Raw genomic sequence first — 112,320 nt, forward strand, 5'->3', positions numbered from 1 at the left:
GCCGCGTCGATGGCGCCCGAGGCCCAGCGCGGCCGCGCCGTGGGCAACGTGATGAGCGGCTTGATGATCGGGATCCTGCTGTCGCGGCCGCTCGCCAGTGTCATCGCGGCTTGGGCCGGTTGGCGCGCGTTCTACGGCACGAGCGCGCTAATCAATGCGTTGCTCGCGGGTGTGCTCATGCGGCGCCTGCCCTACCGCGCGCCGCCGGTAATCACGCGCTACGCTGCCTTGCTGCGATCGCTCTGGACCCTTCTCGCGCGTGAACGCATCCTGCAGCGGCGCGCGATCTCCGCCGCTTTGGCGATGGCGGCGTTTAGCGCGTTCTGGGCGTCGGTCGGACTACTGCTCGCGCAGCCACCGTTCGAATTCGGCCTGCACGGGATCGCGCTTTTCGCGCTCGCGGGTGCGAGCGGCGCAGTCGTCACGCCGCTCGCCGGCCAGGCGGGCGACCGCGGGCACGGTCGCAGTGCGCTGCTGTTCGCGCACCTGTTGATCATCGCGGCCCTTGTGCTCATCGCCGTGGCGGGATCGGGCGGATTGGGCTTCGCTCCGCAGGCCCACCCCCGGCTCGCGATCGCGGCGCTCGTCATCGGTGGTGCGGCGATCGACACAGGCGTCGTCATCGATCAGACGCTTGGCCGCCGCGCCGTCAATCTCATGAATCCCGCCGCACGCGGGCGGCTGAACGGACTGTTCGTCGGTGCGTTCATGGTCGGCGGCGCGCTCGGGGCGGCGCTCTCGGGCGCCGGATGGGCTCTCGCGGGGTGGCGCGGGGTCTGTGGCGTGGGTGTTGCATTCGCGGGAGCAGCCTTTGCCTATGGTGTCGCGGGCCGCTCCAACCGGGTGGGAACCTGAGATCTGCAACGCGGTTGAACGCGCGTGGCCGGGCGCGAGCAATGCTTGTCTGCTCGCAAGAGGGTAGTGCTATGGGTGCATCATTTGGCCGCTATTGGGCCGCACTGCGTCCAACGATCGAGCGAGACCGTCATCTCGTATCGTGCTTGATGCAACAGGTATAGGCCGACCCTGAGCAGCCTTCGGTTCTCTCAAGAGTAGTCGCTCAGAGATGTTTCGATACTTGACGCGACGTTCTACTCGACTAAAGGTACTTGAATTTTATGATCTGCACTTTGCTAGTGAATCGGGCAACTTTGAACTGAACACAACGCCATGCAAAGACACTCTCGATCTCCATCCTGAATGGAACGTGTTTCATAGTGGCCGATCCACCCAACCAGATCTTCAGGCCGGGCGCATTCCCGCCGCTAACCACGGAACCGTTCAGCCCGAAACGGACGCGCATCCGCACAGGTCGGTGCCCCGGTCATCATCTCCGCCAGCAGTCGACCGGTGACGGGCCCCAGGGTCAAGCCATGGTGGTTATGACCGAATGCAAACCACAACCCGCGATGACGCGGCGCGCGCCCAATGACGGGGCGCATATCGGGTGTGCAAGGACGCAGGCCGAGCCACGGACTCGCGTCGAGTCGCTCACCGAGACCGAAGCTCGGCCTGGCAATGCGCTCCGCGCGTTCGAGCTGGATGCCCGTCGGCCTCGCGTCACGCCGCGCGATCTCGACCCCCGTGGTCAGCCGCAACCGCCCTTCCATCGGCGCCACCACGTAGCCCTGCTCCGCGTCGACGAATGGCATCGACAGCATCTGGCGGGTAGGACGGTAGTGCATGTGATAACCGCGCTTCGCGCGCAAAGGAATGCGGTAACCAAGCGGCGCGAAAACGCGGTCAGACCATGAACCGAGCGCCACCACGACTTCTTTAGCGCTGATCCGGCCCGACGATGTTTGAACGCTCCACGCGCCCGCTTGCGCCGTTAGCGTGGCGGCGTCGCCGGTGAGCACCGTTCCGCCGCCCGCTTCGAAAAGACTCGCATAACCTGTAGTCAGTGCCCCGGGATTGACGATGCTTTTCGGGTCCTGCCAATGCAACGCGCCACAAAAGCCGTCCGCGAGGCCCGGCTCGCGCGCGGCCAGCGCCGCCGAATCCAGCACCGCGACCCGCAAGCCATAGGTCCTGACAGTCAATGCGGCGGCCGCCGCCTGCCGCGAAAATTCCGCTGGGGTGCGATAGGCGTCGATCCAGCCGCTGTCGCGAATGAGATGGCCGAGTTGCGCGCGCTCGATGAGCCGATCGTGTTCAGCTACGCTTTGCTGGATCAACGGCAACATGTCGCGCGCGGCGGCCATCAATCGCTCGGGCGACGATTCCCACCAGAAGCGCGCGAGCCAGCTCGCAAAGTGCGGCAACGCCCGATAGTCCCAGTACAGGTCGGTCGAACGATTCTTCGCATAGCGCAGCAAGGTGCCGAAATCGCGCGGAAAACCGTAGGGAACGACCGACGAGCTTTCAATCAGCCCCGCGTTGCCGAAGCTGGTCTCTTCGCCCGGAGCGCGCCGATCAACCAGTGCCACCCGGCGGCCGCGATCCTGCAACTGCAGCGCGGACGATACGCCGACAATCCCAGCGCCCAGCACTATCACATCGAAATCCATAAACTCGCTTCGCTTTTTCTATCAGGACTGGACGCCGGGCTGCCGCATTTTGCGCAGCGAGCCGGCGAGAAACCTCTGGCGCCGGCTCGTGGACTCGTTACTTCGCGATGATGTCGTTGTTGAAATACTTCTGCGAAAGACTGCTCAACGTGCCGTCTTTCTTCAGCGCGTCGAGCGCGGCATTGACTTTCGCGACCAGCGCCTTGTCGGCCTTGCGCAAGCCCCAGCCGGTGCCTTCGCCGAGCGTTGCCGGATCGCTGAGCGGCTTGCCGACGACCGCATACTCGTGGCCCTCGGGCTTGCCGAGGAAACCGTCCTGCGCAGTTTGCGCTTCCTGAACGGCAGCGTCGAGGCGCCCGCCAAGCAGGTCCGCGTAGACCTGATCCTGGTCCTGGTACGACACGACCGTGACGCCGGCATTCGCCCAATGAGCTTTGAGGAAATCCTCCTGCGACGACCCCTGCAACACGCCGACCCGTTTGCCTTGCAGACTTTTCACGTCGGGCAACAGGCCGGAGCCACGTCGGGCCACCATCACGATCGGCACGATATAGATCGGCTTCGTGAATTCAATCGATTGCTTGCGCTTGTCCGTGATGTTCATCGCGGAATTGATCACGTCGAATTTACGGGCTTCCAACGCGGGAATCAGTCCATCGAACGCATTTTCGACCCACACGCACTTCACGCCCAGCTTCGTGCAGACCGCATTGCCGACGTCGACGTCGAAGCCCTGCAGTTGCCCGCTCGGCGACTTGCTTTCGAACGGCGGGTAGGCTGCCTCGATGCCGAAGCGCAAAGTGTCCTGAGCCTGCGCGCCGACGGTCCCTAGCGAGCCCGCCAATGCAGCAGCGACGATAAGTGAAAGTTGAAGCTTCCGAAACATAAGAGGTCCCCTGGATATTTGGGCGACGACAATTGAGGGCATGCGCGACGGTTGACCGGCCCGCTCCGAGACATCGCATGAGGCAGATGACGCGCCGGCCTTACACGTGCTCTGGATTGACAGTCTATTCTGGACAGATATAAAAGCAAGCAATTTTCAAAATAAATGTCCAGACTGGACAGTTTGACTTAGAATCATCTGACCGCCGGAGCACCGGCACCGTTGTGGAGCGCAGTTCAATGATCCAGTCAGAAAACGCAATGCCCCTGATCGTCGACCAGCAAACCGTTCGCGAGGCGCTTCCTCACCTCGACGTGCGCAGCGTGCTGGCGCAGATGTTTCGCGCGCTCGGAAGCCACATGGCAGTGCAGCCTCCGCAGACGCTGACTCTTTTCCCGCAGAACGCTGGCGACTTCATCACATATCTGGGCGTGATGGCGGACGCGAAGGTGTTCGGCGCGAAGCTGTCGCCATACATCGTCACGCAGGCGAAGCCGATCATTACCGCGTGGACGGCATTGATGTCGATGGAAACGGGGCAACCGCTGATGTTGTGTGATTCGGGTCTGCTGACGATCGAGCGCACCGCCGGAGCGACCGCACTCGCGGTGCAGCAACTCGCCGCCGATCATGCGCGCCGGCTCGCGATTGTCGGCGCGGGGGCGGTCGGACAGGCTCATTTGCGCCATCTCGCGTCGACGCGGCCGTGGCAGTCGATCCGGGTGTTTTCGCCCGGGCTTGCGAACGACACCGAAAAACGTGTGCAGCTCGCAGCGCTCGATGAAAGAGTCTCCATCTGTACAAGGATCGAAGACTGTGTCGCCGACGCCGACGTCGTTGCGCTGTGTACCTCGTCCGGCACCCCGGTGCTGCACGAAAACATGCTCGACAAGCCAGCGCTCATCACGTCTATCAGCACCAACGTGGCGAACGCTCATGAGATTCCGCCCGCATGGCTCGCCGACATGGACGTCTATTGCGACTACCGCCGCACCACCCCAGCCAGCGCGGGCGAGATGAAGCTCGCTTCCGAATACCATGGCTGGCGTCCCGAAGCCGTGCTGGGCGATCTCGCCGAACTCATGTGCGGCGAAGCGATCAAACCGTCCTATCGAAAGCACGTGTTTTTCCGCTCGATCGGGCTGGGTCTTGAAGACGTCGCGATTGCCTATGAACTGTTCAAATATCTGACTGCTCGCGCGGGCACGTAAGTAACCCCCACGATCTTGCCGACGCGCCAGATCGCGCCATGCCGCCGGAGCAATGGCAAAGGGTCTTCGCCGACATGCGGGTCGTCGTGCCATCGAGCAGAAGTACCGCATCGCTCGTGGCAAAATGCCGAACGTTTTCGGACCTTCCATACCGACGCCCACCCAAGTGGACCTTCAGAAAGCTGCAAGCATCTCTCCCTATGCGAAAGCCCAAGACAACGGCCGCACGTCGGCTACTTCTGGACCGCTACAGCCGCGTCGCCGATGGCATTGCGCTGTTGTTTTTCCCGTACGTCGAAATCGTCATTCATGACCTGCAAAGTCAAACGATCGCCTACATCGCCAATAATCTGTCGAAACGCGAACTCGGCGACGACTCCGCGTTGGAAGAGATCGACCATTCCGCGGAGTCCGGTACCGTCGGGCCGTATGAAAAAATCAATTGGGATGGGAGGAGGATGCGGTGCGTCAGCACGGTGTTGTTCGACGATGCCGGCAGCGCTGTCGGCGTGATGTGCGTGAACTACAACATCGCCGTCTTCGAAGACATCAAACATGTGATCGATCGTGTGATCTCCGGCGCCGGCGTGGTGAAGCAGCCCGAAGAGCTGTTCAAGGACGACTGGCAGGAACGCATCAACACGTTCCTTCACACGTGGCTCCAGGAACGTCAGTTGGCGCTGAATTCGCTGACTCGCGACCATCGTCGCGAGATCGTCGAAGCGCTGTGGGCCGAAGGGGCGTTCAAGGGGAAGAGCGCTGCCAACTACGTCGCGAATGTGTTGGGGATGGGACGTGCCACCGTCTATCAGCATATTAGAGATTTGCGAGGCGCGGCGAGCTGATACGGGGCAGACAACACCGAAATCCACACGATGGCGAACGGCCATCCGCGCGGTCTCCCCGCCGTGCTGAAGCTGCCGTCGCGGCACCGAGTCGCGACACGTAACGACCATGCTCGGGTTAATCGAAGCGGGGCTCGGCGTCGCCGCCGTGCCGTCGATGGCCATGCCCGGACATGACCACCCGATCCTCACGAGTGTGCCGCTCGTCGAACCGGTGGTGAAACGACGCGTGGGAATCGTAAGACGGCGCGGACGGCCGCTCACACCGGCCGCACAGGAGTTTCATCGGACGATCATCGAGATGAAGCGCGCCGGAGCCGCAAGCGGTGATGCCGTGAGCAATAACGTAACGGCGACAGTCAAGACAGGAAGGAAGACCGCATCGTGACGTTTCAGACAAGCCTTCCCGTGGTTCCGCCTCAATGCGCCAGGACGGAATCGAGCCCGGTCGATTTCACTTCTGCCTGTACACCGGGTGAAGCAAGATAGTCGAGAAGCGCCTTCGCTTCCTTCGGATGCAGCGCACCGACGGGAATGCCGGCGGCGAAACGCGTGACGGACTGCAGAGACTCGGGAATCTTGCCGACGAACGTGGCGCCCTGGACGGGCAGCAATTCGCTCACCTGCTGGAAGCCGATTTCGTAGTCCCCGCTTGCCACCACCGACGCCACCGGAATCCGCGGGATCATCTTCGCCTTCGACCGGACCTGGTCCTCGATGCCCAGCTTCTTGAACAGCTCTCGCTCGATATAGACGCCGCTCGCACTGTCCGAGTAGGCGATCGACTTCGCCTGCAACAGGGTCTGCCTGAGACCCTCGGGGGAGCCGATGTCGGGCTTCGCCGCCCCTTCGCGCACGACCATGCCGATGCGCGAATCGGCCAGCTCTACCCGCGATCCGGGGATGACCTTGCCTTGCTTGATCAGCTCGTCGAGTGCGTAGCCGACCATGATGACGGCGTCCGCGGGCTCGCCGCGCTCGAGCCTGTTGGGGATCGCTTCGGGCGATTTGCCCATCGAGGGTCCGAGCGCGGTGTCGAGCGTGTTGCCCGTCTCGGACGCGAACCTCGGGCCGAGCACCTTGTACGCGGCGGTAAAGCCGCCGGAACTCATGACGTGCAGGTCGGCGGCCTGCACGTTCGCCGCAGCGGCCGAGCTTGCGACGAGCGCCGCCGCGCAAAGTTTCAGAAGCAGATTTCTCATGGTTAAGGTCGTGTGCGGTTGCGATGGATGCGGGGGAAGCGCATCAGTGCGCCGGCGTCAGCGACACTGCGCGGCGGCGATAGAGCGCGAACGTCGCCAGAAGCGCGCACGCTGCGGCGAGGCTCATCCAGTATCCGGGCGCGGCCTTGTCGCCAGTCATATGAATAAGCGCCGTCGAGATCGCGGGCGTGAAGCCTCCGAACACGGCCGTCGCGAGACTGTAGGCGAGCGAGAAGCCGGCAACGCGCACCTGCACCGGCATCACTTCCGTGAGCGCGACGACCATCGCGCCGTTATAGATGCCGTACATGAACGAGAGCCAAAGGAGGACGAGCAGCATGTTGACGAAGCTAGGCGCGTGAGCGAGCAGCGACAGTGCCGGGTAGGCGGTCGCGATCGCGAGCACCGTCATGGCGACGAGGAGCGGCCGGCGGCCGAGCTTGTCGGAGAGCGCAGCGCCGACCGGCAGCCACACGAAGTTCGATACGCCCACACACAGCGTCACGAGCAGGCTGTCGGCGGTGCTCAGGTGCAGGACCGTCTTGCCGAAGGTCGGCGCGTAGACCGTGATGAGGTAAAAGCTCGTGGTGGTCATCGCCACCAGCATCATGCCTGCGACGACGACGGCCCAGTTCTGGACCAGCGTGCCGAATACTTCCTTCATGGTCGGACGATGCTGGCGCGCCTTGAACTCCTGCGTTTCCTCCAGATTGCGACGCAGCATGAAGATGAACGGCACGATCATGCAGCCCACCAGGAACGGCACGCGCCAACCCCAGGCTGCGATGGCCGATGCGCTCAGCCACTGATTGAGCGCGAAGCCGAGGCCCGCGGCGACGACGATCGCCACCTGTTGGCTCGCGGACTGCCAGCTCGTGAAAAACCCTTTGCGGCCGGGCGTGGCCATCTCGGCAAGATACACCGACACACCGCCCAGCTCCGCGCCCGCCGAGAAGCCCTGCAGCAGCCGTCCGAGCAGCACGAGCGCGGGCGCCAGGAGTCCGATCGTCGCGTAGCCCGGTACGAACGCGATCAGGATCGTGCCGCTCGCCATGATGGAAAGCGTGACGATGAGGCCCTTGCGGCGGCCGACGTCGTCGATGTAGGCGCCGAGCACGATCGCGCCCAGCGGCCGCATCAGGAAGCCGGCCCCGAACACGGCGAACGTCATCATCAACGAGGCGAACTCGCTGTGGGCGGGAAAGAAAACCTTGGCGATCTGCGTGGCGTAGAAGCCGAACAGGAAGAAGTCGAACTGCTCCAGGAAATTTCCGGCCGTTACACGGAAAACTGCGGCGGCCTTCGAACGTCCGGTCGAAAGGTTAGTCGAGGGGTGCATCAAGGTGTCTCCTGAAATCTTGAAAAGACGCGGTGGTCCGGCCGATTGTGGTTCTGGCAATATTCGCCCGGAGGCGGCAAAACGATAAGTGCAATTTTCGGAACGATTGATGTTATACCGTTATCAATCTCGGCCCCTGCCGTCGCCACCGAGCCGCGCAACGCGAGCACGGCGGCGACCGTCAGAGGCTTATCACTGCGTCGACATTGACGCACCTGTCCGCCTTTGCCAGGCGCCGTGCCGAACACGACGTTCGTGCCCGAAAACGCATGGCTCACCGGCGTCACCTCCGACGATTCGCCGCCCAGAATCTTGAGCACGCTCTCCTTATGCCACGCGCGCTTGCGGGTGCGCCTCGCGCGCGCCGATACGCGCCGCGACCTGCGCGTCCGCCCGATTGCATCCACGCATCGGCCTTGAGTGCGCACTGGATCACTTCGCGCTGTGCTTTTGAACCGTTTTCTCGGGCTTCTGATGACGCATAGTTGCGCAAGAAGACCAAGAGTAGAAGTGCGATTTCTGGAATCATTGATGCATGGACGTTATCAATGCCCATGCATCGACCGGTTGAATCGCCAACGCATAGCGGCCTTTGGCACTCGGCCAATGACCGTAATGGCCGAGCTGCTGCCTCTGATCCGCCCTCATGAATGACCGGACCACCTCGTTATTTGTGGCTGAATTCCCAACGTCGCGACCGGCGGCAATGCTACGAAGACAAGTTATAGCGACAACTGGGCAGTGCTCCCATTTTTGATGGGCGGTTTTCATCGATAGAAATGTGCCGGTGCCTAGTTGCGTGCGCCGTGACCGCCGCTGTGGCCCCCGCCCTGCTCGAACTGAGTGCTGCGACCGTGGAACCCATGGTGAAAGCCGTCGCCATGGTCAAAGTCGTGGAAGCGGCGGACACCGCCGCCAAGGAATACGCATGGCTGGCCGCGAGACGGACAGCCGGCATAGAACTCACACGGATAAGCCGGATACGCCGCGCACGTGTTGTAATAACCTGGATCCGCGGCGCAATCTATCGCGCCGAGCAGCAGCACGGCAAAGAGAAACTTGGCCTTCATGAGGCAAACCTGCCATACCCCGTTCTCTCAATACTCGCCACCGCTATTCACAGCCGTTGGCATGGTGGCGTCGTCACCCGATGGCATATATTGCGTGACAGGTGGCGCGTTTTGCGTGTCGGTGCCGCTGTTATGGTCCTGGATGGCCTATCCGCAGCGGCTGCATCGATGCAATGAATAAAGTGTAGACCATTCGATCCAGTGGATTGCCTTCGGGCACCACGGATCAATAACAGCCGGTCGCGTCTGGTGAGTCCCGCGACCGGCTGAGATGAGGTCCTTCGTCTCGAACTTGAATATCGTCAATGGTCAGCGACTCGCTCCCTGGAGCCTCTTACCGGAGCGATGATCCCGAAAAGTCCATTGGTCTCCTTGTTAGGACCGGCCGAGAAGTACAGCGTGTCCGGGCTCGAATTGCGGCCGCCACCGAGTGTCAGAGTCCACAGACCGTCGATTGCCAGTGGATTGCCGAACTCATTCTCCAACTGATCGACGAAAGCGCCGTCATTGCCGAAGACATTGATTCGACCATCGCCGAAGTTGCCAATGAGAATCTTGCCGCTGAAGCGGCCGAACGCAAACGATGCACGGGCGATCCCCCATGGCGAGTCGAGCGTCCCTCGGCTTGCAAAGCGACGCAGCAGGTGGCCGTCGGTATCGAATACGTCGACGAATCCACGACCGCGTCCTGCATCGTCGTCGTGCTTCTCTTTGTTCTGCTTTGCGTAGGTGACGAAAAGATCCCCATCGATATTCGCGATACCGAACGGGGCATAGCCGGCAGGGATGTTCGGGTCGACGAAGCCGCCGTCGGTCGTCGCAGCCGTGAACTGGCCGTCTGAACCGTTCGGCCCAAATACATCGATCCGACCCGAACGGAAGTTCGTCGCAAACAGGAATCCGCCTTGCGCATTGACTCCGAAGACGAGCCCCTTGTAGACAGCCCCGCTGTCCGCGGAGGGATTGGAAGAGTTATCGACCGCGATCACGGCGTTATTCGGCGGATTCAACCCACCGGCCCAAGCGGAAATCGTGCCATCTTCAGTTGCGAAGATGAACACGGCCGGGATCTTGGTGCCTGGCACGAGAAACGCAGACGAGGGATTCCACACAATCCCGGTTGGCGCCGCGGGCGTGGGATTCGGTGGCGACTTGGGAAGGACGGGATGACAGGCGCCGCCCGGTATGACGTTGCCTGGCAGCGGGATCGCGACCTGCAGCGTCGTCACCTTGGTCCCCGCGCCGTCATATAGCGTGGAGCAGCCGGTGGCATTGTCGTTGATCCAGAATGGACTTCCTGCCGGACTAAAGGCAATACCCCAGGCGTTCTGCAGGACACCGTCGACTTTCGGGGCTGCGCCTGCCACGTTGGACACGAGCGGTGTGACGACATAGGCGTCATCAGCAGCGGCATACCCGATTGTGAAACCGGCGGCGAGCGCGATCGCAGCCGCCGCTTTGAGACCACGCGAGATCTGAGACATAGCTACCCTCCTCGTCACTGGCGAGACATCGCCGCAAGCTAAACGACCGCAGGAGTTCGAATATTCCCGCTCTACACGAAGAATTCCGAGCGGTGCGAAAGTCCGCACTGGATGCGCCACACTCACGCGACGCATGCGCCGGGAGGCGGCACGGAACTGAGCATCGTGCTGGACAACCTGCGGCACCCTTCAGCGTCGACAACGACGATCTATCTGCATAGCGATGAAGTGAAGCGGGCACGACAAATGAGCGAGTTCGGCAGGTGGCTAAAGTGCCTTGCTAAAACCCCCATCGTGCACTAAAAAACATCTACCTAGCTCGTATGTCTACTGGCCGCCCAGCCAATGCAGTGGGCGCCTCCACCCCAGCGAACGCGACAGTCTATGAGTCTTCTTGAGCTCAGAGGCGTTTCCAGACATTTCGGCGCCATTCAGGCCCTGATCGACGTGACGCTCAGCCTGGAGCCGGGCGAGGTGGTCGGCCTCATGGGCGATAACGGGGCCGGCAAATCGACATTGGTGAAGGTGGTCGCCGGTAACTTTCCGCCTTCGCACGGTGAAATGCTCATCGATGGAAAGCCCGTGCATTTCACCAAACCGATCGACGCCCGCGCGCGCGGCATCGAGGTCGTCTATCAGGACCTCGCGCTTTGCGACAATCTGACCGCAGCCGCCAACGTCTTTCTTGGCCGCGAACTGCGGATCGGGTTCGGACCTGTCCGCGTGCTCGATCACGCGACCATGTATCGGCGTGCGGGTGATCTGTTCAAGCAACTGAAGTCCGAGACGCGCCCGCGCGACCTCGTCAGGCAAATGTCGGGCGGGCAGCGGCAAGCGGTGGCCATCGCCCGCACACGCCTCTCTGAAGCGAGGCTCGTCCTCATGGACGAGCCGACCGCCGCGATCAGCGTCCGCCAGGTCGCCGAGGTGCTCGATCTCATCAAACGCCTGTCCGAACACGGCATCGCCGTCATCCTCATCAGCCACCGCATGCCCGACGTATTCGCCGTCGCCCACCGGGTGGTTGTCATGCGGCGCGGGCGCAAGGTCGCGGACAAGAAAACCGAGGAGTCCTCCCCGGAAGAGGTGACTGGTCTCATCACCGGCGCCATCGCCGCTGCCTGAAACTGCCTTGCATCGGAGCCCCACTTTGAACGACGCGTCGCGAAGGCCCCCCACAATGCCGCCATTGCTCGATGATCCACAGTCCGCGAGGACGCATACTCGCTGGTCGGGACTACTCGCAAGCCAGGTGTTCTGGGTCGTGCTGGCAACGATCGTCGCCTGTATCGCCCTGTCGATTGCGACCTCGACCTTCGCGACTTCCGAGAATCTGTTCAACGTTACGCGAAACTTCGCCTTCGTCGCCATCGTGGCGCTAGGAATGATGGCGGTGATCGTCACGGGCGGCATCGACATTTCGGTCGGCTCGACCATCGGCATCAGCGGTATCGTGCTCTCGGTCGTCATGAACGCGGGCTACCCGATCTGGGCCGGCATCGGCATGGGACTGTTGACCGCCGGGCTGGTCGGCCTCGTCAACGGCCTGCTCATCGCCTATCTCGGCATGCAGCCTTTCGTCGTGACGCTCGCGATGCTGAGCGTCGGCCGCAGCCTCGCACTCGTGATTTCCCGCAGCCGGACCATTTTCGATTTCGGCCCCGACGGCAGCAAACTCCTCACGCTCGGCGGCGGCGCGACGCTCGGCGTCGCCAATCCGGTGTGGTTCCTGATCCTGCTTGGGCTGTTGTTCTGGTTCGCGTTCGGCTGGACGCGCTGGGGCCGCTACGTCTTCGCGATCGGCGGCAACCGTCATGCGGCGACTCTCACCGGCGTACCGGTGCGCCGCATCGTTTGTAGCGTCTACGTGCTCTGTGGCCTCATGGCGGGCGTCGCGGCGATTCTCGAAGTCGGCTGGCTAGGCGCAGTCACGACCGGCCTCGGTACCGGCGACGAGCTGCGCGTGATCGCGGCCACCGTGGTCGGTGGCACCAATCTGATCGGCGGGGTTGGCAGCGCTTTCGGCACGATCGTCGGCGCGGCGCTCATCGAGGTCATCCGCAACAGCCTGATCCTGCTCGGCGTCGACGCGTTCTGGCAGGGCACTGTCGTCGGCAGCTTCATTGTCGTCGCGGTGCTCTTCAACCGGCTCGGTGGCGAGCGGCAAGGGGATTGAAATGTCTGTGGACGCACCGGCCGCTTCCGGACCGGTGCCGCGGGAGGCGGGACGCGTTACGAAGACTGTGTAAGCCGACATGGGTACCGCAGAGCCGGCGCCCAACAGGAGGAAGCCATGAAAAAACTGTTGATGTGTCTTGCTGCGGCTGGAGGACTCGCGATGCTGGCGTCCCCGGGCTTTGCGGCCGATAAGACCCTTGCGCTGGTCGTGAAGGGTCTCGACAACCCGTACTTCGACCTGATGCATCAGGGATGCGAACGGGCGAACAAGGAACTCAACAAGCAAGGCTACAACTGTTATTACACCGGTCCCGCGACCGCGGCCGACGAGAGCGCGCAAGTGCAGATCATCGACGACCTGCTGACCAAGGGCGTCGCGAGCATGGCGATCTCGCCCGCGAACGCGCCGGCCGTGGCGGAGGTGCTGCGCCGCCGCGGCGGATCGGTCCCGGTCATCACCGCGGATGCCGACTTGCTGCCGAAGGATGCGTCACTGCGCAAAAGCTATGTCGGCACCGACAACTACGAGCTGGGCGCCAAGCTCGGCGAGCAGCTGAAGATGCTGATGCCGAAAGGCGGCAATGTCTGCCTCGTGATGGGCAATCCGGCTGCGGAGAACATCAACCAGCGGGCCCAGGGCGCGCGCGATGTGCTCTCCGGGAAGAAGGGCATCGCGAAGCTCGCTGGCGAGAACGGGTGGCATGAGATCAGTGGCTGTCCGCTCTACGTGAACGACGACGCCGCGAAGGCGAATCAGATGATGCAGGACACGCTGACCGCCAACCCCACGGGTCTCGACGCCTTTCTACTGGCGGGCGGCTGGCCGCTCTTTGCTCCGCAGGCCTTTTCGCAGGTCGTCGCCCCAATCATGGACAAGATCAAGAACGGCAAATTCGTGATCGTCTCGGCTGACACGCTCGGGCCCGAACTGCAGGCGCTCAAGGACCGCAAGGTGAATGTGCTCGTCGGTCAGCGGCCCGAGGAAATGGGCTACCGCGCCGCGATGGTCATGCGCGACCTCGCGCAAGGGAAGTCCGTGCCTCCGGTCATTCACACCGGACTCGACGTCTGCACGTGGAAGAACGCCGACACTTGCCTGAAGCATTGAAAGCCGGCGACCACGGCGACGACGAAGCGGCTGAAAATGTGGGATTGCGCAGCCAGTTCGTCTGGATAGCAAGTAGTAAGCCCCGATCGTGCCTTGATTGTAAGTTGCGCCGTTGACGCCAGATCCTATCGGCGCACGGAGCATACTTCGCGAGTCCCGGATGAAATGGCCATCGAAATGGATGAGCGCGCTCCTGGCAGTCATCGTGGTCGCTGCACTGCTTGCCGTCCCGTTGCCTGGGTCGGTCAATCTTACGACGAGGATTGCCACCGTGACCTCGATCGAGCGACCGGATGCGGTGGTTTTCGACTACGTAACGACACCTGCTCACTGGCCCAGCTGGCACCCGTCTTCGCTATCGGTAAGAGGGGCGGTCGACCACTCGTTAAACGTCGGTGAACAGGTTGCTGAAGAATTCCGCGTGGCGGGTCGCCGGGGAAGCGTCCTGTGGACCGTTTCCGTACGGGACCGTCCGCACAAATGGGCCATTGTCGGCACGATAGACGGGAAGCCTGCAGGCACAGTGAGCTACGCGTTGACGCCCGTAGCGTCAGGAACACGATTCGTGCGCGAGTTCGTGTACCGCGCGCCGACACTATGGTTTGCGGTGTTGAATGTCCTGTTCGTTCGAACGCGAATCCAGCAGGAGTCCGACGAGGCAGTCGCGCGACTTAAGAAAGCGTTGGAAACAATGCCGTAGCCCGGATTTTTCCGAATCTTTTTGTTCGCACACATTCCACTACAGAACCTGGAAGGCGGCGAATGCGCCGCCCGCGAACACTTGCTGGGAGAAGATCTGCCAGATGCCGCCCACTCGCACGCCAATCATGCACATGTATTGGAGTGGATTCGCGCCAGCGCCGGGCACCGGGTAGCCGTTTGGAAAGCCGGGGATGTTGCTGTGCCCTGCGCCATACACCATGAAAGGAGCGGCACCTGCATGATTCGCGAAATCGCCGGCGCCAACGTTAGCATTCATTCCGCAGAGCTGCTGGGCCATGGTCGGGCCGACATGCGGGTTCGGATGTCCCGGGATGCTGGGCGAAATATGAGCGCCATAGATCACCCCTCCCACGTCCTTCATGCAAAAACTGCAGCCGGTAAACTGCGTCGTGACCATCACGTCGGAGCCATCGAGACGTGTACCGTCGATGGCGCCAAAGCTGGCAGCACCCGGCGGTGGCCCCGGATTTACCACGATTCCTCTACCGGGGACGGCAGTCCAGTGCACGGCGCGCACGCTTGCTGCGGAATAGCCATACGCGCCTGCAGGAACCGGAAAGCCCGCGACGGGCACGAACATGTAGCGATCCTGGGCCGCGTCGTAGGTGAAGTAAAAGTTCACGAGATTGCGGTCTAGCGCATCCGGCGCATAGGCCGTCGAACCACGAACCATGATCTTGTTGTCCGTGAGAAACTGCAGCGGCGCAGCCGGGATAACCGTCGTCAGCAGATTTCTGCTGCCGTGGTCGCGCGCATGATGTGCATCCTCTACTATCCTGGCCTTCTGCAACAGACGGCGATACTCAGCTGCCAACAATCCGGCACCGAGCGTCGTGGCCCGATTTGCAAGCGCGTTGTTTCCAATGGCATGCCACAGGAGATAAATGGCGCGTCGCATTTCGCGCTGGGTCTCGTTACCCGCGTTGTGCACATTCTTCATCGACATCCCGTTTGAGAAATTCACGTAGCCGGGTTGATGTGCGTTGGCCGGGGGATAATGATTCTGAATATAGGAAGTGGCCAGAGCGTGCGCGCAGGCGTTCTCGGCGAAGGTTCCGATTGCCGAGGTTTGAATGAATCCAAGCGTGTCGTTGATCCTCACAGTCACGTCTTTCATGGCTATTCCCAAAGTGTCGTGTGCCGCAGCAATGGTCTCGCACCGATCCGTCCGCCCTCATGCATCGCCACGGTGATTCAAACCACGTGAACGAAATCCAGGTACTTGTCCAGGATGTGAAGATGATCGCTCGGCGTCTGGATATCTTCTGTCACGGCGATCATCATCCCGTCCCTACCCTCGCGCTTGAGGTTTTCGCTAACGGCGTCATGATCACTGCCGGTAATGGTCACCTTCGACGACCGCTTGATCCCGATGGTGGGATTCCGCTTGCCGGTATGAAACGCAAACGTGCAGAGATCGGAGGTTGGGCTAGGGGTGAAGACTTTCCCCTTTCGCGCCTGGAAGGCCTGCTGATTGACCAGATCCCCGCTGTGTTTGTTTTTGACGATGACATCGGCGTTGTGGTAGTCGAGCACATAGGTCGCCACGTCCGCGCATCCCACTGCATTCTGAATCTGGCTGATGTTGTGATATTCCTTGCTGCCCACGTTCCAGCCGGCGATGTAAAGCTCGTAGACCCTGTCACCGCCGATCAACGTGACGGCGCGCGCGAACAAAGTGTTTGTGCTGCCGCGCCAGCCCTGGGTTTTATGAACGCCCACGAGCCGGTCGGCGAGTACGCAGATAATCGCAGAACAGGTCGACATCGTGGGAAATGCGAGCGCAGTACCCTCCCCCGTCTGATCATCGTGAATCGACATCACGGTCCTGGTAACCGGCATGACGTTCTCCTCGATTCCCCCTGAATCTTCATCGCCGCGGGGCGGCTCGCTGCGTCAATCAGACTTCTCTTCCGCCTCGATCCAGGCTTTGGTGGGTCTGGTCCGGTTATCCGTCGCCACGACCCCCACGCATTCGAACTTGCTGTTCTCCTGTTCGAGGCAATTCTGCAGATTCTCGGCGTCCGTCGTCTTTGCATCGACCAGCATGCCGGGCGGGATAAAGCCATTCAGATTCTCAACCACCGGTTTCAGGGCTTCATAGACGAGGCTGTAGCGGTTTCCCTTTTTCAAGGCCAGGAAATTTTGCGGACCCAATAGAAAGTTCTTCGCCTGCTGTGATTGCAAGGACATGTTGTGCAGCGCGGCGTGCAGGCAGGCCGCCTGAAAACAGTATGTGACGAACTGCGAGCAGCTGATTCCCTTGCGACTCGAAAGCTTCACGCCCGTGATCCCGCGGTGCCAGGCGCGCACCGCGCGGACCAAAGAGTCGGCAGTCCAGGCTTCATCGGTCTGGTATTGATCTCCACGCCGTCCGAAGGGAACGGTCGCTTTCACGACCTGATTTTTCGTTTCTGCATATTTCACCATCGCAACCACCATGGGATCGTCACTGCGCGTGGCCCATCTTGCGGCGAACCACGCTGCCGCCTGCGCCACGGCGGAACTCTCGTAACGATAGACGAGGTACTTGAAGTCGTCGTCGGTGACTGCCAGCGCACCGACGGACTGCTGCACGACGCCCTGCAGGTTCCCCACGTCCTTGCTGTGGATGACGGTTTTTCCCCCGGCGTCAGCCACCCAGATCAGCGCATGCTTCGCTTCGTCGGCACTGTCGTCGTACTCGATAATGATGTCGCCGGCGGAAAAGTCCATATCTCGATCGGCTGATCAGAGCGGCCGTTGCTGTTGCGGAAATGTGTGCCTGAAATGGGTGCCTGAATTGCAGCGGCACCGTCATCGTATGCAGAGGTCGGCCTTGATCAGAATCGCCGGCTTGATCCCGCCACGCTGGACGATCTGAACCACGGTTGCACGCCCCTGCCCCGCCTCCGACGAATATTCAACGGGTTCCTCCACGACGACACCTTCGCTAGCATCGATACTGTGACGAAAGCGCACCGCCTTGCCTTCCTTGGTGGTGGTCACTTTGAATTTACCGTCACCGATGTCTGTCACGGAATGGGTAATCTGAAATCCTGAGCACGGCGCAGCCGTCCACGGTTTCGTGCCATAGACGAAGACCTGGTATAGAACCATTTCACCCGGGCCGGTTAGGGCGATCTCGGCAGGAAAGCCGTGCTCATCGTTGCTTTTTCCCAAGTATGTCTCCACCTTGCTGGAAACATGAAAACCTCGATTGGCGAAACAACCTGTGGCTTTTAACGGCGCGGATATGAGCTCGTTGCTGTACACCCCCGCGAGATGCATAAGATTGCCATCGGCAGATTCCCAAAGCATCTGCACATCCATTCCACATTTATCCTTCATCACCGTAAGCGGCACGAAGTGGTCAAAACTGTAGTTGCAGGGATAACTGAAGACTGTCTTTGGGATGGTGATGGTCAGCCCAAGTTTGTTGGGTGTAGACATGTCCGCCCCTTCCGCTGAGTACCACACGGCCCGCACTTAAGCCCGGATAAAAGGATAGGTAAACTGCTCCGCCCAATCAACAAGATCAGACGTTTGGGCGTCGGCGGCTGCGAAGGCGGCCAGAAATGCATTTTTCGCCTTCGCAGGCGGCATACGTTCCGCATAACTTATGCTTGTGCCGCCGGAACGAACGACAAGCGTGCGCGTATGCCGGGTCGGAAAAATGTTGCCAGTGCCCCCAAGGCAGCGACGCGTCGCGTTGCGCAAGCGGTATGCGCCGATCCGCCCGAGTCTTTTAGCCCTCGCGCCCCACCACGTCTTTCGGGCTGATCGTGTAGCGCAGCATCCTTTCGCGCGATGCTTCGAGCAGACGCGTCATCGCGGCGGACGCGGCCTCCGGTTCGCGCGCAACGATCCGGCGACGCACCGCGTCATGCAGCTCGATATCTTCGCTCGGCCGCGCCGCCTGCCGCAGCAGCATCTCGGACGACACCCGCAACGCCGCCTTGATCGCACTGCCGATCGTGATGAACATGCCGTTCTGTGACATCGCGATGATCGCCATATGAAATTCGAGCACCGCTTCGCTCACCGCGCGCACATCCGAATGCGCCGACGGCGAAGCATAGGCGCTCGCCAGCTCGCGGTAGCGGCGCTCGATCAGCTGAAGGTCGTCGTCGCTGCCGTGCCGCGCCGCGAGAAAGCTCGCGCGCGGCTCGAAACAGATGCGCATCTCGAAGATGTCCTCGACGATCTTCGAGTCGAATTGCGCATTGAGCCGCCACGCGAGCACATCACGGTCGAGCAGATTCCAGTCCGAGAACGGCAACACGCGCGTGCCGATCTTCGGCGTCACTTCGATCAGGCGCTTGCCGGTGAGCTGTTTGATCGCTTCGCGCACGGTCGTGCGACTCACACGGTACTCGGTGCACAACTCGCTTTCGACAGGGAGCAGATCGCCAGGGCCGAATTCGCCCGAGACGATCCTCATGCCGACGATCCGCGCAACCTGCGCGGTCATCGTCCCTACGACGGGCTCACGCTCGAACATCACCCCTCCTTCGTAGACTTCTCGTGCGAACCACCTAGCCGCGCTTTGCCGCGGTCGTGACGATCACGTTCCACGAGCCCGGCTTCAGGCGCGCCGTCAGTTTTTCGCCATCGACCGAGATCTTTTCGTTGGTCGCAGGCACGACCGTCAACGGCGCTTCGCGCGTATTCACCGCCTTCATGTTCGGGTGGTGAAGTTCGAGCGCGTGATCGAGCGTGCGCTCCACGCCGAGGCCGCGCAATTCGATGCTGAGGTCCATCTCGTCGGTCAGGTGCCGGTTCAACGCGAAGATCGTCGTGGTGCCGCTCGCGCGGTCGTCGACCACGGCGGCGCACAGGTAGGCGATCTCGGGAAAGCTCTCGGCCGCGTAGGCGGGCGATTCGATCACCGGCTTGAGCACGCGGCCGTGACCGAACTTCGACGCCTGCGAGAACGGATAAAAGATCGTCTGCCGCCACGCGGCTCCGCCCGGCTCGGTCATGATCGGTCCGATCACGTTGACGAGTTGCGCAAGGCACGCCGTTTTGACGCGATCCGCGTTGTTCATCATCGTGATCAGTGCGCCGCCGACCACCAGCGCGTCCTCGGCGTTATAGACCTCCTCGATCAGGCGCGGCGCGCTTGGCCAGCCCGGCTTGCGCAGATCGTTGATCGAGCGCGCCTTGTACCAGACATTCCATTCATCGAACGACAGCATGATGCGTTTGCTCGAATGCTTGCGCGCCGCCACGCTGTCCGCAACGGCAACGATCTCCTTGATGAACAGATCCATCACGTCGATGTTGCCGAAGAATTCCGCGGTCGAGTCGTGACGGTTCTCGAAGTACGTGTGCAAGGAGATGAAGTCGACCTGATCGAAGCAGTGTTCGAGCACGCGATCTTCCCACGCTCCATAGGTCGCCATGTCGTGAGTCGACGAGCCGCACGCCGCGAGTTGAATGGTGGGATCGACCGCGCGCATCAGCTTGGCGGTTTCGAGCGCGACGCGACCGTACTCGTCGGCGGTCTTGCGGCCGATTTGCCAGGGGCCGTCCATCTCGTTGCCGAGACACCAGAACTTGATGTCGTGCGGCTTCGCGTAACCATGTTCGTGGCGCAAGTCCGACAGCGCGGTGCCGCCGGGATGATTGCAGTACTCGACGAAATGGCGGGCTTCGTCCGGTCCACGCGTGCCGAGATTGACCCCGTACATGGGCTCGATATCGAGCTCGCGGCACCAGTCGATGAATTCGTTGGTGCCGAACTGATTGGTCTCGACCGAATACCATGCGAGATCGAGCCGCTTGGGCCGCTGCGCCTTCGGGCCGACACCGTCTTCCCAGTTATAGCCCGACAGGAAGTTGCCGCCGGGATAACGGACGATCGTCGGCCCGAGTTCGCGCGTGAGCGCCATCACGTCTTTTCGATAGCCACGCTCATCCGCGTCGGGGTGATCCGGCTCATAGATGCCGGTATAGACGCAGCGGCCCATATGTTCGACGAAAGTACCGAACACGCGCCGGTCAAGGTCAGCGACGACGAAATCCCGGTCGACGACAAGGCGGGAGGTAATCATTGTGATAGGTCCTGTGGTGAGGTCGCCTGCGCGTGCCGCCTGATGCGGCACGCCGGCTTGTGAGCTCGAATGGGTTCGGCGAGGTTCCGTTGAGTTCGGGACAGGCGTGCGGCCACTACCTGGACAGCAGCTTGTTGACGCGGTCTTGCGCATCCTGTTCGACGGCGGCGATCGGCTTGCCTGAGGTCAACATGTTGCTGACCTCGCTGCCGACGATCTCCTGAATCGCGAACTGACGCGGCACCGTGTTCGGCAGCGCATAGCCGATGGACGAGATCTCCTTGATGTCCGCGCGATGCGGCAACGCGTTGAACGCCGCGCTATCGATGACCGACTGCCGCGCCGGCAGATGCCCCGTGCGGGCCCAGTCGGCGTCGTGGTCGTAGAGGAACTTGAGGAACACGAACGCGGCGTGGCGGCTCTTGTCATCCTTCGCGCCGCCCTTGAGCATCACCCATGAGTGGCCATCGGCCCACACCGCTTTCTTCTGGAACAGGTTCGGGAACGGCACGACCTCATAGCCGTTGTTGGCGAGCGGCGAATCGGTTTTCTTCGACAGGTTGGTCAAGTCCTCGATCACCCATGTGCCGCAGATCAGCACACCCGCTTTGCCGTTCATGAACGCCTGATTCGCTGCACCGTAGTCGAGGTTCGGGGTGATGTCGCCCGCCTTCATCAGCCCATCCAGCAATTGCAGTGCGTTGGTCACGGGCTTGACGCGCGGATCGATTTTTGTCGGGCCCGACGGAAAGAGCGTGCCGTTCTGCTGATAGACCATCGTGTACAACGAACGCGTCTGCGCGGCGCTCTCGTTGGCGATCGGCATTGTGATGTACGGCAGACCGGTCTTGTCCTTGAACTGTTTCGCCTGCTTGAGCAGTTCGTCGGGCGTGGTCGGCAGGATCGGCTTGCCGCTCGCGTCGACGAGACCCGCCTTCCTGAACAGATTGATGTTGATATGCCAGAGCCACGAATGCGTGTCGAACGGCAACGCGTAGGTCTTGTCGTCGAACGTGACGCCGCGGCGCGCGTGATCCGTGAAGTCCTTCGTATCAATCCCCACCGACTTGAACCCGACGTCGAGCGGTTCGACGAGCTTGCGCTTCACATAGTCGCCGAGCACGGCTTCGTGCATGACCGAGATCGTCGGTACGTCGTGACTCAGAATGCGCGCGTCGATCTGCGTATAGTAAGGAGACCATTCGATGATCTGCGGCTTGACGACGATATCTTCCTTGTTCGTCGCATTGAACTCATTGACCAGCGTCGTGATGATTCCGCACTCACCCGCGGCCTTGCTCACGTCGTTCACATTGCCGTATTCAGCGTCGCAGGCGCCGAAAAAGCGCGACAGCGTAATTTCGGTTTTGGCCTGAGCGGGAGCCGCGAGGCCCGCCGTCAGGCTCAGCAAGGCAAGCAAAAGCGCACCGCGTACGAGCGATCTCTTCATGGTTGTCTCCTGTCGAATACTCGATGAGCCGCGTATTTCCGATCGACAGCGCGCGGCCGCTATGGATTACCGGCGTGACCGGTTCTTTTCAAGCAAGGCGCCGATGCCGGGAAACATCGGTGTGCCAGCGGTTCAGCGCACCGTGGTGCCCGCCACGGCGGCCACGATGTACTTCTGGAAAAACAGGTACAGCACGAAGATCGGCAGGCCGGCGAACACGGCTTGCGCCATCAGATAGCCAATGCCCTCGGACTGCGCGAAATTGCCTTGCGTCGACGCGAGGCCGATCGTCAACGTATACATCTCCGGCTTCGATGCCGACACGAGCGGCCACAGGTAGTCGTTCCACGCGCTGAGGAAGGTGAAGATCGCAAGCGTCGCCTGTGCCGGAATCGACAGCGGCAGCACGATGCGCCAGAACACCTTGAAGCGCGACGCGTTGTCGAGCAGCGCGGCTTCCTCGATTTCGACGGGGACGGCCTTGAAGTACTGGGTCATCAGGTACACGCCGAACGGTGACGCGAGCCTCGGCATGATCAGTGCGCCATAGGTGTTGTGCCAGTCGAGCGACGCGAACAGGCTATGCAGCGGAATCACGAGCGCCTGCTCGGGAACCGCGAGCCCGGCGAGGCAGATCACGTATACCCAGCGCTTGCCTGGGAACGTCGTGCGCGCGAAGCCGTAGCCGGCCAGCGACGCGATGACGAGCGTCAGCAGCGTCTGGCCCAGCGCGACGATCGCGCTGTTGATCAACCAGCCGCCGACGGCTGACGTACCGATGATGCTGGCGTAGTTCTGCAGCGTGAACGGTGGCGAGAACAGCACATCGGTATGCTGCTCCAGGAAGGCGTTCGGCTTGAACGACAGCGCGAACACCCAGACCAGCGGCGCGATCCAGACGAGCGCGAGCAGCACCACGGCGCCGAGCATCACGCGTTCGCCGAGACGGCCGGCCAACGACCCGCGCGAACGTTCGGGCCCAGCTGGATTCGAAGCGGACTGCATTGCGGCGGTACTCATGCGGGGTCCTTTCTGCGTACGATCCATGACTGCACGGCGATACCCAGCAGCATCAGTGCGAACAGCACCTGGGCCGCGGCAGCCGAATAGCCGAACAACCATTGGCGGAAGCCGGATTCGTAAATGAACTGGACGAGTGGTCGCGATGCATTGTTCGGTCCGCCGCCGGTCAGCAATTGCGCCTGACCGAACAGCTGGAACTGGAACACTGCTTCGATCACCGCAACCAGCGCAACGGTGCGCCGGATCGACGGCAGCGTGATCGCTACGAAGGTGCGCCAACGGCTCGCGTTATCGAGCGCAGCCGCTTCGTATAGCTCCTGTGGGATCTGCTGGAGCGCGGCAAGAAACAGCATCACCGGCAGGCCCACGATCCACCATACGGTGACGATCGCGATCATCGGCAGCGCCGTGGCTTCATGGACGAGCGGCACGTACTCGGGGATGTTGAGCGCGCGGCTGACATCGGCGAGCAGCCCATGGCCCGGCATCAATACCAGCTTCCAGACGAGCGTGACGATCGTCACCGACAGCACCGACGACCCGAAGAATATCGCACGCAGCGCGGCGCAAAATCGGCCCGGCCGATTGAGCACGAGCGCGAGCGCAAGACCGAGCGCGACGAACATCGGCACGGTCATGAACACGAAGTAGAACGTGTTGCGCACGGCGCCGCGAAAGATCGGATCGGACGCGAGGTCGAGATAGTTCTTCAGGCCGATGAACTCGGACGTGTCGCCGAGCAGATCGACGTTCTGCAAGCTCAGCCACCAGCCGTACACGAGCGGCACCACCAGCAACAGCACGTAGACGATCACGAACGGCAACACGAACAGCCCGTTCGACCAGGACGCGAGGGGATAGTTGAAACGGCGCCGCCGCGCTTTCGGCAGACCGGCCGTCAGCGGGCGATCAGCCGCCATGATGCGCGCTCCCGCTGGCGTCGAACAGGTGCAGATGGGCAGTATCGAGACTCATACGAAGCGGGTCGCCGGGCTGCAATTCGTACTCGCGCGGAATCTCGATGACGATCAGCTGATTGCTCGCCAGACTCACGTGCGCGAGCGAACGGTCGCCGAGCCGCTCGATGAATTCGGCGCGCCCATTGAGCGCGCCGGCGGCGTCGATCACCACATGCTCGGCGCGGATGCCGAGCGTGAGTTGGCCCGGCGGCAATCTGCCGGCGGCGATCGTGGTCGGCAGCACGACGTTGTCGACCGGCAGGCGCACGCACAAACGGCCGCCGTTTTCGCCGGCCGGTTCGACATCGATGAAGTTCATTGCTGGTGCGCCGATGAAGCCGGCCACGAAGCGCGTCGCCGGACGCCGGTAGATATCGAGCGGCGCGCCGATCTGCTCGATGCGGCCGCGGTTCATCACGACGATGCGTGTGGCGAGCGTCATCGCTTCGATCTGATCGTGTGTGACGAAGACCATCGTCGAGCTGAGGCGCCGATGGATCCGCGCCAGTTCGACCCGGGTACGCGTGCGCAACGCCGCATCGAGGTTCGACAACGGCTCATCGAACAGGAACGCTTCCGGTTCCTTGACCACCGCGCGACCAATCGCGACCCGCTGACGCTGACCACCCGACAGTTGCGCGGGGCGGCGCTTGAGCAGCGCATCGAGTTCGAGCATGCGGGCGGCCTCGGTAATGCGCCGGTTGATCTCGCTCGCGACGACGCCCGAGTTGCGCAAGCCGAACGCCATGTTGTCGTAGACCGTCATGTGCGGATAGAGCGCGTAGTGCTGAAACACCATCGCGACGTCGCGCCTGGCCGGCGGCAGGTGCGTGACCTCGCGGCCACCGATGCTGATCTGGCCTTCGCTGACGGCCTCCAGCCCGGCGATCATGCGCAGCAGCGTCGACTTGCCGCAACCGGACGGGCCGAGAAAGACGAGGAATTCGCCTTCATGGATGTTCAGGTCGAGACCGGTGATCACTTCCGTCTCGCCATACCGCTTTGTCACGCCGTTGAGCTGAATGCCCGTCACCGTGCCTCCTTGGGTTATGTCCCGGAACTGCCGTCTCTTTCTGTATTTGTCTGCTTTGATATTATGAAAATATAGTAATTTCGAACGGTTTGATTCGTCCAATCCCTATTTCGATATTGATCTGTTCGGATTTGGTATCGGGATATGCTTATTGAATTGCCCATGCAATACGCAATTCGAAAGGAGAACTTGCCGTCCATGCGGCCGCGCTACCTACGCCAAAAAGAAGCACGAGGATCGTAAATGATGATCTGAATGCGTTTTGCGAAGTCGTTGGAGAGATAACTGTCCGCGACGCCGTCCCGAGGCCTAACGGAGTTCTATGTCCCAGATCGACTGGCTCAGCCACCTGCTGCAAATGATCACCGTCACCGGCCGGCTGGAGGTTCGCTGCGTCTACGGTGCGCCATGGCGCGTGGCCTGGGACCAGTCCGCGGCGCATGAGATTCCTTACCACGTCGTGCTCAAAGGCCGGGCAGTGATCGAGGATCCTGAGACACAGACGGCCACGGAGCTGGTAGCCGGCGATATCGTGCTGCTGCCTCACGGGTCGGCGCATGTGCTGCACGATGGCAGCGGACACACGCCCGGGCCTACTTGCGAACGCCATGATTCCGCCGGTTTGATGTTCAGCGAGAACAACGGCCAGGGCGAGCATCTGGACATGCTGTGCGGGCGTTTTCTCATCGGGCCGCCTCATGATCGGCTGATACGCAATTACCTGCCGACGAATCTGGTGGTACGGACCATGGAAAGTCATGGTGAAACGCGTATCGGGTCTGCTTCGAACCACCTGGCCAATTTCGTGGCACTGATGCGCGAAGAGTCCACGGGCGACAAGGTCGGTGGCTACGCGGTCCTCAACGCCCTTTCCTCGGCGCTTTTCACACTGGTATTGCGCGAGGCGAGCGAATCCGAACACGCGCCGGCCGGCCTGTTGGCGCTGGCCGGCCATCCACGATTGGCGCCAGCCATTTCAGCCATGTTCGCCGATCCGGCGCGGCCCTGGAACCTGCCTGAGCTAGCCGACTTATGCAGCATGTCACGCGCCACCTTCATGCGGCACTTTCAGGACACGCTGGGGCGCTCGGCCCTCGAGCTGCTGACCGAGATCCGGATGAGTCTGGCTGCCAACGAATTGAAGAAGCCGATGATGACCACGGAGGCCGTGGCCGAGTCGGTGGGGTATCAATCCGTATCGTCATTCCGCCGTGTGTTCACCGAGAGGATGGGCATGACGCCGGGTCAATGGCGCCGTATCGCCCGCAACGGTCAGTAACGGCAAGTCGCGGCCACGAATCGTCGCTTCGCGTTCTGTGTGCGACCCGATGAGGCGTTAGACGGGTCGGCGCCGCCGCTCATTCGCGCGAGCGACCCTCGACGCGTCCGTCCATACCTGCAGCCCGCAAACCTCGATCTCGACGAGACGAGATGCGCCGTGTCGACTTGATCCTTTTGGACATTTTATTGAGTAAATCCAGTCTCGAAAGCGGCATCGAGCAGGCCTAAAGTGAAGGCTCCCAAACCAAATGTATCAACGGCACCGACGTCGACTTCCCGCCGCTCGAGTAAGCCGCCTTGCCGCGCGCAAGGCTATCGGCTCGCCAGCAAGTTGGAATTACCGGATGGCTGGGCATAGAGCGAAAGCATCCGTGTACCTGAATCTATCCATCTACACACAGGACTTCTCATGAAAAACGAAATCACCATGACCAATCCCGTCATCGAATGCATCCTGAGCCGCAGCGCGGCCAAGTATTACGACCCCGCCGCGACCCTGAGCGACGACCAGATCCGCGAACTGGTACGAATCGGCACCAGTGCGCCGACATCTTTTCACTTGCAGAACTGGCGCTTCATCGCCGTACGCACGCCCGAAGCCAAGGCCCGGCTGAGTCCAATTGCGTGGAACCAGCCCGCGATCAAAGATGCAGCGGTTACTTTCATCGTCTGCGGCCAGCTGGTCGAAACCAGTGTGATACCCGAGCGTCTGGCACCACTGGTGGAAGCGGGCGTGATGCCGGCAACCATGGTGCCGGAGTGGGAAATCCCGGCGCGCAATCTGTACATGGCGTACCCGCAGCGACGGCGAGACGAAGCTGTACGCACCGCCACTTTCGGCGCGGCGGCGATGATCTATGCGGCCCGCTCGATGGGCCTGGGTTCGACGCCGATGATCGGCTTCGATGACGAAGCCGTGCACCGCGAGTTCGGACTGGCCGAGGACGAAGTGCCGGTCCTGCTGTTGTCCGTAGGAGCGGAGCGTCAGGGAAACTGGGCGCAAAAGCCGCGTCGTCCTGTGGCCGACGTATTGGATCTGGTATAGGCGCGGACCGAGCCGCCTCGAGTACAAACAGGGACCACGGCGCGAAGCAAATCAATGAGCGGTCCTCGCACGGACCTTTGCCGATCAGTAAAACCAGCAACTTGATAAGGACGACTACGATGCCAAGAACTACTGCTCTAACGCCGCAACAGGTACCTGCGGATTCCAGGCCGACGCTCGACGCGTTCACCAGAAACATCGGCTTCACCCCGAACATGATGGCGAGCTTCGCGCAAAGCCCGATCGCATTCAACGCATGGGCCACCCTGCTCGGTTCGCTGAGCAAGGCGCTCGACGTGAAGACGCGTGACAGCATCGGCCTCGCGGTCTCTGAAGTGAACGGCTGCAACTACTGCCTGACGGTTCACAGCTTTACGGCCGAACACATGGCAAAGCTGTCGGCCGATGAAATCATTCTCGCCCGCAGGGGCCACGCCGCGGATCCGAAGCGCGACGCCGCTGTCCAGTTTGCGCGCAAGGTCATCGAGGCCCGCGGCAAGGTCAGCGACGCCGATCTGCAAGCCGTCCGCGATGCCGGCTACACGGACGCGAACGTGATGGAGATCGTCGCGCTGGTGGCCATGTACTCGCTGACGAACTTCTTCAACAACGTGTTCGATCCCGAGAAGGACTTTCCCTCGGTTACGCCGGCCGGTTCGATCTGAACGCTAATCCCCCGTTTGCCAGCGCATTCGAACATGACGATAGACCACTCACAAGGAGATGGACGATGAAGGCGATCATTGTGACGGACCAGGCCGCGGGAACGGCCGGGATGCAGCTGATGGACCGGCCTGAGCCGGAGGCAGCGATAAACGACGTCGTCGTTCGGGTTCATGCTTCCGGATTCACCGGGGATGAGCTGACGTGGCCCTCGACCTGGACCGATCGCGGCGGCCGTGACCGGACGCCGGTGATTCCCGGGCAAGAGCTGGCTGGAGTGGTCAGCGCGCTGGGCTATGGCACGACGGGGCTGTCGGTGGGACAGCGGGTGTTCGGCATCACGGACTCGCATCGCAGCGGCACGCTGGCCGAGTACGTGGCAGTCGAGGCACGCAATCTCGCGCCGCTGCCGGGCGACGTCGACTACACGGTAGGCGCGAGCGTGGCGATGCCGGGCCTGACCGCGTGGCAGGGGCTGTTCGATCACGGTCGCATCCAGGCGGGACAGAGCGTCCTCGTGCACGGTGCGGCAGGCGCTGTCGGCTCGATGGTCACCCAGCTCGCACGTGAGGCCGGCGCCTACGTCATCGGCACCGGACGCGCAGCCCACCGGCAGGCGGCGCTTGACTACGGCGCGCAGGAATTCGTCGACCTCGAGAACGACGTCCTCGAAGACGTCGGATCGATAGATCTGGTTTTCGATGTCTTCGGTGGCGATATCGCGAAGCGGTCGGCTGGCCTGATTCGAGCCCGCGGAACGCTAGTGACCATTGCTGGCCCGACCGATGCACGTCCCGCCGACGGTCTGGCGATCGACTTCGTCGTCGTGCCTGAGCGCGCCCAACTGACCGGGATCATCGATCGTGTGCGTGACGGACGGCTGCGCGCGAACATCGGCAACGTCTCGACTCTCGACGACGCCGTCGCCACCTTCAATGGACCCAGGCGGACCCACGGGAAGACGGTTATCCGCGTTCGCCCATGATGGGTCCACGAGAAATAGTAAGCCCCGACATCCGTACCGGCGCATCAGCATTCCACCGATGAAGCGAAAGAGGAAAGCAATATGAAGCAGGCCCCCCAGATCGGCGACAGGATCACCGACAAATCAGCACCACCCGATGAGCGCATTGTCCGGAACTGGATCGGGCCGGACGCGTTCGAGCATTGGTCCGAGTTGCAGAGCTGGATCGCGGCATCCTACCCGGGTGTTTTCACGCCGGATTGGCTCTATGGCGGCAAGAAACGCGGTTGGTCGCTGCGCTACAAGAACACCAGGGCGTCCTGCACGTTGCAGCCGGCATACGGGCTGTTTTCGGTTCAGGTGGTACTGGGGCGAGCAGAGCGAGAGAAGTTCGAGGAGCGGCGTTATCTCTGGAGCCCGCAGTTGGTCAAGCTCTACGATGAAGCCCGAGCATACCCCGACGGGAAATGGTTGACCGTTGCGATCTCATCCGCGGAGGTTCGCCATGAGGTGATCGAGCTTGTGAGTATGAAGCGCCCTCCACTATCAGGCGGTTCGATGTCGCGCAAGTTCTAAAACCCGCGCCCACACTTTCGGCCTCGATTGCATCGACGTTAAGTGGCCACGAGCCCAACGCATCGAGCCGGGCGAGCGCGGTCTCGAGTGAGCCAATGGCCAGGGGCAGGCGGGCCGATCTTAAAGGAGATAGTTCTCGTGAAGGCAATCACTGTGACGGATCAAGCGGCGGGAACGGCCGCGATGAAACTGTCCGAGCGGCCCGAACCGGCGGCGGCGATAAACGACGTTGTTGTTCGGGTTCACGCGTCGGGATTCGTCGGGACCGAGATGGCGTGGCCCTCGACTTGGACCGATCGCGGCGACCGTGATCGAACACCTTCGATCCCCGGCCACGAGCTGGCCGGAGTAGTCACCGCTCTCGGCTATGGCACGACCGGGTTGTCAGTCGGACAGCGAGTGTTCGGCCTCGCAGACTGGTATCGAGACGGCTCCCTCGCTGAATATGTGGCGATCGAGGCCCGCAACCTTGTGCCACTGCCGGGCGATGTCGACTTCACAGTCGGCGCGAGCCTGCCGATCTCGGGACTGACCGCATGGCAAGGTCTGTTCCAGCACGGGCGCCTTCAGGCGGGTCAGCGCGTTCTCGCGCACGGTGCGGCCGGCGCGGTCGGGACGATGGTGACTCAACTCGCGCGAGAGGCCGGCGCTTACGTCATCGGCACGGGACGCGCCGCTGACCGTCAGAAGGCGATCGAGTTCGGCGCGCAGGAGTTTGTCGACCTCGACCGCGGCAGGTTGGAAGATGTGGGCGGAGTCGATCTGGTGTTCGATGTCATCGGCGGCGACATCGGGAAACGGTCCGCGGGTCTGGTTCGAGCCGGCGGAACGCTCGTGTCCGTGGTCGGGCCAGCCGAGGCGCGACCGGCCAATGGTCTCGCGGTCGACTTCGTTGTCGAGTCCGATCGTGCGCAACTGAACGAGATCGTCCAGCGCATACGGGATGGACGACTGCGGACGAACATCGGCAAGATCGCGACTCTCGACGAAGCCGTCGCCGCTTTCAATCCGACTGAGCGGATCAGCGGGAAGACGATCATCCAGGTTCGTCCATGAGAAGTCGCGGAAGGTCGAGCGGCGCTGCTCTGCACCTTGCCCCGCCATTCGTGCGCGCGGAACAGGAAGGTTACCGGCGGGCTTCCGTTGCCATGCGGACTGCAAGGCCTGCTAGCACTGTGCCCATCAACCAGCGTTGAAGCGTAATCCACGTCGGGCGGCTCGCGAGAAATCCGGCAATCGAACCAGCCATGGTCGCAATGGCTGCATTCACGCAGACGCTGATCAGGATCTGCGTTGCACCCAGGGCGAGTGATTGATGAAATACGCTGCCGTGCGACGGATCAATGAATTGAGGCAATAGCGACAGGTAAAGCACGGCGATTTTGGGGTTCAGCAGATTGGTGGTGAACCCCATCAGGAACAGTTTGCGGCGGCTGTCCACGGGAAGATCGCGGACCTGAAATGGTGAGCGTCCGCCGGGCTTGACTGCTTGCCACGCAAGATAGAGCAGATACATCGCGCCGCCAAAGCGGAGGGCATCGTAGGCGTAAGGTATAGCGAGAACCAGAGCGGTGATGCCGAATGCCGCACACAGCATGTAGAACACGAAACCAAGGGCGACGCCAGCCAGGGAGATAAGTCCAGCTTGACGACCTTGGCAGATGGAGCGTGAAATCAGATAAACCATATTCGGTCCGGGTGTAAGCACCATGCCGAGTGCAACGAGACCGAATGAAAGGAAATGACTTAGATTGGGCATCGAAAACTCCAAAGTTACGCGTATCGAAGGCGGCGAATTTTCATCCGTGATTTTCCACTAGCTTTGCGGGTTTCCGCCAGCACATGTTTGGCAAGACTCAAGAGAACGGATGCAGCGCCAGTTCGAGACCCAAGACGATGAGAAATAGGAGAAAGCAACGGCGGAAAGTTTTTTGGACTGATTTTCTGCCGCACGATCGAGCCCAACCACATTCCAGCGAGAGCAGGAACGACAGCCAGCAGCGACAAGCCGAGCTGATCGATCCTGAACGCGCCGTGGGCGAAGAGCCCTGCTGCGAGAGCAACCGTGGAGAGGGTGAACGAAAGGCCAAGAGCCTGCACAAGCTCGTCTTTTTGAAGACCCAATGACTGCACATAAGGCACGGCGGGAATCGTGAAGACGCCGGTGGCGCCGGTCAGCAAGCCGGTAGTCATGCCGATGACGGGCGAAAGCCAGGACTCGCGCCGTTGCGGGACCGAAAGTGTCGGCAAGAACAGCGCATAGGCCGCGTAGGCGATCAGCGCACGTCCCAGCGCACGTCCCGACCAGACGGGGTCAACGAATACCAGCAGTCGCGTGCCTAGGACGGTACCGATCACGATGCAGAGCATCATGGCCCATAGGCGTCGCGTGAGGCGGAGTATGTCTCGTCCGACTAGGATCTGCCACACGTTGGTCACGAACGACGGAATGATCAGGATGGCCGCCGCCGTAAGCGGCGACATGATGGCTCCGAGCACGCCCATGGCAACTGTGGGCAGGCCCATTCCGGTCACGCCTTTAACCTATCCGCGCCGATGCAAAGCCTGCTGGCGCATCTCGGTGGCGGACCGCAGACCGTAGCTGGCGCAAGGCGGGCTCATCGGCTTCGCGCGTTCACTGAGAGCAAGCTGCGCAGCTTCATCGAGCAAATACACATCGCGAGGATCGATTCGCCGCGTGGTCACACGGCGGCAGACGACGCTCGGCGCGATGCCGCCTGAAAGCGTACGGCCCGCGCCCAGCGCCACCTCGTTGAGGGTGGCACAATCGTTCCCGCCAGCGCCGGCTCCCGCACGCAGCCGGCGATATTGAACGCGTCCACTGCAATCGACCACCGCTGCGGTGGCGCCCAGTTCCCAGGAGTTACCATGCCGCTCGCCACCGCCTCCGCACGGCTCGCCGCCGATGCCCCCAACTACCTCGTGGCCCTCAAAGCCGGCCGCCATGCGCTCGCTGGCGACGAGGGCCCGCACGAAGGCGGTCAGGATCGCGGGCCTGCCCCTTTCGAATTCGTGCTTGCGGGTCTCGCCGCGTGCACGTCGGCAACGCTGCGCATGTACATGCAGCGCAAAGGCTGGCCCGACGGCAGCATCGATGTGACCACGACTCTGCACGCCGATCAAGAGCGCAACCAGTACATCCGTCGCACCGTCGACGTTGATGCGCCGCTCGACGCCGCACAACGGGCCCGACTCGCGGAGATCTGCGAAAAGACGCCCGTCACGCTCTTCATCAAGCGCGGCACGCGCATTGACACCACGATGATCGAGCGGTGAAGAGTGGACGAACGGGTACTGCCGGTCAGTTCCCGTCATTGCTCTCATATGCTCGATGCGCTTCGGCAACTGACGTTTGCCTCTCAGTGTTGTCAGAACAGGGCGGCCGGCTGCGTACAGCCATCGGAGCTGCCACCATAGAGATGGACATACGCAACGGATTTCACCCTTCACGTTTTATCCAATCGTGCCGCGCATCGAACAAGATGAGAGCCGCATCGGCGACAATCAAAAAAGCGCGCGTCAATCAATGAGCGCTTGTCTGGGTCCATCAACGTTGGCTCATCAACTTCGCCGCGACATGCTCACCTTGCTTGTCGCGCCACACGATCGGGATTTCCCGTCGGATGGCCGCTATGACCTTCGTGCCGTGCACGAAGGAGCGGCCGAAAACGAGGCTGCGGATTACCTTGACCCGCCCGAGCCCGAACCGCCTCCGCCGTGACCGCCGCCGCCTGAACCGCCTGAGCCGTGACCGCCTCCACCCGGACCGCCTGAGCCGTGACCGCCCGCGCCCGAACTGCCTGCGCCAGACCCGCCTGCGCCCGAACTGCCTGCGCCCGAACTGCCTGCGCCGGGGCCGCCTGCGCCCGAGCCGCCTGCGCCGGAGCCGCCTGCGCCCGAACTACCTGCACCGTGACCGCCTGCGCCCGAACTGCCTGCGCCCGAGCCGCCTGAACCCGAACCACCTGCGCCTGCGCCCGAACTACCTGCACCCGAGCTGCCTGCACCGTGACCGCCTGCGCCCGAGCTGCCTGCACCCGAACTGCCTGCACCCGAACTACCTGCACCAGAGCCGCCTGTACCCGAACCGCCTGCTCCCGAACTGCCTGCACCCGAACTACCTGCACCGTGACCGCCTGCGCCCGAACTGCCTGCACCCGAACTACCTGCACCCGAACTACCTGCACCAGAGCCGCCTGTACCCGAACCGCCTGCTCCCGAACTGCCTGCGCCCGAGTTGCCTGCGCCCGAGCTGCCTGCGCCCGAACTGCCTGCGCCCGAGCTGCCTGCGCCCGAGCTGCCTGCACCCGAACTGCCCGCGCCCGAACCGCCCGCACCCGAACTGCCCGCACCCGAACCGCCAGCCCCTGAACTGCCAGCCCCTGAACTGCCTGCACTAGAACTGCCCGCACCGTGACCGCCCGCGCCCGAACCGCCCGCACTCGAACTGCCAGCACCCAAACCACCGGCACCAGAACCGGCCGCGCCTGGGCCCGAACTGCCTGCGCCCGAACCGGCTGCACCTGCACCCGAGCCGCCGGCACCGGCACCAGAACCGCGTGCGCCCGAACCGGACGCGCCTGCACCCGAGTTGCCGGCATTCGAACCGCCCGAACCCGAACCGGCTGTGCCTACCCCTGAACCGCCCGCGCCCAAACTACCTCCTGCGCGACTGCCTGCAGGCTGTCTTTGAACCAGTTGCAGTGAAGCAGAATTCCGAGAACCTGCGCCGCGAGTATTCGGAGAAGGCGCGCTGCGGTGATCGAGCGAAGCGGAAGACGCGCGTGGAGCGTGCTCAGCACTGGTAGTTGCAGATCCCCGCGCAGGAACTGACGATGATCGCGCGACATGATCGGACGAAGACGCTTGTGTCGTCGGCAATTTGGGTCCAGTGATCCCGCTCGCATGCCGCTCGATTGCTCTCACGTCCGGCGCCGAATGGTGGCGAGCTTGTGCAGCGGTATAGCTTGCCTGGTCGGGCTCTCGTGTGACCGACTGCGGCGCAGCAGGCTCCGGAGCAGTTCTAGCGCCATGATCGGACGGACCGGAAAACGCCGGCGGGGCGAGTTCAGCACCGCCAACCACGGTTGGGTGGGTGGGAGGCGACGGCGGTAGCGCGACATGCCCGAACCATGTCGTGTGTGGCGCTGGCGACGTGGTTTCGTTAATCCCGAGCGCCTGATCATCGTCGAACCGATCGATTTGCGCGACCACACCCATGACCGCGACAGCCAACGCGCTTGCCGACGCAGCCCAAAGCGCGAGATGTCGGCCACGCGAAGGCTGTGCGGCATTGATCTCTGCATCCGGGCTACCGGCACCCGAACCCGGATCGTTTCGCCTGGTCCTTCCATTCACTACGTTCATCTGCCGTCCCCTTTACGGAGTGCTCATCGAAATGAGCCGCGGTTCCGCCTGTTCGCCCACGGTTCCGTCACGGCAATGGGGAGCCGTGAACCCGCTTTTCTATCCTAAGCCTTTGAGCTATGGAAACGCCCGCCATCTTCGTGGCCGATCTTGACTGGCGGCTGGAAGCGCCGTCCGGCGCACCTCTGCGCGATCCCGGCACAGTTGGCGGCGACCCATGCAAGCGGAGCATTCGCTGTGCCTGTTCGGTCGCACCTCAATGAAGTTGTGAGATCGTCGCCATAGCATGGGCATACACGACTCAACCTCCGAGGCTTTCCCGGTATCCGAGCGGACTGAGCGAGCCGAGCGAGACCTTGTCCGCCTTGCGTCATGAGGCAGTTTGCATGCGCATCGCGCAGCGACGGTCACCTGAGCGTGACGGAGACAAACCGGCGAGCATTTTGACGCTGGATCAGCACCGATATCGCTTTCTTCGCCTTTTCTTCCACTGCACTCGCTTGCTCCCGGGATTCGATCAGCTCGCCATTGAACGACAGGACGATATCGCCAGCGCGTATGCCAGCGGTCGCCGCAGGTCCAGTCACCTGGTCCACCATCATCCCTTCCGGAAGATCATTCGCCCGCTTCTCGTCGTTGTTCAGCGGATGCATCGTCAAGCCAAGGCGATCCGGTGCGGCGCTTGCAGTTTGGGCCGGAGCGGGATTCGACGCTGCACCAGGGGCTTGCACGGCGCTCGGGGTTTCGCCGCGCGCGCCGACGATGATTTCAACCGTCATCGGCTTTTGGCTGCGGATCAGCGTGAGCGTCGTCTTCGTTCCGGGCTGCAGCCCGCCGGCATACTGGGCCAGCTCGGCCGAGCGAGCGATCGTCCTGTCGCCAATCTGTGTGATGACGTCGCCAGGCCTAAGGCCACTCGCGGCGGCGGGCGTACCAGGCGTGACGACGTTGACGAGCGCCCCGGCCGGCCGTTGCAGGCCAATGGCCACCGCCAGCCCAGGTCCGACGTCCTGAACCTCTACACCAGCAATGCCCGCCGGTCCGTTGCTCTGGGTTTGCAACTGCGCTCGCACCTTATTCGCCATGTTGATCGGAATCGCAAACGTCAGGCTCGGGTACCGCTCCGCGTCCGGATAAACCTGCACGTCGATGCCGATCACCTCGCCCACGCGGTCAAACAGAGGACCGCCCGAATTGTCGGGACTGGCGGCGACCTCGGTTTCGAAAAAGGGAAAATTGCTGCCGTCCGGCAACACTCGCGAAGTGGCGCTAACAATGCCAGTCGTAACGGTGTTCTGGTAACGGTCGGGCGATCCGATCGTCAGCACCTGTTCACCGACACGCACGCGCGACGAGTCACCGAGCTTGACGGCCGGCAGCGTCGCGGCATCGATCTGAATCACCGCAACGTCGCTATCTGTGTCGACGATCAGCACCTTGCCCTTGAACTCCCGCCGGTCCGTCAGACTGACCGTGACTTCGTCCGCCTGATCCACCACATGTGCGGTGGTCAGAATGAGGCCATCGGGGCTGACGATGAATCCGGAGCCGGTGCCCGTTGTCACGCGAGCAATATTGCGTTGCGGCTCCGGGGATTGCGGCGCGACGCCGCTGAAAAACGCGGCGATCGGATCGTGGGGCCCGATGTCCTCGGGGGGCGACGCGGAGGTTTGCTTCTCTGGCGCCGTTGCGCGGATATGGACTACGGCGGGCCCGTATCGCTCGACCATGGTGGGGAAGTCAGATGGCGTCGTGGCATTGGCCGGTGCAACCAACTTCGCGTCAGCAGGCTGGGGTGACGCGGTGCCGGCGGCGAGCGCAGCTGGCAAGAGGCACGGACAGCCGCCCAGAAGTCCAGCTGCCACCGCAGCATGGAGCAACGTGCGATTCAAGGTCCGGCGGAACACGGCGCCTCCGAGGCGGTCGTCATCGCAGCGTATCGAAGTCTGAAGCGACCAAGGGCCAACAGCGATGGCGAACAGAACAGACGCTGATGAATAATTTTATGCCGCTGGCGGCGCTCCGGTGTGACTCAGCTCACCAACGAAAGCAAGATCACCCAGTTCTAGCGCGCCAGAATATAGAGAATGACGTGAATGACCGAGACAGCTCGATACCACCCAAACCACCTACGAATTTCACGAGTCGCTTGACCGCGGACCGGTGCAATTTCGTACCTTCCTGACTAAAGCTTTTAGCCGTTGAGCGCTCCCGTCGCGCCGGGTTGTTTGCTCTTGCGGCGCAGTTCTTCCGTCGTTTCGCCTCCGCCGTCCGGCAGCCAGCCCGGCGGCTGGATCACGTGATTGATCGCGATCCACGGGCTCTTCGCGTTGACCATATCGCGAATTAGCGTGGCCCAGTGCTCGAACTCGACGACGAGCGGGTTGCGCGACGTGGTCGGCGTCACGAGACCGTAGCGGCACGGTTCGTCAGCGCGTTCTTCCACGTAGGTGCCGAACAGCCGGTCAAAGATGATCAGCACGCCACCGTAGTTCGCGTCCAGGTAATCGACGTTCGATGCATGGTGCACACGGTGGTGGGACGGCGTATTGAACACATATTCGAACCAGCCCAGCTTGGGTATGTACGTGGTATGCAACCAGCCCTGGTACATAAGATTGAGGAACAGCGTGAGCAGCACGACCTCGGGCTTGACCCCGAGCCATACCAGCGGCGCGAAGAACAGCGTCGAGCCGGTCAGTTTGCCGGTCAGGCCGAGACGGTAGGCCGTTGAAAGCGTCAACTGGTTCGGCGAATGGTGCACGGCATGCGTGGCCCAGAAGAAGCGCACACGATGCGACGCACGGTGATACCAGTAGTAGCAGAACTCCATTCCGATGAAGAGCGCAAACACCATGAGCGCGCTATTGACGTCGACCGTAAAGATACGATGGTCGTAGACGAAGCTGAAAACTGGCGTGGCGACCGAGATCGGCAGCAGTGATATCAGCCTGCGCGCGGCCAGGTCGAACAGCGAGATCCACACCTCGTGCCAGGCAAATGGTGAGGACGCACTCTTCCTGCGGCTCAGCACGACTGCTTCGATCAGTGAAACGACAACGACGACGCCGATGACGACGAGAAGAAGTTTTGTGAAGGATTCCATGACGATGCCATATCGGGTGGTGGCGGGATGTATCGTCTGCGGTGACGAGGGGTCAGTGCATCGCATCGATACGCGCACTTTAGACAGGGTTCTCGTGACTGGCTACGCAAAAGGTATTTCACCGCGTGTCATGGGATTGGGGAGGCTTCTGGCGGGGGCTTCGGGGGGATTCACCCCCTAAAGGAAGGTCCGCGAACAAGATTTTCCCCGTGACGATCGCAGATCGGCGTTGCCCTTTCCCGGCAAGGAAAGGGCTTTACCAGGCCTTCCGCGGCGGCGGGTTCTATTGCTATTCACGCCGCCGAAACTCGCATCAAGCCTTCCATTCGTACGGCTGCAAGAGTTCTTCGAGCGGCGGCTGGGTGACGCTCGCGGTGTAGTTCGTCATCGTCGAGGCAGCGACCACGAGCACGACATCAAGCACCAGCGCCTGATCGAAGCCCGCCTCGGTGAACGCGGCGATGTCGTGGTCGTCGATGCGACCGCGCTTTTCGATCAGCGTGCGTGCGAGGCGCGACAGCGCCGCAAGCCTGGCGTCCTGGGGGAACCGGCGTTCGCGGATCGCCTGCACGTCGGCCTCGCTCAGGCCTTCCTTGAGCCCGAGGAATGAGTGGAAAGCGACCGGCCAGGCGGAGCCATTGGTCACCGCATTGGTGAGCAGCAGTACCTGCATCTGCTGTTCGTCGAGGTTGCCGCCGTGCGCCTGATTGAACACACCCAAGAGGGCAGTGATCAGCCTCGGTGAGCCCGCCATTTTGGCAGGCATATTGGGCACCATACCGAAGATCTCGGCGAGGCTGTTCAGCGCGGGCTTCGATTGTTCGGGTGCGGATTCGAGCGTATAGGTGGGAAAGTTGGCCATGGTATTTCCTTGAGGGTCGTGGTGTGTCGCTGAGAACGTTCAGGCGACATGCGCAGACTAGTCAGAGGCGCGAGTCCAGCCAATTACATGGCAGGTAATAAAACGAACCACACTATCCACGGGTCGCGCCGAGTCAGGCGATGTTCCGCCGCTTCGCCCTCGCTGACTTCGGGAGCACCCTGACCGAATCATTTCAACAAACTTACATCGCTACTGCACGATTATCGGCACTACCACCTGCGTACCTGTCCCCTTCCCCGGCAATATAAGTTGCACCCTTTTTGAACTAGACTTGGAAAATACGAAAATCGGAAACGGGAGTGTTAGCCATGAGTGAACCGTGCATCATCTCCGTTGCGATCACTGGCTCAGTTCCGCGCAAGAAGGACAACCCGGCTGTGCCGATCACGATCTCCGAGCAGATCGAAAGCACGCAGGAAGCGTATGAAGCCGGGGCATCGCTGGTTCATCTGCACGTGCGCGACGAACAGGAGAACTCGAGTTCCGACCGCGCGAGTTTCGCCGCACTTCAGGAGGGCATCCGCAAGCATTGCCCCGACATCATCATTCAGTTTTCGACAGGCGGCCGTGGCCGTTCGTTCGAGCAACGCGGCGCGATGCTCGACCTGCGGCCGGATATGGCGTCGCTCGCAACGGGCTCCGTCAATTTCCCGACTACCGTCTATGAAAATCCGCCGGACTTCGTGCGCGCGCTTGCGCAAACGATGCTCGACTACGATGTCAAACCCGAAATCGAAGTCTTCGATCTGGCGATGTTGTACAGCACGGCAGATCTCGTCCAGCAAGGGTTGCTGAAGTCTCCTGTACACATTCAATTCGTCATGGGAGTAAAGAACGCGTTGCCTGCGCGTCGCGAGATTCTCGAGTTCGAGGTCCAGCAACTCAAGACGCTATTGCCGGATGCAACATGGACCGCCGCTGGTATCGGACGTCATCAGTTGGAGGTCAATCATTGGACTCTTGAAATGGGCGGGCACTGCCGCACCGGTCTCGAAGACAATGTGCGCTGGGACAAGGACACGCTGGCAAAGAGCAACGCGCAACTCGTTGCACGGGTGGCCGCTTTGTGTGACGAATATGGCCGGCCGGTGGCAAGTGCGGCCAAAGCGCGTGAAATGCTCGCTCTTCCTGCGAGGTAGGCCGACGGGACGGGCCACTCGCTCCCGTCTGGCGTCCGCGTAAGGGGACGCTCGCGTGCTGGCAACCTCAAGAAATTCAAGACCTGGTCGACGACGCCAGGACGCGAAAGCGCCGCACTGACGAAACGAGTGCCCGGTACCAGTCATTCGACTGGCTCCGAGCCGTAGATATTCGCTCAATGCTCCAGGTTTTGCAGCGCGCCCGCATAATCGCGCTACGATACGCGTCGCACTTTGTCGAATCTCATCCCCCTCATGCTCGAACGCTTTCATCTCACCCTGATCCGCGAAGTGGACCGGCAGGGGTCGCTCACCGCAGCAGCCGGTGCGCTGCATCTGACGCAATCAGCGTTGAGCCATACCGTCAGGAAGCTCGAGCAGCAGCTCGGCACGCCGGTCTGGGACCGTGACGGCCGCAACCTGCGCCTCACGCAGGCGGGCCAATATCTGCTGTCGCTCGCCGACCGGCTGCTGCCGCAGTTCGAGCACGCCGAAGCGCGCATGAAGCAATACGCGAACGGCGAGCGCGGCACACTGCGCATCGGCATGGAATGTCATCCGTGTTACCAGTGGCTGCTGAAGGTCGTGTCGCCGTACCTCGCGCGCTGGCCCGATGTCGATGTCGACGTCAAGCAGCGCTTCCAGTTCGGTGGCATCGGCGCGCTGTTCGGCTACGACATCGACGTTCTCGTCACGCCTGATCCGCTGAATCGGCCTGGCCTAAGCTTCGAGCCCGTGTTCGACTACGAGCAGGTGCTGGTGGTGGCCGACGGGCATCGGCTGGCCAACGCGCGTTACGTGGAGCCCGAACAGCTCGTCGATGAAACGCTGATCACCTATCCGGTCGACACCGATCGCCTCGACATCTACAACCTGTTCCTGCGCCCCGCCGACGTCGCCCCGCGCCGTCACAAGACGATCGAGACCACCGACATCATGCTGCAGATGGTCGCAAGCAAGCGCGGCGTGGCCGCGTTGCCGCGCTGGCTCGCCGAGGAATACGCGGACCGTATGCCGGTGGTTAGCGTAAAGCTCGGCAAGGCCGGCATCGCCAAGCAGATTTTTCTCGGCACACGCGACGCGGATGCGTCGCTCGACTATCTGGCTTCGTTCGTCGAGTTCGCACGCAAGTCGAACTGGAAGGGCTCGAAGCCGCGGCGCTAGAGGTTGCATATCGCGGGTCACGCCCGGACCCGCGTTCCGTCATAGCGCGCGACACGCTTCCGCGCCCCGGCGACACGCATCGCTGCAATCCTGGCAATGCTGCGCCGGATGACGCGCGCATTCGTCGGCGCAGACGTCGCACAGGCGCGCGCAGAAGTCGCAGAAATCTTGCATGAACTGCGTGTCGCGCGCGAGGGCCTCCGACGTCAAGCGGCACAGCGCCGCGCAATCCATGTCGAGCCGGATGCATTTTTCCATTTCATCGATATGCCGCTCCGCGATGCACGCGGAGTAACACCGGGTGCAGGCGCTCGCGCAATGGTCGAGCGCGTCGATACAGTCCTGGGGGGTCATTGCGGTTCCTTGGCAGCCTCGTAGCGCAGTAAAACAGCAAGCGCCATGCCGTCTCGAGATCACACCGTGCGACGCGTGAGCATCGTGCGTATTTCGCCGATCGCGCGCGCCGGATTGAGCCCCTTCGGGCACACGTCCACGCAGTTCATGATGGTGCGGCAAGGAAACAGCCGGTAGGCGTCTTCGAGATTCGTCAGTCGCGCGGCCGTGTCCTTGTCGCGCGAATCCGCGATGAACCGGAAGGCCTGCAACAGACCCGCGGGACCGACGAATTTGTCCGGGTTCCACCAGAAGCTCGGGCACGACGACGAACAGCACGCGCACAGAATGCATTCGTACAGCCCATCGAGCTGGTCGCGTTCCTCCGGTGACTGCGGGCGTTCGCGCTCGGGTGGCGGATCGTCGTTGACGAGCCACGGCTTGATCGAATGGTATTGATTGAAAAACGGCGTCATGTCGACGATCAGATCGCGGATCACCGGCAAGCCCGGCAATGGCCGCAGCACGATGTGCTTCGGCAGTTCCTGCATGTTGGTCAGACATGCTAGCCCGTTCTTGCCGTTGATGTTCATCGCGTCCGAGCCGCAGATGCCCTCGCGGCAAGAGCGGCGATAAGCCAGCGACTCGTCCATCACCTTGATCGCGCCGAGCACGTCGAGCAGCATGCGTTCGCCGTGCCCCAGTTCGTCCTCGTATTGCTGCAGCCGCGGACGTTCGTCGGCGTCGGGGTCGTACCGGTAGATATCGACAGTTCGAAGATCGTTCATGGTCACTCCGATGGCGGAGCGCACGGACGCCCCGTCGCACTGCGAGCAGGCGCTCCACGCCCGCTCGCTGCAGAGGATGAGATGTGGGTCGTGAGGCATGCGCCGCGGTAAAGGCCGCGGCTGCGCGCGTCAACCGTCCTCGCCCACTTCCTGCGGCTCGGGCAGATCGGGGAGGTCTTCGGTGGTTGGCGGCTCCGGTTCGCCCGGCATGTTCGGCAGGTCCGTGTCGTCGTCATTGGCGGGCGTCTGTTGCACGGAAGGCTGCGTTGCGCTCATGGTCTGCTCCTTCAGGTTTCGTTCGATATGCCTGTCAGTGAGCATGCCGCAGACCCGCGAGCACCGCATTCGGCCAGGGACGCCAATGCGGCGCATCTGCGTCATGGGATCGGCATCGGGCGATTGGTTGCCGCTCTGTCCCGAGCGCCGCTTTCGAGTGCCAGCAAGCGGCCTATGAGCTCGCCCTTGAGCTGATTTAGCAGCGACAGCTCCCGGCGAGTCGTGTCGAGCGCATCGCGCAGCAGGGGCTCGTCGCTCCGCGCGAGGCTTCCTTCCATTTTGGCCAGCGCGGATGTTCGCACCCTGATCTCGGTGCTTACGTTGATCATCTCCGCCAGCACATCTTCAATACGTTCTGTCATCGTCTCCCCCAACCTTCGGGTTGTTTACCTTCACATTCGACGCGTAAGCCTCCTTCGAGCGGTGCTCCGTGAAAAAAGGCGATCACCCGGCATTGCGGCGTGATCGCCATTAAGCGCTTCTAGAGAAACGCTGTCCCCGAATCCGTAGGGGACGTCGCAGTATACGAACAGTATGTCGCGCCGTGCTATGTCCTTAAGTATCGGGTAACGGACACCCGGTCGGCCCCACACCCGTCCGCAACTCATGAGTTATCAACACGCGGTGCGTCTGTCTGTGCGCCGCGGGCGCGACTATCATAAAGGTGGGCACGCGCTTATCATGCCCTTCACGCGCTGCCCGGGTGTAATTCAGCGGCCGGCACAGGTAACGATGCCGGCCTTTTTGTGTCAGCGCTGAATCATCGAGTGGCCGCCAGCACGCGCACCGGAATCGACTTCGCACCCGGCACCTTGCTCTCCTTCGCGTAGTGCCAAAGCGGCAGCAGCGGATTGCATTCCGGGTAATAGCCGCCGATGCATCCCTGCGGCACGTCGAACGGAACGACGCTCAGCCCCTCGACACGGCGCTCGACGCCATCGTCCGCGATCGTCTCGAGGCCGATGCGGTCGCCGTGGGCGAGCCCGCGCTTCTCCATGTCGGCGGGATTCATCAGGATCACCATGCGCGAACCCTTGATGCCTCTGAAGCGGTCGTCGAGGCCATAAATGGTCGTGTTGAACTGGCTGTCGCTGCGCAGGGTCATCAAGCGCAGCGAATCGGGCTCACGCTCGGGCATGTCCGGATCTTCGCCGATCGAAGTCGGCACCATGAATTCGGCCTTGCCGCTCCTGGTCTTCCACTTGCGCTCGCGCGCGGGCAGCGGCCGTATCACGCCGCCAGGTGTCCACATGCGCGCCTCGAAATCAGCGAACATCTCGGGCCACGTCTTCGCCATTTCCAGCCGTACGCGCGAATAGTCGTCGCGCCATGCATCCCAGTCGACGCTCGAGCGCTCGCCGAGCGTCGCCTTAGCGATGCCCGCGACGATGAACGGCTCCGAGCGGATCGTCGGCGCGGCCGGTTCGACCATGCCATGCGAGCCATGAAAGTGCGCCGTGCTGTCTTCCATCGACACCGCTTGCGCGCCGCCCGCCTGCCGGTCGATCTCGATGCGGCTCAGACACGGCAGCAGGTACGAGCGCTGGCCGTGCACCAGGTGGCTGCGATTGAGCTTGGTCGCCACATTGACCGTCAGCCCGAGCGCGGCCCACGCAGGTTCGGTGCGCACCCGGTCGGGCACCGAGCGCACGAGGTTGCCGCCGAGGTTGATCATCGCGTTGACCTTGCCATCGAGCATCGCCTCGAAGGCCTCGACGATGTTCATGCCTTTCTCGCGCGGCGGCGCGAACGAAAACTGTTTGGCGAGCTGATCGAGCGGCGCGAGTTCCGGCTTTTCGGTGATGCCGACCGTGCGCTGACCCTGCACGTTCGAATGACCGCGCACCGGCGACGGCCCCGCGCCGGGCTTGCCGACATTGCCGCGCAGCAGCAGCAGATTGCACAGCATGCGCACGTTCTGCACACCCATCCGATGCTGCGTGAGACCCATCCCATAGTGGATCATCACCGCGTTCGCCTTCATGTATTCGTCGGCGGCCGCTTCGAGCGCGGCGCGCGGCAGGCCGCTCACGCGCTCGATGTCGTCCCAGCTCGCCGCGCGCGCGTACTGCGCGAACCCCTCGTAGCCGTTCGTATGCTCGCGGATGAAATCGACGTCGACGACGCGCGCGCCGCCCGTACTGACCGCACGATCGTCCGCTTCGATCACAAGTTTGCAGATCCCGAGGATCGCGGCGGTATCGCCCCCCGTCTTCACCTGATGGTATTGGGTGCTGATCTGCGTATCGGCGGGTGTGAGCATGTCGACCGGCGACTGCGGATTTGCGAAATGCAGCAGCCCCGGCTCGCGCAAAGGATTGAAGGTGATGATCGGCACGCCGCGTTTGCGCGCGTCCTGCAACTGATGCAGCATGCGCGGGCTATTCGTACCGACGTTCTGGCCGAAGAAGAACATCAGGTCGGTCTTCTCGAAGTCGTCGAGCGAGACTGTGCCGACGCCCACGCCGATCGCTTCCTTGAGCCCGACGCTGGTGCTCTCGTGGCACATGTTCGAGCTGTCGGGCAGATTGTTGGTGCCGTACATGCGCGCGAAAAGCTGCAACATGTACGAGGTTTCCAGCGATGCGCGGCCCGACGTGTAGAACACCACGCTGGCCGGGTCGAGCGTGCGCAGCTCGGCGCCGATCTCCTCGAATGCCTGCTGCCACGACACCGGCACGTAGCGGTCGGTAGCCGGGTCGTAGCGCAGCGGCTCGGTCAGCCGCCCCGCTTCCTCGAGATCGTGGTCATGCCACTTCGCAAGCTCGCTGACAGTGTGGACCTCGAAGAAATCCGGCGTTACGCGTTTGGCCGTCAGATCCCACGCGGTGGCTTTCGCGCCGCTTTCACAGAACTCGAAGGTATGCGGATCGGCGGGCTTCGCCCACGAGCAGCTGACGCACATGAAACCGTCGGGCTTGTTCTGATGCATCAGAACCTGGCTATCTTTCAGCGGCGCTTTTTCCCGAAGCAGGATCGTCGCGACCGCCTTGACGGAACCCCATCCACCCGATGCGTAGGGATATGCAGCGCTTTTGGCTTCATTGCTCATGAGTCCACCCGTCTGGTCAAAAATGTCACGTCATGATGGGTTAGCACGTCACGTTCCCGGCTACTGCGTCGAGGGGTACGGTGATTGCTACCCGTTTGCGAGGACGGGGAGGTGGTGGGCATGCTGACTGATCGGGATATCGTGACGCGTGCGGTATCGCCAGGAGCGTCGCCCGAAGAAACGATAGAAGGGATCGTCAGTGGCGAACCGGGCTGCTGCTACAAAGACGACGACGTCCAGGCCGTCAAGGACAGGATGGCGGACGCGCAAGTCCGCCGGATTCCGGTCGTCGATCCTTGCCACGCGCTCCGACGACGAAATTTCTTCAACGCTGGGGGCGATTTCCACGCCTTGCGAACCGGAGCGCTAAAGCGGCTATACGTGCCGGGCATTCAACAGCCAGCCATTCGACGGGTGCCGGCGTCGGCTGATCTATCCCCGGCGTACGTAGTGATCGGATACAACGTGGCGCCCGTCGATCCATGCGATCGCGAGTTCCGTCGCCTGGACGTGAGCGTCGTTCGGCTCCGCGAAATCGCCGTCGACGCCCAGCGTCCGCGTTTCGCCTGTCTGGTCGGTCACGATGGCTGACGCCCGATAGCGATCGCTGGGCCCGGGAGTGACGACTGATCGGATCAGCAAACCGCGGTACTTGGTAACGTGATCGGTTTTCATAGAGTCTCCCGGGAGAAAGTCTCGTTCACGAAGCACTGTCGTCGTCGCGCGCGTCGCGCACCTGTAGCACACCAGCCTCGATGCGCACCGGAAACACCGCGACGTCTTCGTAGGCCGGCGGAGCCAGCACCTTGCCGGTCCTGATACAAAAACGGGCGCCATGGCGAGGACACACCACTTCGTCATCCTCGACGGCACCGCCAGTCAGGATGCCGCCGTCGTGCGGACAGCAATCTTCGATCGCGTAGCAGACGCCATCGAGATTGAACACCGCAACCTGTGTGCCATCCACGTCTACGCTGCGCACCGAACCAGGCGGGAAATCCGTCATCGCCGCGACATCGACCCAGTCTGCCATGTCAAAGCATCCCCAATTGCAGACGGGCGGCTTCCGACATCCGCTCTTTCGTCCACGGCGGTTCCCACACCAGCTCGACCCGTACCGTATTGACGCCTGCCACCGAATAGACGACATCTTCGATCGTCGCCGGAAAGCTCTGCGAGACCGGACAGCCCGGCGCCGTTAGCGTCATGCGAATGGACACGCTGCCCGTACCGCCGTCGACGTCCAGACCGTACACCAGCCCCAGATCGTAGATGTTCACCGGAATTTCCGGGTCGAACACCGTACGCAGCGCGTCGATCACGCGCGAGCGCAGGTCGGGGTCACTGGGCTCCGGCCCGTCTTCCCGTTTCAGCCAGTCGAATGCGCTCATCGTGTTCACCTCGTTTCCTCCAACACATCATTCCGTCGAGATGGTGCCGCACTCGTCATGCAGCGCCGCATGGAGCGTGTGCCATGCGAGCGTCGCGCACTTCACGCGCGCCGGGAATTCGCGTACACCCGAGAACACGGCGAGCTTGCCGAGTTGCGAAGACGCGCCCGCTGGCGGCGCCGTCATCATCATGTCGTGAAACGCCCCGAAGAGCGCCTCCATTTCCGATTCCGTGCGCCCCTTAAGCGCTTCGGTCATCAGCGAGGCCGAGGCAATAGCAATCGCACAACCTACCCCATCGAACCCAACGTCCGTCACGACGCCATCCTCGATGCGCAGATACAACGTGATGCGGTCTCCGCACAAGGGGTTATAGCCCTCCGCCTTGTGATTCGCATCCGGCAGCCGCCGACGGTTTCTCGGTCTCCGGTAGTGGTCGAAAATCACTTCCTGATACAGGTCGCGCAGACTGCTCATTGCCCAAATACCTCCTGCACGTGCGCCATTGCCTTGACGAGTGCCTCCACGTCGGCCCGCGTGTTGTACAACGCGAACGACGCGCGCACGGTTGCCGGCACGCCGAAGCGCTCCATGACGGGCATCGCGCAATGATGGCCGGCGCGCACCGCGACGCCGTGCTGATCGAGAATCGTACCGACGTCGTGTGCATGCACGTGGTCGAGCACGAACGACAGAATGGCTGCCTTTTCGGCTGCGGTGCCGATCAGCCGCAGATGTGGCACCGCACGCATTGCATCGGTCGCATACGCGAGCAGCCCGGCCTCATGTGCGCCGATCGTTTCGGTGCCGATTGCACTCACATAGTCGAGCGCCACCGCGAGCGCGATCGCACCGCAAATGTCCGGTGTGCCCGCCTCGAACTTCCAGGGAATGGCGTTGTAGATGGTCTTGTCGAACGTCACCGAGCGGATCATATCGCCACCGCCCTGCCACGGTCCCATCGCTTCCAGTCTGTCCGCCTTGGCGTATAGCACGCCGATTCCCGTCGGTCCATACGCCTTGTGCCCGGAGAACGCATAGAAATCGCAATCGAGCGCACGCACGTCGACACGCAGATGTGCAACCGCCTGCGCGCCGTCGATCAGCACGGGCACGTCGCGCGCGTGCGCGACCTCGATCATCCGCGCGACCGGGTTGATCGTACCGAGCGCGTTCGATACATGCGTGATCGCCACGATACGCGTACGCTCGCCGATCATCTGTCGGTAGGCATCGACATCGAGCGCGCCGCTGTCATCGATCGGCACGACCTTCAACACCGCGCCCGTCTGCTCGCATACGAGTTGCCACGGCACGATGTTCGAGTGATGTTCCATCGCGCTGATCAGGATCTCGTCGCCGGGCTTCGCGAGAGGACGCACATAACTCTGCGCAACCAGGTTGATCGCCTCCGTCGTGCCGCGCACGTAGACGATTTCCTCCGCGCGCGCCGCATTGATGAAGCGCGCAATCCGTTCGCGCGCAGCTTCGTACGCGTTCGTGGCGCGCTGCGACAACTCGTGCACGCCGCGATGTACGTTCGCATTCGTATGCTCGTAATAATCGCGCTGCGCGTCGATCACGGCCGAAGGCTTCTGGGTCGTCGCGCCGTTGTCGAGATACACCAGTGGGTTGCCGTGTATCAGCTCGCGAAGAATCGGGAAGTCGCTTCGCCAACGCGCCACCGTATCGTCGTCCGGGATCATCACAGGTTCGATCGGTTTCATACCAGTCCCCGAATGCGCTCGCCTTCCGGCGTGCGCGCGAGCAGCATTTGCGTCAGTTTGTGGCGCACCGCCTCGATGCTCACGTGCTCCACACTGCTGCGCGCAAACGCCCAGATCAGCAAAGCCCGCGCAACCCGTTCGTCGATGCCGCGTGAGCGCAGATAGAACAGCTGGTTCTCGTCAAGCTGGCCTACGGTTGCGCCATGCGTGCACTTGACGTCGTCGGCGTGGATCTCCAGTTGCGGCTTCGTGTCGATCTGCGCATCGCGCGACAACAGAAGATTGAAGTTCGACTGATGCGTGTCGGTCTGCTGCGCGTGACGATGCACGATCACGTTGCCGTTGAATACGCCATGTGACGCACCGTCGAGCACCCCGCGGTAGTGCTCTCGGCTCGATCCAGCCGGTTTCTCGTGATCGATGCGCGTGTGATGATCGACATGCTGCCTCGCGGTCGCGACATACAGCCCGTTCAGCTCGGCGCGGGCATCCACGGCCTGCAGCCGTGTGTCGATCTGCGTACGAGAGAGTGCGCCACCGAGTGCGAACGAGTGCGACGTGAAGCGGCTCGCACGCTGTTGCGAGGCATCGACGTGCGCAATATGGAACGCGCTGCGTGCTTCATGGTGGACGCGGCAATGCTGCACGTCGGCCTCGTCGCCTGCCGCAATCCTGGTGACGGAATTGACCAGATACGCGTCGTCGGAGAAACCGGCAAACTGCTCGACGATCGAGCACCGCGAGCGATCATCCGCCAGTACCGTGTTGAAAGGATGTACCGCGAGACCCGCCTCGTCGGTGAGGAACAGCATGACGAGCGGCCCATCGATCGCACAGTCCGGCGGCAACAGGACCACGTAACCGTCGCTCAGAAACGCTGTGTTCAGGGCCGCGAAGCCATCGTGCGGTGCCTGGTGCTCAATGACGGCCTTCAGGCGCTCCGGTATCTCCCGGATGGCCCGCGTGAGACTGCCGACAAATGCGCCGTGCGGCAAAGACGGCATGCGCGACAGCTTCGGCATATGGCGGCCGTTGACGAACACGAGCCGACCCGCCGTCCTGTAGGGCACGAGATCGTCGACGATGCGCTCGACGTCCAGGTCGTCGCTGGGCCGCGGCGTGAAATGCCATGACCGCTTAGCGATGGTCGCCACATTCGTGTACTTCCAGTCTTCGAGCCGAGTGGTGGGAAAGCCAAGCCCTTCGAACTTTTCGAACGCCTCGCGCCTCGCGCTGCGCAACCACGGAAGTTCCGCGCCGGGCAGCGTACTCGACAGGGTCTGGAAAGCCTGATGGAGGTACTCGAGCGTCGGTTCACTCATTTGACGTCTACTCCTCGCGATCTCACGTATGACCGCCTCGTGTCAGTACGGGTCGGGTGGGCCGGAATGCGGCCCGTTCGGCGCATCCTCACCGAGCCATCCATAACCCTTGCGCTCCAGTTCTAGTGCCAGCTCGCGCGTTCCGGATTTCGCAATACGCCCCTTTGAAAGCACGTGCACGCAATCAGGCACCACGTATTCGAGCAGCCGCTGGTAGTGCGTGACCAGGACGATTGCGCGGTCCGGGTGGCGCATCTGATTGACGCCTCGCGCAACCACTTGCAGCGCATCGATATCGAGGCCCGAATCGGTTTCGTCGAGAATCCCGAGGCGCGGCTCCAGCACCGCCATCTGCAGCACCTCGTTGCGCTTTTTCTCGCCCCCTGAAAACCCTTCGTTCACCGCGCGATGCAGCAGGCTTTCGTCCATCTGCATAAGCGCCATCTTCTCCTTCACCAGTTGCAGGAATTCCATTGCATCCAGTTCGGTTTCGCCGCGGTGCGTGCGCTGTGCATTCAACGCGGCCTTCAGCAGATACACGTTGCTGACACCCGGTATTTCCACGGGGTATTGAAACGCGAGAAAAAGCCCTTCGCGTGCACGCTCCTCCGGCGCGAGCGAGAGCAGGTCACGGCCCGCATACCGCACGCTGCCACCTGTTACGCGGTAATGCTGATGGCCCGCCAGCACGTTGGCAAGCGTGCTCTTGCCCGAACCGTTCGGCCCCATGATGGCGTGCACCTCGCCCGCGTTCACACGCAGATCGACCCCGCGCAGGATCGGCTTGCCTTCTACTTCAACGCTCAGTTTGCTGATTTCTAGCATGACCGTTGTCCCTGTCAGCCCGTGCTGCCTTCAAGACTCACGCCGAGCAGCTTTTGTGCTTCGACGGCGAACTCCATGGGCAGCTCCTTGAGGACCTCCCTGCAAAAGCCGTTGACGATCATCGACACCGCTTCTTCCTCCGAAAGGCCTCGCTGTCGGCAGTAGAAGAGCTGGTCCTCGTCGATGCGCGACGTCGATGCCTCGTGCTCGACCTTCGCGGTGGGGTTTTTCACCTCGATATACGGAACCGTGAGTGCACTGCATCGATCGCCGAGCAGCAGCGAATCGCACTGCGTGTAGTTACGCGCGTCCTCCGCCGAGCGGGCAATTTTCACTAGCCCACGATAGGCGTTCCTGCCGTGGCCGGCGGAAATGCCCTTCGACAGGATCGTGCTGCGCGTATTGCGACCCAGATGCGTCATCTTCGTGCCGGTGTCAGCCTGCTGATAATTGTTGGTGAGCGCCACCGAATAGAATTCGCCGACTGAGTTGTCGCCTTGCAGGATCACGCTCGGGTATTTCCACGTGATGGCGGAGCCTGTTTCGACCTGCGTCCACGAAATCTTCGAGTCTGCTTCACGGCAATCGCCACGCTTGGTCACGAAGTTATAGATGCCGCCGCGGCCGTGCGCATCGCCCGGATACCAGTTCTGCACCGTCGAGTAGCGGATTTGCGCACCCTCCAGCGCGACCAGTTCCACCACGGCAGCATGCAACTGGTTCTCGTCGCGCATCGGCGCGGTACAACCCTCCAGGTAACTGACGTAGGCTCCCTTGTCCGCGATGATCAGCGTTCGCTCGAACTGTCCCGTGTTTTGCGCGTTGATGCGGAAGTACGTGGAAAGTTCGATCGGGCAACGCACGCCCGGCGGGATATAGCAGAACGAGCCGTCGCTAAAGACCGCGGAGTTCAGCGCAGCGAAAAAGTTGTCGGTATGCGGCACCACTGAGCCGAGGTATTGCCGCACCAGTTCAGGATGAGTCTGCACCGCTTCCGAAAACGGACAGAACACGATGCCTAGCGCGCCAAGCTTTTCGCGAAACGTCGTCGCGACCGACACGCTATCGAACACCGCATCCACCGCGACGCCCGCGAGCATCTCGCGCTCTTCGAGCGGAACGCCGAGTTTCTCGTACGTGCGCAGCAGTTCCGGATCGACATCCTGCAGACTCTTCGGGCGATCCTTCGGACCAATCGGCGCCGAATAATACGCAATGTCCTGATAGTCGATAGGTGGGTGCTCAACCGATGCCCAATGAGGCTCGTTCATGGTCAGCCAGTGCCGGTATGCCGAGAGGCGCCAGGCGAGCATGAAGTCGGGTTCACTCTTCTTTGCTGAAATCAGGCGGATGACATCTTCAGACACGCCGCGCGGCAACGTGTCCGACTTTACATCGGTCACGAATCCGTGGCGGTATTCGCTCCGGATCAGCTCGTCGATTCTCGATACACTTGAACTCATGCAGACCTCCGCTTTCAGCGTTGCGGCGGCCGGATCGCGCGCTTGGGGCGATCCCGGAAGTGTGCTTAGCGGCTTGCCGGCTGTCCTGATCGCTGCAATCGCGTCAAACAGCGTGATCCGTCTGGCGACTGCCGTAGCCAATAGTGGATACGAGTGCTTCGGCGAGTCGGCCAGTACTCTGCACGGTGTCCGGATCGCGTGCCAGGGTGATCGCGGTCACCGTGACATGGTCGGCAAGCTTGCTCATGCGCAACATGATTGAGCCTCCGCGAACCGTACCTGTTTGGTCTGGTTTCATATCCAACCCTAGCACCCCGTCGCCGCTGATAAAAGAAAGACATCACTGCGGGTGTACGTTCTCGCTGCTGTCGCCAATTCGGCCTTGTCGCAGCTTGCGCCGAGGTATGAGGATTGCTGAGCTTGAACTCTCGCGAAGGTGTCATAGACTCAACGAGCTGTCCATCGGCTCGACCGCAGGCGGTGTGACACATCTGCGCCCAGCTGGAGGAGCAAACCACCCTTTCAAGGTCCACTTACAGGAGACGCAACCATGGCCCAGCTCGTCGCGCTTTACAAGAAACCAATCGATACCAAGGCGTTCGATGACTATTACGCGTCGACCCACGCGCCACTGGCGAAGACCTTGCCGGGCCTGAAAAGTTACGAGATCAGTGCGGGGCCGGTGGTGTTGGCGCAAGGCGACTCGCCTTACCATCTCGTCGCCATGCTTCGTTTCGACTCGGTCGACGCCATCAAGTCGGCCTTTGACTCGCCCGCAGGACAGGCGACTGCGGCAGATCTCGGCAACTTCGCGCAGGCAGGTGTAGATCTTCTGATCTTTGACACCAGAGAAGCGTAGTGCGCGCGACCCTGGCGTAGTCGAATGCCGGTGCCGGACCGGATCACGCGTCGAGGCGAATTACCGTGAACAACGTTCCAAAGCAGCTACTGCTCTCTGGGTCGCTTCGACGATTTCCACGCACTCTGCGTGATAACGGGTGTGCTCGATCGTCGAACACTCACCGGCGCGGTTCACTTGCGCAAGATCGGCGCGAGCTTTTTCCAGCGCTGCCGACGGTGACCCATTGTCCGCAATCAGCTTCGCCAGATCGAAGACGGTGCCGGAAGACAGTTCCACGTATGCCGGGCAAGCCGCGCTGGCGGCGCCGCTGTACATCGAGAACCCGGCAATAGCGGATACGACGAGTCGTGCGACGCTTTTAGCCAAATTACTCATGGCAACATCCTGTTTGCCCCCTACCCGGGCCCAAGCCGATTCGTGTGTTGTTTGTATAACTCCAGCGTCCACGAAACGGCCCGCAAAAATAGCCCTGTCAGTGCCGAATTTCCCCGCAAGCTTGCGCCTCACTTCCATCCTGGCGCTGCGTGCCTGCCGCATCCTGCATTCCCGCTCCAAGTCTATGAGATGGAAGACAGGGCGCGAACGCATCGCAAACCCCCTATCAACGGACTAAAGCTTACTCGGACACAGGGTCGTGCAGGGGAATCGGGTCGCTGGAATGTTGCGATGACGCCCGACGTTCACGGCGTCTTCGGCTGCTTCGTCCCAGATGGCGACGGGAAAGCAGTCGAAACTTGCGTCGCGATGCTGGTAGGCGGTCGCGGACCCGGCAACGCGGGCAATCGCTCCCCGCAGCTGTAACGCCAGCGGCGATGACAGCGAAGGCGGACGCGACCGGCCAGTTCACTTTTTCGCTAGCAGCCAATTCCGCGCCTCCGAACCCTGGGGAATCTACCGAATACTTCGCGCTTGCGTTGTCAGGGTGCCTGATATCAAATACGGAACTATCACGACGGACGGAAGGGCGCGTCTTTCAGGACGCGCTTAATTTTGACCATAGTATCAGCCTACCTGATATTGGTTGCCGCGTTCATGCCGCTGCGCCGGCCCGAGCGAAAGACTGAGTCGTACCCAAGATCCACAACCGCAGTTCAACACAAAAAACAAACAACAGGTCCGGAGATATCACCATGCAATTGAAGTCGACTCACGTCCTCATGTTCGGTGCGCTCTGCGCGATGAGCGCAGGAGCCCTGGCGCAATCGAGCGTCACGTTGTACGGCATCGTTGACACAGGGATCGAGTATGTCTCGCACGCCAACGCGAACGGCGACAGTGTCGTTCGCATGCCGTCCGTTACCGGAGAGTTCCCGTCGCGCTGGGGGCTGCGTGGCAACGAAGATCTAGGCGGCGGCTACAGCGCTGTCTTCACACTCGAAAGCGGCTTCAACATGCGCGATGGCAGTTCTGGACAGGGCGGCCGTCTGTTTGGACGCCAGGCGTTCATCGGCGTGAAGAGCCCGTATGGGACGCTCGCGTTCGGCCGTCAGTACACGATGACCTATCTCGCGATTCAGGGCGCCGACATCATCGGTCCGGACATTTACGGCATGGGCTCGCTGGATGCCTATGTGCCCAACGCGCGCACCGACAACTCGATCACCTATCTCGGCTCGTACAAAGGCTTTACGTTGGGCGTGGGTTATTCATTCGGACGGGACGCGGCGGGTACCGGCAACTCGCCAGGACAAGGAACCTGTACCGGCTCCGTTCCAGGCCACGCCACGGAATGCCGCGACTGGTCCGCAATGCTCAAGTACGACTCGCAATATTTCGGCGCTGCCGCGTCGTACGAGGAGCAACGCGGCGGCGCGACCGCAGCCGCCAACTTCTTCGACGGTGTCCCGCCGACACCTCTGATCAACGCCGCGGACAAGGACGCCCGTACGCAACTGAGCGCCTATGCGCAATACGCAGGCGCGAAGATCGGCGCAGGCTGGATTGGACGCCGCGTAGTGACCCAGTCGCCGGCCGTACCCAATATCCGTTCGGACCTGTTCTTCCTCGGCGCTTCGTACATGGTCACGCCTGCATTCCTGCTCGATGGCGAAGTGTTTCGCATCATCAATAGCGACCACGATACTCGCGCCACGATGGGAACGTTACGCACCACCTATCTGCTGAGCAAGCGTTCGTCGGTCTACGCGCAGGCTGCGTATCTGGCGAATAGTGCGAAGGCGCGCTATTCGGTCAGTGGCGGCGGTAGCGGGACCACGCCGGGCGCGGGCATGGGTCAAACGGGCGTGATGGTCGGCATCAAACACATGTTCTGATACGGGTCGAAAATGAAACGAACTTCAATTGCTGTGTGCGTATCGGCCGTGTCCGCGATGCTGACGGCTTGCGGCGGCGGTTCCGACTCTCTATCCACCAGTGCGACGCAATTGCCTCGGCTCTCCGCCGCACAACCCGCGACGCTGTCGGGAGACTGCGCCGCGCTCGCCGCCAGGTTGACGTTTGCCAACGCGACCTTCACCTCCGTCGCCGACGTGCCGGCCGGAACGCTCGCGGTGGCGGGAAAGTCCGTCCCCGAACATTGCGTGATCGAAGGGAAAATGAATCAACGCACGAGCGCCGTTGACGGCCAGACTTATGCGATAGGTTTTGAAATGCGGCTGCCAATCGCGTGGAATGGACGCTTTTTCTATCAGGCCAACGGTGGTCTCGACGGCAATGTGACACCGGCGACGGGGGTGCTCAGTGGCGGGGGCCCGCTGAACAACGCGCTGAACATGGGCTTCGCCGTGATCAGTTCGGATGCAGGTCATTCCGGGTCGCAAAACCCGTTGTTCGGTCTCGATCCCCAGGCGCGTCTCGACTATGGCTATAACGCCGTCGCTACGCTCACGCCGATGGCCAAGCAGGTAATCAGGTTGGCCTATGGCAAGGGCCCCGACCGCAGCTACTTCGAAGGCTGCTCGAACGGCGGCCGACATGCGATGGTGGCCGCAGCCAGGTCTTTCGCGGATTACGACGGCATCATTGCCGGTGACCCCGGCTTTCATTTGCCCAAGGCGGCGATCGGAGAGTTGTGGAGCGCGCAACAGCTCGCTACCGTCGCGACCGCGACGACCTCGTCGGGCATTGCCGATATCACCACCGGCTTGACGACCACTGAAAGGCAACTGATCGCATCGAAGATCATCGCGAAGTGTGATGCGCTCGATGGCGTGGCGGACGGAATGGTCCAGGACATCAAAGCGTGCCAGGCGAATTTCAATCTGCTCACTGACGTACCGACGTGTTCGGGCAATGCGCGCGACGGCACCTGTCTTACGGCGGCTCAAAAGCAGGCCGTTGGAAATATTTTCTCTGGGGCGAAAAACAGCGCCGGGACGGCGCTCTATGCGAGCTTTCCGTACGACGTAGGTATCAACGGATCAGGCTGGGCCGCGTGGAAGCAAGGCAATTCCATCAGCCTCGATCCGGCCGCGGCAGCCTTCGTGTTTACGTCGCCGCCGCAAAGCGCTTCGGTCCTGGGTTCGATGGGCACCTACGGTCTGAACTTCAGCATGGACAGTGATGCGCCGAAGATCTTCGCCACGAGCGGGGTCTATTCCGAGTCTTCGTGGTCATTCATGACCCCGCCGAACGAGACCGATCTGAGCGGTCTGCGTAGCCGGGGCGCGAAATTGATCGTCTATCATGGAACGAGCGATCCGGTGTTCTCGTCGAACGATACGACCGACTGGTATCAGCGCCTCTCGACGGCTAGTGGCGGAGACGCAAGCAATTTCGCGCGGCTCTTTACGGTAGCAGGGATGAACCACTGCAGCGGCGGTCCGACGGCCGATCAGTTCGACATGCTGACGCCCATGGTGGCATGGGTCGAGCAAGGGCAAGCCCCGAACCGGGTCATCGCGACGGCTCGCGACACCAGCAACGCGATTCCGAATGCCGAAGTGCCAGCTAGCTGGGGTGCCGGGCGCACGCGTCCGCTCTGCGCGTATCCGAAGGTGGCCCGATACACCAGCGGCGACGTGAACTCGGCAAGCAGTTTCACTTGCAGCTAGGGCACTGACCGTGCGAGGGGAACCGGCGCACTCGGCTCCGGCCGATGCGTCGTCCCGTCCGTGCGGAACGCGCCATGCTGCTCCTCGCACATACCTCTGTCCGCGATCATCGGGCGTGCGTTTGCGCGCCCGCACCGGAGCGCTGCCATGAAAACGCGCGAGTACAAGATCGGTTCGCCGTGGTATCAGGCCATCGGCGCGACGCTACGCCGGGCCGTCCCATCGGGGCTGCTGTCCGGCTGTCTGTCGGCGGCGACGGCCTCGGCGGCATCCACGGACGCATCGGGCAGCCCGCTCGCACCGATCAATGCGGTCACCCACTGCATGTGGCCGCAACGCGCGCTGCGCGAACGCGGCTTCAGCATCCGCCATACGGTGACCGGCTTCGCGATCCATCAGGCGGCCGCCATCTTCTGGGCAATGCTGTTCGAGCAACTCGTTGACCGGATGGCCGGCCCTGTGCCGTCACGACGGCCGGGCGCCGCCGCGCTAGCCGCCGCCGCCACCGTGGCAAGCGCGTATGTGGTCGACTACAAGGTGGTGCCCAACCGGCTCACGCCTGGATTCGAGGCGCACCTGTCGCGTCGCTCGCTCGGCAACGTCTACCTGGTGCTCGGCGCCGGCCTGCTCGCGGCCGCGCTGCTGCGGCGACCGGATCGATGAAGACTGCGCGCGCAAAAAAAGCGACCAGCCTTTGACCGGCATGGTCGCTGCAAGCGCATTTGAGAACGCTGTCCCCACGAGTCCAAGCGGAGGACAAATCCAGTATAGGAAACACGTCCGACCCGCAGGCTGTCCGTAAGCCCTGCGCCGCGGACAGTCGTCTCCGCGAGACGCGTCTCGCACTATCGTCACGCCATCTGCTCCGCCGGCACCGCCACCGAACGGCCCGCGAGCCGCTCGAATTCGTCGACGTCGTGGCTGCAAAAAATCTTCAACGCGGGACTCGCGCGCTTCGCCAGATCGCGCAGTCGGCGCTGGTTGTACAGCCGTGCCGCGCGGTCCTTTTCGAGCATCCACTGATAGAAGCGTAAGCCGGGCGCGCAATGCGGACGCACCGGGTCGAGCTCGGCGTTGTCGAAATAGGCGTCGCCCGCGAGCAGCAACTAGCCGCCGTCGCCGTTCACCGCGACGCCCGCGTGACCATAGGTATGGCCTCGCAACGGCACGAGTGCGATCTCGCTCGCGAGCTCCTCGATCGGATGCACCTTCGCGAAGCCTTCCCAGCGCTCCGTGTACTGCGGCGAATGCACGCGCCACATGTTCTGATACGACCACTGCTGCGGCCTGAAGCGCTGCCGGTCGAGCCAGGTCTTTTGCTGCGCCGCGTACTGACGCTCGCTCGCGAGCATGTGCACCGTTGCGTGCGGAAAGTCGTCGAGACCGCCTGCGTGGTCGAAATCGAGGTGCGTCATCACGATGTGCCGCACGTCGGCCGGGTCGAAACCGAGCCGCTCGATCTGCCTGATCGCCGTCATTTCATTCCGGAACTCGGGCTTCAGCAGCCTCAGAAAGAATTTGCCGAGGCGCGAATACGGATCGGCGACATCGCGCAGACCGAAACCGGTATCGACGAGCACGAGCCCCGCCGGACTTTCGACGAGCAGACAATGGCAGGCCAGATGCCCGCGGCGGATCAACGATTCGGGTTGCCCGTTGAACAGCATGCCGCACAACGGGCAGGTCGAAATGCAGTTCAGATGGTGCACTTTCATGCCGCACTCCCCGTCTCGGTGACTGCATTCCTGCTTGTCGTTTCCGTGGCAGCCGTCGCGCGGCACTTTCGGTATGCGTCATTCAGCGAACAGATCTGGTCCGAATACCTCGTAGTGAATTTTCGACTCGTGAATGTCCAGGTTTTTCAATGCGTCGTGCTGCAGCCGCATGAAAGGAACCGGACCGCAGATGTAGTAGTCGGCGTCGGGCAACAGGATCTCGTCGCGCAGCTTGCTCAGGTCGATGAAACCGGCGTTGTCGTAGTCGCGGCCCTGCACGTCGGTATCGAGCGGCGCGTCGTAGAACACGATCGCGCGGAAGTTCGGCTGGGTGGCGGCGGTCTGCTGCAGACGGTCGCGCATCGCGTGCACCGCGCCGTTGCGTGCACCATGAATGAACACCACGCGCCGCTGCGGGTCCTGAATCGCGCGCTTCAACATGCTGACCATCGGCGTCAGACCGACGCCGCCGCTGATCAGTACGATCGGCGTCTTCGCATGGACATCGATGTAGAACGTACCGTACGGCGCCGCCAGCTTCACCTCGTCGCCGACGTTCACGTGATCGTGCAGCAGCGACGACACATAGCCCGCCGGCCGCCCGGCCTCGCCGCTCTCGCGCTTGACCGAGATCCGATAGCTATGGCCGTTCGGCACGTCGGACAGGCTGTATTGCCGGATCTGCTGCAGGCCGAGCGCGGGCACGTCGACCGCGATACCGATGTACTGTCCCGGCTCGAAGTTGGCGACCGGCTGTCCATCCTTCGGTTCGAGGATGAACGACGTGATCACGCTGCTCTCGGGCCGCTTCTCCTTGACGACGAAGGTGCGCCATCCGGTCCAGCCGCCTAGCTGCGCCGCGCGGGTTTCGCGCAATTCGGACTCCATGCCCATCAGCACGTCCGCGAGATTGCCGTATGCCTGCGCCCACGCGGAGATGATGTCGTCGGTCGCGGCGTCGCCGAGCACGTCCTTGATCGCGCCGAGCAGATGTTCGCCGACGATCGGATAGTGCTGCGCTTTCACGTCGAGGCTCGCGTGCTTGTTGGCGATATTGCGCAGCACCGCGGCGAGACTGCTGGGGTCCTCGATGTTCTCGGCATACGCGTACACCGCGCGCGCAAGCGCTTCCTGCTGCTGCCCCTTCTCCTGATGCGCCATGTTGAAAACGTTTTTCAGTTCGGGATGCGCTTCGAAGAGCCGTCTATAGAAACGTTGAATGATCGTATAGCCGTGCGCGGCCAGAACCGGGGCCGTCGCTTTTACGATGTCCCTGGTTTTCTGCGTCAGCATTTCTTTCCTCCTGCAGTAGGACGACTGGTTACCTCGCTCCTGCGCGCAGCTCGAAAAAGTGTCGATGCCGCAGCGCGCGTATAGGAGTCGAGTGCCTCGCTCACATGCAAGTTCCAGGGGCATTCGCCCGCTGCTTCAAGCCCATCCAGGCGACCATGCTGCTCCAACCGATGCCGGCTGTCCATATGCCGAAGGCCACGGACATGCCGATGACGATCAGCGCGCGGCATGAGATAGGCGCCATCGGCCACCGCGCACGCCATCGCGGGCCGGCCAACGACGCGCTGCGAGCCGGCCAGGAATGCGGCATGCGAGGCGATCCACGCGCCGCTCGCGACGAACGGCGCTCCGCATGCGTGGCACGGCGGATGGAAGACCCAAGTACCAACTCCAATGGAGGTCACGATGTTCATGCACAACAAACGCCTGCAATACACGGTTCGCGTCGGCACGACCAATCCCGGGCTCGCGAATCTGATGCTGGAGCAGTTCGGCGGTCCGCAAGGCGAACTGGCCGCCGCGATGCGCTACTTCACCCAGGCCGTTGCGGAAGAAGACCCCGGGCGCAAGGACATGCTGTTCGATATCGCCACCGAAGAGCTGAGCCATCTCGAGATCATCGGCTCGATCGTCGCGATGTTGAATCGCGGCGCGAAAGGGGAACTCGCCGAAGCGGTCGAGCAGCAAGCCGAGCTTTATCGCAAGCTCAACGGCGCGGGCAACGACAGTCACCTGACCCAGGTGCTATACGGCGGCGGACCGCCGCTGACGAACTCCGGCGGCGTCCCGTGGAGTGCCGCGTACATCGACACGATCGGCGAGCCGACCGCGGACCTGCGCTCGAACATCGCGGCCGAAGCGCGCGCGAAGATCATCTATGAACGGCTGATCAACGTCACCGACGATGCCGGCGTGCGCGAGGCGCTCGGCTTTCTGATGACCCGCGAAGTCGCGCATCAGAAGTCGTTCGAGAAGGCGCTGTATGCGATCACGCCGAGTTTCCCGCCGGGCAAGCTGCCGCCGAGACAGGAATTCGCGAGCGTCTACTACAAGATGTCGCACGACGGAGCGGTGATCAACACACCGTGGAACAGCGGCACCGGTCTCACGATACAGACCGGTGAACCCGCGGTGGATGGCGGCGACGGCAGTGCGTCGGTGGGCCTCGAAGCGCAACAGGAAACCGCGGTTACCGCGATGGCCAAGCGTCTGCGCTCCGACCCGTCGAGCGATCCGACGACCGGTGCCGAAATAGGCAGCGAAGTCCCGCGCAACCAATGAGGTCGTCTGATCGCTGGAAGGCGCTGCCGCGTGTTTCGTCGATGCGCGCGGCGCCGCGTCGCGGTTGGGATCGCGCCTCGCGGAGTTTTCCCGCGGCCGCGCATCGACGGCGCGAGGGCAGGCTCGTCGGACGTCAGGCATTTCGAACCGTCATTCACATTGAATAACGCCACGCGGAGTCGGTCGCGAACGGGCGCATTCGAATTCGCGCGAAGGCGCTAGCGCACCTCGCGGCGCGGCTGTCCGCAACGTCAGCGTTTCGGACACGCGCCTCGATGCACTTTTTTACGGACGCCAGCGTATGCTGTTTCCGGCGTTTTCCGACACGTCGACAGACCGGTACGACTTACCGCCGACAACGTCAAAACCGTCCGTTCCGTGAAAAATTGACCGCTCCAGGAAGGATCATGCTGAGCCCTCATGAATTTGCGGTGTTGATGCTGGTGAAGGCATCGCCGGAGTGCACCGATATAGAGCGCGAAGAATTCAACGCGGTGCTCGGGCGCCAACTGGTCGCTGATGCGAAAACGTTGAGGCGGTACAGGCCCCTGGAGCGAACGACGCGGTATGGTCGAAACGCTGACTCACGACAACGACTAACAACAAATCGGAGAGAACCTGTGCATGCCGCGCGCAACTATAACGACGCTGCCAACGAACTGAAGCACATCAGCACGATGGTGCAGCGCCTTGAACAACTCGTTCAACGCGACCGCGTCGACTGGCAGGGCACGGTAGTTGCGACGCCCGCTTACTGGCGCGCGCGCATCGAGGCCAATGCCGAACTGCCGCCGGCGCTGCAACCGCAAGCGCGCCTGCTGCTCGCGCGGCTCGCTACCCTCGAAGCACGCAGCGAGCGCCGTGGCCGTCGCGCATGATCGTCGCGCACCGGCGCGATCACACACTTACGCGACGAAGGACATGATGATGATGCGGACCTACGAATACCACGGGTTCACGATCGAGGTGACCGTCGAGGCGGATTTCACGTTGCGCCCCGCCGGGCGCGCGGCGGTACGCACGCGCTATGCGGCGGTGGTTCACATCTATCAGGCGGGTGCCGCGGTTGCCACGTTCTCGCCGCTGCGCTTCGACATTGCCGGCGGACGGCCGTTCGACACCGAAGCCGATGCGTTGATGGGCGGATATAGCGCGGCGCGCCGAATCGTCGACGACCTGTTCGCCCGTGCGGCGGATGCCGCGGACTCCGCGTTGAGCGCGCTCTCGAACAGCAAAGAACTCCGCTAGCGAGGCGCCGGCATCCGATTGACCGATTGTCGGGCATCGGGAATGGCGCATGCGGTATCCGCGAGCACCCTTTCAGTGGAGAAACGCCATGTCCAATGACGCCTCATCGTTGTCGCCGTCGATTACGTCGATGATCCGCCTCGACCATATGCACGTGCTCGCCGCTTCGCACCGATACCACGCGTCCACGCCATGGTGGCGAAAACGCGCGATCGTCAACGGCGTATGCGATGCGCTTGAAATCCACGCGCAACTGGAGGAAGAAATTTTCTACCCGGCGCTAGACCGCGCGATGGGCAACGACGAGACATTGACGAAAAGTCGTTCCGAGCACGACGAGATGCGCGCGACGATCGCGAAGCTGCGCGCAATGGGCCCCGAAAACGCCGCCTACGACGGGCTGTTTCTTCAACTGATCCGCGAAGTCGCCCATCACGTCGCCGACGAGGAAACCATCCTGCTGCCCGACGCCGAGCGCGTGCTGAAAAACGAACTGCAGTCGCTCGGCGCCGCGATGACGCGCCGCCGGATGCAGTTGCTCGGAGAGCGTCCGATGAACATTGCGATGAATGCGGCGGGCACGTTTCCGATCGCCACGCTGCTGCTGGGATCGACCTTATTGCTCGCGTTGCGGCGCAGCCTGCCGAGGTCGCGTCGCGCGGCACGGACGCAGCGTCAATATGACTAGCGGATGCGCGAACGACTGGCGCAAGCGGGCATCAACGATTCGCGCCGGGCGCCGCCGGCGTCCGCGCGCCCCGCTGTTTCGTCCTGTCGAGCGTGCCCGGCTCGACGAGCGTGGCGGCGACGCGGCGCGCATTCTCGGCCGCGATGTCCTGCGCGTCGCCCCATGACACGTGGCCACACGTGCCGCGTCGCTCGAAGACCGTGCCATGTCCGCCGCCGCGCTCGGTCACGAGCACGATCCATTGAAAGGCACCTTCAGAATCCCTGATGACGGTCCAGCTTACGAGGAAGTCGGCCATCTCTATCGCCTGCACACGCATGTTCGGCTCCTTCGGTCCGTTGCAACGGCCCGCTTTGACCGGAGATGCGCATAGCGCGTGCCTGGCGGGCAATGCGCGCGGGGCGCGTTGCAATCCCCGCCTCACTGCCGCTGCTGCGGATCGGCGTCGGATTGACGCGGGTCGGGCTCGTCGCGACTTTGCGGCGAGCCGGTCAACACCGCGGGCAGCGACGGATTCTCCGGTTGGGTATAGCGCGCGTGGATCGCCGCGCGGATGCGCGCGAGGCTTTGCGCCGCATCGAGTGCGCTGTCCTGCTCGATGCCGCGCGCTTCGTCGGCCAGGTCCGCGTCGCCGATCTGCTGTTCGAACCAGCGCGAATAGTCGCCACGCTGGCGATGAAACTGCCATGTCGCCGCATCGACACCCTCGGCAATCTCGACGAACAGCACGAGGTTGTGCGCGCGCAGGTTCAGCGCGTTGTGCTCGCCCCGAAAGTAAAAGCTGCGCTCGGGAATCAGCAGCCCCTCCGCGTACTTGCGACGATGCCGGCGCTTTTCCTTGCGACCGGGCTCGAGCCGCACGGGTTGCGGCGGCGCGGCGGCGCTGACGCGCCATAACAGCGCGTCGCCTCTGGCGAGTTGCGCCCCATCACCGCTCGACGCTGGCGGCTCGCGTCCACTTGCCGCGGCAAAGCGCTGCAAGGCCGCATGCGCGCCGTCGCCCATCGCGAGCACGGTGCCGACCTGCCGCAGCAACACCGGCGATAACTGCTCCGGCGACACGGTGACCGCGAGCGCCGTTTCGAGCGCATCCGGAATCGCCTGGTTCGCGCCGGCCCATTGCGCGGGAAACACGTGATGCGCCTCTTCGAACACGAGCCAGTGCGGCCGCCCGGTGCGCGTGCGCAGACGCTGCACCTGCAGCAGCAGATTCGCGCAGAACACCGGCCGATCCGACGGCGGCACCCGCAGCAGATTGAGCGCGATAGCCGGCCGCGCCGGACGGCGCAGCAACTGCATCGCCTCCTCGATCGACGGTGCATTGCTCGCATCGCCGAGCACGAGGGTCGCGTCGTCGTTGTCATAGTCGCCTTCAGGATCGACGATGCACATCTGGCAGCCGGCGTCCGCGAGCCGTTCGAGCAGGCCCGCCGTCGCGGTCGACTTGCCGCAGCCCGAGTCACCGACGAGCAGCACGACGCTGCCGTACGCGGACAACGACAGCGGCTCGCTGTCCGGCGCATCACAGCGCGGGCCGAGCACGATGCGATTGCGCGGCGACGCGTCGGCGGTGCTGCGCAAATCGTCGGCGACGAGTGCGTCGATCAGTTCCGCGACGCCCGCGCCCGCGACGCCGTCCGTCACGATATCGGCGTGCTTCTTCAACTCCGGCAACGCGTTCGCGACGGCCGCCGCGAGGCCGCACGCGTCGAGCAGCGCATGGTCGTTTTCCGCGTCGCCGATCCCGACCACGTTCAGCGGCGACAGTTCGAGATCGGCGAGCGCCGCGCTCAGACCGCTCGCCTTCGACACGCCCGGCGCCACGATCATCACCGCGTCGCCGTTGAAGATGATCCGCAACTCGAGCCCGAGGTCGCGAATCACATCGAGCGCGACATGCTCATGGGGCTTCATCGTCGCGACCAACGTTTGGCTGACGCTGAAAGCGTTGGGTGCGCGCCGCCGTAACTCCGCGACGAAATTCTCCGGCGGTGCGGGTGCGAGCAGACGGCGCGTGCCATCGGCCGGGCAATACAGCACGCCGCCGTTTTCCGCGACCACGCGCGAAAACAGCTCGATGCGCGGGCAGATCGCGAGCAGGTCGTCGAGTTCGCGTCCGCTGACGAGGATCGCGTGACGGCCCGACTCGCGCAGGCGTTCGAGTGCGGCCCACGTCGAATCGGCGACCCGGCCGTCGGTGGCGAGCGTGTTGTCGTAGTCGGTTGCGAGCGCGAAAAATCGCATGGTGCACGACTCCTTCGATCGATTCATGCGTGCGCTCAGCAAGCGCTATACCCCGGAACCCGCGCCCAACGGTATGGGGCTTGCTGCGGGTCGTGTCGAAGCGGCGGAGCGCCGCCGCTAGCCTGCCCCGAGGAACCCTGATGTCCATTCCCATCGATGCCGTGACCCTCGCGCGAATGCAATTCGGCTTCACGATTGCTTTCCACATCATCTTTCCGGCGCTGTCGATTGGTCTCGCGAGCTACCTCGCCGTGCTCGAAGGCGCGTTGCTCGTCACCCACAAGCCCGTGTATCTTGCCGTCTACCGCTACTGGCTGACGATCTTCGCGGTCGTGTTCGGCATCGGCGTCGTATCGGGGCTCGTGATGTCGTATCAGTTCGGCACCACTGGGCGGGCTTCGCGTTTCGCGCGGGTCCGATCGTCGGGCCGCTGATGGGCTATGAAGTGTTGACCGCTTTCTTTCTCGAGTCGGGCTTTCTCGGCGTGATGCTGTTCGGCATGAAACGCGTCGGCCCGCGTCTGCACTTTCTCGCGACCGTGCTCGTCGCGACCGGCACGCTAATGAGCGCGTTCTGGATTCTCGCCGTCAATTCATGGATGCAGACGCCGCAGGGCTATGCGATCGTCGAAGGACGCTTCTTTCCGGCCGACTGGATGCGCATCATCTTCAATCCGTCATTTCCGTTCCGGCTCGTACACATGGTGCTGGCCGCGTATCTGAGCGTCGCGTTCGTCGTCGGCGCGGTCGGCGCCTGGCATCTGCTCGGCGATTCGCGCAACGTCTGCGCGCGCCTGATGGTGTCGATGGCGCTATGGATGGCCTGCATCGTCGCGCCGATCCAGATGGTGGTCGGCGACCAGCACGGTATCGACACACTCAAGCACCAGCCGGCGAAAATCGCCGCGCTCGAAGGCGACTGGCTCGCGCGTCCCGGTCAGCCGTTGATTCTGTTCGGGTTCCCGAACATGCGCACGGAGACGACCGACTATGCGCTCGAAATACCGCATCTCGGCGCGCTGATTCTGACGCACACCTGGGACGGCTCGATCGCAGGCCTCAAATCGTTCCCGCCGTCCGAGCGGCCGTTCTCGCCGGTCGTGTTCTGGGCGTTTCGCGTGATGGTCGGACTCGGCGTCCTGATGGCGCTGCTCGGACTGGGCAGTCTCGCGTTGCGCTACCGAAGGGCCCTGTACGAAGCGCGCTGGATGCATTGGATCATGGTCGCGATGGGGCCGGCTGGTCTGATCGCGTTGCTGTGCGGCTGGACCGTCACCGAAGTCGGCCGGCAGCCTTACACGGTGTACGGTCTGCTGCGTACCGCCGACAGCGTGTCACCGATCGCCGCGCCCGGCGTCGCGGTATCGCTCGCGAGCTTCGGCGTGGTGTACGCGATCGTATTCGGCGCGGCCGTGGTCTTTCTGTTCCGGCTGATGGCGGCGACGCCCACGCTCGACACGCCCGGCCCCGCAAAGGACAAGCCGCATCGCAGCGCCGGCATCACACCGGGCCCCGCGCAGGCACCGTCCGGCCCATCAACTCCGGGGAGTCACGCCGATGACGACAGGAACGTTTGATCTCGCTTTGGTATGGGCCGCGATCCTCGCGTTCGCGGTGCTCGCATACGTGCTGCTCGATGGCTTCGATCTCGGCGTCGGCATCCTGTTCGCGGTCGAGCACCAGCGCGACGACCGCGACGTAATGGTGAATTCGATCGCACCGGTGTGGGACGGCAACGAGACGTGGCTCGTGCTCGGCGGCGGCGGCTTGTTCGCGGTGTTTCCGCTTGCCTACGGGGTGATTCTGCCGGCGCTCTATCCGCCGATCATCGCGATGCTGCTCGCGCTGGTGTTCCGCGGCGTCGCTTTCGAATTCCGCTTTCGCGCGATAGGTCGCGGCCGCGCATGGTGGGACGCCGCGTTCTTCGGCGGCTCGGCGCTCGCGGCGCTGTGCCAGGGGCTCGTGCTCGGCGGCCTGCTGCAAGGTATCGAGGTCAAGGGGTTCTCGTATGTGGGCGGCTGGTGGGACTGGCTGACCGGCTTCACGATCCTGTGCGGTCTCGCGGTCATGGCCGGTTACACGCTGCTCGGCTCGTGCTGGCTGATCTGGCGCACCGAAGGTCCGTTGCACGAGCGTTGCCGGCGACACGCGCGCACGATGGCCGTCACCGTGCTCGCGCTGATCGTGGTGGTCACGCTATGGACGCCGATGCTGCCCAACTCGCTGACGGCGCGCTGGTTCCGCTGGCCGGACCTGCTGTTCACCGCCTGGGTACCGGTGCTGGTCGTTCTGCTGGCCTTCGGATTTTTCCGCAGCCTGTCTGCGCGCCGCCATCTGTTGCCGCTGCTGTTTGCGTACGGCATCTTCGTGCTGTGCTACGCGGGGCTCCTGATCAGTCTTTATCCGAACCTCGTGCCACCGTCGATTTCGTTCCGCGCGGCGGCAGCGCCGCATGCGAGCCTGCTGTTTCTGCTGGTCGGCGCCGCGATCACGGTGCCTATGATTCTCGGCTATACCGTGTATGCGTACTCGGTGTTCAAGGGCAAGATGCGCGCGGGCGAGGGGTACCACTGACATGTGGCGCCGCCTTGCGTGGTTCGCCGGCCTGTGGCTCGCCGGCGTCGTCGCGGTCGCGACGGTGGCGGGTGTGTTGAAGCTTTTGCTGCGCGCGGCCACGCATTGAGCGTGGCGCGCGCTTGCAGTGTGATTACCGCGGCGCGACTACGGCAACGTATAGGCGACCACGGAGTCGCCCTGCTTCGTGCCTAGCGAGCCATGTCCGCCCGCGACCACCAGCACATACTGCTTGCCGTTGCTGTCGGCATAGGTCATCGGCGTGGCCTGGCCGCCGGCCGGCAGACGCGCTTGCCACAGCCGTGCGCCGGTGCGCACGTCATAGGCGCGCAGGTAGTAGTCGAGCGTGCCGGACAGGAACGCGACGCCGCCACCGGTGGTGATCATGCCGCCGAGGCTCGGCACGCCGAGCGGCATCGGAATCGGCAGCGGCGCGCTATCGCGGATCGTGCCGTTCTTGTGCTCCCAGACGATATGCCCCTGGCGCAGATCGACGGCGGCCACGTAGCCCCAGGGCGGCGATTGACACGGAATGCCGAGCGGCGAAAGGAACGCGTTCAGTTCGAAGCCGAATGGCGTGCCGAGCGCGAGCTTGATGCCACTCGTTTCGCTGCCCTTCTGTTCGCCGCTGTTCGAACCGATCTGTGCGCGCGGAACCAGCTTCGACGTGAACGCCATATAGCTCGGATTGACGATCAGCACCTGCCGCACCGGATCGACCGCCACACCGCCCCAGTCGAACACGCCGAAGTTGCCGGGGAACACGAGCGAGCCCTGCTCCGATGGCGGCGTGAACATGCCGTCGTAGCGCAACGACTTGAACTTGATGCGGCACCACAGCTGATCGAACGGATTGGTGCCCCACATATCGTGCTCGTGCACCATCGGCGGCGCGAAGTTCAGCGCCGAATAGGGCTGCGTCGGCGACGTGTGGTCACCCGGCGCCGCGCCGCCCGGCACCGGACGTTCGGTGATCGGAATGATCGGCTTGCCGGTCTGGCGGTTCAGCACGTAGATGCTGCCCTGCTTGGTCGATGCGATGATCGCCGGTTGCACGCCGCTCGCGGTTTGCAGATCGACGAGCGACGGCTGGCCGCCGACGTCCATGTCCCACAGGTCGTGGTGCGTGAACTGGTAGTTCCACACCATCCGGCCGGTCGCGAGATCGAGCGCGACGATGCCCGCCGCGACCTTCTCGGACGCCGGTGTGCGCAGGCCGCCCCACTGGTCCGGCGTCTGATTGCCGAGAGGCAGATAGACCATGCCGAGCTTCTCGTCGACCGAGAACACCGACCACATGTTCGGCGAGTTGCGCACGTAGATCTGGCCTGATGCTATCGGCTGCGTCTTGTCCGGATTGCCCGCGTCCCAGTTCCACACCAGGTGGCCATCGTGCACGTCGAACGCGCGCGTGACGCCGGACGGCTCGTTGGTCGATTCGTTGTCGGTCACGTGGCCGCTGATGATCACGAGGTCGCGCGTGACGGCCGGCGGCGACGTCGAGTAGTAGCCACCGGGCGTGAACGGCCCGATGTGCGTGCGCAGGTCCACTGCGCCGTTGTTGCCGAAGTGCGGGCACAGCGCGCCCGTGTCGGCGTTCAGCGCGATCAGGCGCGCATCCGCGGTCGGCAGGAAGATGCGGCGCGGGCACTCGCTCGCAGCTGCGGTCCGGTCTTGCGGCGTGTTCGGCACCGGCGTCGGCACCGTGCCCTGGCCCGCCGCCGCCGCGGCGCTCGCCGGACTCGCGGTGGCTGCGGCCGCGCTGTTGCGCGTGGCTTCGGCCGCGGCCGGCAGCGGCGGATAGAGCGCGTCGTCGTGATACGACACGCCGCGACAAGTCATATGCTCCCAGTGCTTGAAGCTGCCGACCGGGCTCTGGATGTGCGGGTCGTAACGCCACAGTTGGTGGCCGGTCGCGGGATCGAGCGCGATCACGATGCTGTGCGGCGTGCACACGTACACCTTGTTGTCGACCTTGATCGGCGTGTCTTCGTAGGTGGTTTCGGTCGGGTCGCCCGGACCGGCTTTGTCGCCGGTCTCGATGCGCCATGCCTCCTTCAGCTTGCCCGCGTTCTCCGGTGTGATCTGCGCAAGCGGCGAGTAGCGCTGGCCGAGCGGCGAGCCGCCGTAGTCGCTCCAGTCCGCCGGCTTGCGATTCGAGTCGCCGGCAAGCGGCGCGTCGGCAGGCGCGGCCGACGTCACTTCGAGCTGGCCGGGGTGATCGTACGGATGATTGAACGCGGTGACGACGCCGAGCAGCACCGCGAGCACGACCGCTCCCGCGAGCGGCAGCACGCCTTCGCGCGATACGGCGGGCGGCCCGAGCGCAAGCCGCTTGCTCACCGGTGGCAGTAGCAGCCAGATCGCGAGCACGACCCACACCCAAAGACGCGGCAGCAATTGCCAGAAATCGAAGCGCGCCTCGACCACCGCCCAGATCGTCGATGCGAACAGCACGATCGCGAACACGAACAGCGCGGCACGCCGGCGCAGCCACAGCAGTACGCCGGTCGCCGCGATCGCGATGCCGGCGAGCAGGTAGTACCACGAGCCGCCGAGCATCGCGAGCCGGATACCGCCGATCGCGAGCAGCACGCCAATGACGAAGAAGACGACGCCCGGCACCGCGAGCGCGGCCGAAAGCCGCGTTCCACGCGGGGACCGGGCCGCCGGTGAGCCCTGACCTGGCGGCGGCGGCGATGGAGTTTGCGGGCTATTCATTGCCGACGCCCTTCGAGACTTCGGCGGGGCTCTGATACTGCTGGTCGGGCAGATCCTGGAGCCGTTGCAGCACCTCGTCGTCGGCGCCATTGGCTTTCGCGGTTTCGATGAGGCTGTCCTTGTCGGCGGGATAGGAAGCGCCCTTCAGCGCTTTCTGCACGTCGATGAACGGGTTCAGCGGGCGCTCGCCCGTGGTCGAACGGGAGTCGGTCATTTCGTTCCCCTGATGGGTTGCGTGGAAGGGTCAAGTGCTGGCCGGGGTGGCGCGTCGCGGCGCCGCCGAGCCCGGTGCTTGCACGTCCGGCGTGTCGCGTACCGGCTACTGCTCCGGCTGTACGTCCGTGCCGGGCATCGCTTCGGGCACGCGCGGATGCTCGTGCCTTCGCATCCGGCGTGCCTGTAGGGCGCCGGGCGGCGCCTGCGAGGCGCGCTGACGGTCTTCCCGACTCGTGCTCGCCGATCGCGATGCGCTCGGCCCGCTGCGCGCGTGCGCCCGGCGGCCGCATGACGCGTGGTCCGCTCGCATGCACCGTGGCCGTCAGTGCCGATGGCGTTGGTCAAGAATGGCGTGCCGTGTTAGAAAAACTCCACACTCGCGCAGGCGCCGTTGCTTCAACGCTTCAACGCTTCGATGCCAACAGCTTCCGGTAAACCTCGAGGTACTCGTCGGCCATGCGTGCCGCGGTGAAGCGCCGCTCGAATGCTGCGCGACAGCGCGCGCGGTCCAGTTCGCCGATACGGTTCACCGCATCGACGGCCTCGTCGACACTATCGACGATGAAGCCGGTCACGCCGTCGTCGATGATTTCGCGGACCGAGCCGCGGTCGAACGCGATCACCGGTGTGCCCGCCGCCAGCGCCTCGACCAGCACGAGCCCGAACGGCTCGGGCCAGTCGATCGGAAACAGCAGCGCTCGCGCGGCGCCGATGAAGCGATCCTTGTCACGACCACCGAGCTCGCCGCGATAGCACACATGCGGTTGCCGCATCAGCGAGGCGACCTCGTGCTCGTAGTAGACGCGATCGCCGTCGTCGATCTTGGCCGCGATTTCGAGCCGCGCGTTCGCACGGCGCGCGATCTCGATCGCGAGATCGGGTCGCTTGGTCGGCGCGATCCGGCCGACGAATGCCAGGTAGTCGGACGGCGTGCGGCTGAAGGTGTGAAGGTCGCGCGGCAGGCCGTGATGGACGGTGCGCTGCCACGCGAGTCGCGGCAGCGGCGCGCGCTGCGCGTCGGAGATCGATATCAGCGGTACGTCGCAAAACTCGCGGTACAGCGCATCCAGACCGGGGATGTCGAGCCGCCAGTGCAGCGTCGTCACGTGCGCGCAGCCCAGCCGCCGGCCGAACGGGAAGCTCGTGTAGTCGGTGTGGAAGTGCACGATGTCGAAGTCGGCCGAACGTTGCACGACCTGTTCGAGCATCGCGACATGAAACGCCTGCGGGTCGGCCGTGTTCTCGAGCTCACGCAGCGGCCGCGGATAGACCGACACGAGATGCGCGCGCGTCAACGAGTCGCCGCTCGCGAATAGCGTGACCTCATGGCCGAGTTCGACCAGCGCCTCGGTCAGCCACGACACGACGCGCTCGGTGCCGCCATAGGCGACGGGCGGCACGCGCTCGTAGAGCGTCGACACTTGCGCGATGCGCATGCGAGCCTCCGTCGTTCTTCCGCCGTGCAGACCTCCGTCGTCGAGCATCCATCATTCCAGACGCGCGGTGGACGATGGTATGGCGCTTGCGGGTTGTCGATCGAAGCGAGTCATCCGTCCCGCTTCGCTTCATCCCGTTCCACTTCGTAGAGGAGAAAAACATGAAGCGCGTTACCGCCATTGCCGCGATGTGCTGTGGGCTTGCCGCTATCCCTCAGATCGCCGGCGCGCAAACCGAGGCCGCCTCGACCACGAGCGCCAATCCGCTGCCCCAGGCCGACAAGGACTTCGTGCAGGCGGCGAGCATGTCGTCGTCGACCGAAATCGACGCGGCCAAGCTCGCGACGAAGAACTCCAGCGACAAGGATGTGAAGTCGTTCGCGCATCACATGATGCTCGATCACACGAAGCTCACGATGCAACTGAAGATGGCTGCGCCACACGGCGTCGCGGTGCCGAAGGACAATTCCGACACCACGGTGCTGGACTCGCTGAAGAGCCTGCATGGCAACGCATTCGATCAGGCCTATATCCAGAAGATCGGCTTGCAGGGACACGAGGACGCGCTGAGCGCATTCAAGAAAGAAATTTCGGATGGCCAGAACGCTGATCTGAAGAAGGCCGCGCAAAAAGCGCTGCCCACCATCGAGGAACACTACAAGATGGCGCAGGATCTCGCGACGAAGAAGGGGGTGACGAAGTAGCGTCGACGGCAGGTATCCGCGCCATTCGTGCGGTCCGGTAAGCAGGCCGCGCTAGAAACTCATCGCGAATCCGAACGACACGCCGTGCACGTTGCGACCGAACACGTAGCGCACCATCGCGCGCGTGCGGGTGACGATGATGGGATACCTGCTGCTATCGAGTTCGAGGCCGACTCCCAGCGACGTGAGGTCGTTGAAACCCAGCACCCCGGCGCTGTCGCCGAAATAGTGCGAGTAAGCGGCTTCGAGCACATAGCGGACTGGTCGGTCCAGCGCGTGCCAGCCGGTGGGCGCGCGCCAGCGTGTCCATAGGCTCACTTGCTGGGCCGTGGCCGAGCCCTGAACGGCCTGCGATGAACCGCCGAAACTGCGCAGGTAGATATCGGTCGCCCGCAATTCGGCGTCGATTTCGTAGTTTTCGCGGTAGTGCTCGTAGTCGAGCATCAGGGAGCCGCCATAGCCGTAGGCATTGAGCGAGCCGTTCTCGAGGAACTGCAGGTTGCTGTCGGTGACGTGATTGAACAGCGTCTGCCCCACCTTCAGGTCGCTCGACACGCGCCCGATCGTACCGTTCAGGATCGGGCGGAATGCCAACTCGTCGGTGATGCGGAAATCCCAGCCCAGGCCGACCGTGCCGCTGAAGGTGTTCCACTTGGTGGGCACCGCACGCTGCTGGGCGCCATCCGTGGCGATGAAAATCGGATCGTAGCGGCTGTAGGCGAGCGTGCCCTCCATGTACAACGGAAACGACCTGCTGAGCGTGAAGCCGCCGCCGAATTGCGTCTGCCCGAAGCCGGGATTACCGGTCAGGCCGTTATTGACCGACAGATTGCTGGTCGTGACGTCCGGGACCGTCGTGTAGCTCATGATCGCGAGCACAGCGTCCGCGTGCTGCTTTACATTGCCGCCGATCACGGTGTTGCTCGACAATTGCCCCGGCACGACCTGCGCGTGCGACGGGCCGGACAGCAAGCTCAAAGGCAGAGCGGCACCCGCGCCCAATGCGCGAAGTGACCAACGCTTCCGAAGTGCCGGCATAGTCAAACAACCTCGCCATTTGTCGACGACGAGATTGCAGGCTGACTTGCAGGCTCATTTGCACACTCACGCGCGGCGTATCCAACGAGCATCACGCACTCCTGTCAGTCGGCTAATTGTGTTCCTCTTCCGCGAAGTCGCGATTCCGCTGCACTGAAGCACGTGCACGCAGTCGATGCAACTCCGGCGGGCGTTGCGCCGCTCACAGCACCTGGAAGGTCTGCGCTAGTATGTATAGAAATACCCGAAGTGAAGTAGTACGGCAATACGGGCATATCTTCAGTCGCTTGCCTTGGCGCTCGGCTCGGGCACGGACACCACCCACTTCGCCACGGAGCATCGTTATGTCCACCCATTCGGTCCCGAACGACAAACCCGTCAAGATCCCCGGCCCGGACCACCCGATCACGATCGAGCAGCACCGCGCACGCGTGATCGTGATGGCTGGCGGCCAGGTGATCGCCGATACACACGACGCGTTGACGCTGCGCGAGGCCCGCTATCCGGCCGTGCTGTACATCCCGCGCAAGGACGTCGACATGACCCGGCTCGAACGCACGGCGCACGCGACCTATTGTCCATACAAAGGCGAATGCGCGTACTTCTCGATTCCATCGGCCGGCGAGCGCGGCACCAACGCGGTGTGGACTTACGAGCACCCGTACGACGCCGTCGCGTCGATCCGCGAACACCTCGCGTTCTACCCCGACCGCGTGGACTCCATCACGCAGGAGCCGGCCGCTCATTAGGCGGACTCCCTCGCGTTATTTGCCCGGCAACCCGCGCGGCGTGGCGGTCCTTTCCGCCCCGCCCTCGAGGTATTTGACCACCGACCGACGAAACGGCACGGACTGCGATAACCCGTGCCGTTTTTTTATGCTTGACGACTCGCACGGATCACGCGTGGAATCGAAGCCGATTCACAGCGCCTGCGCGTCGAACGGATCACGCCGACCTTAACAATGCCTTAAGACTTCAGTATCGCCAAATAAAAAACCCAAGTCACGCAGATGACTTTTTTTACGGTTCAAATTCGTCCCGCTTTACCCGAATTCGTTGTCAAACAAAAGGACGAGACATGAAACCGATCACGAAATGGAAGCGTAAGCAAACCGCAATGTGCGCCGCCGTCGCACTGCTCGCCGGGCTGTACTCGGCGGTCGCGACCGCCGGCGATGATCACGATCACGGCCGCGATCACGAGCGCGATCGCGCGTCGGTCAAGCATGTGTTGCTGATCAGCTTCGATGGTCTGCATGAGCAGGACGTCGCGCGTTGCATCGGCGCAAACACCTGCCCCAACCTGGCGCTGCTCGCGAAGTCAGGCACCACGTATACGAACGCGCATACACCGGGACTGTCGGATTCGTTTCCGGGCCTCGCCGCGCTCGTGACCGGCGGCTCGCCGAAGTCCGCGGGCCTGTTCTACGACGTCTCCTACGACCGCACGCTCTATGCGCCGTCCGATATCAATTGCACGGGCCCGACCGGCTGGAATGTGGTGTTCGATGAAACGACCGGCATCGACGGCGAGAACGGCGGCGCGCTGATCCATCTCGACGGCGGCGGCGCGTTCAACCCGCAGGCGATTCCGCATGCGCTCGTCAACGGCGTCTGCACGCCCGTTTATCCGCACAACTACCTGAAGACCAACACGGTCTTCGAAGTGATCAAGGGCAATGTGAACGGCGCGCGCACCGCGTGGGCCGATAAACACGCGTGGGGCTACGACTGGCTCAACGGGCCGTCCGGCACGGGCGTCGACGATCTTTCACGTACCGAAATAAATTCGATCGATCCGGACACCAATACCTACTACCTCGACACGTACACGCACACGGAGAAGTTCGACAACTACCATGTGCAATCGCTGATCCATGAAATCGATGGCAAGGATTCGACCGGTCAAAAGAACGTCGCGATTCCGACTGTGTTCGGCGCCAACTTCCAGACCTTGAGCGTCGCGCAGAAGGCCACGGTCGCGTCGGGCGGCGGCTATCTGGATGCGAGCTTCACGCCGGGTCCGCAAGTGGCCGGCGCGATCGCGTATCTCGACGACGCGTTGGGACGCATCGTATCCGAACTGAAGCAGCGCAATCTCTATTCGTCGACGGCGATCATCGTGACCGCGAAGCATGGCCAGTCGCCGACCGATCATTCGAAGCTGGTGAAGAACGGCGATACGCTGACCAAGCTGCTCGAAGCGAACAACTATCTGGATTCGGGCGGCGCTTTTGGGCAGAACGCTACGACGAGCGGCAACCTGAACGATGGCACCGGACTCGTCGGTACCGGCATGGTGCAGACCGACGACGTCGGCCTGATCTGGCTGCGCGACCAAAGCCAGGTGGCCTCGGTCGTGAAGACGCTGAAAGACAATTTGAGCTGCAATGCGCCGGGCATTTGCGCGGACGGTCCGCAGGCATACATCCTGTCCGGCCCGCAACTGGCGAACCGGTTCGGCGATCCGTCGCGCGGCCGCACGCCCGACATCATCGTTCAGCCGAACCCGGGCGTCATCTATACGTCGAGCACGTCGAAGGACGAGGAGCATGGCGGCAACGCGCCCGACGACAGCCATCTCGGTCTCGTGATGTACGTGCCTCATATGCATCACGCCGGGCACGTCAACGACGAGCGGGTGCTGACCACGCAGGTCGCGCCGACGATCTTGCGTCTGCTCGATCTGAAGCCCGGGCTGCTGCATTCGGTCGCGATTGAAGGAACGCGGCCGCTGCCGGAGTTCGATCGCGAAGACTGATGGTTTGCTGTAGTCGACGTATTCGAGTAGTGAGCTGCGCCGCGATCGGTGTTGGAACGATCGCGGCGCGGTCGTTTTTGCGGGGTCGTGACGCGGGGATCGCGCGTGCCGGCGCGTGCGAGAGCTTGCGTTCAGTGTTTCGTGCTACGCCACCGCCATAGCTTCATGATCGCCACATACGCCAGCACCGCCACGATCAGTTCGATAGTCACCCACACTACGTAATACAGGTCATCAGGGTCACGCACACCGAGCCAATCGGAAGCCGCCCAATACGCATTCGACTCGGTTTCCGTCCACTCGTAGGGATACGGGCGGACGTAAAGAACTGATAGAACAAACAGTCCCAGAAACAACGCGAACTTGAACAGTCTACGGGCAAGTGCTGCCATATGTGATGACCTCAATTGTTCCATAGGCGCGCAGACCCGAAGTGCCCGCGGGGATTTTCGCGGTGTGCAGCAACGCATTGCGGATTCTCATGAAATCACTATGGCCCGGCAGGGTAATGCAACCAAGCGATGCGCCGTGCCCGCCTGCTGGATGCAACCGGAACTGGCCACGCTTGACTCCATTGACCCACGTAAAGTCGTCAATGCTGCCGTCATCCCGATACAGGGCGAACCAGTCACCGTGATTCGACGGATGAGCGAAAACTGCATTCAATACGTCTTTTCCCAATGCATAAGCCCTTGAACGGATACCGCCAGTAGGCCGGTCAACGATCCAGTACGTACCCGCGGGAATCGGCCCCTTGCCAGGCACTGCCGTGCAGCCGCCCCGATTGCGGTATTGCCGGTCACCCGAATAAGCGTCGAAGGTACCGATGCCAAAAAATGGTGAGCGGTGATAGGGGCTCGTTATTCACGAGAAATTTGCCGTTATAGGCCAATGTGTCACGCCTCCTGCTTGCGCTGGCTGTAGGTCAGTCGCCACTCGCAGGAAGGAAGTCATGGCGAGTAGCGAGGGAGCTATGCTAGGTGTGTGCTTCGTATGCAAGCATCAGACGACTCCGAAAAGCCTTACGATCGAGCAGCCCTCCCGACTTCCATTCAGTCAGGCTCAGGATACGCAGTCGCTCTCCGCAGCTTCACTGTCTCCTGCGACGACCCCCCCAAAAAAAAGCCCCACGGTCACCCATGAGGCTTCAGAAAAGACCCACAGCCTGACACCGCGGGTCCAGGTCTTTCAAGCAACCACGCTTACTTCACATTCGGGAAAACCGGCCAGGACGAAGCCTGATCGCACAGCTGCAGCTTCGCATTCTGCGAGACGATCGTGCCCGCCGGGTCCGTGTCACCCGCGGCGCCAGCGTCGTCGCTGCCATTGACGGTCAGGTTCAACGTATTCGTCGGGGCCGCGTACTTGCCCGCGCCGCTCGACGTGTTCGTCAGAATGCCGCCGGAGCCATGAGCCATCGACGAGCCAATCAGACTGACGTTCGCGCCGAGGTTCAGCGTGGCGTTGGCCGCCTTCGATTGCGTCGAGCCATCGAGTGAGCCGATGTTCACGACAGGCTTGCTCAGGTTCGCAATCGACAACGCGACGTCCTTGTCCGCAACCACGTTGTCCAGGTTCAGCTGGATCACGCTCTGCGTATTGGCGTAAGCCGTATCGGCATGCAGACCACGGAACGTCAGACCGCCGCCGCCGTTCTTGCCCGCAGCCTTGTTGGCCGGGATGTTCATCATGCGGATGTTGCTCAGGTTGATGTCGTGGAAGCTCGGCACCAGCCAGCCCAACCCCGTGTACGTGATCGGATCGGCGCTCGGGCCCGTGTAGTACATGTCGAACACGAGGAAGTCCTTCACACCGCGCATACATGCGCCGTCGTAGTAGATGTTGCTGACGTCGCCGCCGCGTGCCTGACCGCTCTTGATACGCAGGCCCACGATGCCATTGTCCGTAGACGAGTTGGTGCCATCGTAGACATTGTCGAAGTAGTTGTCGTAGAAGTGAATGTTGCGCACACCTGCGTTCGTGGGGCTGCCGATCGACAGACCATGGCCGTTGTAGTTGTGGTTGTGCGCCACCGTGATGCCGTACGTGCGGTTCGACGAAACGTCGCGGTTGCCGTCGATGGCCCACAGCATGTTGGCCGGCGTCGTCGCGCCCTGTGCCGACGCCGGACGCGGGTCCTGCAGACCGCCCTTGAACGCGACGTTGTCGTCCGACGGGCTCAGGAAGTTGTACACGATCGCGACGTTCTTCACGTAGCCGTCGAAGTACACCTGGCCTGCGGACGTGGTCTTGCTGCCCGTGCCGAGCGCCGCGTGTTCCGGACCTGCGGCAACGCTCGGGTCGACACCGTCGGTGTTCTTCACGCCCGTCGAGCTGGCGTCGATCGTCGCGCCCGTATAGAGGTGCGAGTACGAACCGCTGACGCCGTCGAAGGCATCGTTGTTCATGCCGACGCTCGCCTGGTTCGCCGCATCCGGCAGCAACGGCGTGATGATCTTGATGCCCCACACGGTGAAGCCGTCCACGCCGTCGGCTTCGACTGTAAAGAACGTGCTGTTCCGGAACGTGATCTGATACAGCGACAGGTTCTTCGACTGCTGCATCCACAGCATGCCGGGGTTGCCCTGGAAGCTGTACGGACCGCCGCCGATGTCCTTGTTGCCGTGGTACGAAATATCCCACCAGCTTGCCGGCACCCAGCGTGCGCAACCGGCCGTGCCGGCGGTACAGCCGCCGCCGTTGACCGTGTAGCCGCTCGGAATGCTGGTTGCCTGGCGGTTCACCACATAGGTGACGGCAGGTGTGGTCAGCGTCGTCTTGCCCATCGCGGTGACCACGTCGCAAGCAGTGCCTTCCGGTGCGAGCGTGCCCGCGCGGTAAGCGGCGATCGTGTTCGTGCAGCTGAACTTCGGCGTCGTCACACCGGAGATGTTGTTGCCCGAATACGTGAACGCCTCGGTGACGCCGGTTGCCCAGCGGATCATCGGATATTGCGGCGACGAACTGATCAGCGGCATGTAGCCACGCGCATCGATCGAGCCCGTGCCCATGATCGACGCGTTGACCGTATGCGTGCCGCGAATCAGCGGATAGCAGTTCTGCATGCCGCTCGTGCCCGCGATGGTCGCCGCGCCCGCGTTGGCGGTGCCGGCCGGCGCGGGAAGCCCCGCCGGGTTGTTGATCGCGGCGCCGCAGGTGATCGCGTTGGGCCGATCCTGCGCGGTTTTGTCGTACACGACCACGTCGCGGCTTGCGAACAGCGTGACGCCGTCGTCGACCCACAGCGTGACGCCCGACGGCAGAACCAGCGGGCCGCTGAGGAACGCATTGCCGGCGCCGCTGCTGTTCTTGACGAGACGCACCGCGAACCTGGTGGCCTTGTAGGTCGGGTTCGACAGCGTTTCGCTCGATGCACCCGCGATGTTGACGTTCGGATTATTGGCCGCCTGTTGCGTAGCGGCTGCCTGCTGGTCGGCCTGCGTGATCTTCGCGCCGACTTCCGCGTCGACGGAGGCGCCGCACGCGTCGAGCGCGGCCTGGATGCGCGCCTGATCTGGGTTGTTCAGCGCCGTGGTCGCGCCGCCGTAGGCGGCCGGTGTCGGGTCGGCGCTGACCGGCAGCGAGCCGTCTGCGTTCTTCACCAGGTTGTTGCTTGCCTGAAGCGTCGAGCAAACCTGCGTGTCCGCCGGCAAGGACGGCGAATCCGGCAGGTTCGTATCGCCGGCGTAGCGGCCGGGCGTCCAGACCGGGGATGTCGGCGAGGTCGGGTTGGTGGGTGGCGTGGTCGAACTCGAACCTGAGATGTTGTTACCCTCACCGCAACCGGCGACGGTCAAAACAAACAGGCCGAGTACCGCAAGCTCTCGGACCGAGCGCATCTTCATAAGTCATCTCCTTGGGGTGGATCCAGTGCGTGTTCCTGACAGGCCGCCCCTTCTTTCGCAGAGGCGGCGGGAAAGCGTCAGCGCGCACGGAACATCAATTTGTTATAAGACATCGTACAAGACACAACATAAAAACCCGCAGTTTTCCACACGACGCGCGACGGCCGAAAGCCAGATATCGCGCAGCTTATGTCGAGACAACCACCTGGCTTGCGGACGGATCTCAAGAGCGCAGACCGACAGGAGAGCTTTGCCCAGCGCTGGACCGCGCCACGAAGGTTATTTTCCGGTTACGACCGGCCACGCCCTAGGCGCACAGCCAACCGACTCCGCGAGCTCGCGAATCGGCTTGTCGGGCAATAGTAATATTCGTCATACAACGTACGACAAATCATGCTGTAGGAGCGGACGCTCCTTCAATTACAGTAAACCCGACCTTCCAATATCAGGGACACGGTTAGCGGGCCGGAAGCGCGGAAGCCGCGCCGGTATGATGAAAACGTCGCGCGATCGCTCGAACCCACACCCAACCCACCACGAGAGATTCCTCTTGCAATCCGTCAACATCCTGCTTGCGCTTGCGGGCGTCCTGTTGCTCAGCGTCGCGAGCCCGGGGCCCAACTTTCTGATTGTCACGTCGACGGCCGTTGCGTCGCGCAGCGCCGGCATGATGACCGGACTCGGGCTCGCCGCCGCGTCCGGCACGTGGGCCTTGCTCGCGATCGCGGGGTTGAGCCTGATCCTCTCGCACGTCACGTGGCTCGGCGCCGTGCTGCGGACCGCAGGCGCGCTCTACCTGATCTGGCTCGGCATCAAGATGATCGTGACCGCGCGGCGGCCGTTGTCCGCGGGCGTCGGCAGCGCCGCGTCCGGCTGGGCCGCGACGAAGAAAGGCTATTTCGTCAGCATGACTAACCCGAAATCCATCGCGTTCTACGGCAGCATCTTCGCGTTGATGGTGCCCGCGCATGCGCCGTTGTGGCTCGATATCGCGGTCGTGGCGCTGTCGATCGGCATCTCGTGCGCGTGGTACTGCGCGATGGCGTTGCTTGCATCGCATCCGGCGGTTCGGCGCACGCTGGTTCGCCGCAAAGCCGTGCTCGATACCGCAGCGGGTGCGTTGTTGGTCGGGGTCGGCGGGCGGATGTTGGTGGGGCGTTGAGCGGCTATCGGCGCGCGAAGGGTTGCCGCGTTCGCACGATCAGGCGGAATCGGCTCGCGGCGCACCGCCGCCGCCGCGAATCACGAGTTCCATAAACCCTGTCTGCGGATCAGGCTCCCGCGCGAACGAATAGCCCGGAACCGACACGAGCAACAACTCGACGGTGGTGCGCACCGTGCACCCGCGCGCCACATGACCGCCGAACACCTGCCCGCGCGCATCCGCGATCGAGATGTGCAGGTGAGCGCCATCGGGCGAGACGGAGCCTGCGAGGGTCAATATTTCGAGGTCGCCGCGAATTTCCGTCGGCGCTTGCGCGCCAGCGAACCTCAATACCGCAGCGTGGAGACTGCCGATGCCCTGGACGACGAAGGCAGCTTGCAGTTCGCGTTGACGAAGCGCGTCTTCGATGGCGACGCGTAGGTCGTCGCCGGGCGAGAGCCGGAGGGGATGTGCTTGCATGCCTGGGCCGTTTGAAACGCGGTGGACGCAGCGACTATGCGTGGACGGGGAAGTATCTCATAGGCATTTGTTGCTGCTGAGTCCGTGCGGAGCAAGTGCAGCTATCGGCGCGAGAACAGGCCAGGCTCGCAGCCGCGGTGGGACTGCTGTGTGCGCGGCCGTTCGGTCTTTTGCATAGCGGCGACCTTCCGAAACGTATGCGAGCGGGCCGCCGCAATCAAAGGCCTGCAGCCTGTTCTTCGCGCCAACTCGTCATCGGGCGCCGGCTCACGCTTTTGCTTGTCCCTTTCAACACTTCGAATTCTGTGCTTCCATCGGTTCGCGTGAACCGGATATCGAATATCTGCGCGCCTACCTTCAGGTTTCGCAAAGTCAGCGTGTCGATCCAGGGAGGCAGCACCGGGTCGACGTACAGTTGACTGCGCGGCGCGTCGGGCTGAAGACCCAGGATCGCATACACGAGCGAAAAGATCGAACCCGCGGCCCATGCCTGCGGCACATTTGCGCCTATGTACTGCACCGGAAAGCTCGCCTCCGTGCGCTGCAGGCCTGCAAATAGCTCAGGCAACTGGTTCAGCGCGAAATAGCCGCCTGCATCGCAGATGTTTTTCGCGATCCGTCCTGCCTCGTCGGCAAAACCGTAACGCTTGAACCCTTCGGCGATGAGTCCGTTGTCATGCGGCCATACGGCGCCCTTCTGATAAGAATGCGGATTGAAGGCCGGATGCTTCGACGACAGTGTGCGCACGCCCCATCCGCTATACATGTCCGGCTTCATGAGTCTTTGCACCACGCGGCGCGCGCGCTCGGGCGGAACGATTCCCGACCATAGACAGTGGCCCGGATTGGAGGCGATGCTCATCACGCGTTGCTTGTCGCCATCCAGGCAGAGCGCATAGAAGCCGCTGCGTTCGTCCCAGAACGCGTCATTGAATCGCTCGTACATGTCGGCGGCTTTCGCGCGCAGCCTGCATGCACGGCGCTTCTCGCCGAGCACATCGTAGATCGCGGCCATACGAAGCCATGCGTCATACACGTAGCCTTGCAGCTCGCAGAGCGCCTTCGGTCCTTCGACGAGCGTGCCGTCCGGATACACCACGGCATCTCCGGCATCTTTCCAGCTCTGGTTTTTCAGGCCGTCCGTCGATCGCGTCTCGTACTCCTGAAACCCGTCGCCGTCACGATCGCCATAGTGGTCGATCCATTTCAGGCACCGCTCGGCGTTGGGCAAATGACGGATCAGCAATTCACGGTCGCCGGTGCAACACCATGCGGTATGGAGCACGATCAGGAATAGAGCCGTCGCGTCCGCGGTTCCGTAGTACGGCGTATGAGGAACGAGCCCGAGCTTTGCCAGTTCGCCCCGCCGCAGCTCGTGCATGATTTTGCCCGGCTCGGCGTCACGAAAGTCGTCACGCTTCGTGGCTTGCCGTGCGCCGAGCGCCGCAAGCGTGCCGCGCGCGAACCCCGAATAAATCAGCGCCGTCTGCAGCGAGGTAATCAGACTGTCACGTCCGAACAGCGCGACGAACCACGGCAAGCCCGCTGCGGGAATCATTAGACGCCTGCCATTCACGTGCTCCGGCACGCGCAGCGCCGCGACATCATCGGTCGCCTGACGAAACAGACGGTTGAATGTTTCGTCGCTGCACTCGAGCGACGGAATCGCGCGTTTCCATTGTGCGAGCCGCTTTCCTTCGGGCGACGGTTCGCCGGCCGCGCCACAGCGCTGCGGCGCGCGTACGGCGCGGCCGTCATCGTCTATGTCGTACTTCAGGCAACAATGCCAACGCGCGCCGGGTCGCAAGCTCACACCAAATGTGATGCGGCCGTTTGCATAAGCCCCTCGCGTGTGGCTATCGTGCACGCTCAGACTAATGCCGCGGCCAAAGTGCCCATTCTGGTAACTGGTCTTCAGATGTTGCGTGTGCTCATTCCAGGTGGTCACGACACGACCGCGACGAACCACATGTCCGGCCTTGACTTCGAAGATGTCCGCGAAATCGCTACGCACCGCGATCTCTAGATTGAACGACACCGTATGCAGGCCGTGATTGGTCATGTCGATGTCCTCGTGGACTCCACCACCTACATGACGGGTCAGTATCAGGCTGACCGTATGTTCCTCGATTCGGCCGTCCTCGCTGTCGAGCGGACGATTCGCGAGACATGCGCGCATCAAAAAGGACTGCAGCGCTCCCGAGCTGAGCAGATCCCAGGGCTCGCCATTGGCGAAGATCGTCCAGTTGCTGATAAGACGCGTGTCCTGGAAATACAGACCTTTGCGCGACCCGCTGATGATCTGCCCGTCCGGCTGCGTGAGCAGGACCGTATGTCCCTGATGGATGGCAATCTGCGGCGGGCCGATCCTTACCTCGAGCGACATGTCAGTGCCCCTCTAAACGACCAGGCGAAATAGCGCATTGCGCTCGGGTTTCCGTATGGATGTTTCGGAACCCTCCTGTGATGAGAGTCAGCAACACTCGCGCCGCCGTCGCTCAGGAAAGGTACGGGGTGCAACCGCGCCTGTTCGGGACCGCGTTATGCTACCGGCCTCGATTCAAGTCGGAGCGCTGTGGTTGCCTTGCTCACGCCAGCCCGCGACCCGGTATCCGTGCGAGACTCAAGGCGACGAGAACGCCGAACGGCAATACGATCGCCGCAACGCCGAAGCGCTGAACACCCGCCGCGCCCGCCAATGCCCCGAAGACAAAGAGCAGCAGTTGAAGTGACAACTGCCCGAACACGCGATCGGTCGGCTCATGCTTTCGAAACAGCAGCCGTTCGACCAGTGCCACGATCCAGCCGGTGTAGTTGCTCCGTCTTCGACGATCTGCAGTGGCTCGACGAATCATCGGCGGCGCTGCTGCACTTCGTGCTGCGGCGGCTGGACCGCGAACTGCCAGTTGTCTTTGTCGCCGCTGCCCGTCCCGCCGAAACGGACGAAACCGGTTTGCAAGGACATTGCTGCAATCATTGGGGCGCGACAGCAAGGTGACGCGCATTGAGCTACCGCCACTTTCTGCTGACCAGGTCGCCGTGCTTATCGACGCATCGGGAAGCGATGTCCGAGTCGAACAGGCGATCAAAAGCAGCGGCGGCAATCCGCTCTTCGTGCTCGAATTAACGCGCGCGAAGCTAGCTCATTCGGCGCCTCGACGCCCTCTGTCGAAGCATTGATCACGGATCGGCTCGCAGCGCTCGATGCGCGCACACGGGATCTGCTTTCGTTCGCTGCTTCTATCGGGCGCGGGTTTGCTCCCGAGCAGCTCGCGCAACTGCTCGATTGTCCGCTTCCTGAAGTACTTTCGGGTCTTTCCGAACTACAACGTCGGGAAGCTTTGCAGCCACGCAAACCGAGATGGATTTCGCCCACGACCTGGTACGTCAGACGGTCTATCGAATGCTCCCGCAGCCACACAGGCGCGCAATCCGCCATCAGATCGCGCGACAGCTGCTGGCTGCGAGCGCAAACGACCCGCGCCTGCACGGCAAAGTGGTTCATCACGCGACGTTGGCGGGAGACTCGCGCATGACGGCGATGGCATGCGTCAAAGCCAGCAATCACTGTCTGGCAGTCTTTGCGGGATCCGAGGCTCGCGCTGTGGCAGATCGCGGTCTGACTCATGCACGTTCACTACCGCAGGGAAGCGAGCGAGTCCGGCTTGAAATCCGACTGCTCACCGCGCGGCTCGTGGCTCTGGCGAGTTCGGGCGACGCGTGTCCGCCATCGATGGAACAGGAACTCGAGCAAGCCATTCAGGGCGGTCCTGGTTGAGGCGGCGCTCATCGCCGGCGAGATGAAACGCGCCATGTCCGTTCTATCTTCATTGCGTGAGTTGCTGGCACACAAGCCGATTACGCCCAGGGGCCAGGCCGCACTACAAAGGCTTGATGAGCGCCATCCCGTGACTAGAACGATCGTTCAAACGCAGACATAAATTGCGGCGAGTACAGGCGCTGCCGCAAAGGGACATCAGACATGTCGTACGTCGTCGTTGAAAGGAGTTTTCCGACGCCACAGTCGGATGCGGATTTGTCCGTAGTGGAAGACCGCCTTGCAGCGTGCAGCGATTTACACGGCATCGTCTGGAAACGCAGCGTGGTTTCAATCGATCGCATGCACATGATCTGCGAATATGAAGCGCCGGACGCTGAAACCGTCCGCAAGGTGCAGCGGGAAGGCAGCTCCGTCTTCGATCATATCTGGTCGGGCGACGTCATCGAAAGCTGACGCCACATGCGCTTTTGCATGGACCAGGGCAAGAACAGAGGAACGCGACGAAACTTGTGCTGCGGGTCGACGGCGACGACCGAGGTCCTTCGTCAGCCGTTCCGTCAGTGGAGCTCGGCGTTGTATCCGACGTTCAGGCCCATCCGGTACGCCTGCTCGAGCGCGCTGGCGATGTCCCGGACCCGGACCATACGGAGGTCGGCCGCGGTACGTCCGCGTTCTTCCAGAGAGTCGAGCGCCATCGTTTCCGCGGCGATCGCCTGAAGCGCCAGCCAGTGAGGATCATTCCGGGAGGTCGCACTCATGTTCGCCTCCTTGCGGTTCCTTACTCGCGCAGGTACGCAGCCACTCGGTGGCGGCAGCCCGCACGCCATCCAGCCCGTCACGACAGACCAGTTTGGACGGCAAGGCCTGTCCCTGCTCCATGCGACTCACCCGGTGGCCCATCAACAGGCCCAGGTCGTAAGCCCGCTCGAGCGCCTGCGCGAGGCTGGCGATTCGCACCAGATGGACGTCATTCGTGATCTTTCCCGACTGCACCAGCGAGGGTACGCCTAGTTCTTCACGGGCAATCGCCGCAAGCGGCTCCCAGTGTTCTTCGTTTCTTTCTTTCAGTTCCATGCCGAGGACCTCCTTCGCTGTTCAATCTTACTGACTGTAAGTTTATGATCTTGGAAGCAAGTGCCCGGATGGCATTCAGCCGCACCTGGAGTAGGCAGTCGCTTAACTCGCCGTCGCCTTCGCGATCAAGCGGCGGGCTTCGGTCGGCGGCGCACCGCGCGGAATGCGCGATCAGAAGCAGAGCAGCGTCGAGCGCTGGCTTCTAGCTCCGCGATGCATCAGGCGATGCGCGCGAGTGTGCAAGAAAGGAAGGCTTTGAAACCGGAGGTCACATAAGCTGGGTGCCCTTTATGGAGGCCACGAAGCCTCACTTCTCGGAAAAAAATCCATATCATCCGGAGCGCGACGATGGTCATTGTCTGGCTCCAGCGACGTCCACGCATATTGTCGGCACCCGACCATGCTATGGTCGCAAGGCGATCAGGTTGCCGTTGCAACAAGCATTGGACGCCCCCCTGCATGATCCACAATGATCCGTTCGAGCCATTCCCGCAAAAGCGGCGTCGCGCGTGGCCGCCGATTCTGCTGTGCGTCGTAGTCATCGCTTTGGCCGCGTTGGTGGTGGCAGCCGGGTTGACTCTGCGGGCGAGCCTGCCGCAACTCGACGGCACGCTCTACGCGCCGGTATCCGCAACGGTGACGATCGCGCGCGACGCGCTCGGCGTGCCGACGGTACAAGGCAGCACGCGTGACGACGTCGCGTATGCGACCGGTTTCGTTCACGCACAGGACCGCTTCTTCCAGATGGATTTGCTGCGCCGGGTCGCCGCCGGCGAGATGGCCGCGCTCATCGGTCCGGCTGCGCTGACACTGGACCGGCGCGACCGGCCCATGCGTTTTCGCGAACACGCGCGGGCGGCACTCGCCGCGTTGCCCGCAGACCAGCGGCAACTGATCGAACGCTATGCGGCGGGCGTCAACGACGGCCTGCGCTCGCTACGCGCCCGGCCGTTCGAATACTGGCTGCTGCGCACCGAACCGGTCCCGTGGCGCGCTGAGGATACGTTGCTCGCCGTCTATGCCATGTACATCGACCTGCAATACGGCCAGATCGCACACGTGCTGTCACGTGCGGCAGTGAGCGAGCGAGTGCCTGCCGACCTGCTTGCGTTTCTGCTGCCCGCAACGAGCCGCTGGGATGCTCCACTCGACGTGATGCGCGCATTCACGCCGTCGCCTACCACCCTGCCCGCTACACCACCGCCGTGGCTGCCCGCAACACGGTCCGCCGCGGACTTCGACACGGAGGCCATCGCGCTATTGAGCGGCGTGCCCGGATTCATCGACGATGTAGCCCCCGTCAGTTCGATGGTCGGCAGCAATGGATTCGCGGTCGACGGTGCGCACGGCGTGGACGGCCGCGCGCTGCTCGCGAGCGACATGCACCTCGGCTTGTCGCTGCCGAACATCTGGTACCGGTTGTCGCTGATCTATCCCGCGCCAGATGGCGGGGCGCGGCGCATTACGGGGGTGAGCCTGCCAGGTACGCCACTCGTCGTGGCCGGCAGCAACGGCCATATTGCCTGGGGATTCACGAACAGCTACGGGCGGTTCATCGATCTCGTCGAACTGCTGCGTGCCCCGGACGATCCGCTTCGCTATCGCGTACCCGACGGCGGCTGGCAGACGGCGCAGGTGATCCATGAGCGCCTCGACGTGAAAGGCGGCGCGAGCGTCGATCTTCCGGTCGTGCAAACCCGCTGGGGGCCCCAGATCGTTGTTGGACCTCATGCTTATGCCTTGCATTGGGTTGCGCAGGATCCGCAGGCGATCAACGTGAACCTCGTGCAGCTCGAAAGCGTGTCGAACGTCGCCGACGCGTTGCACGCTGCGCAGACCCTCGGCCTGCCAACGCAGAACTTCATGGCGGCCGATGCACAGGGCCGTATCGGCTGGACGCTTGCCGGTCCCCTACCGCGCTTTGCCGATGCGGATGTGGATGCCACCGCGCTCGCGAGCTTCCCGTTCCGCTCCGACACCTATAGCGGTTGGCAAGGGTATCTGCCGCCCGATGAGTACCCGTTGCGCATCGATCCGCCGGCGGGCCGCATCTGGACTGCGAACAACCGGACGTTGCCGCCGGACGAGGCAGCACGTATCGGCGATGCGGGCGCCGATCTCGGCGCACGTGCGACGCAGATTCGCAATGATCTGCTCGCGTTGCCGCATGCGACCGAGCGCGACATGCTGGCGGTGCAGACCGACGACCGGGCTTTCTGGATCGAACACTGGCGACGCACTGCGCTCGACGCGCTCGACGCGACCTCTCTCAACGGCCATCCCGAACGCGCGGCATTCCGCCGGCTCGTCGAAACCTGTGATGGCCGCGCGGATGTGACTGCGGTCGGCTACCGGCTGGTGCGCGCGTTCTACTACTCGCTGTACGACGCCTGGTTCGGTGCGCTCGACAAGCAAATGACCGCGATCGCACCCGAACTCAGCTATCGCGCTGCGAACTCGCGTTACGAGGCAACAATGGAGACGCTCGCCGGCCAGCACGCGTGGATACCCGAGGGTTTCGCGGACTGGCGCGCGTTCGTGCTGGATCGGATCGACCGCTCGATCGCGCAATTGCCGAAGGGCACGAGGCTTGAAGATGCACGCTGGGGCGAGCGCAACCGCTCGGCGATCGCGCATCCGTTCGCCCGGATCGTGCCGTCGTGGCTGCCGTGGGTGCGCAGCTGGCTCGGCACGCCGGCCGATCCGCTGCCGGGCGACATCAATATGCCGCGCGTGCAGTCACCCGTGTTCGGCGCATCCGAGCGTTTTGTGGTGTCGCCAGGGCATGAGCAGGACGGCATCTTCGAGATGCCCGGTGGACAGTCGGGCAATCCGCTGTCGCCGTATTTTCTCGCCGGACATGAAACGTGGGTGCACGGCGATGCGGCGCCGTTCCTGCCTGGCACAGCCGTGCATACGCTCAAGCTCAACGTGGCTGACACGCATCACGCCTCCGTTATGGGCGGGCCTTTGATCATTCAGAACCCTCGCTGACTCAAGGCACCTCGAAGACGCTGCAGACCCAGGCGCCCGGGAAGCCGTGGAACTTGCCGACGGCGATGACGCAAACATGCCGGCTGTGACAACCCTCGAGGCGGCAGGCATCCGGATGCGGGAGGATGTATTCTGCCGGGTGCAATTCGCGAACATTGCTCGTGCGGCACCGAGTCGATCTGGACATGGATCAATGCCGTCGGTCGTTCGGTCAACGATGAGCCGTCAACTGGATGCGCACGGCGCGCGATATCGGCTCCAGGCAGTGGCTCTATTCCCTCGGCCGCAAAATCGAGCGATTCCTGCAGGTCGCGACTCGTGCCCACTGACTGTTGCACCGGTATCATCCAGCGACTCGAGTTTCCCCAGTACCGGACCGTCCCAAGTGCAGGAGAACAAGGCCGCCAAAATCGCTCGAATCGCCGACGGACAGCGGAAACCGAATGGAAAGCGCCCAATGACCGCAACGGCCGACAATCAACACTTCCAAACGGCGAATTTAATGGCCGGTTCCTGAGCGGAACCGACGCTTGAATGTCGGAGCGGCGGTGCAAACGAATGACGCTTGATGGCCGCTCGCAGTCTTATCCTCGCCGCATCGATCGTGCTGCCGCCCATGGCGCGATAGGTCCCCGGCTGAGGCTCCGGCACCGGTTACGCAACTCCCGGTGCCGGGTGCGAAACAGGGGCGGTATAACGATTGCCCGGAGTACCAACCGTCAATCTTCGCTGACTTCGCCGTCTTGTTCGACGGCCGGTTCTACCGGATCGGCCGCCGGGTTCTCATCAGCGGGTGCGCCGGCATCCTCTGTCGAACTTTCAGCTACCTGCGCATCAACGGCGTCGCCTGACTCAACTTCCGCCAAACTTGCAACGTCGCTTGACTCGGCTTGCGGAATATCTGCAACGTCGCCAGACGGAGCTTCCACCAGATCCCCAATGTCGCCCGACTCAGTTACCGCCGCATCCGCAATGTCGGCTGACTCATCTACCGCCGCGTCCGCAACGTCGGCTGACTCATCTACCGCCGCATCCGCAACGTCGGCTGACTCATCTACCGCCGCATCCGCAACGTCGGCTGACTCATCTACCACCGCATCCGCAACGTCGGCTGACTCAGCTACAGCCAGATCCGCATCCTCCTCTGACGCATTGGGCTCCTGGATTGACTCATCGGTCGGCGTCGCAACGATCTCATCCGGCACGCCAGCCGTGCCGTCCACATTCAGTGTCATCGAAATCCTCATAAGGTCGAGTTATTGGTAAAAACCCCCAAAAGGATTCCCAATGAAATGCGCGTCGCCAACGGGCGACTTTTTTATCGCAGGCCGCTTGGCCAGCGTGGGAGAGCACATAGTCTCACATGGCCAGCCCGACAATGAATCACAGCATGGACGCATTCGATATTGATGTGTTCGCAAGCGAACACATCGCAGAACGCGCATAAAAGCCTAAGTGTTCCGCCGTATGTCCGCACGCGAGCCCTCTTGCAAAGGTCGGCCCGACAACTCCAAGATGTTGCGGGAAAACGAACACAACGGCCAGCGAGGAAACGTCTGCGCCGGGATGTGCTGCGACGGTCCATCGGAACGTCGCGCACTCCCTCGAAGCCTCGGCGGTCAGCGCGTTTCCAGCCGAAACTTGTCCTTTGCCCACGATGCGTAAGTACGCTCCGATGTCTCGCGCCGCATCCGGGCAGACTCTTTCGCATCCTCGACTACGACGTAACGCAACGGTTCGGTATCAGCCCTAGTCGCCTCTACAACTGCTTGCGCTGCGTCCTGTTCCGTTGCGAGCGTACTTTAGGAGCCTGCATATACAGTTACATCGTTCGATCCACGCGATGCCGAAGCCGAGGGAACCGGTATTTGCGCGGCCTGTACAGCGGTCCTATGTACAACCTGTTCGAGACCAATGTGTTTGGCGCGATGTTGGCGATGCAAGTCGTCATCCCCTGCTTCAGAGCAATCGGCGGCGGCAGGGTTATCAATATCAGCTCCGACTCACCACCTTGACGGAAGCGCGTGACTGCCGTTGGAGCCGCGACAATACTCGGAACAGGACCGGCCGGCTACCTTCCGCCCGGACGCCCGGTCATCAACTCAATGCTGCTCGATGGCCTATACGCAATTTTCGGCCATCGCAGACGTTCAGGGATTCCCACCGCAAGTCGGCTACTGACCGGCGATTCATACTTCGCCAGCCGCGAATGTCTGATTAGCTGCGAGCGGATGTGAAGCGGTCAGTCGGCGATTCCGCACTCCGGCCTTTGCGGCGCATGCAGCGAAATCTCATTGGCTACGGCTTGGCCGAGTTCTGACCAGTTCATCGGCAACCGCACAAACACGCTGTTATTGTTGTCCGACGAGATACAAAGCTTGATACGACTGACGTGATCGTTGGCACCGTATTGAACATGAAGGATTCGCGTGGTCGCCGATGGGTGCCATACCACCTTTCCGAGAAAGTACGAGCGGGCACTGCCCCGTTCGGAGGGATCAATGACCAGGTCGAAATAGGCGGTCAGGAACGTGTGAAGCGCTTCTTTAGTCATGTCAGAAGGTAATGGCTGCGTCCTTGAGTTCGATATGGACTGCCATGCTAGCAAAGAACCGATTTTCAGCGACCCAGCAGCCAAATGCCTGGCGGCCGACCGTCCGAGACGGGCCGAACTCGATATCAGCCCGAAGCGGGCGTCCTCCTGCATGCTGACGATCATTCCCTTGCAGGAGACGAATATTCCCGCAGGAGCATATCGTCTATGACCCGCTGACCCGCGCTACAGCCCGTCATGAGTGCAGTCGCTTCCGTTCCGAACGGCTTCTGGGTATCTTTCATCAGGCGGATCGGAGATCCCAGCGAAGCCGGCAACCCCTTCCCTTCGATAGACACGATTGCGACAAAGCCGGTCGGAGGCGACAGCACGGCGCTGCCTGACGACTCCCACACGAGCTCAAGGTCAACGGTTATTTCGAAGCCTTTGTAGGGGTAGGTCCTTTGCATATCGTGTGGTAGATCGTTCTTTGGCGCGCTGGCGTTCGGTGCGCGAAAATAACCGACCCGACTCCGATGGGAAACCCTTGATCGCGCGCTTCGCGATTTCGCTGAATCGACGGATTAACGGACGCTTGCCGAAGCGGAAGCGCGTGGTGTTGCCGGGAGAGCTGTCTTATCCGCCTATTCCTACGACTGCGCGCAAGATGACTGGCTGTCCACCCCGCAGCGAAACAGCACCAAGAACGGAACGAGAATGAACGCCGGCGGCCCCCAAAACTTCCACCAGGAGGTCGGATGCACCATCGAGAACCTGGGCGTGCCCTTTGAAGTCATCCGATGCATTGATGAATCCTTGGAGCTCGATGAATTGCCCTATACGGTTCAGCGAGCCTAGCTCTTCGCGCAAGACAAGAAGCAACTCCAGCGCAACCTCTCGGGCGATGCGTTTTCCCTCGTCCAAGGCGATGTCGACACCCAGCTTGCCGTCCACAACTCTCCGAGAAGATTTCCCAGATAGGAACAGCAAGTCGCCCCATCGAGTCACATTCCTATAGTTTGCTGCTGGGGCGCTAACACCGTCATAGCCTTCAGTCAACGCGTCAAGCTTCTCGTCAGCGCTCATTCGATTCAATCCCTTGGTCGGTTTGAGTCGCTCGATTGTCGCCCAATGTTGCGAGAATACTTATGGCAAATTTTCCTTTGCTAATGATCTAAACGTTGATGTTAAACGCTGCACCGACGAAAACGCGGCACTGCACCGAACGTCTCGTTCCTTCCGAGAGCACCGGTTTGGCGAGCTTACTCCCGAGCTGACGCAGAACTCTTCAATGGCCGCTTTCGGACGAAGGAGCCGAGTACGGACTTCCGGCCAATTTTCAGTCGTTCGCTCGCGCCCGCCGATGGTCACTCAAATGTCGGCTCGAGAGGCAGCAGCGGTCCCTCACATATCTAGCTGATACGAATCTGTTGATAGATCGGAATCTCGAGGCCGCGCAACGGAGGTTCTAGCGACTGAACGGTGTAGACACGGCGAAGTGTCGATGCGTCCGTCAGAAGACTGAGCCTCCTGATGCATTGCGACAACAACATGATTCGCGAGACCAGTAATCATTCGAGGAAGGGCTAATGACCCCCCTGTCACTATCGGAGGCATGATTCGCACCGGATTCCGAGCTCGCCCGCAAAGCGGCGGTCCTCGCCTGGCAGGGTCATTCGGGGCCGCTGCTCAATCATGTCCACAGCACATGGTGATTCGCGGAGTTCATCCGCAAGAAGCGGCAAATGAAGTACGATCGCGAACTGGTTTATATCGCATCGCTGCTTCACGGCCTGGGTCTGCCGGAGGATCATGCTGCGGACAAGCGCTCCGAAGTCGATGACGCCGACGCCGCGAGCAGGTTTCTGCATGCCCACGACTATCCGGAGACGACAATCGGCATCGTTTGGGACGCCATCGCCCTTCACTCAGCCGCTGATATAGCCCATCGCAGGGAGCCGGAAGTCGCGCTCGTCCACTTCGGCGCTCATGTCGACGTCATGGGGCTCAGGATGGACGAGATTTCTCCCCAACTCATCGACGATAAGCTCGCGCTCTATCCGCGACTCGGCTTTGGGTTCCGCTGTCGCTCGGTCGAGTTGACCACGCAAGGCTTTGCGATAGACTGCCTTGATCCTGGAGGGGTTTGTCGTGGCTGATCTTAAAACTATGCTGGTCCGTACCAACGCCGCTTGCGCCCTGGTTTGCATGTCGCTGCTGGCGCACGCCGGGACGTCGGCAGACTCTGCCGCTGTTCCCAATGCGACTGAGCCTGAAATTTCTGCCTCTGCAGATGTCCTGTCGACTCGCCCTTTCGTCGGCGACGACCCGGTTGCTATCAGGGACGCTTTGGCGGGCCAGAGCTTCAATACCAACTCGCCTTCGTTGAGCGATCGCATCAGGAACCTGATCCACGTCCCTGTCCATAAGGCGCCAGGCGGACTCGACTCGCCGAAAGCCAGTCTCGAGCGCGACCTGGCTTTCGTCGTACCGGCGCCCTACGGAATACGATATCAGTCAAAGACGCACCTGTTGACGGTGGACATAGATCTATCCGATGACAACAATCCGGGAGCGATCCTACTCAAGAAAACCGTCACTGGACAACGCGGTCGAGGGCTTGTGGTGGCGCCAGAGGCGAAGGCCAAGGGGTACATCCAACATATCGATGTGATTGAGCTCAAGTCGGGCGAACGGAGCAAAACCAGGGTTCACGGACGCGTGACACTGTCGCAGACGGCGTTCCACGAAGCGAATGGAGACTTCGCGATTGTGCTGATGTGTAGCATGACGCCACCGTACCTGACCGACCGACGCGAACATAGCGATCCCAGCAACGACGAGCCCACAGACATCACAAAAAGAACCTCGACCCTTTACACCAACATTCACGCCATCTGGCTGGTGAGCCCGCAGCGGGGTATCGTGCTATCGAAGAAGCTGCATCTGTCGAAGTGAAGAAGTAAAGAACTACGGATTGCTTTTCTACACAACCTCTCTCAAGGGTCGGGCCGGCCGCATGTCCGAAAGCGTGTGGCATTCATTGCCGTTCTCCCGCTACTTTTTGGGCGTGATCGCTTCGCTTGCTGAATTCCTCGCCGACGACACGCATGCTTTCCTCGACTGCGGGATATCCGCGATAGGGAAGGACGTTTAGCAGCGTTTCGACGATTTCCGCCTGCGTCGCGCCCGCCGTCAGCGCCGCATTCGCATGGACCCGCAGCGGCGTCTCCATCGCTTTGCTTCCCACCGCGGCGAGCGCCGAGCATGCGGCAAGCTCGCGCGTCTTCGCGTCGAGCCCGGCACGGCTAAAGATGTCGCCGTAGGAGTGCTCGACGATCGCGCGGCCGATATCCGGTGCCAGGTCGTTGAAGCTGTTGACCACGGCCTCGCCCGCCTGGGCAGAAGTGCTGGCGAGCGTCGCCAGTCCGCGTTCGCTGCGAGCCTTGCGAGTTTCGGAGACGATTGCATTCGCGCTTACCCGGCCGCCTGCCCCTTCCGTCTCTTTCTGCGCCGGCTTGGTGAAGACGGCGTCCGCAACCCCAAAGGCATTGAGAGCGCTCGGGAACCCGGCATACACGGCCAGTTGCATCAGGGCTTCGGTGATCTCGGTGCGCGACAGGCCCGACTCGAGCCCGGCTTCGATATGAAGGCGGAGCAGATCGCTGCGATTGCCGGCTGCTGCGAGCATCGAGATGCTCGCGATCTGTCTTGCCTTCGGATCGAGTCCTTCTCGAACGAAGATCTCACCGAACACGAACTCGACGGACCAGCGGGCGAGTTCGGGTGAAGTGCTTTCCAGCTTTTCCACGTACTCCTCCGGATTGGCCATCAAGCCGTCGAGTACCTCGAGACCCCGCTGATATCGCGCAGTGCCATCGTCGGACGCCGGGGCGATCGGATCGAAAGCCAGACCGCGCTCCCGAAAGATCTCGCGAACGATACCTACTGCGTTGATCGAGACCGGAAACCCTAGGATGGCAATCGCCAGGAACAGCATTTCGACCAGTTCCGCGGGCTCGCCGCCCGCATTGAGGAAGCCGGTCATGTGATATTTCAGTTGCGGTTGCACGCTGCCATGGGCCATCAGCGCGGCAACGGTGGCGATCTGGCGAAGGCACAAGTCCAGCCCCGGCCGCGACAGGATGTCTCCATAGGCAAATTCAACCGTGAATCGTGCCAAATCCGGGGCAACCTCCGCCAGACGGTTAACAGGGATATCGTAGCCCGCGCCACCGATCCTCTTCAGCACCTCGATACCCCGGGTAAAACGTTCTGCGCTGGTTTCGCCAGCGGACGCGCCCTGGAGGGCCGTCATGCCTGTCTGAGCCGTAGATCCATTCATCTGTGTTTTGCCATCGGCATCGGTGATTTGTCGCCCCGCTTTAATCGGCGCGAAAGCGGCTGCTGCCAGCTTTCTGGCTGCTGTGATCCTCTGCAGAGTGCCTCTGCGCTTGCACGTATCCATGTCTGATTTGCTCCTTCTCGAAGTCAGCGGAATGAAGCATACGGGCAGGAAGATGCAACAGGCCAAGACCAAATTCGTGATACCTTTTCTGCATGAGACTACGAATCGATCTACGCCAGCTGGAGTGCTTCGTCTCCGTGGCCGAGGAAGGCACGTTTCGCGCCGCGGCCGAACGACTCCACATGTCACAGCCGCCTCTAAGCCGCCAGATCAAACAGCTCGAGAGCGAACTTGGGGTGACGCTGCTCAATCGCGGTTCGGCGGGCGCGGAACTCACCACGGCGGGCCGCGCATTCCTGAAGGGGGCCAGGAAGACGCTCCTTCAAGCCTCAGAGGCGATCGAAACCGCACGACGGCATTCAAAGGAAGGGCCCCGGCAGCTCAGGGTCGGTTATACCAAGATCTTCGACCCGGAGGTCTTTCCTTCCCTCGAGCCCGCCTTCAGGAAAGCGGTTCCTGGCGGGTCGCTGGTCTTCGTTGCGGCCACTTCCGTCGAACTCATCCGGCGCCTGCGGCGTGGCGCGCTCGATGTCGCCTTGATCGGACTGCCCAGCGCAACAGGGGAACTGGTGGTGGAACCGCTGCACAAAGAGCCGCTGGTCGCGGTAATCCCTGCACGGCATCCGCTCGCGCGGCACAAAGTCCTGTCGATCCCGCAGTTGAATGACCAACCGGTGTTCTGGCCGCAGCGGCGAACAAATCCCGGATTTTTCGACTACTACGAAGAAGTGTTCGCGAAGCTCGGACATGCGCCGAGCCGAAGACTGACGGAACCCGCGGATCACCATCTTCTGCTGGCCGAAGTGGCAAACGGACAGGGCATCGGCTTCATACCTAAGTCGATGACGACGATGCGGCGCGCCGGTGCGACTTTCAGGCCACTCAAGGAAAGGGAATTCTGGATCGGATTTGGCCTCGCCTACAGGGATGCGCAACACGCATCAGAGTTGGATGCGTTGTTACGCATCGCGCGGCGCAAGACGGCGTTGGTGCCTCCGGGCATGCAGTCCTGCAGCAGCCCCTCAGGGCCGCCTAGCCCACCCCGCCCCGCCCGAGAAACCCTGCCACGCTTCCAAGTCAAATTGAAGTAAGCGCGCTCCCACCTTGGTCCTGACGCCAGGATCTGGCGCGCGCGGTGCAGACACAATGTCCGACGCGATGCGTATCACAGGCCATACTTGTCCGTACCGCCGCTTCGGATAGCAGGAGGGGATCATGGCACCCAAGCTCGTGAACTTTCTCGTCGTAGCGATGATGTTGGGCGGGGTGCTCGACACACTGACCGGCTGCGGGGGGAACGCGGTCGCGCCTGCGCCCTCCGCGAGCATGCCTCCGCCCGGGATGCCTGCCGGCGCGGCTTCCCCGGGATTCTTCAAGATCTGCAAGGGACAGACGTATGCACTCTGCGCGACCGCGAGTTGCACGGTGGTGAACCAGGTGGCCTATTGCCAATGCGACGTCAAAAAAGGCGACAGCATCAGCTTGCCCCTTCGGGTCGATGGCGAGGACGTCTGCTCGATAAACGCCAATGGCGCCGACAATGGGTACATGGTGAGCACGTTCAGCGTGCCGGAGTCTGTTGTCGCGCCGCAGGGCGATCAGGCGCTCTATAACTGTCCAGCGGGGTCCGACGGCGGCTACGCGCAATGCGACGGCGGCATGTGCTTCACCAGCAGCAAGGGCACCTCGTTCCCCGGGTTCAACGAGCCGCTCGACCGCGCGGACATCATCTGCGCATGTCCGATCAGTGTGACCCCGGGCTCCCCCGTCGGCTTCCAGATCGCCGGCCCATATCCTTGCGACAATTCGTACTTCCGCTTCTGCAAGAGCCAGGTCGCTAACAACAGAACCGGTTCGACGGTCAAGGTCGGCGCCCCGACCGGAACGGCCAGATTCCTTGCTCTGCGCCTCAACGGAAGTGCGCCGCCGTTGCACGAGTGTCTTCCTCCGTCCCAGTAGGCACGCAACCGAACACCACTCTCGCAGGTGGCGCATTAGTCAACGGATCATGTGGCGATATAAACATGAGGGATGTCAACGATCTTCATGTAGATGTTGAATGACGTTTCATGGCTGAACCTTACCATTGACCAAAGTTCGCGAGCGGTTTGTAGGCCGATCTGAGAGGTCGATTTTCCTGCGAGAGAATTGAAAAAGCCACGCAGCGACTTTTTCAACACAATCGGCCACGAACCGCCGTTCACCTGCGTTTTCGATCGGACATTCGTGCGTCGGCTCCGCCCCGTAACCGGCCTTCCGATCGATCAACACAACCGCTGGTTCGTCGCACGAAGTGACTGCTCCGTTTGTGCCTTCTTCGCATGATGATGGGTGACAACAGGAGGGCAGACACACCGAGCACCCGCAACACGCCTTCAACACCGCGAATAAGCCCCTTCGCTCAACCGACAAGGAGCGCCAGACCGATTGCCAGTTCGACGGCAATGATCGCAAGATTGGTTGGCAGGCGCGTTCGGGAAAGGAGCATGGCAACCGGCGCCTCCGTTGCGCGCCCTCCTTGCACCGGATACAGCAGCGCGGCGCGCTGGACGCTCACTGACGACGAGGATGCTCGAGAAAAAATCGCACCATCTCCGCACTGGCGTCGGGGCCGGATGGATCGGTATAGCTCCCGCTTGAAGAGCCTCCGGCCCACGCATGAGGCGCGCCGTGGATGATCCATAGTTCCGCATGTACCCCGGCTCGTGACGTCATGTGCCGGACCGTATGCTTGCGCGCCTGCCCATTAGCGCCCGACGGGCGAGCGGCTATCGGATCACTTGAGGAGAATCCGTGTACCAATCCGTCGGCGTTGGCAGGATGCACGGTCGCATCCGCGTCGCCGTGAAAAACGATGAGCGGGCATTGAGACGCCTGCGTGTCGTGAATGTCCACTCCGCCAGGTTTCCGCGCTTTGGACCGGGCTTTGCCGCCGCGCATCGCCGCGAGCGCGGACGGCAAGTCGTGCGCGCATCCGACGGGTAGGCCCGAATGAACGCCCGCAGCTGCGTACAGATCGGGATAGGCTTGCGCGACGATCGCCGCCATCGCGCCGCCGGCCGAAAGACCAGCAACGAAGACGCGTTTCGGATCGACGTCGTAATTCGCCATGACTTCGCGCGTGATGCCCGCGATCAGCGACGGCTCGCCGTGGTCGCGCAGCTGATCGGCAGGCCTAAACCAGTTCCAGCATTTCGAGGTATTTGCGCGTTGCGGCTGGGTCGGATAAGCGACGATAAAACCGTGCGTTTCGGCAAGGGCGTTCATCCGCGTGCCGGCTGCGAAATCGTCAGCGTCCTGCGTGCAACCGTGCAGCATGACGATGAGGGGCAGGGGATCACTGCCGTATTGACTGGGGACGTAGATCTTGTAATTACGCTGGCCCGCGGCGTTGACGTAGAGCCGCATGCTGAAGTGCCCGCAATCCTGCACGTCCGGTTCGGTTTGCGTCGTATGGGCGCGATGCCGGGGTTGCAGGCGGTCGGCGAAGCGCGTTGTCGTCGGTTTGTCATGCGGGTCAGCATGCACGGTTGCCACGTCCGTCGGCTCGCCGCGCATGGCGCGCTTGACAATCTCCGCGGCCGCAGCAGGGTCGTTGCTGCGAAAGAGTGCGAACGCCTCTTTCATCGAGTCCAGAAAGCCTTCGTTAAGTTTCATGTTTGTTCCGATAGCGGGGAGGAGTCAGGGATGTCAGCGAATCCGATCCGCTAGCGCGGCCTTGACCGCCGGTGAGGCATGGAGCGCGCCTCGAACCAGAATCGATTCGATCGCTGCCAGCGCAAGGTCGGGTGAGACGTCCGTGGCAATGCTCGCCAGTCCCAGCACCTGAATTCTGAGTCGCTGACTGGCCGCGCACGCTGCCTCGAGGTCTTGTTTCGAGAAATGCTGGAGACCCAGTACAAGCTCACGGCGCGTTACGGTTTCCTTGACGGCAGGAGCATGAATCGACAGCTGATTGCGGATGGCCGTACGGATCAGATCCGTGCGGTTCGAGTAAAAGCCCTCTTCGACGAGCAAATCGATTTGCCCCAGATCGACTGGACCAAGATTGATCGTAATTTTTTCGGTCTCGCTACCTCGTGAGCGATCCGGCACTTCTTTTGCCATATGCAGAAACCCTCCATTCATCATCCATGTGGATGGTTATAGGATGATTTCAAGAGGGCGTCAACGGCTAATCGCTGCGATTGGCCCGTGTGCGGTCTATCGGCCGAAAGACGCGGGCAGGGAGGTAACAGGCGATGTCGGTGTGCGTCGAGGCGACGCGAGGACGAGATGGATTGCGAGTCGTGTACTTCGTGTTCCAGTGCCACGGTCCCAGGGCCTTACGCCGATAATCAGCCAGCGCGGTGCCAGCAACCGGATTTCGGGCACACGGCGGCTGGTGCGCCGTTCATCCAGACTTGCTCCTCCTCTAATCGCTGCGACGACGGGCGGTCGATGTCGAAGATCACCTTGAGTGCTTGCCCGACATTGGCGTCTTCGATCGGAAGCTCCCACGTTAAGAAAATCTGGGTGAAGTCCTGGTCCGGCGCGAAGTCGGCCGCAGAGAAACTCTCGGCGCCACGCTGAATCACGCCATGGGGCTGGCCCGTATCGAAAATGACGGCTGTTCCGCGCTTGAGGGGAATGCATTGACCCGTAGAGGGAAACCGCAAGTCCAGGCCCTTGTCTTCACTCAGGAACAGATTGCAAAACGCGGCACTGCCATATTGCTCACCATCATGGTGATATCTCGCGCCACGACAGGCCATCAGCGCCATGTCACTATCGGCGAGCAGCGCGGGCAGTCCCAGGGCGCACGTCCAATCGGACATGGCTTGCACGCAGCGCTTGTAGGCCGGCCAGCGCACTTGCGTGCGCGCCAAAGGCATTGCCTCGACATCCCCAGGTTCCAGAGCGAGTCGCGTCGATATCTCTCTTTGCCAATCTGCCACGACGGGCGCAGGGGGTGACGGTACATCGAGCGTGGTCCATAAAACGATGTCACTTACGCGTCGACTGCGGATGGCGTCGCCGCTCCAGAAAAAGGAAGTCAGCATATTTCTCATTTCATGCTGTCGAAGGGAGTTCGTCGAGGCATTGTAGTGATTCAGCCTGGTCATCCCGGTAAAAATCGGCGATGAAGCGTTCATCACCTGGTCACATAGCCAAGTCATTCCAGCGTCGGCTGCCCCTTTGGAAACAGCCAGATGTCGCATCGCTTCGTCAGCAGCACGGCCCGCCTGCTGAAATGGTTACAAGATAAGTGTTGACTCTGACCCGCCTGGCGGGTACTGTGCCGTTCGAAGTTCAAGAAGTTCGATTGCTGTTCATCAATTGCTCGCTCCTCAGCGGTATTCGTTGTCCTCTCCCTCCTTGAAGCTTCAAGCGCTCTTTGACAGAGCAAGTATTCATTTTTTCTCAAGGATTCTTCATGGAAACCGGTACCGTTAAATGGTTTAACGACAGCAAAGGCTTTGGCTTCATTACCCCGGACAAGGGCGGCGACGACCTGTTCGCTCATTTCTCCGAGATCCGGGCCGACGGCTTCAAGACGCTGGCTGAAAATCAGAAGGTGAGCTTCGAAACGAAGCAAGGCCCCAAGGGTCCGCAAGCGGCTAACATCAAGCCGTTGTAAAGTTTGAAGGACCCGGCATTCGACGAACGCCGGGTTGCAGCGACACCCTCGCGGAGTTTTGTCTCCCAAAGTTAGCGCGATCGCCGTTAGCTGCATCTGCTGATTCGGCAGCTTAGCGAGCGCCATACGTCTTGTTGCGCCTCATTCTCTCCTCAGGCCTCAACGCCATCTTTCGCCTTTCGACTGCTTGATGAATCGGCTCGAGTGGCTTTGGGTCAACGCACCCGTGTCCTTTCGCACGGTACGCGCGCACTCCAATATCATTAAAATTAAAATGCAAAACAAACAAGTTCAACAATACAACGGCTATGCCGTCCAATCCTCGGCGCATCGTTTGCCCGACGGTAACTTCTCATCCAACCTGTTGCTAGAACGCCTCGATAACGTCCGAGCCGAATGCCGCTACTGGTTCTATTCACTCGACTACTTCACGAGTGAAGAGCAGGCGTTGCAGTACTCCAGCCAATGGGCGCGCAATTGGGTCGACACCCGCGGTTAAGGGCGACTCCACAGTTCGAAACATCCAGCGCATTCGAAGCGCCAGGGCGGTGCAACCAAAGGCGCTCGAACATCGCGCAGGTTTTAGAGCGGCACGTCGTCGGCACGCGCGGCTATCGGCCCACCGTCCTTCTGGGCCGCCGATAGTGGCCTGGAAGATGGCGGGGCTCGGCCCGTGAAGAAACCTACCACCGAACGCAAGCGCAAAAAGGCTGCGGCAGTGGCACGACTGCGCAAGTAGAGCAAACGGTCGTTGCCGCCAAAAAAGCGGTATTGCCTGGAATTTTCCGGGCAGGCATGCTAAGGCGCCGGGCATCCCGCTAACCTCCGTATGGGGCTTCCTTCTGATCCTGGCCGATTGGCCGGTTGGGTTCGCATACCGGCCACGCGATTTTCTGCGATCGATAGAGGGCTTCGGGTCGGTTTGGTGCATTCGCCGTCGGCCCGGATTCGGCCAGGAAGGGCGTGTGTAGTTGATCGCCAGCGAGCGTGGTGATGCGCGGCTCTCGTGGTTTTAGGCCACCCAGACTTTCACTAGTGAAATCGGTCCAGCTGACGGTGGACTGAAATAAACCGAAATCCGCTCCGTTGATAGTGTTGTCGGCGGCCATCGGCGCCCGGGTCGGGCCGTACCAGGACGACCCTACGGTCGGCCCGTCACGCGTTGCACCATCCCGTAGAGCACGGACATCTGCAAGCCGCTCTTGAGCGCGTAGTTCGGGTCGTATTGATTGGAGTAGCCCCACCAGTCGAAGCATGCGTTCGGGTTGGTCGGCCCCGGCGCAGACGACGCGAACGTGTCGGGATACACGACCACAAGCTTGTTCGTGTCGGCCCATTCGTTGATGCCGGCCTCGGTGACCCAGCGGTTGCCGATCAGTGATGCCTCCTGCAGACAGCCGTGCAGAGCGAGCACGAATCCACACGTTTCACCCTTCGCGCAGGCTTGCGGAACAAAAACGCTGCCTGTCGAACTCATCGAAACGTTTTCGGACGCCCCGAACTCCGTTTGATCGAATGAAGACAGCCTACCCTTCAGCGCTCCGTTTTCGCGCGGTTTCAATGGGCCGAGGAACGTCGTCAACCACGTCTTGACTGAATCGTAGACTTCGCCATTGGCCGAACAGCGCACCATGTAGGGACTCCCGAGAGTGCCGCACGCAAGTTCGCCGTCAGGCGATTCCCAGCCGTGCTCGGCGGGAAATGTATTGTCAAAATGAACATTCGCTCCGTAATGTGCGTATTCCGAGTCCAGGTCGGCCATCTCACGTGGATTGACGACCTCGTCCAGCGTGCCGGACCACAGATAGACCGGCTGTCCACGCAGATTCGTCGCCGGGTCGATGGTCCCGAGGGACGATTGCGCGTCAAGGTACGCTTCGGATGGCACCAGCGTGCTGTTATACGACGCCTGATTCGTCGGAAGAGTCTCGCCGCCACAGTTTGCCAAAGCTGTAGCGGCTCCTCCGGCGCCTGCACACCAATACACCCCGCCAGCGTACACAGCGGCTCCTTTGAAAGTAGACGAGTGGGCAACGTGCATCTGCACTGCCGCGAAACCGCCTGAGGAGATACCTGCAACGAAGACTTTCGCCGGATCAATATTGTAGCGCTGCAGCTTGACGATTGCGGAAGGGGCCGACGCACTGTCCGAGGTTAGAGCCGCGGAGCCGGCTACCGCCTTCTCCTGTGCCGATGTTCCGGCCGAATCGCCACTGCCGCCACACCCGGCAAGGCCGATCGCTAGTGCAAACGCCGGCGCTAACCGCCGGCCTAAAGCCTTCGTTGTCATTGTCGTCTCCTCGGCGGGGCAACTTACACAAGTGCATCACTCCGACTGTCGAACTGGGCGCGGTTTCGCCTTCCGCCAAAAGCTCGCTAACACTAGTGATCGACAAAGCACGCATGTTTGCCGCGTACGATGCGCCCGACGAGATCCAGCGCAGCAAAAAACGCTCCCGCAGCACGTCAATCTTGGAACGTCGGTTCTAACCGCACGCTCCATTAACGCAACCGGTTTCATTTGTCGAGGTGGGATTCAAGCTGCCACGCCGAGGACAGCGAAACGCCCGGGCGTTGATGGACATCTTCGGCGAGCATGCCATTCGACTTTAGTCGCGCGGGTGGCGGTCACTGCCATCGCATGGGGCCGCAGTCGGCCCAATTTCGGACGTTCGACGTTGATTCCGAGATTGCTGATAATCCCGGACGGTCCGACTCAAGCTCTGCACTAGCGTGCCGTTATCAACCTAAACCAATCAGCCTCCAAGATTCTCGGGGGCGGCTCTCTCTTCTGTTGTGACTCAACCGGCGCCGCCCGCGGTACCATCCTCAATCGCGGATACGAGTCACGATAAAAGGCAGCAGTGAAACGGAAAAATCAAAAATGTTTAAACGAGCTTGGAGGGGAGAAGAACCCTTGTGGAAAGTGTGGTGGCTGATCGGCGTGCCACTTAACCTGCTGCTGATCCCCCTGCTAGCTGTGCTTCTGACACCAAATGTTCCGACTCCGCTGTATTTCGGGGCACTCATCTTTTATCTGCTGGCGTTCTTTGCGTGGATACGAGCGGCCTGGTTGTGCGCACCGAACGTCGAGCGTCGTATCTGGATGGTTCTTGCACGAGCGGTGCTCGTACTACGCGTCTGCTCGCTGGCGAAACTCCTGTTGGTAACGAACTGATCCAACCATGCGTAAGAGCGGCCAGGAACGGGCGGTCGACGCGGGAGCCTGCATCGCCGACAATTGCGTGACAAGGCGAAATCAAAATAAGGGGAAACTAAATGCTGTGTCCGGCTTGCAACTCTCAAAACCTCGCTACTAGCGTAAAGTGTTTCCAATGTGGGACGACACTTATCTACGAAGCTACAGGCCACTCGGCTGCGTACATAAAAGGGGCTAGGAGGGTTGATTCATATATTTATGGGCTCGCGGGCGCCATTTCCGCCTTGGTACTCGCAGTAGTTTTGCTAAAAACGCTATTTTCTGACTGGGATCTAAACGCACCTCTCATTTGTTTCATTAGCTTTTCTTTCGGTGGATTGGCAGGCCGATTCATTGCATGGCTGAAGTGGCGTGATCTTTTGCGACTATCGAAATAGACCGGGAGCGATGAACAAACTCCAAATCCAATGTCCGCTATCGGACGCATTGGCCGACCGCTCTGGGTCGGTTGGACTGATATGACTTTCCGTGTCAATCGCGATCGGTTCTCGGTCTGGGTACATCTGAATTTCCTGAGGGCGACGTAGCAGTACGTCTCGACGGTGGGTCACACTGATATCCGCGGGTTGGTTACCGCATTACTGTGGTCCGCCCTATGAGCCTGCCGCTACCTAAAGTCGCAAGTCGCATAAGATGTGTTGCATAGTCCAATCGCGGGTTGCTCGGGTGCCGGGCTACGCCGCCTTCAGGAAACTCTCCGTGTCCTCGTTAAGATGAGATAGTGTCAGACCGGCCTGGCATCTTTCGGTATGGCGAGAGACATCGCCAGTCTGCCGATGTCCCAGATAAACCCTGAGAGCTCTCGCGCAACGGCAACCACGCCGGTGTTCACATTCTTGCCGCGCGCTGCGAGCTTGCGATATCGCCGGCATAGCCGCAGCTGGGCATCCCATGCGCGGTCAATGATCGGTTTCGGAATTCCTTCATGGCGGCGTTGGATGTCGGGGCTCACCCGAGCGGGGTATCTGTAACTCCACGCAGCCTCCACGAGCAGCTTTCTTGCATAACTGTTCCCGTTTTTTGTAATGCTGCCTTGACGGCGCCGCTCGCCTGACGAGTGTTCGGAGGGCGTCACCCCGAGCCAGGCCATCAGCTGTCGCGGATGCTCGAATCGCGACAGGTCACCCAGTTCGGCGAGCATGCCAACGGCCGTGGTGAACTGGATACCGCGCATGGTCTGCAGTCCCAGTACGGCCGGATAGAAGCGCCAGTTGACGACAGCCTCGCGTAGTGCCGCCTCGAGGCGGTCGCATTGGGCGAGTCTGTCTTCAATGGTGCGGCGGCACTCGTCAAAGGCCAGTTGTTGCCAGTGGTTGGGGAATACGAAGGTGCTGATCCACCGTCGATGTGCCGGCCCCCAGTTCGCGCTGCCGGTGTAACGAATACCATGAGAGAGCAGAAACGACTTGAGGCGCTGACGCGCGTGCTTGAGATCCGCTTTGGCGGCGGCCCACGCGCGGGCCAGGTCCCGGAATGCCTCATCTTCGACGCCTGGCACGTAGACTGACGAGAGATCACCTGCACGCAACGAGCGCACGAGTTTGAGTGCGTCGCGGCGGTCAGTCTTGACCCGCTCGCCTGGTTTCTTCGGAATCAGCGACGGGGCACATACCACGCAGTCGAATCCCTTCTGCACCAGTTGCCGGTAGAGGCCATAGCCGCATGGCCCTGCTTCGTAGACGATGCGAACGTGCGTCGCCTTGGACTGCATGCGCTGGCACAGGCGATCGATGTCTGTCTTCGAAGTGCCGATCTTGCCCAGCAATTCCACCTCGCCTATCCCGACGGCGTAGGCTGCCGTGATGGATTCCTTGTGGACATCCAGACCGACGTACACAGTGCTATCGTGTCCCATGCTGGCCTCCGTGCTGGAAATCGCCGGGTGTCGCCCTCGTGCACACCATGCGGCTCTGGCAGCAATGCTAACCCGCGTCTGGTTTCTCACGGCGGGCCAGCCACCACATCACGGAAAGTCATACTGCCTAAACCGCTCGCGCGGTAAGGGGCTGCGGCCGGCGGTAGTAGCAATGGAGAGGAAACCGACTCTGTTCTCATGTTGATGGGCGAGGTAATTCGCCTCGCCGTTCAACGGGAGCAGAGTCATGACTGATACCCTCCAGACTGTCAGCCCACTGCGCCAGCGCATGATCGACGACATGCGTATGCGCCATCTGGCGCCGAAGACGCAGGCCGGTTATCTGCGCATCGTACGCGAGTTCACCCGGTTTCTGGGGCGCCCGCCCGACACCGCCACCGTCGAGGATCTACGGCGTTACCAGCTGCATCTGGTCGACCACGGCACGTCGCCCGTGTCGCTCAATGCGGCGATCACCGGACTGAAGTTCTTCTTCGAGATCACGCTTCACGAACCCGAACGGATGGCCCGGATGCAGCCGGTGCGCGTGCCCCGCACGCTCCCGGTCGTGCTCAGTCCGGACGAAGTGGGACGCCTGATCGCTGCGACCGGCAACCTGAAGCACCAGACCGCACTGTCAGTCGCCTACGGCGCCGGCCTGCGTGCCAGTGAAGTGGTGGCGCTGAAGGTCGGCGACGTGGACGGCCAGCGCATGACGCTGCGCATCGAGCAGGGCAAGGGCCGCAAGGACCGTTACGCCATGCTCTCGCCGGTACTGCTTGAACGCCTGCGTGTCTGGTGGCGCGTGGCGCACGCGCAGGGCCGGATGCTGGAGGGCGGCTGGCTGTTTCCAGGCCTCGACCCGGTCGATCCGCTCAGCACACGGCAGCTCAACCGCGCCATCCACGCCGCCGCCGTCGCTGCAGACATCAACAAACGTGTCTCGATGCACACATTGCGACACAGCTTTGCGACCCACCTGCTGGAGCAGAAGGTTGATATCCGTGTCATCCAGGTCCTGCTGGGCCACAAGAAGCTGGAGACGACCGCGCTCTATGCCCAGGTCGCGACGGACCTGCTGCGCGAAGTGATCAGTCCGCTGGAGAAGCTGCACAACAACAGCTGAAACACGGCGCACTGCCGTGCCCGAAGTCGCGGACGTCTTCCGCGCGCATGGGCCCGCGTGGCGACAGACCGTACAGCTGAGCCTGGGACAGCTGAAGGTCATGTCGGCGATCGAACAGTGCCGCAGCGCGGCGCTGGGTGGGCACGTGTTGCGCTGTTGTGGCTGCGAACAGATCGAGGTGGCCTACAACTCCTGCCGTAACCGCCATTGTCCGAAGTGCCAAGGGAGCGCCGCGCACCGGTGGCTCGAGGCACGTCAGGCCGATCTGCTACCGGTCGGGTATTACCACGTGGTCTTCACGCTGCCTGCGGCGATCAGCGCGATCGCCTGGTACAACAAGTCGATCATCTACGGGCTGCTGTTCGACGTTGCCGCCGAAACCCTGCGTACCATCGCCGCCGATCCGAAGCATCTGGGCGCGCGGATTGGCGCCACGCTGGTGCTGCATACGTGGGGTTCGGCGCTGACGCACCATCCTCACGTACATGGCATCGTTCCCGGAGGAGGCCTCGCGCCTGACGGTGAACGGTGGGTCGCATGCCGGCCCGGCTTCTTCCTGCCAGTACGTGTGCTCTCGAGGCTGTTCCGGCGGCGCTTCCTGGAAGAACTCACCCATGCCTGTCGCCGGGGCCAGCTACGCTTCTTTGGCGAGTACGCTGCACTTGCCGATCCCGCGGTCTTTACCCGGTGGCTTGCGCCACTGCGCGCCTGCGAATGGGTGGTGTATGCGAAGCGCCCGTTCGCTGGTCCTGAGGCAGTACTCGCGTATCTGTCGCGCTATACGCATCGCGTGGCCATCTCCAACCAGCGCCTCGTCACGTTCGACGAGCGCGGCGTGACCTTCCGCTGGAAGGACTATCGGGCCAGCGGCCGCACACGCCACAAGACGATGACGCTTGCGCCCCAGGAATTCATGCGACGCTTCCTGCTGCATGTGCTGCCCGGGGGCTTCCACCGCATCCGCCATTACGGTCTGCTCGCCAACCCGGTGCGCCGGCAGAACCTGGCGACGATACGCGCGCTGTTGCACGCTCCGGCAACCATTGCCGCCAGTAAAGACGCGTCAGCCCAGACAACGGCACCGACATTTGTCTGCCGGCATTGCGGCGCACCGATGGTCATCGTCGATATCCTGCCGCGTAGCCACCCGATTCGCGCGCCACCTGGTTGCAGAGGTGATGCGTGAACCAGAATGACCAGGTATCTTCAGTCCGACTGTCGGCTCCTCGGCAACGAGCGCCAGCAGGAGACGTTTGTGTGCATCTCGCCAGGCAGAAGTTGCCGCCTGTCGGCAGTCGCGACCAATGCGCTGTGCGACGGCATCGCAACTTCATCGGCATCAGGCCAGCCTCGGCTTCGTCCGATCAACGCGTGATCAGCCGGGCCACGCGATCACTTCAATCCCCATAACCGCCTCGGTACACCCCGCGGTTTCCTCCCTCGAGCGTTGTCCAACGCCTGCCCGCATACGCCGTCGCTTACTCACGCGGCAGCAGACATGGGCAGGCGTCGAACAACGCTTAACGAGAAGCGACATCAGCGTCGGGCGGTGATCGGGCACGAAGCGCAATTCGCCGTTACTGACGTTCAGACGTTCAGGCGACGGTTGCGCGCCTGCGAACGGCCGTTCCATCCGGGCGAAGCGGCAAATAGCATGTCTTGTCCACCCGACCGTCCACACGCAGATGTAGCCCCGCGCGCATGAATGTCGCGCACCTTCAGGCGACGCAACTCGTCGTGCTGCCAGGATCCAGCAACAGCTCCTGACGCCGCAGTGGTCAAATCTTTCGGAGAATTTTCGGCATTTATTCGGCATACCGTCGTGCAATCCGATGCCGCCCTACCTATGCTGGTGTTGCCAACGAAGTCGCGTATTCCGCTATCAGGCGCGATTCGTTGCAACGGGCTTCACAACTGTTCGATTGTCGATATCGACGATCTGTGTGCCAGCCCAGCGTACGCTCCCGAGCGTCATGGCCGCCTCCTATCACATCCCTCCTAAATGGGAGTGCCGGACGCCCAGAATGTCCTGATTCATAGGAAGGTGATTTGCGGTATTAAATGTGCGCCCTCCTTTGCGCACCGGGCTAACCAGCCCCAGTGGTCTCTATGGCAATAGAAACCGTTCACGTATGACGGATCGGCAACACGCGCCCCGACCGGTGGGCCGGGCAGCCGAGCCGCGGCCGCCATACGGATCCGCTATCCCGGAGAAGTGAAATGAAGCAGACCAGAATCGCGGCGACCGTCGCCGCGGCCGTCGCCTTCGCGTTCGTCGGCGCGGCCGCTCACGCGCAAACCCAAAACCCGATCGATCCGCCACAGCCCGTCGACCAGAACGCGCTGCAGGCAGTCGGCGGATCTCTCGCGCCGCAGACCGCAACGGGTGCTCCCATCGGCAAAACCCGCGATCAGGTCTATCGCGAGCTCCTTGACTCGGAACGCAATGGCGAAGCTAAGCGCATCCGGGGCCTGTACGAAGGCGCCAAATGATGCTGGCCGCGCGGGCCGTAGACGCCAATCCGTTTTTCGAGGCTGCGGATCCGGCCTATCGACCGCCGGCATAGGAATCCCAAATTGGATGCGCGCCGGCCGGGTGCCGCGGATACCGGGATAGGCTATTCCAGTAGAGCTGGAGCGAACTTTCCCACGGCTCTCTCGCGGGGTAGCCGGCTTTCATTGAGAGGGTGACATCATGAATGTAAAAACGACTTTCAACTTTTCTCAGACCATCGTAGCCAATGCCATCGTCTGCGGCATGTGCGTCCCGACGCTCGTGAGCGCTCAGGGCATACCGAAACAAGGCAGCTTCGAAGCCACATACTACGGCGTTGGCTCGGTCACGAAGAGCATGCCCATGGAGGGCGACGACGCCGTCATGTTTTTCGAGGACACCATTCTCGTCCCAAGCAATCCTTCCGTGCCCCTGTTCCAGAGCGTTT

The 112,320-nt window shown here is 62.2% G+C and carries 109 protein-coding genes and 6 pseudogenes (2 of these 115 only partly in view); 51 read left to right on the forward strand and 64 right to left on the reverse strand.

The annotated features are described in order from the left end of the window. Window positions 1-855 carry the 3' portion of an MFS transporter gene (locus QFZ94_RS35790; protein ID WP_429463639.1) on the forward strand. Its footprint begins 426 nt before the window's first position, so 855 of the gene's 1,281 nt are visible here — the last part of the coding sequence; its start codon lies off the left edge, out of view; the stop codon is at window positions 853-855. A 410-nt stretch (window positions 856-1,265) separates the two neighbouring features. On the opposite strand, the gene QFZ94_RS35795 is transcribed toward QFZ94_RS35790, so the two are convergent. Both QFZ94_RS35795 and QFZ94_RS35800 read right to left on the reverse strand, forming a co-directional pair. Continuing rightward, the gene (locus QFZ94_RS35795; protein ID WP_429462795.1) at window positions 1,266-2,510 is read right to left on the reverse strand and encodes an NAD(P)/FAD-dependent oxidoreductase; all 1,245 of its coding nucleotides are present in this window, start codon (window positions 2,508-2,510) and stop codon (window positions 1,266-1,268) included. Between the two features lie 97 nt (window positions 2,511-2,607). Continuing rightward, window positions 2,608-3,396 (reverse strand): ABC transporter substrate-binding protein, encoded by a 789-nt coding sequence (locus tag QFZ94_RS35800; protein ID WP_429462796.1) that lies wholly within the window; start codon window positions 3,394-3,396, stop codon window positions 2,608-2,610. 239 nt (window positions 3,397-3,635) lie between these two features. Here QFZ94_RS35800 and QFZ94_RS35805 point away from each other — a divergent pair, with 239 nt between their 5' ends. The 3 genes and pseudogenes from QFZ94_RS35805 to QFZ94_RS35815 form a co-directional block, all read left to right on the forward strand. After that, the gene (locus QFZ94_RS35805; RefSeq protein ID WP_429462797.1) at window positions 3,636-4,607 is read left to right on the forward strand and encodes an ornithine cyclodeaminase family protein; all 972 of its coding nucleotides are present in this window, start codon (window positions 3,636-3,638) and stop codon (window positions 4,605-4,607) included. A gap of 74 nt (window positions 4,608-4,681) precedes the next feature. Further along, complete coding sequence (locus QFZ94_RS35810) at window positions 4,682-5,452, forward strand: helix-turn-helix transcriptional regulator (protein WP_410842503.1); 771 nt, start codon at window positions 4,682-4,684, stop codon at window positions 5,450-5,452. Between the two features lie 88 nt (window positions 5,453-5,540). Beyond that, window positions 5,541-5,840 (forward strand): annotated as a pseudogene (locus QFZ94_RS35815) (LysR substrate-binding domain-containing protein); the annotation flags it as partial. 31 nt (window positions 5,841-5,871) lie between these two features. Here the strand turns inward: QFZ94_RS35815 and QFZ94_RS35820 are convergent. The 5 genes from QFZ94_RS35820 to QFZ94_RS35840 all read right to left on the reverse strand — a co-directional run bounded on the left by QFZ94_RS35820 (window position 5,872) and on the right by QFZ94_RS35840 (window position 10,547). Beyond that, the gene (locus QFZ94_RS35820) at window positions 5,872-6,654 is read right to left on the reverse strand and encodes a substrate-binding domain-containing protein (protein ID WP_410852546.1); all 783 of its coding nucleotides are present in this window, start codon (window positions 6,652-6,654) and stop codon (window positions 5,872-5,874) included. Between the two features lie 43 nt (window positions 6,655-6,697). Then, window positions 6,698-7,993, reverse strand: coding sequence for an MFS transporter (locus tag QFZ94_RS35825; protein ID WP_429462798.1), 1,296 nt, complete (start codon window positions 7,991-7,993; stop codon window positions 6,698-6,700). After that, a complete protein-coding gene (locus QFZ94_RS35830) occupies window positions 7,993-8,313 on the reverse strand; it encodes a hypothetical protein (protein ID WP_429463701.1) in 321 nt (106 codons plus the stop codon). Before QFZ94_RS35830 ends, QFZ94_RS35825 begins: the two co-directional genes overlap by 1 nt. Before the next feature lie 471 nt (window positions 8,314-8,784). Then, window positions 8,785-9,063, reverse strand: coding sequence for a hypothetical protein (locus tag QFZ94_RS35835; protein ID WP_368585706.1), 279 nt, complete (start codon window positions 9,061-9,063; stop codon window positions 8,785-8,787). 302 nt (window positions 9,064-9,365) lie between these two features. Then, complete coding sequence (locus tag QFZ94_RS35840) at window positions 9,366-10,547, reverse strand: TIGR03118 family protein (RefSeq protein WP_429462799.1); 1,182 nt, start codon at window positions 10,545-10,547, stop codon at window positions 9,366-9,368. Between the two features lie 90 nt (window positions 10,548-10,637). Here QFZ94_RS35840 and QFZ94_RS35845 point away from each other — a divergent pair. The 5 genes and pseudogenes from QFZ94_RS35845 to QFZ94_RS35865 form a co-directional block, all read left to right on the forward strand. Further along, window positions 10,638-10,850, forward strand: a pseudogene (locus tag QFZ94_RS35845) (hypothetical protein); the annotation flags it as partial. A gap of 81 nt (window positions 10,851-10,931) precedes the next feature. Further along, a complete protein-coding gene (locus tag QFZ94_RS35850) occupies window positions 10,932-11,672 on the forward strand; it encodes an ATP-binding cassette domain-containing protein (protein WP_410852543.1) in 741 nt (246 codons plus the stop codon). A gap of 55 nt (window positions 11,673-11,727) precedes the next feature. Further along, on the forward strand, window positions 11,728-12,723 hold the full coding sequence (locus tag QFZ94_RS35855) for an ABC transporter permease (RefSeq protein ID WP_368585709.1): 996 nt from the start codon (window positions 11,728-11,730) through the stop codon (window positions 12,721-12,723). 117 nt (window positions 12,724-12,840) lie between these two features. After that, complete coding sequence (locus QFZ94_RS35860; RefSeq protein ID WP_429462800.1) at window positions 12,841-13,833, forward strand: sugar-binding protein; 993 nt, start codon at window positions 12,841-12,843, stop codon at window positions 13,831-13,833. 160 nt (window positions 13,834-13,993) lie between these two features. Next, the gene (locus QFZ94_RS35865; protein WP_429462801.1) at window positions 13,994-14,533 is read left to right on the forward strand and encodes an SRPBCC family protein; all 540 of its coding nucleotides are present in this window, start codon (window positions 13,994-13,996) and stop codon (window positions 14,531-14,533) included. Window positions 14,534-14,572: 39 nt separating this feature from the next. Here the strand turns inward: QFZ94_RS35865 and QFZ94_RS35870 are convergent, their stop codons facing one another. The 10 genes from QFZ94_RS35870 to QFZ94_RS35915 form a co-directional block, all read right to left on the reverse strand. After that, entirely contained in the window at window positions 14,573-15,673 is a 1,101-nt protein-coding gene (locus QFZ94_RS35870; RefSeq protein WP_429462802.1) for a hypothetical protein, read from the reverse strand. A 77-nt stretch (window positions 15,674-15,750) separates the two neighbouring features. After that, entirely contained in the window at window positions 15,751-16,398 is a 648-nt protein-coding gene (locus QFZ94_RS35875) for a hypothetical protein (RefSeq protein WP_368585713.1), read from the reverse strand. 54 nt (window positions 16,399-16,452) lie between these two features. Then, window positions 16,453-17,271, reverse strand: a complete 819-nt coding sequence (locus QFZ94_RS35880; RefSeq protein WP_429462803.1) for a hypothetical protein — start codon at window positions 17,269-17,271, stop codon at window positions 16,453-16,455. Between the two features lie 81 nt (window positions 17,272-17,352). Next, complete coding sequence (locus tag QFZ94_RS35885) at window positions 17,353-17,988, reverse strand: hypothetical protein (protein ID WP_429462804.1); 636 nt, start codon at window positions 17,986-17,988, stop codon at window positions 17,353-17,355. Window positions 17,989-18,283: 295 nt separating this feature from the next. Next, complete coding sequence (locus QFZ94_RS35890; RefSeq protein WP_410851528.1) at window positions 18,284-19,039, reverse strand: FadR/GntR family transcriptional regulator; 756 nt, start codon at window positions 19,037-19,039, stop codon at window positions 18,284-18,286. A gap of 34 nt (window positions 19,040-19,073) precedes the next feature. Continuing rightward, window positions 19,074-20,594, reverse strand: coding sequence for an alpha-N-arabinofuranosidase (locus tag QFZ94_RS35895; protein ID WP_429462805.1), 1,521 nt, complete (start codon window positions 20,592-20,594; stop codon window positions 19,074-19,076). A gap of 115 nt (window positions 20,595-20,709) precedes the next feature. Next, entirely contained in the window at window positions 20,710-22,044 is a 1,335-nt protein-coding gene (locus tag QFZ94_RS35900; RefSeq protein WP_368585718.1) for an extracellular solute-binding protein, read from the reverse strand. A gap of 132 nt (window positions 22,045-22,176) precedes the next feature. Continuing rightward, a complete protein-coding gene (locus QFZ94_RS35905) occupies window positions 22,177-23,064 on the reverse strand; it encodes a carbohydrate ABC transporter permease (RefSeq protein ID WP_368585719.1) in 888 nt (295 codons plus the stop codon). After that, window positions 23,061-23,987, reverse strand: coding sequence for a carbohydrate ABC transporter permease (locus tag QFZ94_RS35910; RefSeq protein WP_429462806.1), 927 nt, complete (start codon window positions 23,985-23,987; stop codon window positions 23,061-23,063). Before QFZ94_RS35910 ends, QFZ94_RS35905 begins: the two co-directional genes overlap by 4 nt. Further along, entirely contained in the window at window positions 23,977-25,059 is a 1,083-nt protein-coding gene (locus QFZ94_RS35915) for an ABC transporter ATP-binding protein (protein ID WP_429462807.1), read from the reverse strand. Before QFZ94_RS35915 ends, QFZ94_RS35910 begins: the two co-directional genes overlap by 11 nt. A gap of 322 nt (window positions 25,060-25,381) precedes the next feature. Between QFZ94_RS35915 and QFZ94_RS35920 the strand changes: the two genes are divergently transcribed. The 6 genes from QFZ94_RS35920 to QFZ94_RS35945 all read left to right on the forward strand — a co-directional run bounded on the left by QFZ94_RS35920 (window position 25,382) and on the right by QFZ94_RS35945 (window position 30,644). Then, complete coding sequence (locus QFZ94_RS35920; protein ID WP_368585722.1) at window positions 25,382-26,338, forward strand: AraC family transcriptional regulator; 957 nt, start codon at window positions 25,382-25,384, stop codon at window positions 26,336-26,338. 411 nt (window positions 26,339-26,749) lie between these two features. Further along, window positions 26,750-27,385, forward strand: a complete 636-nt coding sequence (locus tag QFZ94_RS35925) for a nitroreductase family protein (RefSeq protein WP_429462808.1) — start codon at window positions 26,750-26,752, stop codon at window positions 27,383-27,385. A 119-nt stretch (window positions 27,386-27,504) separates the two neighbouring features. Beyond that, window positions 27,505-28,050 (forward strand): carboxymuconolactone decarboxylase family protein, encoded by a 546-nt coding sequence (locus tag QFZ94_RS35930; protein ID WP_368585724.1) that lies wholly within the window; start codon window positions 27,505-27,507, stop codon window positions 28,048-28,050. Window positions 28,051-28,115: 65 nt separating this feature from the next. After that, window positions 28,116-29,033, forward strand: a complete 918-nt coding sequence (locus tag QFZ94_RS35935; protein WP_429462809.1) for an NADP-dependent oxidoreductase — start codon at window positions 28,116-28,118, stop codon at window positions 29,031-29,033. Window positions 29,034-29,114: 81 nt separating this feature from the next. After that, the gene (locus QFZ94_RS35940) at window positions 29,115-29,588 is read left to right on the forward strand and encodes a DUF3788 domain-containing protein (protein ID WP_429462810.1); all 474 of its coding nucleotides are present in this window, start codon (window positions 29,115-29,117) and stop codon (window positions 29,586-29,588) included. Between the two features lie 138 nt (window positions 29,589-29,726). Beyond that, complete coding sequence (locus tag QFZ94_RS35945; RefSeq protein ID WP_429463642.1) at window positions 29,727-30,644, forward strand: NADP-dependent oxidoreductase; 918 nt, start codon at window positions 29,727-29,729, stop codon at window positions 30,642-30,644. A gap of 70 nt (window positions 30,645-30,714) precedes the next feature. Here QFZ94_RS35945 and QFZ94_RS35950 read toward each other — a convergent pair whose 3' ends face one another. After that, window positions 30,715-31,347, reverse strand: a complete 633-nt coding sequence (locus tag QFZ94_RS35950; protein WP_368585727.1) for a LysE family translocator — start codon at window positions 31,345-31,347, stop codon at window positions 30,715-30,717. A 14-nt stretch (window positions 31,348-31,361) separates the two neighbouring features. Then, window positions 31,362-32,114, reverse strand: coding sequence for a sulfite exporter TauE/SafE family protein (locus QFZ94_RS35955; protein WP_368585728.1), 753 nt, complete (start codon window positions 32,112-32,114; stop codon window positions 31,362-31,364). Window positions 32,115-32,477: 363 nt separating this feature from the next. Here QFZ94_RS35955 and QFZ94_RS35960 point away from each other — a divergent pair, with 363 nt between their 5' ends. After that, on the forward strand, window positions 32,478-32,885 hold the full coding sequence (locus QFZ94_RS35960) for an OsmC family protein (RefSeq protein WP_429462811.1): 408 nt from the start codon (window positions 32,478-32,480) through the stop codon (window positions 32,883-32,885). A gap of 356 nt (window positions 32,886-33,241) precedes the next feature. Then, the gene (locus QFZ94_RS35965) at window positions 33,242-34,009 is read left to right on the forward strand and encodes a hypothetical protein (RefSeq protein ID WP_429462812.1); all 768 of its coding nucleotides are present in this window, start codon (window positions 33,242-33,244) and stop codon (window positions 34,007-34,009) included. A 1,374-nt stretch (window positions 34,010-35,383) separates the two neighbouring features. Here QFZ94_RS35965 and QFZ94_RS35970 read toward each other — a convergent pair. The 3 genes from QFZ94_RS35970 to QFZ94_RS35980 form a co-directional block, all read right to left on the reverse strand. Continuing rightward, complete coding sequence (locus tag QFZ94_RS35970; protein WP_429462813.1) at window positions 35,384-36,883, reverse strand: trypsin-like peptidase domain-containing protein; 1,500 nt, start codon at window positions 36,881-36,883, stop codon at window positions 35,384-35,386. Between the two features lie 287 nt (window positions 36,884-37,170). After that, the gene (locus QFZ94_RS35975; protein WP_429462814.1) at window positions 37,171-38,082 is read right to left on the reverse strand and encodes a sterol desaturase family protein; all 912 of its coding nucleotides are present in this window, start codon (window positions 38,080-38,082) and stop codon (window positions 37,171-37,173) included. A gap of 313 nt (window positions 38,083-38,395) precedes the next feature. Then, window positions 38,396-38,944, reverse strand: a complete 549-nt coding sequence (locus QFZ94_RS35980; RefSeq protein ID WP_368585733.1) for a carboxymuconolactone decarboxylase family protein — start codon at window positions 38,942-38,944, stop codon at window positions 38,396-38,398. A 329-nt stretch (window positions 38,945-39,273) separates the two neighbouring features. On the opposite strand from QFZ94_RS35980, the gene QFZ94_RS35985 reads away from it, so the two are divergent. After that, the gene (locus QFZ94_RS35985; protein WP_429462815.1) at window positions 39,274-40,104 is read left to right on the forward strand and encodes a 3-keto-5-aminohexanoate cleavage protein; all 831 of its coding nucleotides are present in this window, start codon (window positions 39,274-39,276) and stop codon (window positions 40,102-40,104) included. A gap of 255 nt (window positions 40,105-40,359) precedes the next feature. Beyond that, on the forward strand, window positions 40,360-41,268 hold the full coding sequence (locus QFZ94_RS35990) for a LysR family transcriptional regulator (RefSeq protein ID WP_368585774.1): 909 nt from the start codon (window positions 40,360-40,362) through the stop codon (window positions 41,266-41,268). A gap of 39 nt (window positions 41,269-41,307) precedes the next feature. On the opposite strand, the gene QFZ94_RS35995 is transcribed toward QFZ94_RS35990, so the two are convergent. The 5 genes from QFZ94_RS35995 to QFZ94_RS36015 all read right to left on the reverse strand — a co-directional run bounded on the left by QFZ94_RS35995 (window position 41,308) and on the right by QFZ94_RS36015 (window position 45,717). Then, complete coding sequence (locus QFZ94_RS35995; protein ID WP_368585735.1) at window positions 41,308-41,622, reverse strand: four-helix bundle copper-binding protein; 315 nt, start codon at window positions 41,620-41,622, stop codon at window positions 41,308-41,310. A 59-nt stretch (window positions 41,623-41,681) separates the two neighbouring features. Beyond that, window positions 41,682-42,389 carry a succinate dehydrogenase/fumarate reductase iron-sulfur subunit gene (locus QFZ94_RS36000; protein WP_429462816.1) on the reverse strand — a complete coding sequence of 236 codons (708 nt, stop codon included), beginning with the start codon at window positions 42,387-42,389 and terminating at the stop codon, window positions 41,682-41,684. A 129-nt stretch (window positions 42,390-42,518) separates the two neighbouring features. Continuing rightward, complete coding sequence (locus tag QFZ94_RS36005; RefSeq protein WP_368585737.1) at window positions 42,519-42,665, reverse strand: hypothetical protein; 147 nt, start codon at window positions 42,663-42,665, stop codon at window positions 42,519-42,521. Window positions 42,666-42,766: 101 nt separating this feature from the next. After that, window positions 42,767-43,027: a hypothetical protein gene (locus tag QFZ94_RS36010; protein WP_368585738.1), complete on the reverse strand. Its 261-nt coding sequence runs from the start codon at window positions 43,025-43,027 to the stop codon at window positions 42,767-42,769. A gap of 398 nt (window positions 43,028-43,425) precedes the next feature. Then, window positions 43,426-45,717, reverse strand: coding sequence for an FdhF/YdeP family oxidoreductase (locus QFZ94_RS36015; protein ID WP_429462817.1), 2,292 nt, complete (start codon window positions 45,715-45,717; stop codon window positions 43,426-43,428). 111 nt (window positions 45,718-45,828) lie between these two features. Here QFZ94_RS36015 and QFZ94_RS36020 point away from each other — a divergent pair, with 111 nt between their 5' ends. Beyond that, window positions 45,829-46,308: a hypothetical protein gene (locus QFZ94_RS36020; protein WP_429462818.1), complete on the forward strand. Its 480-nt coding sequence runs from the start codon at window positions 45,829-45,831 to the stop codon at window positions 46,306-46,308. 109 nt (window positions 46,309-46,417) lie between these two features. On the opposite strand, the gene QFZ94_RS36025 is transcribed toward QFZ94_RS36020, so the two are convergent. The 8 genes from QFZ94_RS36025 to QFZ94_RS36060 form a co-directional block, all read right to left on the reverse strand. Further along, entirely contained in the window at window positions 46,418-46,750 is a 333-nt protein-coding gene (locus QFZ94_RS36025) for a Rieske (2Fe-2S) protein (protein ID WP_429462819.1), read from the reverse strand. Between the two features lies 1 nt (window position 46,751). After that, window positions 46,752-47,108, reverse strand: coding sequence for an SUF system Fe-S cluster assembly protein (locus tag QFZ94_RS36030; protein WP_429462820.1), 357 nt, complete (start codon window positions 47,106-47,108; stop codon window positions 46,752-46,754). Between the two features lie 27 nt (window positions 47,109-47,135). Beyond that, a complete protein-coding gene (sufU, locus tag QFZ94_RS36035) occupies window positions 47,136-47,585 on the reverse strand; it encodes a Fe-S cluster assembly sulfur transfer protein SufU (RefSeq protein ID WP_429462821.1) in 450 nt (149 codons plus the stop codon). Then, window positions 47,582-48,835, reverse strand: coding sequence for a SufS family cysteine desulfurase (locus QFZ94_RS36040; RefSeq protein WP_429462822.1), 1,254 nt, complete (start codon window positions 48,833-48,835; stop codon window positions 47,582-47,584). Before QFZ94_RS36040 ends, sufU begins: the two co-directional genes overlap by 4 nt. Next, on the reverse strand, window positions 48,832-50,157 hold the full coding sequence (gene sufD, locus QFZ94_RS36045) for a Fe-S cluster assembly protein SufD (RefSeq protein ID WP_429462823.1): 1,326 nt from the start codon (window positions 50,155-50,157) through the stop codon (window positions 48,832-48,834). Before sufD ends, QFZ94_RS36040 begins: the two co-directional genes overlap by 4 nt. Before the next feature lie 42 nt (window positions 50,158-50,199). Continuing rightward, a complete protein-coding gene (sufC, locus tag QFZ94_RS36050; RefSeq protein WP_429462824.1) occupies window positions 50,200-50,982 on the reverse strand; it encodes a Fe-S cluster assembly ATPase SufC in 783 nt (260 codons plus the stop codon). Window positions 50,983-50,996: 14 nt separating this feature from the next. Beyond that, a complete protein-coding gene (gene sufB / locus QFZ94_RS36055) occupies window positions 50,997-52,445 on the reverse strand; it encodes a Fe-S cluster assembly protein SufB (RefSeq protein ID WP_368585747.1) in 1,449 nt (482 codons plus the stop codon). 103 nt (window positions 52,446-52,548) lie between these two features. Then, the gene (locus QFZ94_RS36060) at window positions 52,549-52,701 is read right to left on the reverse strand and encodes a hypothetical protein (protein WP_368585748.1); all 153 of its coding nucleotides are present in this window, start codon (window positions 52,699-52,701) and stop codon (window positions 52,549-52,551) included. A gap of 294 nt (window positions 52,702-52,995) precedes the next feature. Here QFZ94_RS36060 and QFZ94_RS36065 point away from each other — a divergent pair, with 294 nt between their 5' ends. Further along, complete coding sequence (locus QFZ94_RS36065) at window positions 52,996-53,304, forward strand: EthD family reductase (protein WP_368585749.1); 309 nt, start codon at window positions 52,996-52,998, stop codon at window positions 53,302-53,304. Window positions 53,305-53,364: 60 nt separating this feature from the next. Here the strand turns inward: QFZ94_RS36065 and QFZ94_RS36070 are convergent, their stop codons facing one another. Next, window positions 53,365-53,682, reverse strand: a complete 318-nt coding sequence (locus QFZ94_RS36070) for a hypothetical protein (protein WP_429462825.1) — start codon at window positions 53,680-53,682, stop codon at window positions 53,365-53,367. Window positions 53,683-54,437: 755 nt separating this feature from the next. On the opposite strand from QFZ94_RS36070, the gene QFZ94_RS36075 reads away from it, so the two are divergent. From QFZ94_RS36075 to QFZ94_RS36085, 3 genes are all read left to right on the forward strand, one after another. Beyond that, window positions 54,438-55,580: a porin gene (locus QFZ94_RS36075; RefSeq protein ID WP_429462826.1), complete on the forward strand. Its 1,143-nt coding sequence runs from the start codon at window positions 54,438-54,440 to the stop codon at window positions 55,578-55,580. A gap of 12 nt (window positions 55,581-55,592) precedes the next feature. Further along, the gene (locus QFZ94_RS36080; protein ID WP_429462827.1) at window positions 55,593-57,320 is read left to right on the forward strand and encodes a tannase/feruloyl esterase family alpha/beta hydrolase; all 1,728 of its coding nucleotides are present in this window, start codon (window positions 55,593-55,595) and stop codon (window positions 57,318-57,320) included. A gap of 147 nt (window positions 57,321-57,467) precedes the next feature. Further along, on the forward strand, window positions 57,468-57,983 hold the full coding sequence (locus tag QFZ94_RS36085) for a hypothetical protein (protein WP_368585753.1): 516 nt from the start codon (window positions 57,468-57,470) through the stop codon (window positions 57,981-57,983). Window positions 57,984-58,171: 188 nt separating this feature from the next. On the opposite strand, the pseudogene QFZ94_RS36090 reads toward QFZ94_RS36085, so the two are convergent. The 3 genes and pseudogenes from QFZ94_RS36090 to QFZ94_RS36100 all read right to left on the reverse strand — a co-directional run bounded on the left by QFZ94_RS36090 (window position 58,172) and on the right by QFZ94_RS36100 (window position 60,741). Continuing rightward, a pseudogene (locus QFZ94_RS36090) lies at window positions 58,172-59,035 on the reverse strand (MBL fold metallo-hydrolase). A 78-nt stretch (window positions 59,036-59,113) separates the two neighbouring features. Further along, window positions 59,114-60,328, reverse strand: a complete 1,215-nt coding sequence (gene hmpA / locus QFZ94_RS36095; RefSeq protein WP_429462828.1) for an NO-inducible flavohemoprotein — start codon at window positions 60,326-60,328, stop codon at window positions 59,114-59,116. Further along, window positions 60,322-60,741, reverse strand: coding sequence for a hypothetical protein (locus QFZ94_RS36100; RefSeq protein WP_429462829.1), 420 nt, complete (start codon window positions 60,739-60,741; stop codon window positions 60,322-60,324). The genes hmpA and QFZ94_RS36100 overlap by 7 nt, the downstream gene beginning before the upstream one ends. On the opposite strand from QFZ94_RS36100, the gene QFZ94_RS36105 reads away from it, so the two are divergent. The 4 genes from QFZ94_RS36105 (at window position 60,734) to QFZ94_RS36120 (ending at window position 63,545) form a co-directional block, all read left to right on the forward strand. Continuing rightward, window positions 60,734-61,609, forward strand: a complete 876-nt coding sequence (locus QFZ94_RS36105) for a manganese catalase family protein (RefSeq protein ID WP_429462830.1) — start codon at window positions 60,734-60,736, stop codon at window positions 61,607-61,609. The two genes, QFZ94_RS36100 and QFZ94_RS36105, sit on opposite strands and share 8 nt — an antisense overlap. Window positions 61,610-62,229: 620 nt before the next feature. Next, on the forward strand, window positions 62,230-62,487 hold the full coding sequence (locus tag QFZ94_RS36110) for a hypothetical protein (protein ID WP_410851559.1): 258 nt from the start codon (window positions 62,230-62,232) through the stop codon (window positions 62,485-62,487). 49 nt (window positions 62,488-62,536) lie between these two features. Beyond that, window positions 62,537-62,857, forward strand: a complete 321-nt coding sequence (locus QFZ94_RS36115; RefSeq protein ID WP_410851560.1) for a hypothetical protein — start codon at window positions 62,537-62,539, stop codon at window positions 62,855-62,857. Between the two features lie 88 nt (window positions 62,858-62,945). Next, window positions 62,946-63,545, forward strand: a complete 600-nt coding sequence (locus QFZ94_RS36120) for a hemerythrin domain-containing protein (protein ID WP_368585759.1) — start codon at window positions 62,946-62,948, stop codon at window positions 63,543-63,545. Window positions 63,546-63,576: 31 nt separating this feature from the next. Here the strand turns inward: QFZ94_RS36120 and QFZ94_RS36125 are convergent, their stop codons facing one another. After that, a complete protein-coding gene (locus QFZ94_RS36125) occupies window positions 63,577-63,843 on the reverse strand; it encodes a hypothetical protein (protein WP_429462831.1) in 267 nt (88 codons plus the stop codon). A gap of 122 nt (window positions 63,844-63,965) precedes the next feature. Beyond that, window positions 63,966-65,789, reverse strand: a complete 1,824-nt coding sequence (locus QFZ94_RS36130) for an HAD hydrolase family protein (RefSeq protein WP_429462832.1) — start codon at window positions 65,787-65,789, stop codon at window positions 63,966-63,968. 140 nt (window positions 65,790-65,929) lie between these two features. Here QFZ94_RS36130 and QFZ94_RS36135 point away from each other — a divergent pair. The 3 genes and pseudogenes from QFZ94_RS36135 to QFZ94_RS36145 all read left to right on the forward strand — a co-directional run bounded on the left by QFZ94_RS36135 (window position 65,930) and on the right by QFZ94_RS36145 (window position 68,471). Beyond that, window positions 65,930-67,365, forward strand: a pseudogene (locus tag QFZ94_RS36135) (cytochrome ubiquinol oxidase subunit I). Next, window positions 67,346-68,362 (forward strand): cytochrome d ubiquinol oxidase subunit II, encoded by a 1,017-nt coding sequence (cydB, locus tag QFZ94_RS36140; RefSeq protein WP_429462833.1) that lies wholly within the window; start codon window positions 67,346-67,348, stop codon window positions 68,360-68,362. The pseudogene QFZ94_RS36135 and the gene cydB overlap by 20 nt, the downstream one beginning before the upstream one ends. Window position 68,363: 1 nt before the next feature. Continuing rightward, window positions 68,364-68,471 carry a DUF2474 family protein gene (locus QFZ94_RS36145; RefSeq protein ID WP_176122794.1) on the forward strand — a complete coding sequence of 36 codons (108 nt, stop codon included), beginning with the start codon at window positions 68,364-68,366 and terminating at the stop codon, window positions 68,469-68,471. Between the two features lie 38 nt (window positions 68,472-68,509). Here QFZ94_RS36145 and QFZ94_RS36150 read toward each other — a convergent pair whose 3' ends face one another. The 3 genes from QFZ94_RS36150 to QFZ94_RS36160 all read right to left on the reverse strand — a co-directional run bounded on the left by QFZ94_RS36150 (window position 68,510) and on the right by QFZ94_RS36160 (window position 72,735). Then, the gene (locus QFZ94_RS36150; protein WP_429462834.1) at window positions 68,510-71,083 is read right to left on the reverse strand and encodes a glucose/quinate/shikimate family membrane-bound PQQ-dependent dehydrogenase; all 2,574 of its coding nucleotides are present in this window, start codon (window positions 71,081-71,083) and stop codon (window positions 68,510-68,512) included. Continuing rightward, entirely contained in the window at window positions 71,076-71,297 is a 222-nt protein-coding gene (locus QFZ94_RS36155; protein ID WP_368585766.1) for a DUF2795 domain-containing protein, read from the reverse strand. Before QFZ94_RS36155 ends, QFZ94_RS36150 begins: the two co-directional genes overlap by 8 nt. A gap of 406 nt (window positions 71,298-71,703) precedes the next feature. Further along, window positions 71,704-72,735 (reverse strand): glycosyltransferase family 4 protein, encoded by a 1,032-nt coding sequence (locus tag QFZ94_RS36160; RefSeq protein WP_429462835.1) that lies wholly within the window; start codon window positions 72,733-72,735, stop codon window positions 71,704-71,706. Between the two features lie 161 nt (window positions 72,736-72,896). Between QFZ94_RS36160 and QFZ94_RS36165 the strand changes: the two genes are divergently transcribed. Next, the gene (locus tag QFZ94_RS36165; RefSeq protein WP_410851568.1) at window positions 72,897-73,439 is read left to right on the forward strand and encodes a DUF4142 domain-containing protein; all 543 of its coding nucleotides are present in this window, start codon (window positions 72,897-72,899) and stop codon (window positions 73,437-73,439) included. Between the two features lie 51 nt (window positions 73,440-73,490). Here the strand turns inward: QFZ94_RS36165 and QFZ94_RS36170 are convergent, their stop codons facing one another. After that, complete coding sequence (locus QFZ94_RS36170) at window positions 73,491-74,477, reverse strand: hypothetical protein (protein ID WP_429462836.1); 987 nt, start codon at window positions 74,475-74,477, stop codon at window positions 73,491-73,493. A gap of 344 nt (window positions 74,478-74,821) precedes the next feature. Here QFZ94_RS36170 and QFZ94_RS36175 point away from each other — a divergent pair, with 344 nt between their 5' ends. Together QFZ94_RS36175 and QFZ94_RS36180 are read left to right on the forward strand one after the other, a co-directional pair. Next, entirely contained in the window at window positions 74,822-75,226 is a 405-nt protein-coding gene (locus tag QFZ94_RS36175; RefSeq protein WP_429462837.1) for a DUF427 domain-containing protein, read from the forward strand. A 329-nt stretch (window positions 75,227-75,555) separates the two neighbouring features. Then, window positions 75,556-77,238 (forward strand): alkaline phosphatase family protein, encoded by a 1,683-nt coding sequence (locus QFZ94_RS36180; RefSeq protein WP_429462838.1) that lies wholly within the window; start codon window positions 75,556-75,558, stop codon window positions 77,236-77,238. A 131-nt stretch (window positions 77,239-77,369) separates the two neighbouring features. On the opposite strand, the gene QFZ94_RS36185 is transcribed toward QFZ94_RS36180, so the two are convergent. The 3 genes and pseudogenes from QFZ94_RS36185 to QFZ94_RS36195 form a co-directional block, all read right to left on the reverse strand. Next, window positions 77,370-77,630 (reverse strand): hypothetical protein, encoded by a 261-nt coding sequence (locus QFZ94_RS36185; protein ID WP_368585771.1) that lies wholly within the window; start codon window positions 77,628-77,630, stop codon window positions 77,370-77,372. Then, window positions 77,611-78,130 (reverse strand): annotated as a pseudogene (locus QFZ94_RS36190) (DUF2778 domain-containing protein). The gene QFZ94_RS36185 and the pseudogene QFZ94_RS36190 overlap by 20 nt, the downstream one beginning before the upstream one ends. 310 nt (window positions 78,131-78,440) lie before the next feature. Continuing rightward, window positions 78,441-81,083 (reverse strand): glycosyl hydrolase family 28 protein, encoded by a 2,643-nt coding sequence (locus tag QFZ94_RS36195; RefSeq protein ID WP_429462839.1) that lies wholly within the window; start codon window positions 81,081-81,083, stop codon window positions 78,441-78,443. A gap of 550 nt (window positions 81,084-81,633) precedes the next feature. Between QFZ94_RS36195 and QFZ94_RS36200 the strand changes: the two genes are divergently transcribed. Then, window positions 81,634-82,245 (forward strand): LysE family translocator, encoded by a 612-nt coding sequence (locus QFZ94_RS36200; RefSeq protein ID WP_429462840.1) that lies wholly within the window; start codon window positions 81,634-81,636, stop codon window positions 82,243-82,245. 39 nt (window positions 82,246-82,284) lie between these two features. On the opposite strand, the gene QFZ94_RS36205 is transcribed toward QFZ94_RS36200, so the two are convergent. The 3 genes from QFZ94_RS36205 to QFZ94_RS36215 all read right to left on the reverse strand — a co-directional run bounded on the left by QFZ94_RS36205 (window position 82,285) and on the right by QFZ94_RS36215 (window position 85,505). Further along, window positions 82,285-82,707 carry a PPC domain-containing DNA-binding protein gene (locus QFZ94_RS36205; protein ID WP_429462841.1) on the reverse strand — a complete coding sequence of 141 codons (423 nt, stop codon included), beginning with the start codon at window positions 82,705-82,707 and terminating at the stop codon, window positions 82,285-82,287. A gap of 217 nt (window positions 82,708-82,924) precedes the next feature. Further along, window positions 82,925-85,093, reverse strand: coding sequence for an amylo-alpha-1,6-glucosidase (locus QFZ94_RS36210; RefSeq protein WP_429462842.1), 2,169 nt, complete (start codon window positions 85,091-85,093; stop codon window positions 82,925-82,927). Window positions 85,094-85,295: 202 nt separating this feature from the next. Further along, window positions 85,296-85,505 carry a hypothetical protein gene (locus tag QFZ94_RS36215; RefSeq protein ID WP_429462843.1) on the reverse strand — a complete coding sequence of 70 codons (210 nt, stop codon included), beginning with the start codon at window positions 85,503-85,505 and terminating at the stop codon, window positions 85,296-85,298. A 166-nt stretch (window positions 85,506-85,671) separates the two neighbouring features. Between QFZ94_RS36215 and QFZ94_RS36220 the strand changes: the two genes are divergently transcribed. From QFZ94_RS36220 to QFZ94_RS36230, 3 genes are all read left to right on the forward strand, one after another. Further along, a complete protein-coding gene (locus QFZ94_RS36220) occupies window positions 85,672-85,887 on the forward strand; it encodes a hypothetical protein (protein ID WP_429462844.1) in 216 nt (71 codons plus the stop codon). A 181-nt stretch (window positions 85,888-86,068) separates the two neighbouring features. Next, on the forward strand, window positions 86,069-86,485 hold the full coding sequence (locus tag QFZ94_RS36225) for a hypothetical protein (protein ID WP_429462845.1): 417 nt from the start codon (window positions 86,069-86,071) through the stop codon (window positions 86,483-86,485). A gap of 204 nt (window positions 86,486-86,689) precedes the next feature. Beyond that, window positions 86,690-86,941, forward strand: coding sequence for a nickel-binding protein (locus QFZ94_RS36230; protein ID WP_368585000.1), 252 nt, complete (start codon window positions 86,690-86,692; stop codon window positions 86,939-86,941). Window positions 86,942-87,045: 104 nt separating this feature from the next. Here the strand turns inward: QFZ94_RS36230 and QFZ94_RS36235 are convergent, their stop codons facing one another. Then, on the reverse strand, window positions 87,046-87,246 hold the full coding sequence (locus QFZ94_RS36235) for a DUF6900 domain-containing protein (RefSeq protein WP_129962952.1): 201 nt from the start codon (window positions 87,244-87,246) through the stop codon (window positions 87,046-87,048). Next, window positions 87,224-87,562 (reverse strand): DUF6900 domain-containing protein, encoded by a 339-nt coding sequence (locus tag QFZ94_RS36240; RefSeq protein ID WP_429462846.1) that lies wholly within the window; start codon window positions 87,560-87,562, stop codon window positions 87,224-87,226. The genes QFZ94_RS36235 and QFZ94_RS36240 overlap by 23 nt, the downstream gene beginning before the upstream one ends. Window positions 87,563-88,021: 459 nt before the next feature. On the opposite strand from QFZ94_RS36240, the gene QFZ94_RS36245 reads away from it, so the two are divergent. Next, window positions 88,022-90,556: a penicillin acylase family protein gene (locus QFZ94_RS36245; protein WP_429462847.1), complete on the forward strand. Its 2,535-nt coding sequence runs from the start codon at window positions 88,022-88,024 to the stop codon at window positions 90,554-90,556. Between the two features lie 719 nt (window positions 90,557-91,275). Here the strand turns inward: QFZ94_RS36245 and QFZ94_RS36250 are convergent. From QFZ94_RS36250 to QFZ94_RS36265, 4 genes are all read right to left on the reverse strand, one after another. Next, window positions 91,276-91,791: a mucin-associated surface protein gene (locus QFZ94_RS36250; protein ID WP_429462848.1), complete on the reverse strand. Its 516-nt coding sequence runs from the start codon at window positions 91,789-91,791 to the stop codon at window positions 91,276-91,278. Window positions 91,792-92,798: 1,007 nt separating this feature from the next. Continuing rightward, window positions 92,799-93,275 (reverse strand): hypothetical protein, encoded by a 477-nt coding sequence (locus QFZ94_RS36255; RefSeq protein ID WP_429462849.1) that lies wholly within the window; start codon window positions 93,273-93,275, stop codon window positions 92,799-92,801. Then, window positions 93,272-93,559, reverse strand: coding sequence for a hypothetical protein (locus QFZ94_RS36260; RefSeq protein WP_429462850.1), 288 nt, complete (start codon window positions 93,557-93,559; stop codon window positions 93,272-93,274). The genes QFZ94_RS36255 and QFZ94_RS36260 overlap by 4 nt, the downstream gene beginning before the upstream one ends. 166 nt (window positions 93,560-93,725) lie before the next feature. After that, entirely contained in the window at window positions 93,726-94,175 is a 450-nt protein-coding gene (locus QFZ94_RS36265; RefSeq protein ID WP_429462851.1) for a RidA family protein, read from the reverse strand. Between the two features lie 659 nt (window positions 94,176-94,834). On the opposite strand from QFZ94_RS36265, the gene QFZ94_RS36270 reads away from it, so the two are divergent. Together QFZ94_RS36270 and QFZ94_RS36275 are read left to right on the forward strand one after the other, a co-directional pair. Then, entirely contained in the window at window positions 94,835-95,248 is a 414-nt protein-coding gene (locus QFZ94_RS36270) for a hypothetical protein (RefSeq protein ID WP_429462852.1), read from the forward strand. Further along, a complete protein-coding gene (locus tag QFZ94_RS36275; RefSeq protein ID WP_429462853.1) occupies window positions 95,241-96,047 on the forward strand; it encodes a hypothetical protein in 807 nt (268 codons plus the stop codon). Before QFZ94_RS36270 ends, QFZ94_RS36275 begins: the two co-directional genes overlap by 8 nt. An 82-nt stretch (window positions 96,048-96,129) precedes the next feature. On the opposite strand, the gene QFZ94_RS36280 is transcribed toward QFZ94_RS36275, so the two are convergent. After that, window positions 96,130-97,557: a carboxymuconolactone decarboxylase family protein gene (locus QFZ94_RS36280; RefSeq protein WP_429462854.1), complete on the reverse strand. Its 1,428-nt coding sequence runs from the start codon at window positions 97,555-97,557 to the stop codon at window positions 96,130-96,132. Window positions 97,558-97,649: 92 nt separating this feature from the next. Between QFZ94_RS36280 and QFZ94_RS36285 the strand changes: the two genes are divergently transcribed. Both QFZ94_RS36285 and QFZ94_RS36290 read left to right on the forward strand, forming a co-directional pair. Next, window positions 97,650-98,648, forward strand: coding sequence for a LysR family transcriptional regulator (locus QFZ94_RS36285; protein ID WP_429462855.1), 999 nt, complete (start codon window positions 97,650-97,652; stop codon window positions 98,646-98,648). A gap of 124 nt (window positions 98,649-98,772) precedes the next feature. After that, window positions 98,773-99,516, forward strand: a complete 744-nt coding sequence (locus QFZ94_RS36290; RefSeq protein WP_368585012.1) for a hypothetical protein — start codon at window positions 98,773-98,775, stop codon at window positions 99,514-99,516. Between the two features lie 594 nt (window positions 99,517-100,110). Here QFZ94_RS36290 and QFZ94_RS36295 read toward each other — a convergent pair. The 3 genes from QFZ94_RS36295 to QFZ94_RS36305 form a co-directional block, all read right to left on the reverse strand. Beyond that, complete coding sequence (locus QFZ94_RS36295) at window positions 100,111-101,214, reverse strand: extracellular catalytic domain type 1 short-chain-length polyhydroxyalkanoate depolymerase (protein WP_429462856.1); 1,104 nt, start codon at window positions 101,212-101,214, stop codon at window positions 100,111-100,113. A 33-nt stretch (window positions 101,215-101,247) separates the two neighbouring features. Next, entirely contained in the window at window positions 101,248-101,664 is a 417-nt protein-coding gene (locus QFZ94_RS36300) for a CopG family transcriptional regulator (protein ID WP_018435971.1), read from the reverse strand. A gap of 230 nt (window positions 101,665-101,894) precedes the next feature. Beyond that, on the reverse strand, window positions 101,895-102,599 hold the full coding sequence (locus tag QFZ94_RS36305) for a hypothetical protein (RefSeq protein ID WP_429463645.1): 705 nt from the start codon (window positions 102,597-102,599) through the stop codon (window positions 101,895-101,897). Window positions 102,600-102,973: 374 nt separating this feature from the next. Here QFZ94_RS36305 and QFZ94_RS36310 point away from each other — a divergent pair, with 374 nt between their 5' ends. From QFZ94_RS36310 to QFZ94_RS36320, 3 genes and pseudogenes are all read left to right on the forward strand, one after another. Beyond that, window positions 102,974-103,177, forward strand: coding sequence for a cold-shock protein (locus QFZ94_RS36310; RefSeq protein WP_176106399.1), 204 nt, complete (start codon window positions 102,974-102,976; stop codon window positions 103,175-103,177). A gap of 274 nt (window positions 103,178-103,451) precedes the next feature. Further along, a complete protein-coding gene (locus QFZ94_RS36315) occupies window positions 103,452-103,676 on the forward strand; it encodes a hypothetical protein (protein ID WP_410852541.1) in 225 nt (74 codons plus the stop codon). Between the two features lie 177 nt (window positions 103,677-103,853). After that, window positions 103,854-103,916: pseudogene (locus tag QFZ94_RS36320) on the forward strand (30S ribosomal protein S21); the annotation flags it as partial. Between the two features lie 79 nt (window positions 103,917-103,995). Here QFZ94_RS36320 and QFZ94_RS36325 read toward each other — a convergent pair. Further along, on the reverse strand, window positions 103,996-104,286 hold the full coding sequence (locus QFZ94_RS36325; RefSeq protein ID WP_429462857.1) for a hypothetical protein: 291 nt from the start codon (window positions 104,284-104,286) through the stop codon (window positions 103,996-103,998). A gap of 32 nt (window positions 104,287-104,318) precedes the next feature. Then, window positions 104,319-105,467: an extracellular catalytic domain type 2 short-chain-length polyhydroxyalkanoate depolymerase gene (locus tag QFZ94_RS36330; protein WP_429462858.1), complete on the reverse strand. Its 1,149-nt coding sequence runs from the start codon at window positions 105,465-105,467 to the stop codon at window positions 104,319-104,321. A 627-nt stretch (window positions 105,468-106,094) separates the two neighbouring features. Here QFZ94_RS36330 and QFZ94_RS36335 point away from each other — a divergent pair. Then, window positions 106,095-106,355 (forward strand): hypothetical protein, encoded by a 261-nt coding sequence (locus QFZ94_RS36335; protein WP_429462859.1) that lies wholly within the window; start codon window positions 106,095-106,097, stop codon window positions 106,353-106,355. A 766-nt stretch (window positions 106,356-107,121) separates the two neighbouring features. On the opposite strand, the gene QFZ94_RS36340 is transcribed toward QFZ94_RS36335, so the two are convergent. After that, window positions 107,122-108,252 (reverse strand): IS110 family transposase, encoded by a 1,131-nt coding sequence (locus QFZ94_RS36340; RefSeq protein WP_184229108.1) that lies wholly within the window; start codon window positions 108,250-108,252, stop codon window positions 107,122-107,124. A 247-nt stretch (window positions 108,253-108,499) separates the two neighbouring features. On the opposite strand from QFZ94_RS36340, the gene QFZ94_RS36345 reads away from it, so the two are divergent. From QFZ94_RS36345 to QFZ94_RS36360, 4 genes are all read left to right on the forward strand, one after another. Beyond that, window positions 108,500-109,378, forward strand: a complete 879-nt coding sequence (locus QFZ94_RS36345) for a tyrosine-type recombinase/integrase (protein ID WP_429455595.1) — start codon at window positions 108,500-108,502, stop codon at window positions 109,376-109,378. 16 nt (window positions 109,379-109,394) lie between these two features. Further along, complete coding sequence (locus QFZ94_RS36350) at window positions 109,395-110,564, forward strand: IS91 family transposase (RefSeq protein ID WP_429455915.1); 1,170 nt, start codon at window positions 109,395-109,397, stop codon at window positions 110,562-110,564. A 1,034-nt stretch (window positions 110,565-111,598) separates the two neighbouring features. Continuing rightward, on the forward strand, window positions 111,599-111,871 hold the full coding sequence (locus QFZ94_RS36355) for a hypothetical protein (protein ID WP_429462860.1): 273 nt from the start codon (window positions 111,599-111,601) through the stop codon (window positions 111,869-111,871). A gap of 202 nt (window positions 111,872-112,073) precedes the next feature. Beyond that, a protein-coding gene (locus QFZ94_RS36360) for a hypothetical protein (RefSeq protein WP_429462861.1) crosses the window boundary here: on the forward strand, window positions 112,074-112,320 show its 5' end (the start). 263 nt of this gene lie beyond the right edge of the window; only the first 247 of its 510 coding nucleotides appear in the window; the start codon lies at window positions 112,074-112,076; its stop codon lies beyond the right edge, outside the window.

Source organism: Paraburkholderia sp. JPY465 (assembly GCF_050436725.1).
GTDB classification, from domain to species: Bacteria; Pseudomonadota; Gammaproteobacteria; order Burkholderiales; family Burkholderiaceae; genus Paraburkholderia; species Paraburkholderia youngii.

Coding starts and splice junctions, on each gene's coding strand:
- QFZ94_RS35795 (WP_429462795.1), bottom strand. CDS start 2,510: ATGGATTTCGATGTGATAGTGCTGGGCGCTGGGATTGTCGGCGTATCG.
- QFZ94_RS35800 (WP_429462796.1), bottom strand. CDS start 3,396: ATGTTTCGGAAGCTTCAACTTTCACTTATCGTCGCTGCTGCATTGGCG.
- QFZ94_RS35805 (WP_429462797.1), top strand. CDS start 3,636: ATGATCCAGTCAGAAAACGCAATGCCCCTGATCGTCGACCAGCAAACC.
- QFZ94_RS35810 (WP_410842503.1), top strand. CDS start 4,682: ATGCGGGTCGTCGTGCCATCGAGCAGAAGTACCGCATCGCTCGTGGCA.
- QFZ94_RS35820 (WP_410852546.1), bottom strand. CDS start 6,654: ATGAGAAATCTGCTTCTGAAACTTTGCGCGGCGGCGCTCGTCGCAAGC.
- QFZ94_RS35825 (WP_429462798.1), bottom strand. CDS start 7,993: ATGCACCCCTCGACTAACCTTTCGACCGGACGTTCGAAGGCCGCCGCA.
- QFZ94_RS35835 (WP_368585706.1), bottom strand. CDS start 9,063: ATGAAGGCCAAGTTTCTCTTTGCCGTGCTGCTGCTCGGCGCGATAGAT.
- QFZ94_RS35840 (WP_429462799.1), bottom strand. CDS start 10,547: ATGTCTCAGATCTCGCGTGGTCTCAAAGCGGCGGCTGCGATCGCGCTC.
- QFZ94_RS35850 (WP_410852543.1), top strand. CDS start 10,932: ATGAGTCTTCTTGAGCTCAGAGGCGTTTCCAGACATTTCGGCGCCATT.
- QFZ94_RS35855 (WP_368585709.1), top strand. CDS start 11,728: ATGCCGCCATTGCTCGATGATCCACAGTCCGCGAGGACGCATACTCGC.
- QFZ94_RS35860 (WP_429462800.1), top strand. CDS start 12,841: ATGAAAAAACTGTTGATGTGTCTTGCTGCGGCTGGAGGACTCGCGATG.
- QFZ94_RS35865 (WP_429462801.1), top strand. CDS start 13,994: ATGAAATGGCCATCGAAATGGATGAGCGCGCTCCTGGCAGTCATCGTG.
- QFZ94_RS35870 (WP_429462802.1), bottom strand. CDS start 15,673: ATGAAAGACGTGACTGTGAGGATCAACGACACGCTTGGATTCATTCAA.
- QFZ94_RS35875 (WP_368585713.1), bottom strand. CDS start 16,398: ATGCCGGTTACCAGGACCGTGATGTCGATTCACGATGATCAGACGGGG.
- QFZ94_RS35880 (WP_429462803.1), bottom strand. CDS start 17,271: ATGGACTTTTCCGCCGGCGACATCATTATCGAGTACGACGACAGTGCC.
- QFZ94_RS35885 (WP_429462804.1), bottom strand. CDS start 17,988: ATGTCTACACCCAACAAACTTGGGCTGACCATCACCATCCCAAAGACA.
- QFZ94_RS35890 (WP_410851528.1), bottom strand. CDS start 19,039: ATGTTCGAGCGTGAGCCCGTCGTAGGGACGATGACCGCGCAGGTTGCG.
- QFZ94_RS35895 (WP_429462805.1), bottom strand. CDS start 20,594: ATGATTACCTCCCGCCTTGTCGTCGACCGGGATTTCGTCGTCGCTGAC.
- QFZ94_RS35900 (WP_368585718.1), bottom strand. CDS start 22,044: ATGAAGAGATCGCTCGTACGCGGTGCGCTTTTGCTTGCCTTGCTGAGC.
- QFZ94_RS35905 (WP_368585719.1), bottom strand. CDS start 23,064: ATGAGTACCGCCGCAATGCAGTCCGCTTCGAATCCAGCTGGGCCCGAA.
- QFZ94_RS35910 (WP_429462806.1), bottom strand. CDS start 23,987: ATGGCGGCTGATCGCCCGCTGACGGCCGGTCTGCCGAAAGCGCGGCGG.
- QFZ94_RS35920 (WP_368585722.1), top strand. CDS start 25,382: ATGTCCCAGATCGACTGGCTCAGCCACCTGCTGCAAATGATCACCGTC.
- QFZ94_RS35925 (WP_429462808.1), top strand. CDS start 26,750: ATGAAAAACGAAATCACCATGACCAATCCCGTCATCGAATGCATCCTG.
- QFZ94_RS35930 (WP_368585724.1), top strand. CDS start 27,505: ATGCCAAGAACTACTGCTCTAACGCCGCAACAGGTACCTGCGGATTCC.
- QFZ94_RS35935 (WP_429462809.1), top strand. CDS start 28,116: ATGAAGGCGATCATTGTGACGGACCAGGCCGCGGGAACGGCCGGGATG.
- QFZ94_RS35940 (WP_429462810.1), top strand. CDS start 29,115: ATGAAGCAGGCCCCCCAGATCGGCGACAGGATCACCGACAAATCAGCA.
- QFZ94_RS35950 (WP_368585727.1), bottom strand. CDS start 31,347: ATGCCCAATCTAAGTCATTTCCTTTCATTCGGTCTCGTTGCACTCGGC.
- QFZ94_RS35955 (WP_368585728.1), bottom strand. CDS start 32,114: ATGGGCCTGCCCACAGTTGCCATGGGCGTGCTCGGAGCCATCATGTCG.
- QFZ94_RS35960 (WP_429462811.1), top strand. CDS start 32,478: ATGCCGCTCGCCACCGCCTCCGCACGGCTCGCCGCCGATGCCCCCAAC.
- QFZ94_RS35965 (WP_429462812.1), top strand. CDS start 33,242: ATGACCTTCGTGCCGTGCACGAAGGAGCGGCCGAAAACGAGGCTGCGG.
- QFZ94_RS35975 (WP_429462814.1), bottom strand. CDS start 38,082: ATGGAATCCTTCACAAAACTTCTTCTCGTCGTCATCGGCGTCGTCGTT.
- QFZ94_RS35980 (WP_368585733.1), bottom strand. CDS start 38,944: ATGGCCAACTTTCCCACCTATACGCTCGAATCCGCACCCGAACAATCG.
- QFZ94_RS35985 (WP_429462815.1), top strand. CDS start 39,274: ATGAGTGAACCGTGCATCATCTCCGTTGCGATCACTGGCTCAGTTCCG.
- QFZ94_RS35990 (WP_368585774.1), top strand. CDS start 40,360: ATGCTCGAACGCTTTCATCTCACCCTGATCCGCGAAGTGGACCGGCAG.
- QFZ94_RS35995 (WP_368585735.1), bottom strand. CDS start 41,622: ATGACCCCCCAGGACTGTATCGACGCGCTCGACCATTGCGCGAGCGCC.
- QFZ94_RS36000 (WP_429462816.1), bottom strand. CDS start 42,389: ATGAACGATCTTCGAACTGTCGATATCTACCGGTACGACCCCGACGCC.
- QFZ94_RS36005 (WP_368585737.1), bottom strand. CDS start 42,665: ATGAGCGCAACGCAGCCTTCCGTGCAACAGACGCCCGCCAATGACGAC.
- QFZ94_RS36010 (WP_368585738.1), bottom strand. CDS start 43,027: ATGACAGAACGTATTGAAGATGTGCTGGCGGAGATGATCAACGTAAGC.
- QFZ94_RS36015 (WP_429462817.1), bottom strand. CDS start 45,717: ATGAGCAATGAAGCCAAAAGCGCTGCATATCCCTACGCATCGGGTGGA.
- QFZ94_RS36025 (WP_429462819.1), bottom strand. CDS start 46,750: ATGGCAGACTGGGTCGATGTCGCGGCGATGACGGATTTCCCGCCTGGT.
- QFZ94_RS36030 (WP_429462820.1), bottom strand. CDS start 47,108: ATGAGCGCATTCGACTGGCTGAAACGGGAAGACGGGCCGGAGCCCAGT.
- sufU (WP_429462821.1), bottom strand. CDS start 47,585: ATGAGCAGTCTGCGCGACCTGTATCAGGAAGTGATTTTCGACCACTAC.
- QFZ94_RS36040 (WP_429462822.1), bottom strand. CDS start 48,835: ATGAAACCGATCGAACCTGTGATGATCCCGGACGACGATACGGTGGCG.
- sufD (WP_429462823.1), bottom strand. CDS start 50,157: ATGAGTGAACCGACGCTCGAGTACCTCCATCAGGCTTTCCAGACCCTG.
- sufC (WP_429462824.1), bottom strand. CDS start 50,982: ATGCTAGAAATCAGCAAACTGAGCGTTGAAGTAGAAGGCAAGCCGATC.
- sufB (WP_368585747.1), bottom strand. CDS start 52,445: ATGAGTTCAAGTGTATCGAGAATCGACGAGCTGATCCGGAGCGAATAC.
- QFZ94_RS36060 (WP_368585748.1), bottom strand. CDS start 52,701: ATGTTGCGCATGAGCAAGCTTGCCGACCATGTCACGGTGACCGCGATC.
- QFZ94_RS36065 (WP_368585749.1), top strand. CDS start 52,996: ATGGCCCAGCTCGTCGCGCTTTACAAGAAACCAATCGATACCAAGGCG.
- QFZ94_RS36070 (WP_429462825.1), bottom strand. CDS start 53,682: ATGAGTAATTTGGCTAAAAGCGTCGCACGACTCGTCGTATCCGCTATT.
- QFZ94_RS36075 (WP_429462826.1), top strand. CDS start 54,438: ATGCAATTGAAGTCGACTCACGTCCTCATGTTCGGTGCGCTCTGCGCG.
- QFZ94_RS36080 (WP_429462827.1), top strand. CDS start 55,593: ATGAAACGAACTTCAATTGCTGTGTGCGTATCGGCCGTGTCCGCGATG.
- QFZ94_RS36085 (WP_368585753.1), top strand. CDS start 57,468: ATGAAAACGCGCGAGTACAAGATCGGTTCGCCGTGGTATCAGGCCATC.
- hmpA (WP_429462828.1), bottom strand. CDS start 60,328: ATGCTGACGCAGAAAACCAGGGACATCGTAAAAGCGACGGCCCCGGTT.
- QFZ94_RS36105 (WP_429462830.1), top strand. CDS start 60,734: ATGTTCATGCACAACAAACGCCTGCAATACACGGTTCGCGTCGGCACG.
- QFZ94_RS36100 (WP_429462829.1), bottom strand. CDS start 60,741: ATGAACATCGTGACCTCCATTGGAGTTGGTACTTGGGTCTTCCATCCG.
- QFZ94_RS36115 (WP_410851560.1), top strand. CDS start 62,537: ATGATGCGGACCTACGAATACCACGGGTTCACGATCGAGGTGACCGTC.
- QFZ94_RS36120 (WP_368585759.1), top strand. CDS start 62,946: ATGTCCAATGACGCCTCATCGTTGTCGCCGTCGATTACGTCGATGATC.
- QFZ94_RS36125 (WP_429462831.1), bottom strand. CDS start 63,843: ATGGCCGACTTCCTCGTAAGCTGGACCGTCATCAGGGATTCTGAAGGT.
- QFZ94_RS36130 (WP_429462832.1), bottom strand. CDS start 65,789: ATGCGATTTTTCGCGCTCGCAACCGACTACGACAACACGCTCGCCACC.
- cydB (WP_429462833.1), top strand. CDS start 67,346: ATGACGACAGGAACGTTTGATCTCGCTTTGGTATGGGCCGCGATCCTC.
- QFZ94_RS36145 (WP_176122794.1), top strand. CDS start 68,364: ATGTGGCGCCGCCTTGCGTGGTTCGCCGGCCTGTGGCTCGCCGGCGTC.
- QFZ94_RS36150 (WP_429462834.1), bottom strand. CDS start 71,083: ATGAATAGCCCGCAAACTCCATCGCCGCCGCCGCCAGGTCAGGGCTCA.
- QFZ94_RS36155 (WP_368585766.1), bottom strand. CDS start 71,297: ATGACCGACTCCCGTTCGACCACGGGCGAGCGCCCGCTGAACCCGTTC.
- QFZ94_RS36160 (WP_429462835.1), bottom strand. CDS start 72,735: ATGCGCATCGCGCAAGTGTCGACGCTCTACGAGCGCGTGCCGCCCGTC.
- QFZ94_RS36165 (WP_410851568.1), top strand. CDS start 72,897: ATGAAGCGCGTTACCGCCATTGCCGCGATGTGCTGTGGGCTTGCCGCT.
- QFZ94_RS36170 (WP_429462836.1), bottom strand. CDS start 74,477: ATGCCGGCACTTCGGAAGCGTTGGTCACTTCGCGCATTGGGCGCGGGT.
- QFZ94_RS36175 (WP_429462837.1), top strand. CDS start 74,822: ATGTCCACCCATTCGGTCCCGAACGACAAACCCGTCAAGATCCCCGGC.
- QFZ94_RS36180 (WP_429462838.1), top strand. CDS start 75,556: ATGAAACCGATCACGAAATGGAAGCGTAAGCAAACCGCAATGTGCGCC.
- QFZ94_RS36185 (WP_368585771.1), bottom strand. CDS start 77,630: ATGGCAGCACTTGCCCGTAGACTGTTCAAGTTCGCGTTGTTTCTGGGA.
- QFZ94_RS36195 (WP_429462839.1), bottom strand. CDS start 81,083: ATGAAGATGCGCTCGGTCCGAGAGCTTGCGGTACTCGGCCTGTTTGTT.
- QFZ94_RS36205 (WP_429462841.1), bottom strand. CDS start 82,707: ATGCAAGCACATCCCCTCCGGCTCTCGCCCGGCGACGACCTACGCGTC.
- QFZ94_RS36210 (WP_429462842.1), bottom strand. CDS start 85,093: ATGTCGCTCGAGGTAAGGATCGGCCCGCCGCAGATTGCCATCCATCAG.
- QFZ94_RS36225 (WP_429462845.1), top strand. CDS start 86,069: ATGGATTTCGCCCACGACCTGGTACGTCAGACGGTCTATCGAATGCTC.
- QFZ94_RS36230 (WP_368585000.1), top strand. CDS start 86,690: ATGTCGTACGTCGTCGTTGAAAGGAGTTTTCCGACGCCACAGTCGGAT.
- QFZ94_RS36235 (WP_129962952.1), bottom strand. CDS start 87,246: ATGAGTGCGACCTCCCGGAATGATCCTCACTGGCTGGCGCTTCAGGCG.
- QFZ94_RS36240 (WP_429462846.1), bottom strand. CDS start 87,562: ATGGAACTGAAAGAAAGAAACGAAGAACACTGGGAGCCGCTTGCGGCG.
- QFZ94_RS36245 (WP_429462847.1), top strand. CDS start 88,022: ATGATCCACAATGATCCGTTCGAGCCATTCCCGCAAAAGCGGCGTCGC.
- QFZ94_RS36250 (WP_429462848.1), bottom strand. CDS start 91,791: ATGACACTGAATGTGGACGGCACGGCTGGCGTGCCGGATGAGATCGTT.
- QFZ94_RS36255 (WP_429462849.1), bottom strand. CDS start 93,275: ATGATCGTCAGCATGCAGGAGGACGCCCGCTTCGGGCTGATATCGAGT.
- QFZ94_RS36260 (WP_429462850.1), bottom strand. CDS start 93,559: ATGCAAAGGACCTACCCCTACAAAGGCTTCGAAATAACCGTTGACCTT.
- QFZ94_RS36265 (WP_429462851.1), bottom strand. CDS start 94,175: ATGAGCGCTGACGAGAAGCTTGACGCGTTGACTGAAGGCTATGACGGT.
- QFZ94_RS36270 (WP_429462852.1), top strand. CDS start 94,835: ATGAAGTACGATCGCGAACTGGTTTATATCGCATCGCTGCTTCACGGC.
- QFZ94_RS36280 (WP_429462854.1), bottom strand. CDS start 97,557: ATGGATACGTGCAAGCGCAGAGGCACTCTGCAGAGGATCACAGCAGCC.
- QFZ94_RS36285 (WP_429462855.1), top strand. CDS start 97,650: ATGAGACTACGAATCGATCTACGCCAGCTGGAGTGCTTCGTCTCCGTG.
- QFZ94_RS36290 (WP_368585012.1), top strand. CDS start 98,773: ATGGCACCCAAGCTCGTGAACTTTCTCGTCGTAGCGATGATGTTGGGC.
- QFZ94_RS36295 (WP_429462856.1), bottom strand. CDS start 101,214: ATGAAACTTAACGAAGGCTTTCTGGACTCGATGAAAGAGGCGTTCGCA.
- QFZ94_RS36300 (WP_018435971.1), bottom strand. CDS start 101,664: ATGGCAAAAGAAGTGCCGGATCGCTCACGAGGTAGCGAGACCGAAAAA.
- QFZ94_RS36305 (WP_429463645.1), bottom strand. CDS start 102,599: ATGCTGACTTCCTTTTTCTGGAGCGGCGACGCCATCCGCAGTCGACGC.
- QFZ94_RS36310 (WP_176106399.1), top strand. CDS start 102,974: ATGGAAACCGGTACCGTTAAATGGTTTAACGACAGCAAAGGCTTTGGC.
- QFZ94_RS36315 (WP_410852541.1), top strand. CDS start 103,452: ATGCAAAACAAACAAGTTCAACAATACAACGGCTATGCCGTCCAATCC.
- QFZ94_RS36325 (WP_429462857.1), bottom strand. CDS start 104,286: ATGGCCGCCGACAACACTATCAACGGAGCGGATTTCGGTTTATTTCAG.
- QFZ94_RS36330 (WP_429462858.1), bottom strand. CDS start 105,467: ATGACAACGAAGGCTTTAGGCCGGCGGTTAGCGCCGGCGTTTGCACTA.
- QFZ94_RS36340 (WP_184229108.1), bottom strand. CDS start 108,252: ATGGGACACGATAGCACTGTGTACGTCGGTCTGGATGTCCACAAGGAA.
- QFZ94_RS36345 (WP_429455595.1), top strand. CDS start 108,500: ATGACTGATACCCTCCAGACTGTCAGCCCACTGCGCCAGCGCATGATC.
- QFZ94_RS36355 (WP_429462860.1), top strand. CDS start 111,599: ATGAAGCAGACCAGAATCGCGGCGACCGTCGCCGCGGCCGTCGCCTTC.